Annotated in this window: 109 protein-coding genes and 1 pseudogene; 86 read left to right on the top strand and 24 right to left on the bottom strand. The window is 58.9% G+C overall.

The genetic code is table 11. From position 1 onward, the window contains the following. The 29 genes from Q8N04_11705 to Q8N04_11845 all read left to right on the top strand — a co-directional run. Nucleotides 1-294 (top strand): DUF1264 domain-containing protein (locus Q8N04_11705; protein ID MDP3091338.1); only part of this gene is annotated, 294 nt, incomplete at its 5' end. A 354-nt stretch (nt 295-648) separates the two neighbouring features. Next, nucleotides 649-1011: a CZB domain-containing protein gene (locus Q8N04_11710; protein ID MDP3091339.1), complete on the top strand. Its 363-nt coding sequence runs from the start codon at nt 649-651 to the stop codon at nt 1009-1011. Between the two features lie 105 nt (nt 1012-1116). Then, nucleotides 1117-2151 (top strand): hypothetical protein, encoded by a 1035-nt coding sequence (locus Q8N04_11715; GenBank protein MDP3091340.1) that lies wholly within the window; start codon nt 1117-1119, stop codon nt 2149-2151. 291 nt (nt 2152-2442) lie between these two features. Continuing rightward, nucleotides 2443-2664, top strand: coding sequence for a DUF2892 domain-containing protein (locus tag Q8N04_11720; protein ID MDP3091341.1), 222 nt, complete (start codon nt 2443-2445; stop codon nt 2662-2664). Between the two features lie 191 nt (nt 2665-2855). Then, complete coding sequence (locus tag Q8N04_11725; GenBank protein MDP3091342.1) at nt 2856-3206, top strand: cytochrome c; 351 nt, start codon at nt 2856-2858, stop codon at nt 3204-3206. Nucleotides 3207-3323: 117 nt separating this feature from the next. Continuing rightward, nucleotides 3324-3935: a hypothetical protein gene (locus Q8N04_11730; protein MDP3091343.1), complete on the top strand. Its 612-nt coding sequence runs from the start codon at nt 3324-3326 to the stop codon at nt 3933-3935. Nucleotides 3936-4021: 86 nt separating this feature from the next. Further along, a complete protein-coding gene (locus tag Q8N04_11735; GenBank protein ID MDP3091344.1) occupies nt 4022-5269 on the top strand; it encodes an FAD/NAD(P)-binding oxidoreductase in 1248 nt (415 codons plus the stop codon). A 76-nt stretch (nt 5270-5345) separates the two neighbouring features. Further along, nucleotides 5346-6377 carry an NAD-binding protein gene (locus Q8N04_11740; GenBank protein ID MDP3091345.1) on the top strand — a complete coding sequence of 344 codons (1032 nt, stop codon included), beginning with the start codon at nt 5346-5348 and terminating at the stop codon, nt 6375-6377. Between the two features lie 39 nt (nt 6378-6416). Beyond that, nucleotides 6417-7220, top strand: a complete 804-nt coding sequence (locus Q8N04_11745; protein ID MDP3091346.1) for a sulfite exporter TauE/SafE family protein — start codon at nt 6417-6419, stop codon at nt 7218-7220. After that, the gene (locus Q8N04_11750; protein MDP3091347.1) at nt 7217-7762 is read left to right on the top strand and encodes a ubiquinol-cytochrome c reductase iron-sulfur subunit; all 546 of its coding nucleotides are present in this window, start codon (nt 7217-7219) and stop codon (nt 7760-7762) included. The genes Q8N04_11745 and Q8N04_11750 overlap by 4 nt, the downstream gene beginning before the upstream one ends. A 109-nt stretch (nt 7763-7871) precedes the next feature. Beyond that, complete coding sequence (locus Q8N04_11755) at nt 7872-9197, top strand: cytochrome b N-terminal domain-containing protein (GenBank protein ID MDP3091348.1); 1326 nt, start codon at nt 7872-7874, stop codon at nt 9195-9197. Between the two features lie 70 nt (nt 9198-9267). Next, nucleotides 9268-9456 (top strand): DUF2892 domain-containing protein, encoded by a 189-nt coding sequence (locus tag Q8N04_11760; protein MDP3091349.1) that lies wholly within the window; start codon nt 9268-9270, stop codon nt 9454-9456. Nucleotides 9457-9575: 119 nt separating this feature from the next. After that, nucleotides 9576-10604, top strand: a complete 1029-nt coding sequence (locus Q8N04_11765; protein MDP3091350.1) for an efflux RND transporter periplasmic adaptor subunit — start codon at nt 9576-9578, stop codon at nt 10602-10604. A gap of 178 nt (nt 10605-10782) precedes the next feature. Further along, the gene (locus Q8N04_11770; protein ID MDP3091351.1) at nt 10783-13923 is read left to right on the top strand and encodes an efflux RND transporter permease subunit; all 3141 of its coding nucleotides are present in this window, start codon (nt 10783-10785) and stop codon (nt 13921-13923) included. 310 nt (nt 13924-14233) lie between these two features. Further along, nucleotides 14234-14920 (top strand): HAD family hydrolase, encoded by a 687-nt coding sequence (locus tag Q8N04_11775; protein ID MDP3091352.1) that lies wholly within the window; start codon nt 14234-14236, stop codon nt 14918-14920. Beyond that, nucleotides 14920-16125 (top strand): acetate/propionate family kinase, encoded by a 1206-nt coding sequence (locus Q8N04_11780; protein MDP3091353.1) that lies wholly within the window; start codon nt 14920-14922, stop codon nt 16123-16125. Before Q8N04_11775 ends, Q8N04_11780 begins: the two co-directional genes overlap by 1 nt. Nucleotides 16126-16141: 16 nt before the next feature. Further along, nucleotides 16142-18520, top strand: a complete 2379-nt coding sequence (locus Q8N04_11785) for a phosphoketolase family protein (GenBank protein ID MDP3091354.1) — start codon at nt 16142-16144, stop codon at nt 18518-18520. Then, complete coding sequence (gene ftsH, locus Q8N04_11790; protein ID MDP3091355.1) at nt 18517-20319, top strand: ATP-dependent zinc metalloprotease FtsH; 1803 nt, start codon at nt 18517-18519, stop codon at nt 20317-20319. Before Q8N04_11785 ends, ftsH begins: the two co-directional genes overlap by 4 nt. Before the next feature lie 73 nt (nt 20320-20392). Further along, nucleotides 20393-21508, top strand: a complete 1116-nt coding sequence (locus tag Q8N04_11795; protein MDP3091356.1) for an MlaE family lipid ABC transporter permease subunit — start codon at nt 20393-20395, stop codon at nt 21506-21508. A 258-nt stretch (nt 21509-21766) separates the two neighbouring features. Beyond that, the gene (locus Q8N04_11800; protein ID MDP3091357.1) at nt 21767-22576 is read left to right on the top strand and encodes an ATP-binding cassette domain-containing protein; all 810 of its coding nucleotides are present in this window, start codon (nt 21767-21769) and stop codon (nt 22574-22576) included. Between the two features lie 95 nt (nt 22577-22671). Further along, complete coding sequence (locus tag Q8N04_11805; GenBank protein ID MDP3091358.1) at nt 22672-23634, top strand: MlaD family protein; 963 nt, start codon at nt 22672-22674, stop codon at nt 23632-23634. A gap of 10 nt (nt 23635-23644) precedes the next feature. Then, nucleotides 23645-24277: an ABC-type transport auxiliary lipoprotein family protein gene (locus Q8N04_11810; GenBank protein ID MDP3091359.1), complete on the top strand. Its 633-nt coding sequence runs from the start codon at nt 23645-23647 to the stop codon at nt 24275-24277. Further along, a complete protein-coding gene (locus tag Q8N04_11815; GenBank protein MDP3091360.1) occupies nt 24278-24667 on the top strand; it encodes a c-type cytochrome in 390 nt (129 codons plus the stop codon). Nucleotides 24668-24700: 33 nt separating this feature from the next. Beyond that, a complete protein-coding gene (locus tag Q8N04_11820) occupies nt 24701-25189 on the top strand; it encodes a hypothetical protein (protein MDP3091361.1) in 489 nt (162 codons plus the stop codon). Further along, entirely contained in the window at nt 25186-25734 is a 549-nt protein-coding gene (locus Q8N04_11825) for a hypothetical protein (protein MDP3091362.1), read from the top strand. The genes Q8N04_11820 and Q8N04_11825 overlap by 4 nt, the downstream gene beginning before the upstream one ends. Before the next feature lie 22 nt (nt 25735-25756). Then, a complete protein-coding gene (locus Q8N04_11830; GenBank protein MDP3091363.1) occupies nt 25757-26206 on the top strand; it encodes a DsrE family protein in 450 nt (149 codons plus the stop codon). A 53-nt stretch (nt 26207-26259) separates the two neighbouring features. Beyond that, nucleotides 26260-26694 carry an OsmC family protein gene (locus Q8N04_11835; GenBank protein MDP3091364.1) on the top strand — a complete coding sequence of 145 codons (435 nt, stop codon included), beginning with the start codon at nt 26260-26262 and terminating at the stop codon, nt 26692-26694. A gap of 206 nt (nt 26695-26900) precedes the next feature. Beyond that, nucleotides 26901-27140, top strand: coding sequence for an addiction module protein (locus Q8N04_11840; GenBank protein MDP3091365.1), 240 nt, complete (start codon nt 26901-26903; stop codon nt 27138-27140). Next, on the top strand, nt 27137-27454 hold the full coding sequence (locus tag Q8N04_11845) for a type II toxin-antitoxin system RelE/ParE family toxin (protein MDP3091366.1): 318 nt from the start codon (nt 27137-27139) through the stop codon (nt 27452-27454). The genes Q8N04_11840 and Q8N04_11845 overlap by 4 nt, the downstream gene beginning before the upstream one ends. Before the next feature lie 187 nt (nt 27455-27641). Here the strand turns inward: Q8N04_11845 and Q8N04_11850 are convergent, their stop codons facing one another. The 5 genes from Q8N04_11850 to Q8N04_11870 all read right to left on the bottom strand — a co-directional run bounded on the left by Q8N04_11850 (nt 27642) and on the right by Q8N04_11870 (nt 33364). Further along, the gene (locus Q8N04_11850; GenBank protein MDP3091367.1) at nt 27642-28124 is read right to left on the bottom strand and encodes a restriction endonuclease subunit S; all 483 of its coding nucleotides are present in this window, start codon (nt 28122-28124) and stop codon (nt 27642-27644) included. Beyond that, a complete protein-coding gene (locus Q8N04_11855) occupies nt 28121-28825 on the bottom strand; it encodes a restriction endonuclease subunit S (GenBank protein MDP3091368.1) in 705 nt (234 codons plus the stop codon). The genes Q8N04_11850 and Q8N04_11855 overlap by 4 nt, the downstream gene beginning before the upstream one ends. A 25-nt stretch (nt 28826-28850) precedes the next feature. Continuing rightward, on the bottom strand, nt 28851-30386 hold the full coding sequence (locus Q8N04_11860; protein ID MDP3091369.1) for a class I SAM-dependent DNA methyltransferase: 1536 nt from the start codon (nt 30384-30386) through the stop codon (nt 28851-28853). Nucleotides 30387-30420: 34 nt separating this feature from the next. Next, nucleotides 30421-30885 carry a four helix bundle protein gene (locus tag Q8N04_11865; protein MDP3091370.1) on the bottom strand — a complete coding sequence of 155 codons (465 nt, stop codon included), beginning with the start codon at nt 30883-30885 and terminating at the stop codon, nt 30421-30423. A 115-nt stretch (nt 30886-31000) separates the two neighbouring features. After that, nucleotides 31001-33364: a DEAD/DEAH box helicase family protein gene (locus Q8N04_11870; GenBank protein MDP3091371.1), complete on the bottom strand. Its 2364-nt coding sequence runs from the start codon at nt 33362-33364 to the stop codon at nt 31001-31003. A 442-nt stretch (nt 33365-33806) separates the two neighbouring features. On the opposite strand from Q8N04_11870, the gene Q8N04_11875 reads away from it, so the two are divergent. The 39 genes and pseudogenes from Q8N04_11875 (at nt 33807) to trxC (ending at nt 59442) form a co-directional block, all read left to right on the top strand. Then, a complete protein-coding gene (locus tag Q8N04_11875) occupies nt 33807-34175 on the top strand; it encodes a cytochrome c (protein ID MDP3091372.1) in 369 nt (122 codons plus the stop codon). An 85-nt stretch (nt 34176-34260) separates the two neighbouring features. Next, on the top strand, nt 34261-34479 hold the full coding sequence (locus Q8N04_11880; protein ID MDP3091373.1) for a DUF2892 domain-containing protein: 219 nt from the start codon (nt 34261-34263) through the stop codon (nt 34477-34479). 10 nt (nt 34480-34489) lie between these two features. After that, nucleotides 34490-35344: a c-type cytochrome gene (locus tag Q8N04_11885; GenBank protein ID MDP3091374.1), complete on the top strand. Its 855-nt coding sequence runs from the start codon at nt 34490-34492 to the stop codon at nt 35342-35344. Nucleotides 35345-35472: 128 nt separating this feature from the next. Continuing rightward, nucleotides 35473-35886: an OsmC family protein gene (locus Q8N04_11890; protein MDP3091375.1), complete on the top strand. Its 414-nt coding sequence runs from the start codon at nt 35473-35475 to the stop codon at nt 35884-35886. Next, nucleotides 35883-37070 (top strand): sulfite oxidase, encoded by a 1188-nt coding sequence (locus tag Q8N04_11895; GenBank protein MDP3091376.1) that lies wholly within the window; start codon nt 35883-35885, stop codon nt 37068-37070. Before Q8N04_11890 ends, Q8N04_11895 begins: the two co-directional genes overlap by 4 nt. Beyond that, the gene (locus Q8N04_11900; protein MDP3091377.1) at nt 37067-37681 is read left to right on the top strand and encodes a c-type cytochrome; all 615 of its coding nucleotides are present in this window, start codon (nt 37067-37069) and stop codon (nt 37679-37681) included. Before Q8N04_11895 ends, Q8N04_11900 begins: the two co-directional genes overlap by 4 nt. 37 nt (nt 37682-37718) lie before the next feature. Beyond that, the gene (locus Q8N04_11905; GenBank protein ID MDP3091378.1) at nt 37719-38729 is read left to right on the top strand and encodes a c-type cytochrome; all 1011 of its coding nucleotides are present in this window, start codon (nt 37719-37721) and stop codon (nt 38727-38729) included. Nucleotides 38730-38927: 198 nt separating this feature from the next. Next, entirely contained in the window at nt 38928-39287 is a 360-nt protein-coding gene (locus Q8N04_11910) for a DsrE family protein (protein ID MDP3091379.1), read from the top strand. Between the two features lie 32 nt (nt 39288-39319). Next, a complete protein-coding gene (ppk2, locus tag Q8N04_11915; GenBank protein MDP3091380.1) occupies nt 39320-40381 on the top strand; it encodes a polyphosphate kinase 2 in 1062 nt (353 codons plus the stop codon). Nucleotides 40382-40389: 8 nt separating this feature from the next. Next, on the top strand, nt 40390-40968 hold the full coding sequence (locus Q8N04_11920; protein ID MDP3091381.1) for a c-type cytochrome: 579 nt from the start codon (nt 40390-40392) through the stop codon (nt 40966-40968). Between the two features lie 579 nt (nt 40969-41547). Next, a complete protein-coding gene (locus tag Q8N04_11925) occupies nt 41548-41991 on the top strand; it encodes a CBS domain-containing protein (GenBank protein ID MDP3091382.1) in 444 nt (147 codons plus the stop codon). An 83-nt stretch (nt 41992-42074) separates the two neighbouring features. Then, a complete protein-coding gene (locus tag Q8N04_11930) occupies nt 42075-42659 on the top strand; it encodes a superoxide dismutase family protein (protein MDP3091383.1) in 585 nt (194 codons plus the stop codon). 24 nt (nt 42660-42683) lie between these two features. Beyond that, entirely contained in the window at nt 42684-43373 is a 690-nt protein-coding gene (locus tag Q8N04_11935; protein MDP3091384.1) for a c-type cytochrome, read from the top strand. Nucleotides 43374-43447: 74 nt separating this feature from the next. Beyond that, complete coding sequence (locus Q8N04_11940; protein MDP3091385.1) at nt 43448-43801, top strand: cytochrome c; 354 nt, start codon at nt 43448-43450, stop codon at nt 43799-43801. 18 nt (nt 43802-43819) lie between these two features. After that, nucleotides 43820-44098, top strand: coding sequence for a hypothetical protein (locus tag Q8N04_11945; GenBank protein MDP3091386.1), 279 nt, complete (start codon nt 43820-43822; stop codon nt 44096-44098). 78 nt (nt 44099-44176) lie between these two features. Beyond that, complete coding sequence (locus Q8N04_11950; protein MDP3091387.1) at nt 44177-44761, top strand: DUF3365 domain-containing protein; 585 nt, start codon at nt 44177-44179, stop codon at nt 44759-44761. 191 nt (nt 44762-44952) lie between these two features. Continuing rightward, nucleotides 44953-45564 (top strand): hypothetical protein, encoded by a 612-nt coding sequence (locus Q8N04_11955; GenBank protein ID MDP3091388.1) that lies wholly within the window; start codon nt 44953-44955, stop codon nt 45562-45564. A gap of 88 nt (nt 45565-45652) precedes the next feature. Continuing rightward, nucleotides 45653-46138 carry a hypothetical protein gene (locus Q8N04_11960; GenBank protein ID MDP3091389.1) on the top strand — a complete coding sequence of 162 codons (486 nt, stop codon included), beginning with the start codon at nt 45653-45655 and terminating at the stop codon, nt 46136-46138. Nucleotides 46139-46147: 9 nt separating this feature from the next. After that, on the top strand, nt 46148-46648 hold the full coding sequence (locus Q8N04_11965) for a hypothetical protein (protein MDP3091390.1): 501 nt from the start codon (nt 46148-46150) through the stop codon (nt 46646-46648). Continuing rightward, on the top strand, nt 46645-47655 hold the full coding sequence (locus tag Q8N04_11970; GenBank protein ID MDP3091391.1) for a histidinol-phosphate transaminase: 1011 nt from the start codon (nt 46645-46647) through the stop codon (nt 47653-47655). Before Q8N04_11965 ends, Q8N04_11970 begins: the two co-directional genes overlap by 4 nt. A 62-nt stretch (nt 47656-47717) precedes the next feature. Further along, entirely contained in the window at nt 47718-48263 is a 546-nt protein-coding gene (locus Q8N04_11975) for a cytochrome P460 family protein (protein MDP3091392.1), read from the top strand. 25 nt (nt 48264-48288) lie between these two features. Further along, complete coding sequence (locus tag Q8N04_11980) at nt 48289-49368, top strand: cytochrome c peroxidase (protein MDP3091393.1); 1080 nt, start codon at nt 48289-48291, stop codon at nt 49366-49368. A 71-nt stretch (nt 49369-49439) separates the two neighbouring features. Continuing rightward, entirely contained in the window at nt 49440-49685 is a 246-nt protein-coding gene (locus Q8N04_11985; GenBank protein ID MDP3091394.1) for a DUF2934 domain-containing protein, read from the top strand. 69 nt (nt 49686-49754) lie between these two features. Further along, nucleotides 49755-51170: a c-type cytochrome gene (locus Q8N04_11990; GenBank protein MDP3091395.1), complete on the top strand. Its 1416-nt coding sequence runs from the start codon at nt 49755-49757 to the stop codon at nt 51168-51170. A 94-nt stretch (nt 51171-51264) separates the two neighbouring features. Further along, on the top strand, nt 51265-51591 hold the full coding sequence (locus Q8N04_11995) for a cupin domain-containing protein (protein ID MDP3091396.1): 327 nt from the start codon (nt 51265-51267) through the stop codon (nt 51589-51591). A 40-nt stretch (nt 51592-51631) separates the two neighbouring features. Then, nucleotides 51632-52213, top strand: coding sequence for a hypothetical protein (locus Q8N04_12000; GenBank protein ID MDP3091397.1), 582 nt, complete (start codon nt 51632-51634; stop codon nt 52211-52213). Nucleotides 52214-52247: 34 nt separating this feature from the next. Continuing rightward, nucleotides 52248-52859, top strand: coding sequence for a DUF3365 domain-containing protein (locus Q8N04_12005; protein ID MDP3091398.1), 612 nt, complete (start codon nt 52248-52250; stop codon nt 52857-52859). A gap of 5 nt (nt 52860-52864) precedes the next feature. After that, on the top strand, nt 52865-53611 hold the full coding sequence (locus Q8N04_12010; protein MDP3091399.1) for a ZIP family metal transporter: 747 nt from the start codon (nt 52865-52867) through the stop codon (nt 53609-53611). A gap of 22 nt (nt 53612-53633) precedes the next feature. Then, nucleotides 53634-53996, top strand: coding sequence for a cytochrome c (locus Q8N04_12015; protein MDP3091400.1), 363 nt, complete (start codon nt 53634-53636; stop codon nt 53994-53996). Between the two features lie 232 nt (nt 53997-54228). Next, nucleotides 54229-54540, top strand: coding sequence for a YtxH domain-containing protein (locus Q8N04_12020; GenBank protein MDP3091401.1), 312 nt, complete (start codon nt 54229-54231; stop codon nt 54538-54540). 29 nt (nt 54541-54569) lie between these two features. Further along, on the top strand, nt 54570-54926 hold the full coding sequence (locus tag Q8N04_12025; protein MDP3091402.1) for a TraR/DksA C4-type zinc finger protein: 357 nt from the start codon (nt 54570-54572) through the stop codon (nt 54924-54926). Nucleotides 54927-55125: 199 nt separating this feature from the next. Continuing rightward, nucleotides 55126-56058 (top strand): DnaJ C-terminal domain-containing protein, encoded by a 933-nt coding sequence (locus Q8N04_12030; protein MDP3091403.1) that lies wholly within the window; start codon nt 55126-55128, stop codon nt 56056-56058. Nucleotides 56059-56060: 2 nt separating this feature from the next. After that, on the top strand, nt 56061-56381 hold the full coding sequence (locus Q8N04_12035) for a chaperone modulator CbpM (GenBank protein ID MDP3091404.1): 321 nt from the start codon (nt 56061-56063) through the stop codon (nt 56379-56381). A gap of 296 nt (nt 56382-56677) precedes the next feature. After that, nucleotides 56678-57193 (top strand): hypothetical protein, encoded by a 516-nt coding sequence (locus tag Q8N04_12040; protein MDP3091405.1) that lies wholly within the window; start codon nt 56678-56680, stop codon nt 57191-57193. A gap of 13 nt (nt 57194-57206) precedes the next feature. Then, nucleotides 57207-57650: a hemerythrin domain-containing protein gene (locus Q8N04_12045; GenBank protein MDP3091406.1), complete on the top strand. Its 444-nt coding sequence runs from the start codon at nt 57207-57209 to the stop codon at nt 57648-57650. A gap of 38 nt (nt 57651-57688) precedes the next feature. Further along, entirely contained in the window at nt 57689-58018 is a 330-nt protein-coding gene (locus Q8N04_12050; protein MDP3091407.1) for a hypothetical protein, read from the top strand. 70 nt (nt 58019-58088) lie between these two features. After that, nucleotides 58089-58517: a c-type cytochrome gene (locus tag Q8N04_12055; GenBank protein MDP3091408.1), complete on the top strand. Its 429-nt coding sequence runs from the start codon at nt 58089-58091 to the stop codon at nt 58515-58517. A 192-nt stretch (nt 58518-58709) separates the two neighbouring features. Further along, nucleotides 58710-58919 (top strand): annotated as a pseudogene (locus Q8N04_12060) (cytochrome c). Nucleotides 58920-58995: 76 nt separating this feature from the next. After that, nucleotides 58996-59442 carry a thioredoxin TrxC gene (gene trxC, locus Q8N04_12065; protein ID MDP3091409.1) on the top strand — a complete coding sequence of 149 codons (447 nt, stop codon included), beginning with the start codon at nt 58996-58998 and terminating at the stop codon, nt 59440-59442. Nucleotides 59443-59488: 46 nt separating this feature from the next. On the opposite strand, the gene Q8N04_12070 is transcribed toward trxC, so the two are convergent. The 11 genes from Q8N04_12070 to Q8N04_12120 form a co-directional block, all read right to left on the bottom strand. Further along, nucleotides 59489-61642 carry an acetate--CoA ligase family protein gene (locus Q8N04_12070; GenBank protein ID MDP3091410.1) on the bottom strand — a complete coding sequence of 718 codons (2154 nt, stop codon included), beginning with the start codon at nt 61640-61642 and terminating at the stop codon, nt 59489-59491. Nucleotides 61643-61660: 18 nt separating this feature from the next. Then, the gene (locus tag Q8N04_12075; GenBank protein MDP3091411.1) at nt 61661-62797 is read right to left on the bottom strand and encodes a hypothetical protein; all 1137 of its coding nucleotides are present in this window, start codon (nt 62795-62797) and stop codon (nt 61661-61663) included. A 54-nt stretch (nt 62798-62851) separates the two neighbouring features. Next, nucleotides 62852-64009 carry a glutaredoxin domain-containing protein gene (locus Q8N04_12080; GenBank protein MDP3091412.1) on the bottom strand — a complete coding sequence of 386 codons (1158 nt, stop codon included), beginning with the start codon at nt 64007-64009 and terminating at the stop codon, nt 62852-62854. Between the two features lie 6 nt (nt 64010-64015). Then, on the bottom strand, nt 64016-64378 hold the full coding sequence (locus Q8N04_12085) for a cytochrome c (GenBank protein ID MDP3091413.1): 363 nt from the start codon (nt 64376-64378) through the stop codon (nt 64016-64018). A gap of 30 nt (nt 64379-64408) precedes the next feature. Beyond that, nucleotides 64409-65266, bottom strand: coding sequence for a universal stress protein (locus Q8N04_12090; GenBank protein ID MDP3091414.1), 858 nt, complete (start codon nt 65264-65266; stop codon nt 64409-64411). Between the two features lie 41 nt (nt 65267-65307). Next, nucleotides 65308-65808, bottom strand: a complete 501-nt coding sequence (locus Q8N04_12095) for a BCAM0308 family protein (GenBank protein MDP3091415.1) — start codon at nt 65806-65808, stop codon at nt 65308-65310. 3 nt (nt 65809-65811) lie between these two features. Beyond that, nucleotides 65812-66513, bottom strand: coding sequence for a phosphoribosyltransferase (locus Q8N04_12100; protein MDP3091416.1), 702 nt, complete (start codon nt 66511-66513; stop codon nt 65812-65814). Nucleotides 66514-66557: 44 nt separating this feature from the next. After that, a complete protein-coding gene (locus tag Q8N04_12105) occupies nt 66558-66713 on the bottom strand; it encodes a hypothetical protein (GenBank protein MDP3091417.1) in 156 nt (51 codons plus the stop codon). An 86-nt stretch (nt 66714-66799) separates the two neighbouring features. After that, on the bottom strand, nt 66800-67273 hold the full coding sequence (locus tag Q8N04_12110; protein ID MDP3091418.1) for an Hsp20/alpha crystallin family protein: 474 nt from the start codon (nt 67271-67273) through the stop codon (nt 66800-66802). A gap of 27 nt (nt 67274-67300) precedes the next feature. Beyond that, nucleotides 67301-67546, bottom strand: coding sequence for a hypothetical protein (locus tag Q8N04_12115; GenBank protein MDP3091419.1), 246 nt, complete (start codon nt 67544-67546; stop codon nt 67301-67303). Nucleotides 67547-68128: 582 nt separating this feature from the next. Then, nucleotides 68129-68674, bottom strand: a complete 546-nt coding sequence (locus tag Q8N04_12120) for a nuclear transport factor 2 family protein (GenBank protein MDP3091420.1) — start codon at nt 68672-68674, stop codon at nt 68129-68131. Between the two features lie 182 nt (nt 68675-68856). On the opposite strand from Q8N04_12120, the gene Q8N04_12125 reads away from it, so the two are divergent. From Q8N04_12125 to Q8N04_12170, 10 genes are all read left to right on the top strand, one after another. Further along, nucleotides 68857-70236 (top strand): cyclic 2,3-diphosphoglycerate synthase, encoded by a 1380-nt coding sequence (locus tag Q8N04_12125; GenBank protein MDP3091421.1) that lies wholly within the window; start codon nt 68857-68859, stop codon nt 70234-70236. After that, the gene (locus Q8N04_12130) at nt 70233-70391 is read left to right on the top strand and encodes a hypothetical protein (GenBank protein MDP3091422.1); all 159 of its coding nucleotides are present in this window, start codon (nt 70233-70235) and stop codon (nt 70389-70391) included. The genes Q8N04_12125 and Q8N04_12130 overlap by 4 nt, the downstream gene beginning before the upstream one ends. A gap of 41 nt (nt 70392-70432) precedes the next feature. After that, nucleotides 70433-72163, top strand: coding sequence for a DNA polymerase/3'-5' exonuclease PolX (polX, locus tag Q8N04_12135; protein MDP3091423.1), 1731 nt, complete (start codon nt 70433-70435; stop codon nt 72161-72163). A 150-nt stretch (nt 72164-72313) separates the two neighbouring features. Further along, nucleotides 72314-72547 (top strand): hypothetical protein, encoded by a 234-nt coding sequence (locus Q8N04_12140; GenBank protein ID MDP3091424.1) that lies wholly within the window; start codon nt 72314-72316, stop codon nt 72545-72547. Between the two features lie 183 nt (nt 72548-72730). Further along, a complete protein-coding gene (locus Q8N04_12145; GenBank protein ID MDP3091425.1) occupies nt 72731-74074 on the top strand; it encodes an NADP-dependent malic enzyme in 1344 nt (447 codons plus the stop codon). Nucleotides 74075-74949: 875 nt separating this feature from the next. Then, nucleotides 74950-75840, top strand: coding sequence for a universal stress protein (locus tag Q8N04_12150; GenBank protein MDP3091426.1), 891 nt, complete (start codon nt 74950-74952; stop codon nt 75838-75840). 18 nt (nt 75841-75858) lie between these two features. Then, nucleotides 75859-76347: an adenosine-specific kinase gene (locus Q8N04_12155; protein MDP3091427.1), complete on the top strand. Its 489-nt coding sequence runs from the start codon at nt 75859-75861 to the stop codon at nt 76345-76347. A gap of 13 nt (nt 76348-76360) precedes the next feature. Beyond that, nucleotides 76361-76900, top strand: coding sequence for a DNA polymerase ligase N-terminal domain-containing protein (locus tag Q8N04_12160; GenBank protein MDP3091428.1), 540 nt, complete (start codon nt 76361-76363; stop codon nt 76898-76900). A 31-nt stretch (nt 76901-76931) separates the two neighbouring features. Beyond that, nucleotides 76932-77495 carry a THUMP domain-containing protein gene (locus Q8N04_12165; protein MDP3091429.1) on the top strand — a complete coding sequence of 188 codons (564 nt, stop codon included), beginning with the start codon at nt 76932-76934 and terminating at the stop codon, nt 77493-77495. Nucleotides 77496-77685: 190 nt separating this feature from the next. Then, nucleotides 77686-78039, top strand: coding sequence for a DsrE family protein (locus Q8N04_12170; protein MDP3091430.1), 354 nt, complete (start codon nt 77686-77688; stop codon nt 78037-78039). Nucleotides 78040-78510: 471 nt separating this feature from the next. Here the strand turns inward: Q8N04_12170 and Q8N04_12175 are convergent, their stop codons facing one another. Next, complete coding sequence (locus tag Q8N04_12175) at nt 78511-78696, bottom strand: hypothetical protein (GenBank protein MDP3091431.1); 186 nt, start codon at nt 78694-78696, stop codon at nt 78511-78513. An 837-nt stretch (nt 78697-79533) separates the two neighbouring features. Here Q8N04_12175 and Q8N04_12180 point away from each other — a divergent pair. The 5 genes from Q8N04_12180 to Q8N04_12200 all read left to right on the top strand — a co-directional run bounded on the left by Q8N04_12180 (nt 79534) and on the right by Q8N04_12200 (nt 82459). Then, a complete protein-coding gene (locus Q8N04_12180) occupies nt 79534-80049 on the top strand; it encodes a PAS domain-containing protein (GenBank protein MDP3091432.1) in 516 nt (171 codons plus the stop codon). A 287-nt stretch (nt 80050-80336) separates the two neighbouring features. After that, a complete protein-coding gene (locus Q8N04_12185) occupies nt 80337-80774 on the top strand; it encodes a CBS domain-containing protein (GenBank protein MDP3091433.1) in 438 nt (145 codons plus the stop codon). A 214-nt stretch (nt 80775-80988) separates the two neighbouring features. Further along, on the top strand, nt 80989-81438 hold the full coding sequence (locus tag Q8N04_12190; GenBank protein MDP3091434.1) for a cupredoxin domain-containing protein: 450 nt from the start codon (nt 80989-80991) through the stop codon (nt 81436-81438). A 15-nt stretch (nt 81439-81453) separates the two neighbouring features. Beyond that, nucleotides 81454-81870, top strand: a complete 417-nt coding sequence (locus Q8N04_12195) for a CBS domain-containing protein (GenBank protein ID MDP3091435.1) — start codon at nt 81454-81456, stop codon at nt 81868-81870. A gap of 349 nt (nt 81871-82219) precedes the next feature. After that, entirely contained in the window at nt 82220-82459 is a 240-nt protein-coding gene (locus tag Q8N04_12200; GenBank protein MDP3091436.1) for a hypothetical protein, read from the top strand. Nucleotides 82460-82483: 24 nt separating this feature from the next. Here the strand turns inward: Q8N04_12200 and Q8N04_12205 are convergent, their stop codons facing one another. The 7 genes from Q8N04_12205 to Q8N04_12235 form a co-directional block, all read right to left on the bottom strand. Next, a complete protein-coding gene (locus Q8N04_12205) occupies nt 82484-83137 on the bottom strand; it encodes an ABC transporter substrate-binding protein (protein ID MDP3091437.1) in 654 nt (217 codons plus the stop codon). A 79-nt stretch (nt 83138-83216) separates the two neighbouring features. Further along, a complete protein-coding gene (locus tag Q8N04_12210) occupies nt 83217-83417 on the bottom strand; it encodes a dodecin family protein (GenBank protein MDP3091438.1) in 201 nt (66 codons plus the stop codon). 61 nt (nt 83418-83478) lie between these two features. Continuing rightward, on the bottom strand, nt 83479-84066 hold the full coding sequence (locus Q8N04_12215) for a hypothetical protein (protein MDP3091439.1): 588 nt from the start codon (nt 84064-84066) through the stop codon (nt 83479-83481). Between the two features lie 248 nt (nt 84067-84314). Beyond that, complete coding sequence (locus tag Q8N04_12220) at nt 84315-86042, bottom strand: HAD-IIB family hydrolase (GenBank protein ID MDP3091440.1); 1728 nt, start codon at nt 86040-86042, stop codon at nt 84315-84317. Between the two features lie 166 nt (nt 86043-86208). Next, nucleotides 86209-86832, bottom strand: a complete 624-nt coding sequence (locus Q8N04_12225; GenBank protein MDP3091441.1) for a hypothetical protein — start codon at nt 86830-86832, stop codon at nt 86209-86211. A 72-nt stretch (nt 86833-86904) separates the two neighbouring features. Further along, the gene (gene pal, locus Q8N04_12230) at nt 86905-87606 is read right to left on the bottom strand and encodes a peptidoglycan-associated lipoprotein Pal (protein ID MDP3091442.1); all 702 of its coding nucleotides are present in this window, start codon (nt 87604-87606) and stop codon (nt 86905-86907) included. A gap of 13 nt (nt 87607-87619) precedes the next feature. Then, nucleotides 87620-87958 (bottom strand): hypothetical protein, encoded by a 339-nt coding sequence (locus Q8N04_12235; protein MDP3091443.1) that lies wholly within the window; start codon nt 87956-87958, stop codon nt 87620-87622. A 477-nt stretch (nt 87959-88435) separates the two neighbouring features. Between Q8N04_12235 and Q8N04_12240 the strand changes: the two genes are divergently transcribed. Genes Q8N04_12240 through Q8N04_12250 form a run of 3 tightly spaced genes read left to right on the top strand, consistent with a single transcriptional unit; the run spans nt 88436 to nt 90929 of the window. After that, nucleotides 88436-88996, top strand: a complete 561-nt coding sequence (locus tag Q8N04_12240) for a nitroreductase (protein MDP3091444.1) — start codon at nt 88436-88438, stop codon at nt 88994-88996. 16 nt (nt 88997-89012) lie between these two features. Then, the gene (locus tag Q8N04_12245) at nt 89013-89921 is read left to right on the top strand and encodes a diaminopimelate dehydrogenase (GenBank protein ID MDP3091445.1); all 909 of its coding nucleotides are present in this window, start codon (nt 89013-89015) and stop codon (nt 89919-89921) included. Between the two features lie 15 nt (nt 89922-89936). Next, nucleotides 89937-90929, top strand: coding sequence for a CapA family protein (locus tag Q8N04_12250; protein ID MDP3091446.1), 993 nt, complete (start codon nt 89937-89939; stop codon nt 90927-90929). The last annotated feature ends 155 nt before the right edge of the window (nt 90930-91084 follow it).

Genomic DNA, 91084 nt, shown 5'->3' on the forward strand with positions numbered 1-91084 from the left:
GATCCCAAAGCCAAGCTCGTCGCGATTGAGTATTTCGTGTCAAAAGACCTGACCAGAAAGTTGCCTGCCATTCAGTGGCACCGTCATTTCCACGATCACAAGGTCGAGATTGCCACGGGCCGCGTGCAGATTCTCGACATGCCGGCCGATCAAGCCGCGAAGGTGGCCGAAGTGGCCGCCGGAACGGACGGCGTGATCTATCACTTGTGGCAGCATGGGCAGGAATTCCCGGACGGCACGGTGAGCTTCCCGCAGTCACTCGGGCACAAGTTCCCCGGCCATTCTGACAAGTAGACGATCGTGAAGGGGCCAGCTCCGTCTTTGTTGATGTGGGCTGGCCTTGGCTGGTGCCTGGATTCGTCAGTCTCCCGAGCAACTTCACCGACAAAATGTGGCCAGCCATCTGAACAGATGTGATCCTATCTGGATGCTCAAGAATGGGCGTCCAGGGATCGAGATCGCCTCGTTTCTTTCGGGCGTTCTTCTTCAAACAGCGGAGTGACGCCACCTGCTTTCTGTGCGCTCATTTGCGGAATCGCACAGAGGCTTGCTGTGCCGCCTCATTGTCTCGATTGATGGCTCAAGTGTTCTTTGCGGGGAGCCGATCAGGAGGGTACTCATTGATCGAGGTCCTTACACCGGAGGCACATGATGACACGCAACGAGGCGATCACGGCGGCGATTGGGGCGCACGGGAAGTGGAAAACGAAGTTTCGCGAATTTATGGACGGAAAGTTAGAGCTTGATGCTCCTACAGTCCTGAAAAATAATGCCTGCGATTTTGGCAAATGGCTCGAAGGTGAGGGAACGCAGGCCCTAGCTGCCGGGGACTATCAACAGATTCATCGCCTGCACACGGAGTTCCACCGTGTGGCCGCGTCCGTCATCACGATGAAAAAGTCCGGCGACGTCCTCGGCGCAGAGAAAGCCCTATCGCTTGCCGGGATATTCACCGAGGCGAGCGGATCATTGACCAGAGTAATGATGGATGTCTCGAAACGCGCGGCCTAGATTGTTCGTGTCACACCGCGTGGCGCACTTCTGGGCTCCCGCTCATTCCTCCTCCTGGTTGGGCACTCTGACATGAATGGTTGCCTATGCGGTGGTTCGGCCACTATGATCGCTCATGCGCGAGAAGCCCTGCGGGCCGGTGCATTCCATTTGTCCGTAGTTGTGTGGTGTGGAGCGGCGACTATCGCAGTGGGCTTCTCGCCACCGGTTCACGCCGAGTGGTCCGCGATTGCGGAGCAGAAAACCAGTTACACCACCGATGCCTTTCAGTTTTCCTCCGCCCGCCGGCTCCGGTTCAGCGAGGATCCTTCTCAACCCACGGTCGTGTCCACCGAGAAACCGGAGGATGTTATTTGGGAGCCGAGCCTGGAGGTTCGGCGCGGAGTTTCAAATGGGCTGGGAAAGAATGAGCTTTCCTTCAAAGCGCACGGCGCGATTTTTACCAATAATCCAGTCTTTAACCATGGAGATTACCGCATACAAGACCGGCAATGGCTGAACGACGACACCTCTGTGCTCCTGCGCTATCGCTATGTGCCAAACCTGTTTCTGGGTCCCAATTTTGAGCGGCGCACCGGCACACGATCGATTCAAGAGGAGCGGTTGAGTTCTCACCATTGGCGAGCCGAAGTCGAACGGAACTTGAGTGAAACCGTGACGGCAACCTTGATCGGCCGTTATGGACTCCGGCTCTTTAATGCGGCGTTTGCGGAACGGGATACGCAGTTCTACACGGCTGGATCGCGCCTTGTTTTTCGGGCCGTGAGCTGGATGACCGGCACGCTGTCCTATTCCTACGAACGTGGCCTGGCCGATGGCCATGAAGAGACGCAATTCAAAGACGACGTTTCCTACTACCTCCATATGGTGTCGCTGGAGATGCTGTTCCGCCTCACGCCACGGCTGGATCTGGATTTGTCCTATGTGCATCTGCGGAAGACGTTTACGAGCGGCCTCGCCGGAGATACGCATCTGGGCCGATTCGATCAGACCAATCAAGGGATGGCGGAACTGCGTTTCCAGGTGACTCCCGCGGCGACGGCGCTGCTTTCCTTTCAACATGGCCGCCGAATCTCGACAAACAGTCTGAGGGATTTTCAGGACTCGATTGTCTCGATCGGCGGGCAGTACCGGTTTTGAGCTGCGACATCGCGATCGCAGGGACGTGCGCCTCCTCGATTCTTTCCCCGAATCCGCTTGCAATGTTGGCGTGCTGAGCACGGCAGGGTTGGCCCCTCCGGAGAGGAAATGGAAATCGTCTCTCCAGGCTGAACCTCCAGCCTCTTATCGGGATGCGCGGCAAGCGCATCGTCGCCGGCATCGACCCGGTCATGGGGCAGGCGGGACCCCGCGAAAGTGAGGCGCGGTCATCCGGTTGAATCGTTTTCTTAATTGGGCGCTCTCACACCGCATAACCAAGGAGACTATACTATGGCCTGTAATGTTGATGGGATCGAGCGGCCTGTTCGTATCGTCGCGGGTATCGTGTTGCTCGGGATCGGCGCCTTTGCCGGGGTGCCACCGGCAGGGGCCGGTATTGTGTTGCTTGTTGGAACAGTCATGTTGGTCACGGGCGCGATCGGCTTCTGCCCGGTCTGGACCCTGTTGGGAATCAATACCTGTCCGACGGGGAGCGAGAACCGTAAAAAGTGAAGCAGGGAAAACTGAGAAATGTGAGACTTGCGAACAACGATTCATGCGTCACGTTTCACGAAGGTATGGGTCCGAATCAGCCGCCACGATCGACTTGTCCCCTCTCCCGTAAGCGTATGCTAGAATCTCGGCTGCCGATCGAGAGCGACGTTGGGAGTAGTGATTATGCCGATGGAGAGGAGGAACGCTTCATGATGCCGCGATACTGGTTGACGATGTTTGTTCTCTGTCTAATGGTTGGTCTGCCCTACGCGTCGGGGTACGCGGCCTCGGGCGATCCCACGAAAGGGAAAGATATCTATGGAAAGCACTGTCTGGCCTGTCATGGGCCGCAGGGGAAGGGCGATGGGCCGACGGGCAAAGCGATCGTGCCTCCGGCGGCCGATTTCACAAGCGCGAGGAGCAAGAGAAAATCCCCCACGGAGTTGCTGAAGGTGATTGAAGAGGGCAGGGCGAATACGGCCATGGGTGCCTGGACGCGGCAACTCTCAGATGAGGAGATCCAGCACGTCTTGGCCTACGTGCTCGAGTTTCGGAAATAGTACAGTTTCGGAAGAACACAGGTGGTGGGAGTCAAGGGGGGCGGGGGTGAATCCGGAGAACGCCTGCAGACAGGATTCACTTTCATTTATTGTCCGCAGGCAAAAGGAGACAGTGTGATGATCGAATTGAGTGGGCGAGGAAGACTTGTAATGGTGATGGGTACGCTGGCGATGCTTGCATTCGGTTGGATGGTGAGCCCAGTGGTTGTGTCGGCGGAAGACGCCAATGAACAGGCGAAGGCCAGTCTCCAGAAGGCGCACGATCAACTTGAACTCGCCATTGAGCAGACCGAGAAAGCCCTTGGACCGCATCGCAAAGGGAGCGGCTGGGTTCGGGCTCATATGCAGCGTGTGCTCAATGTGTTGGGCGGGGCACAGTCCCCGGACTACTTCGATCATTTCCAGCCACCCGCTACCGAAAAGATCGGCAATCCAGGCGATGGCCACGGGGCGTTGATGTATCTGGAGGAGGCACAAGAGGCACTCAAAGCAGGCAATGCTCCGGCAGCAGTTCAGGAAGCGGTGAACCATGCGATCACGCATGTGTCTGCGGCGGTGGAATATGCGCACGAATCGGTCCATGGCACCGGCATTAAGCAGACTCATGAGAGTGCCGCCAAGGTTGCGGCGTTGCTTGTCGCAGCGCACGGAAAGGGCGATGCCGATTCTCCCGTCACCGGCACCCTGGCCTATGCGATGAAACAGGTGGGGTTGAAGATGTCGAAGTAAGTCATCGAAGCATCGGGACCCGCTCTGGCTGTGCAAGCGACAGCCAGAGCACGTTGCCTATTTTGCGGTCTCCTGGGGAGGGATGTATGGCACGTATTGTCATTATCGGGGCATCGATCGGCGGATTGCCGGCGGCCTATGAGGCGCGGGCGCTCTTCGCGAAGAAGCACAAGGTCACAGTCATCTCCAATGTCGAGTCCTTTCATTTCGTGCCGTCGAATCCCTGGGTGGCTGTCGGGTGGCGGACGAGGAAGGATATCAGCTTTGCGTTGGGACCGGTGTTGGAGAAAAAGGGTATCGAGTATATCCATGCCATGGCGGACCGGATCGAACCGGAGCAGAATCGGGTGGTCACGTCAAAGGGCGAGGTGCCGTACGATTACCTGATCATCGCGACGGGGCCCAAGCTGAATTTCGGCGCGGTTCCAGGGCTCGGCCCCAGTGGCTATACCCAATCCATCTGCAATGTAGACCATGCCGAGCAGGCCTGGGGCTCGTACCAGGCCTTCCTTAAAAATCCCGGTCCCATCGTCGTCGGGGCGGCTCAGGGTGCGTCCTGCTTCGGACCGGCCTATGAGATGGCGTTCATCCTCGACACCGACCTCCGGAAAAAGAAGCTCCGGAAGAAAGTGCCGATCTATTTCGTCACGCCGGAGCCCTATGTCGGCCATATGGGATTGGCCGGGGTGGGAGCTTCGCGCCGCCTCATGGAGGACGAGTTCGCCGAACATTCCATCAAGCCGATTCCGAATAGTTCGATCAAAGAGGTTCAGCCCGGCAAGGTGCTGTTGGAAGACGGGCAGGAGATTCCGTTCCGCTATTCCATGTTCATCCCGCCCTTTGCGGGGGTGGACGCGGTGGCGAGTACACCAGGCCTGTGCAATCCCAAGGGGTTCGTGAACATCGATGCCTATCAGGCCAACCCCAAGTACAAGAATATTTATTCAGTCGGCGTCTGCGTGGCGATTCCACCGGTCGAAGTGACCCCCATTCCGACCGGCGCACCCAAGACCGGCTACATGATTGAATCGATGGTCTCCGCCGCGGTCCACAACATCAAGGCCGACATGGAGAACGATCCCAAGCGCGATACGGCCACCTGGAATGCGATCTGTCTGGCCGACATGGGGGACACGGGCGTCGCGTTCGTGGCCTTGCCGCAGATGGCGCCGAGAAATGTGACCTGGGCGAAGAAGGGCAAGTGGGTCCATCTGGCCAAGATCGGGTTGGAGAAGTATTTTCTCCATAAGATGAAGCGCGGGATCAGCGAGCCGTACTATGAGAAAGTGATTCTGAAGGCGCTGGGTATAGAAAAGCTGGATAGGCCGGTATGAATATGATTGCTGTGCTCCCTGGCTCAGGGGGTGCCGGCAGGGAGCGTGATCGGACGAAAGTGAAAGACCGTGACGCATGACAGACACGCCTCGCTTGTCGGACCCTACGCGGCATCTGGTGCTGGCGGTGCTGGCCGTGCTGGCGGTCATCGCATCGGGGACGCTCGGCTACATCCTGATCGAAGGCTGGTCCGCGTTCGACGCGTTCTACATGACGGTGACGACCGTCACGACGGTCGGGTATCAGGAGATCCATCCGCTGTCGCCGGCCGGGCGGTCCTTCACGATCGTCCTGATCATCAGCGGGGTCGGAACGCTTTTCTATGTGTTGGGCAACATCGCGCGGCTCTTGCTGGAAGGGGAGCTGAGAGCGATTTTCGGGCGGTATCGGACTGAGGGGAAAATGAAGACGGTGACGAATCATTACATTGTGTGCGGATACGGCCGCATGGGGAAGCGGATCTGTAAGGAGCTCCGCGCGAAACCGCTGCCGTTCATCGTCATCGACAAAAATCCAGACGTGATTGCCGCGTTGCAGCGAGAAGGCTTCATGGCTGTGGAAGGCGATGCCACACAGGATGAGGTCTTGATCCGGGCGGGGATTGAACGGGCCAAAGGTGTCGTGGCGGTCGTGACTACGGATACGGAGAACCTCTACATTGTCCTGACGGCCAGGGGGCTGAACAAAGATCTCTATATCGTCGCGCGCGCCGGCGACGAGGGATCAGAGCACAAACTGATGCGGGCCGGCGCAAACCGCGTGTCGTCGCCCTATCACATCGGCGGGCTGCAGATGGCGCAAGCGTTGATTCGTCCCGCGGTGATGGATTTTCTTGAGCTGGCGACACAGAGCGAGCATCTGGATCTTCAGATGGAAGAGCTGACCGTCGAACAGGGTTCACGTTTCAATGGCCGGAGCCCCTGCGATTGCGGATTGGCCGAGGATCGAGGGCTGGTCTTGATTGCGGTCAAACGCGCATCCGGTCATCTTGAGTTCAATCCCGGTCCCAAGGTTTTGCTGGCCGAGGGCGACAAATTGATTGTCTTGGGTCAGCCGGAAAGTTTGAAGCGCCTTGAAGCCGTCATCAAATCACATGCGGTGGTCTAGCGGTATCGTGAGCCGCATGAGCGTAAAAAGAAGCCACGCATGACGGGCGGAGAGCCAACGGTCCTTGCTGTCGCGGTGGGAAGCCTGGTGGGGCTCTCGCTGGGCGTGACGGGGAGCGGCGGATCGCTGATCGCGATTCCTCTCCTCGTCTATGTGCTCGGGACGAGCGTGCAGGAAGCCGTGAGCCTTTCGCTCGCGCTCGTTGCCGCCGCTGCTGGCATCGGGGCTATCGAATCCTTTCAGTCGGGCCTCGTCAAGGTGAAGGCGGCGCTCCTGTTGAGCGGGGCCGGGATGCTCGGCGGGTGGGTGGGAGCCGCAGGGCACCGGCTGGTGCGGGAGGAAATCACGCTCCTGCTCTTCGGCGTGTTGATGATCGTGGCAGCCGGGCAGATGTGGTGGCGTACGACATTGCGGGACGATCCTGAGGAGCGTAGCATGTGTGCGGATCTGTTTCCGCGGACCTGTTGGGTGAAAGTGAGCGGAATTGGACTGGTGGTCGGGCTGTTGACCGGATTCTTCGGGGTGGGGGGAGGGTTTGTGATAGTGCCGGCGCTGACCCTGCTGCTCGGATTTCCGATGCGGGTGGCGGTGGGGACCTCCCTGCTGATCATTACGCTCATTGCGTTGGCTGGCGTCGCCGCGCATGTCCGTCTGGCTCCCTTGGATCTGGGCGTCCTCTCGGTCTTGATCGTCGGAGCCATCATCGGAATGTTGGCAGGGAGACAGGTGAGTCGCGCCCTCTCCCCCAAGTTCTTAACCAGAGCGTTTGCTGTCGTCGCCTGGGCGGTCGCGGTGATCCTCATCGGCCATAATCTCTGGAAGATCAATGGAGGACTATTGTGAGCGAGCACCAGAGGGGCGGTGAAGCGGGAGGGGCCCATACACCTGTCGGGACGCGGCGGACATTTTTCGGCTGGGTCACAAAGGTGGCGGCCGGTCTGATCGGGCTTGGACTGGCGATTCCGCTGGCCGGCTATGTCATTTCTCCGGCCTTGAAGCGGAGGGCGCGCCCCTGGGTGGATGTCGGCAGCCTGGAGGACGTGCCGCTCGGCGATCCCAAACAACTCGATCATGTCACGACGATTCAGGACGGGTATTTGAAGAGCCAATCACAGAAGGCGGTCTGGGCGGTCAAGCAACCGGACGGACAGGTCAGAGTATTCTCTCCGATGTGCACCCATCTCGGCTGCGGCTATCGTTGGGATGGCGAGGAGAAGCAGTTCAAGTGTCCGTGCCACGGCAGCGTATTCGACATCGAAGGCAAGGTGGTGGCAGGGCCTGCGCCGCGTCCGCTCGATCTCTTGCCCTCCAAGGTCGAGAACGGCCGTCTCCTTGTGGTCTTCAAGGAATTCAAGCCCGGAACCCGGGATGTCGTGGAGCTCTAATTGCGCCGGAACGGCGGGCTCGAGCGAAGTGGGTGAAACGTAGCGGATGCTTTTCTCGCGAGTCTGGCTTGTCGCGCTCCGCTCGCGAACGAAGAAACAGGAAGGTGACATGGCCTCTCGAATCTATACCTGGCTCGATAGCCGGCTCAATCTGAAGCCGGTTGAACGGACTCTTCTAGACGAGCCCATCCCGGGCGGCGCCAGCTGGATTTATGTCTTCGGCTCGGCCACGCTGTTTCTCTTCCTGCTGCAAGCGGTCACCGGCATGTTCCTCGCGGTCTATTATGCGCCGACGCCCGATCATGCCTACGACAGTATCCAGTTCATTGAAGAGCAAGTCACGTTCGGCGCGTTCGTGCGCGGCCTCCACCACTGGGGGGCCTCCGCCATGGTCGTGGCGATCGGGCTCCATATGCTCCAGGCGTTTCTGTACGGGGCGTACAAACCGCCGCGCGAAGCGATGTGGATGGTGGGCGTGGTGCTCTTTCTCATTGTGATGGCCTTCGCGTTCACCGGCTATCTGCTCCCATGGGATCAGACGGCCTACTGGGCGACGCAGATCGGCCTCAATATGGTGGGCACCGTGCCGGTGGTCGGAGAGTTCTTGATGCGGGTCATGCGAGGCGGGGAAGTGCTGGGGGCGCTCACGCTGTCCCGGTTCTTTGCCGTCCATGTGCTCTTTCTGCCGGCGCTCCTGATCGGCTTGATCGCCGCCCATCTCTTCATTCTGCGGCGTGTGGGGCCGGCCGGTCCCTGGACCGATGAGCGGGCGTCACTGGGCAGCGAGACGTTCTATCCGCGGCAGGTCTATATGGATGCCGTCGTGATGCTGGGGGTGTTCACGGTCATTGCGAGTCTGGCCCTGCTGGTGCCGTTCCCGCTGACCGACAAAGCGAACCCGTCCGACACGAGTTTTGTGCCGGTGCCGGAGTGGTATTTCCTCTTCTATTACGAGTTGCTGAAGTACGTCCATGGGCCGCTGGAGCCGCTGGCGACCTGGGTGCTGCCGATGCTCGTCGTCCTCGGCATGCTGTTCTGGCCCTTCATCGACAGGAACCCGGTGCGGAATCCGATCAAGCGCCCGGCGGCGCTGGCAGCGGGGGCGGTGTTTCTCGTCGTGGTGTTTTCCCTGTTGGGCATTTCCCTCAACAATCTCTACGCCGTTCCGCGAGTCGATCCGGCCATTGCGAAAGGGCGCGCGCTGTATATTCAATTCGGTTGCGTCGGCTGCCATCGTATTCACGGTGAAGGGGGCGCGATCGGTCCGGACTTGTCCTTCGTCGGCGATAAGAGGCCGGACCGTGAATGGCATCTGAGGCATTTCAAGGATCCTCAATCGGTATCACCAGGGTCGTTCATGCCGAAGTTTCCGCTCACCGATCCCCAACTGAATGAGCTGACGAGCTATATGCTCAGCCTCAAAAAAACGTCCTGATCGGCTCAGGCGAATCCTTTGCCTGTGGGCTGACTCACACAGGCAAAGGGGTAGAGGAAAGGAGGGACCTATGAAACTCAACGAGCTGCTGCGATTGATTGCCGGGGTGTTTGTGTTGCTGGCCGTTATCCTGGGGGCGACGGTTCATCCGTACTGGAATTATTTTGCCGCCTTTGTCGCGGCGAACTTGATCCAGTCGGCATTTACGGGCTGGTGCCCGATGATGGCCCTTCTGAGGAAACTGGGCGTGCAAGAGTAGCCAGGCTGGTGGGAAAAACGGGGCTTCGGTTAAGGTTGGATCGTGTTCCGCCGTCACCTAAAGATGAACGACACGCGTGGTTGTATTTGCGCGGTACCGCGGCACAAGGACCAATGGTCATGACGGGCATACGATGGATTCTTGCGACTGTCTTCCTGGCGGCAGGATGTAGCTCCAAAGAAGAACCGGCCACCGCGGTGGTTGCTGCCGCATCGCCGGCAACCATTCAGGTCGCCGTCGTCGAGATCAAGCCCGCTCAGGTTCCTGTCCGTGTCGAAGTGACCGGTCAAATCATGCCGATCTTTCAGGCCACGCTGTCCAGCCGCATCCAAGGCACGATCGATACCTTGCTGGTGAGAGAAGGCACGCGGGTTTCAAAGGGGCAGACGCTCATTCAGCTCGACAGCCGCGACGTACAAGCCGATCTGGCGCGCGCCTCGGCGGAAGTTGAGAATGCGAAGGCCCAGCTGGATCGTATGAACATGCTCTATGGCCAGGACGCGGTGTCGAAGCAGGAAATGGAGAATGCCACCCGTTCGTACAAGGTTGCGGAGGCCAGTCGGAAGTCGGTGCTCGCGCAACTGAGTTATACCGTCGTGAAGGCACCCTTCGACGGGGTCATCACCGAAAAGAAAGTGGAGGCAGGGGAGCTGGCGTCGCCCGGTCAACCCTTGCTGAAGATGGAAGATCCGCTCCAGCTCCGCCTGGAGGCGACGGTGGCGGAGGGAGACCTGAAATCGATCGCCCGGGGAGACAAGATTGCTGTGCTGATCGATGCGCTGGAGACTCAGGTTCTGAACGGAGTGGTGAGTCAGATCCTGCCGGCCGGCGATCCCCAAACCCACACCTTCATGGTGAAAGTCGACCTTCCCAAGACCCCGGGGTTGAAAACCGGGATGTTCGGCCGCTTCCAGTTGGACAAAGGGACCAGTCGCACAATCCTGATTCCGGCGTCCTCGGTGGTCGAACGCGGGGAACTGACGAGTGTCTATGTCGTCGGGGCCGACCGGATCGCCAGGCTCCGGTGGATTAAGGCCGGACGACGGTTTGATCAGCAACTGGAAATTCTTTCCGGCGTGAACCTGGGCGAACGGGTGTTGACGGATGGCAGCCGGGGCATCGACGGTGCCACGGTAGAAGCGAAGTGATGACGCCAATCGTCAACCGTCAGTCGTCAATCGCCGAACCAGGAACCTTCATTCTTCTCACGAATGACGATTGACGCATGACGAAGCGACACGAGTTTCTCGAATGACCCCTCACCCCTTACCCATCGCCCCTTACGGCCTCTCCGGTCGGATCGCTGCCCTTTTCATTGGGAGCAAGTTGACGCCGCTGATTATGCTGGCGGCATTGTTGCTGGGCCTGTTTGCCATCGTCGTCACCCCTCGCGAAGAAGAACCGCAGATCGTCGTCCCAATGGCCGACGTGTGGTTGCCCTTTCCCGGAGCCTCCGCCAAGATCGTCGAAGAACAACTGACCAAGCCCTTCGAGCGCAAACTCTCCGAGATCAAAGGCGTGGAGTATGTCTATTCGATCTCGCGGCCCGGCGGCGCGTTGATCATCGTGCGTTTCTATGTCGGCCAGCCGATGGAGCAGAGTCTGGTCGATCTCTACGACAAGCTGATGTCGAACCAGGATCTTCTGCCGCCGGGAGCCGAGCCGTTTCTTGTCAAACCCAAAGACGTCAACGACGTGCCGATTGTGACCGTGACGCTGTCGAGTCAGCGGTACGGTGAGTTTGACCTGCATCAGTTGGCTGAGCAGGTGTTGGAGGAGACGAAGAAAGTTCCCGGGACCTCCGGCGGCTTCATCGTCGGGGGACGGTTGCGCGAATTGCGCGTGCAGATCGATCCGGCTCGATTGAAGGCCTATGGACTGACCCCGTTGCAGGTGGCCGGCGTGATTCGCGGCGAGAATCGGGCCTTGCCGACGGGCCGGTTCGACAGCCGCAACCAGAGCTTTCTGGTGGAAACGGGGCGGTTCATTCGATCCCGTGAGGACTTGGACGCGTTAGTGGTCGGCGTGAATGAGCAGCGCCCGGTGTATCTCCGGCAGGTGGCAGACGTCACCGATGGTCCGAACGAGGCGACGCAGTACGTCTGGTTCGGGGCGCGTGATCAGGACGAGGAGCCTGCCGTGACCGTGGCGATCGCCAAGCAGGGCGGGATGAATGCCGTAAGCGTGGCCGAGAGCGTCATTCGCAAGGTGGAGGACATGAAGGGGCGGACGATCCCGGCGGACGTGCGCGTGACGGTGACGCGCGACTACGGGGACACCGCTCGCGAAAAGGCCGACGAATTGCTCTGGCATCTCTTCATTGCGGTGGCCGCGGTGGTGGCGTTTCTCGGACTGACGCTGGGGCTTCGCCCGGCTCTCGTCGTGTCGCTGGCGATTCCCTTGACGCTGGCCTTGACGCTGTTTACGTCGATGCTCATCGGCTACACGATCAATCGAGTCACGCTCTTTGCGTTGATCTTCTCCATCGGGATTCTGGTGGACGATGCGATCGTGGTGGTCGAGAACACCTATCGTCATTTGACGCTGCGCCTGAAGCCTCACCAGGAAGCGTCGATCTATGCGGTCGACGAAGTCGGCAATCCCACGATCCTGGCCACGTTCACCGTGATTGCCGCGTTGCTTCCGATGGCGTTCGTGTCCGGATTGATGGGGCCCTACATGCGGCCGATTCCGGTGAATGCCTCCATTGCCATGTTCTTTTCGCTGCTCGTCGCGTTCATCGTCATTCCCTGGTTCTGCCAGACCTGCTATCGGCCGGGCGCCGTCGTGAAAGGAATCGATCATGAAGCGGACGAGCAGGGTGTGATCGCCCGCTGTTATCGTCGAGCGCTGGCACCGCTGCTGGCTCATCCGCTCCTCGCAGCCGCCTTTCTGGGTCTCGTCGCGCTCATGTTGGGCGGGGCCGTGATGCTGTTTCAGACCCGCCATGTCGTGGTGAAAATGCTGCCGTTCGACAACAAGAGTGAGATTCAATTGGTGATCGACATGCCGGAAGGCACCACATTGGAGGAAACGGCGCGCGTGACTAAAGCGTTGTCGCAGTATGTGCGTACGATTCAGGAGGTGCGCGATTATCAAGCGTATGTGGGCACGGCGTCGCCGTTCAACTTCAACGGATTGGTCCGCCACTATTATCTGCGGGAACAGCCGCATGAGGCCGATATGCAGATCAATCTTGTGGCCAAGGATGCGCGGAAGGCGCAGAGCCATGAGGTGGCCCAGCGGATTCGCCCTGCCTTGCAGGACATTGCCCGGCAGTTCAATGCGAACGTGAAAGTCGTTGAGGTGCCGCCGGGGCCTCCCGTGCAATCGGTCCTCGTCGGAGAAATCTATGGGCCGGAGTATGGGCGTCAGCTCGCTGTGGCCCGGGAGGTGCGGGCTCTGTTCGAGGAGACGCCCGGCGTGGTCGATGTAGATGATTACATCGAAGCGGATCAAGTGAAGTACCTGTTCACCGTCGATCGGGCGAAAGCGGCACTGGCCGGTATTCCGTCCGAGGAAATCGTGCACACGCTGCGGATGGCGCTGGAGGGTACGAAGATCGGATTGGTCCACATCCCCCAGGAAAAGAGTCCGGTGCAAATCGTGCTGCGTTTGCCGCTGGCTGAGCGGACCGGCCTTGAGCATATCGGGGAGATCGGCTTGCGCACGCATACCGGCGGGATGGTGCAACTCTCCGAGCTCCTGACCGTGGAGCAGATGATCCAAGAGAAGGCGATCTATCATAAGAATCAGAAGCCGGTGGTCTATGTCGTAGCCGACGTGGGCGGGCCCGGCGCAGAAAAAGCCGAAAGCCCGGTCTATGGCGTGCTCGGTGTCGGAAAGAAGCTGGAAGCCTATCGGCCGGCTGAGGGCTATCAGTTGGAGCAGTACTATGCGTCACAACCCTGGTCGGAAGACCAATTGAGCATGAAGTGGGACGGGGAATGGCAGATCACCTATGAAACGTTTCGCGACATGGGGATCGCCTTTGCGGTCGCGATGCTCCTGATCTATCTGTTGATCGTCGGGCAGTTCCAATCGTTTCTGACGCCGGTCATCATCATGGCGCCGATCCCGCTCACGCTCATCGGGATTCTTCCGGGGCATTGGCTGACCGGCTCATACTTCACGGCGACGTCCATGATCGGCTTTATTGCGTTGTCCGGTATCATCGTGCGGAACTCTATTTTACTGGTGGACTTTATCCAGTTACAGGAACGGACGGGTGTGCCGTTGCTGGAAGCCGTCATCACGGCCGGTGCGATCCGCACCAGACCTATTTTGCTGACGGCCGCCGCGCTGATGGTCGGCGCGTTCGTGATAATCCTCGACCCCATCTTCCAAGGATTAGCCGTGTCGTTACTGTTCGGCGTGGGGGCGTCGACATTGCTCACGCTCATCGTCATTCCGTTGCTGTACTACCATGTGCAGAGACGCTCTGCTGCTCCCGTCAGTGCTCCCTGAAAGCCGAACCCGGAAAAGGAAGCGGCCTCCGTTGCGCCGTTCGAGCGGAAGGTTCATTATTTGGATGCTGGCGCGTTTCGCTACAGCTCGTCAGAGAGTGCTGGGGAGAGGCTCCCCTGTTGAGCGCGTTCGATCTGCAGCGGGCTCCGGCAACTGCTGGAATTGACTGTCGAGACGCATACTGGCTCTTGTCAGCCATGCAGGTCTTCTGCTTGCACTCTTCCACCGAGCGGAGTTCAGCCATGGCTGAGAGTTTGGATGGACGATAGAGTCTCGATAGCGGGTGGTTTCGCCGGAAAGGGAGTTCCCTATGTCGTCATCAGACCTGGTGTTTTTGTTTGATGTCGATAACACGCTGCTGGACAACGATCGCGTCACAGAAGATCTCGCGGATTACCTCGAAGAGGAAATGGGGCACGAGCGGCAGCAACGTTATTGGATCATCTTCGAACAGCTGCGGGCCAAGCTGGGCTATGCAGACTATTTGGGCGCCCTGCAACAATACCGCATCGAGTATCCCCACGACCCCCATCTGTTAGCGGTCTCACGCTTTCTGATTCATTACCCCTTTGCCGACCGGTTGTACCCGAAGGCGCTCGCCGTCGTGGAACATGCCAAACGGTGGGGCAAGGTCGTCATCCTTTCCGATGGTGATGTGGTGTTTCAGCCGAGAAAGGTCGAGCGGTCGGGGTTGTTTGAGGCCGTCGGTGGGAATGTGTTGATCTATGTGCACAAGGAACAGGAGTTACAGGATGTGGCGCAGCGGTATCCGGCTCAGCAGTATGTGCTGATCGACGACAAGCTGCGCATTCTTGCCGCGGTGAAGAAGATCTGGGGTTCACGTGTCACGACGGTGCTTCCGCGTCAGGGGCACTATGCGTTGGATCAGCAGCTGCCTGGCCGGTATCCGTCGCCGGACGCGACGGTCGAGCGCATCGGAGACTTGCTGGATCATGATTGTTCGGCTTTGCCTGCCTCACTTCAGAGGAGAGCCTAATGTCGGCATTGCCTCATCCAGGTCCTGGCATCCTGGCGATCAATGCCGGTTCGTCCAGTATCAAATGTGCGCTGTTTGAGGCCAAGCCGCAGCAGCGTCGTCTCATGGAAGGCCAGGTCGAACGCATCGGGTTGCCCGGCACCCGGTTGTCGATGACGGATGTCATGAGCCGCCGGACAGAGCAGGTTGCGATTCAGGAGGCCGATCATGCGGCCTGTGTCGGGCCGCTGCTGGATTTGATTGAACAACGAGTCGGTCCCGCCGCTCTGGTGGCCGTGGGGCATCGCATTGTCCATGGCGGTATGAAATACAGCCGGCCTGAACCGGTGACTCCGGCAGTGATGGCTGAATTGCAGCGAATCAGCCCCTATGATCCGGAACACATGCCGGCAGAGATCGGCCTTGTGGAAGTGTTCAGCCGGCGTTATCCACGGGTGCCTCAAATCGCCTGTTTCGACACGGCCTTTCATCGCGACATGCCGCGCGTGGCTCGCCTGCTGGCGATCCCCAGAAAATATGACAAGATGGGCATCCAACGGTACGGATTTCACGGCTTGTCCTATGCATTTCTGATGAAAGAGTTGGCTAGAATCGGCTTGCAGGGGGAGGCCGAGGGGCGGGTCATTCTCGCGCATCTGGGCAACGGGGCCAGCCTGACGGCGGTGCTGGGCGGAAAAAGCATCGAGACGACCATGGGATTCACGCCGGCATCGGGTCTGCCCATGAGCCGGCGCTCGGGCGATCTCGATCCGGGATTGATCTCCTATCTTACGCAAACGGAAGGCCTGACCGTGGAGCAGTTCCACAAGATGGTCAATTCAGAGTCCGGCCTGCTCGGCCTGTCGGAGAGCAGTGCTGATATACGCGATTTGCTCGCCCTGGAGGAGCAAGACCCGCGGGCGGCCGAAGCGGTCGCGCTGTTTTGTTATCAGGCGAAGAAAGCCATCGGCGCGTTGGCCGCCGCGTTAGGCGGGGTGGATACCCTGGTGTTCAGTGCCGGAATCGGCGAGCACTCGCCGGTCATCCGCGCCAGGGTCTGCGAGGGCTTGGGGTTTCTCGGCATCACGATTGATGATCGGCTCAACGAGATGAATGACGCCGTGATTTCGACAGAGGGTGGCCGGGTGACCGTTCGCGTCATCCATACGGACGAAGAGCGTGAAATTGCGCAATCCGTGCTTTCTGTACTGGCTAAGACAAAATAGGAGCGTTGAGAAGACGATGCCGCTGACAAAGAAGAAACCGCTCACACCGGACCTGCTCAAGAAGATGGACGCCTATTGGCGGGCGGCGAACTACCTCTCCGTCGGCCAGATCTATCTCTACGATAACCCGCTGTTGAAGAAGCCGCTGACGCGTGCGCACATCAAGCCGCGGTTGCTGGGGCACTGGGGAACCACGCCGGGACTCAACTTCATCTATATGCATCTGAACCGGGTCATTGCACAGCACGACCTGGACATGATCAATATCACCGGTCCGGGGCACGGGGGGCCGGGGCTTGTAGCGAATGCGTATCTCGAAGGCACGTACAGCGAGGTCTATCCGAACATCTCGCAGGACGAAGCGGGGATGAAGCGGCTCTTTAAACAGTTTTCGTTTCCCGGCGGTATTCCGAGTCACGTCGCGCCGGAAACGCCGGGCTCCATTCACGAAGGGGGCGAGTTAGGGTATTCGTTGTCGCATGCGTACGGGGCCGTGTTCGACAATCCCGATCTTATTGCCGCTTGCGTGGTCGGCGATGGGGAAGCGGAAACCGGTCCGCTCGCGACGAGCTGGCACTCAAACAAGTTCCTGAATCCGGTCACCGACGGCGTGGTGCTGCCCATTCTCCATCTGAACGGCTATAAGATCGCGAATCCCACCGTCCTGGCTCGCATCAGTCATGACGAACTGGATCAACTGTTTCGGGGGTATGGCTACAAGCCGTATTTCGTTGAAGGGCGCGATCCGCGCACGATGCATCAACTCATGGCGGCCACGCTGGACGCCGTCATTGCGGAGATCAAGAAGATTCAACGCGCAGCCCGCACGAAAGGATTCATGGGCCGTCCGCGATGGCCGATGATCGTTCTGCGCTCGCCGAAAGGCTGGACTTGTCCCAAGTCGATCGACGGCAAGCGAGCGGAGGATTACTGGCGTTCTCACCAGGTGCCCATGGGCGATATGGATAAGCCCGGGCACATCACCATCCTCGAAAAGTGGATGAAGAGCTACAAGCCGAGGGAATTGTTCGACAAGGCTGGACGACTCAAGCCTGAACTCGCGGAGCTTGCACCCAAGAAGGCGCACCGGATGAGCGCCAATCCCCAGGCCAACGGCGGCCTCCTCCTCAAGGATTTGCGTCTGCCGGATTTCCGTACGTACGCAGTCAAGGTAAGCAAGCCCGGCGGGGTCGAGGCGGAGTCCACCCGGCTCATGGGGCAGTTCCTGCGCGATACGATGAAACTCAATATGGGCAGCCGCAACTTTCGCCTCTTCAGCCCGGATGAGAACAACTCGAATCGCTGGCAGGATGTCTTGGAGGTCACCGATCGCGCCTGGATGGCGGATCGCTATCCGTACGACGATCACCTGGCGCCGGACGGTCGGGTGATGGAAATGCTCAGTGAGCACCAGTGCCAAGGGTGGTTGGAGGGGTATCTTCTCACCGGCCGGCATGGATTCTTCTCCTGCTATGAAGCGTTCATCCATATTATCGACTCGATGTTCAATCAACATGCCAAGTGGTTGAAGGTGTGCGGCCACATTCCCTGGCGGCGGCCGATCGCGTCACTCAATTATCTGTTGTCGTCCCACGTCTGGCGGCAGGACCATAACGGGTTCAGCCATCAGGATCCCGGCTTCATCGATCACGTCGTCAATAAGAAGGCCGAGGTGATCCGGGTCTTTCTGCCCCCCGATGCCAATACCTTGCTGTCCGTCACGGATCATTGTCTGCGCAGCCGAAATCATGTGAACGTGATCGTCGCCGGGAAGCAATCAGCGCCGCAGTGGCTCGATATGGACGCGGCGATTACTCATTGCACGGCCGGCATCGGAATTTGGGACTGGGCCAGTAACGACCAGGATAGCGAGCCGGATGTGGTCATGGCCTGTTGCGGGGATGTGCCGACGATGGAAACGCTGGCGGCGGTGGCGTTGCTGCATGAGCACCTGCCGGAATTGAGGGTCCGGGTCGTCAACGTGGTGGATCTCATGAAGTTGCAACCGACCAGGGAGCACCCCAATGGACTGAGCGATAAGGAGTTCGATGCGCTCTTCACCGCGGACAAGCCGATCATCTTCGCGTTCCATGGCTATCCCTGGTTGATCCATCGGCTCACATACCGGCGAACCAATCATCGGAATTTACATGTGCGGGGCTACAAAGAAGAAGGCACGACAAGTACCCCGTTCGACATGGTGGTGATGAATGATCTGGACCGCTTTCATCTGGTCGGGGACGTCATCGACCGGGTGCCGTTGCACGGGTCGCGCGCCGATTATGTGCGGCAGGCGATGCGTAACAAATTGATCGAACATAAGCAATACATCACTGAGCATGGCGAAGACCTGCCGGAGATTCGCAGCTGGACATGGCCAGGAGCCCGGCGATGAATAAGAAAATCTCGTTTTCCATCTGGTACGTCTTTCTCGCCATCTGGGCGGTGATTCTCGTTCACGACTTGATTCATGTCCTCCAGAAGATTGAAGAGCTGCCCTATAGCGAATTCAGGCAGCTTGTGGTGGCCGGCAAAGTCGCCGAGGTGGCGGTCGGCAGCCACACCTTGACGGGGACGCTCAAGCCGGAGGGCGAGGCTAAAGAGCCGAAGCTGTTTTCGACCATTCGGGTGGAAGATCAGGATCTCGTCCGGGAGTTGAATCAGCACGGCGTGAAGTTCGTCGGGGTGATCGAGACGACCTTCTGGCGCGATGTGATGTCGTGGGTTCTGCCGGTCGCCATCTTCGGGGCCATCTGGTATTTCTTCATTCGCCGGCTGGGGCAGGCCCAGGGTGGCTTTATGCAGGTCGGCCAGTCCAAGGCGAAGATTTACGCCGAGACCGATATCAAGATCACCTTTGCCGATGTTGCGGGTGTCGATGAGGCCAAGGAAGAACTCCGCGAGGTGATCGAGTTCCTGAAGACGCCGGAGAAGTTCACTCGTCTGGGTGGAAAGATCCCCAAAGGCATCTTGCTGGTCGGCCCGCCGGGAACCGGCAAGACGCTGCTGGCCCGCGCCGTCGCCGGAGAGGCCGGGGTGACGTTCTTCAGTATCAGCGGGTCGGAGTTTGTCGAAATGTTTGTGGGGGTCGGCGCGGCGCGGGTGCGCGATCTCTTCGAACAGGCAAAGCTGAAGGCGCCCTGCATCATCTTCATCGATGAACTGGATGCGCTCGGGAAAGCGCGCGGCATGGGACCGATGGCCCATGAAGAACGCGAGCAGACGCTCAATCAATTGCTGGTTGAGATGGACGGGTTCGATCCGCGCATCGGTGTCATCTTGATGGCGGCGACCAACCGTCCGGAAATTCTCGATCCGGCGCTCCTGCGTGCAGGCCGGTTCGATCGCCACGTCGTCGTGGACCGTCCGGACAAGATCGGGCGCCTGGCAATCCTTCGAGTTCATGCCAAGCATGTGCCGCTGGGTCCTGACGCGGATCTCGAGAACATCGCGGCAATGACGCCAGGATTTTCCGGCGCCGATCTGGCCAATATCATCAACGAGGCGGCGTTGCTGGCGGTGCGGCGCGGCAAAGACCTGGTGGGGATCTCGGAATTGCAGGAAGCGGTGGAACGGGTGATTGCTGGGTTGGAAAAGAAGAATCGGGTTCTCAATAAGATGGAGAAAGAACGGGTGGCCTATCATGAGACCGGCCACGCGCTGGTGGCGATCTCGTTGCCGGGCTCGGACCAGGTGCAGAAAATCTCGATCATTCCTCGCGGCGTGGCGGCGCTGGGCTACACACTGCAATTGCCCACCGAGGACCGGTTTCTGATGACGAAGTCCGAACTGGAGAACAAGATTGCGGTACTCCTAGGGGGACGCATTGCCGAGGAAATGATCTTCGGCGAGGCCTCCACCGGCGCGCAGAACGATCTGGTTAAAACGACGGACATTGCCAAGAGCATGGTGAAGGCCTACGGAATGAGCGAGAAGCTGGGCACCATTACGCTGGAACGGGAACGGCAGCCACAGTTCGTCCAGATTCCGGTGGCGTCGGAAAAAGGGGATTATTCCGAAGAGACGGCCCGGGAAATCGATTGTGAAGTGCGGCGGATCATCGACGAACAGTATGAGCGGGTGAAGCGGCTCATTGAGCAACGCAAAGCCGCCTTGACCGAAGGCGCGCGGGTCCTGCTGGAACGGGAAGTCATCAGCGGGAGTGAGCTGAGAGCGATTATGGATACGCACTGATCTGTACGACGGATGTGCGGCGCGGGGGATGCGCCGGACGGCAGCGCTGGTTGATGCGAGGTGTGACGAGAACATGACGCTGGAACGGCAGGCTTCGATTGAGCGCGTGGACCATGTGATGTATTGCCGCGGCCGGTGGGTTCTGCCGAATGTCGCCGACCTCGAATGCCAAGCCGGCGCGCTCGGCTGGCCCGAGAGGGGCGGTGTGATCTATGACGCGAGCGAGATTACCGCGATGGACACAGGTGGGGCGGTGCTCTTGTGCCAGAGTCTCCGTGCGGCCGGTCGGGGTGGACGAACGGTGTCGCTCCAAGGCCTGCCAGCGCAATTCGCCGCGTTGCTCCACATGGTCGAGACTCAGTCGCTGAACGTCTCCGGAGTGGTCCCTGCGCAAGGGGGATGGATCGAGCGAGTGGGACGGGCCGCGTGGCATGAGCTGGAGTCCGGCAGGCGCGGTCTCGCCTTTCTTGGCGAGAGCACCGTCGCCTTTCTGCGCGTGCTGCGCCAACCGGGGTCGCTGCGCTGGCGTTCTCTCTTACGGATGCTGCAAATCGACGGGGTGAATGCCTTGCCCATCACGGGCTTGCTGACGTTTCTCATCGGCGTGGTAATCGCCTATCAGGGCGCCGAGCAGCTACGAAAGTTCGGAACGAACATTTTCATCGTCGATCTGGTGGGCATCTCGTTGCTTCGTGAGATCTCACCCTTGATCGTGGCTATTCTCATTGCCGGCCGGTCGGGATCGGCCTATGCGGCCGAGATCGGCACCATGAAGGTGACGGAAGAGCTGGATGCCGTGCGGACGCTGGGCATCTCTCCGATGGCGCTGCTCGTCCTTCCGCGGGCGCTGGCGCTGGTCGTCGCCTTGCCGTTGCTGACGGTGTACGCGGATGTGCTGGGAGTCTTCGGGGGAATGTTGATCGCTTCGAGCCAGTTGAATGTCGGCTTTACGGAGTTTGTTTCGCGCTTTGAAGACGCGGTCGCAGTCCGCCACTTTTTCATCGGAATCGCCAAGGCGCCCTTCTTCGCCATCATCATTGCGCTGGTCGGATGCTACCAGGGATTCCAGATTCGCGGCGGGGTGGACGATGTCGGGCGGCATACGACCATCAGTGTGGTGCAGAGCATTTTCCTGGTCATTGTGTTCGACGCGATTTGCAGTATTTTGCTGAACTGGTGGGATCTCTAGCGGGATGTTGAAAATGACCTCCAGCGTCGTTCTCGCATCGTTCAGACCCTCAACGTATGGAGTCTACTGGAGGCAAAGTACCTATCCGCTCGCAGGTGATCGAAGCGAGCGGAGCAAGCGAAGCTTGGTCTGTACCTCCTCGGCTTCTCACTCGCTGCGGCCTTGCCCGTGGAGCGGCGCGTCTTGGCGCGCCGGGGCTGGGCGGGTGAGATCGGCGTCCATTTTGAACATCCCTCGTGATCCGGAAGGGGAGTGGCTGTGACGTCCCTTGCTGCAACTGAAAGACCGCAATCGGTTATCGAGGTCAGCCATGTGGCGACTCGGTTCGGCCAGGCCGTGGTGCACGCGGATGTGAGCCTTTCGGTCCGGCGCGGCGAAGTCTTTGCAATTGCGGGCGGCAACGGGTGCGGGAAATCGACGCTGTTGCGTGAAATCGTCGGGCTGCTCACACCCTCGTCCGGGTCGATCCGCCTGTTCGGCTTAGACAGTCGGGCGCTGGAAGAATACGACGGTCGCCCGATCCATCGGCGGTTCGGGGTGATGTTCCAGCAAGGGGCGTTGTTCAGTTCGTTCACACTGGCGGAAAATGTCGCGGTGCCGTTGCGGGAATTTACGGGCCTGAGCCCGCAACTGATCCGTGAGATTGTGGCCGTGAAGATTGCGATGGTGGGATTGCCGCCGGACAGCGCCACCAAGTTTCCCAGCGAACTGAGCGGCGGGATGCGGCGGCGGGCGGCGCTGGCCCGGGCGATCGTGATGGATCCTGAATTGTTGTTCCTCGATGAGCCGACGGCGGGTCTGGATCCGATCATCGCCGCGGGATTCGATGATCTGGTGCTCTCCCTGAAGCGCCTGTTGGGACTGACGGTGGTCATGGTGACGCACGATCTGGATTCGCTGTGGCGCATCGCCGATCGGGTGGCGGTCTTGGGCAACGGAAAGGTTCTCGGTGTCGGGACGATGCAGGAGTTGTCGCAGTCCGACGACCCCGTCATTCGTGAATATTTCCAGGGCCAGCGGGGGCGGGCGGCGCAGGAGCAGGCGGCTTGGAATGTGCGAGACAAGTGAGGGATGCGGGGCAAGCGTCAACCGTCAAGCGACAAACGGTCTGCCGCATTGTACCCGATTGACGAATGACGATTGACGTATGACGGGAAATTAGCATGGAACCGAAGGTGAATTATTTTCTCGTGGGCTCCTTTGTCGTCGTCCTCGGCGCGGCGATGGTGATCGGCATGTTCTGGCTGGGCAAAACAGACTACCGCGGCGTGAATGACCGATACGAAGCGTTTATGCGGGAGTCCGTCGCAGGGTTGAGCGTGGATTCCACGGTCAAGTATCGCGGTGTGGACGTGGGTCGGGTGAAGGCCATCACCTTGAACCAGAGCAATCCAGAAGAGGTGCTGTTGACGTTGGATATCGCGCGCGGGACGCCGATCAAGACCGATACCATCGCCGTCCTTGAAACGCAGGGGCTCACAGGACTGGCCACGATCAACTTAACCGGTGGCAGCCGCGATGCCCCTCCGCTGCAGGCCGAGCCGGGGCAGGAATATCCGGTGATCAAGACGGGGCCATCCTTGTTCTTTCGGCTCGATGAGGCGGTGTCTAGGCTCTTATCCGAAAAGGGGCTGACTAAACTGCTCACCGATCTTGATGTGTTGGTGAAGGGGGCGTCGGAGGTGGTGGATGAGGAGAACCGCGTCCGGTTAAAGCAGACGCTCAAAGACCTGTCCGAGGTGGCGCAGACGATCTCCGCGCATAAGGATCGACTGGATCGCGGCCTGACCGGCGCGGAGCGGAGCGCGGACAACCTCGCCAAGATGACCCTGTCGCTCAACGAGCAGGTGCCGTTGCTGCTTGCGCGGATCAACAAGAGCGCCTCGTCGCTTCAGCGGCTGACCGACGAGTTGGCTGTGACGAGTAAGGCCGTCGGGGCGTTGGTCAACGAGACGAAGCCTGAGGTGGAGCAGTTCTCACGCCAGACCTTGCCGGAGTCGAGTCTGTTGGTGAGTGAACTGCGGCAATTGACCGGAACCCTCAATCGCGTGGTGCGTGATCTGGAGCGGGAGCCGAACGCGCTGGTGTTCGGGAAACCGGCGCCGCGCCGCGGACCCGGCGAATAGGGAGGCACGGATGAAATCGTGGTTTGGACGAATGGTGTCGATGATGCTGTTATTGACGGCATCGGGCTGTTTCTCGCCTCGGGGCGATGCCCTTCCGGTTCATACCTTTCAATTGAGCGCGGACGGAGGGTCTGATGAAGGGCGTCCCGCTTCAGTGGATGGGCCGGTCTTGTTGATAAGCCTGCCGCAGGCGGAGCCCGGGTTCGAGACGCAGCGGATGGTCTATGTCACGCGGCAGTTCGAGTTGGAATACTACGCCACGAATCAATGGGCCGAGAGTCCCGCGCGCCTGTTTGCGCCTTTGCTGGTGCAGTCGGCCGGTCGAACCGGTGACTGGCGCACGATCGTCGCCTTGCCGAGTTCCATTCGCGGAGACTATCGGTTGGATGTGGCGGGGTTCTCCGTCCAGCAGGAGTTTCTGCAACGGCCGAGCCGCGTGCGGATGACGCTCCGCAGCCAGCTCGTGGATCTCAAAGAGTCTCGCGTCGTGAGCACGAAGACCTTCGAAGCGGTGGCCCAGGCCCCGAGCGAGGATGCTTACGGGGGGGTGTTGGCGGCGAATCAGGCAACCACGACCATACTCACGCAGGTCACGTCGTGGCTCCACAGCTGTGTGCGGCATCAGCCGGAGTGCAATCGGTAGATGAGTGGCAGGCTATCAGAAGCGGGGGATAAGAAGATCATGATGGATTTCCGTATGCAGATGATCGTGGTCGCCGTGATCGGCTGGTGGCTGGCGATGGCTATCCCAGGATTTGCTGCAGGCGAGGTGAATCTCCATCGAGGGAAGCAGGTCTATGAGAAATACTGTCTGGCTTGCCATGGATCGCAGGGGAGAGGGGACGGCGCGACGCAGTTTGATCCGCCGGTGGCGGATCTGACGTCGAGCGAGGTCCTGGTGAAACCCGATTCACGGTTACTCCGAAGCATTCATGACGGCCGGACGAATACGGCGATGGACGCGTGGAAGTCCACTTTGTCGGATGACGCGATGCGCGATGTGCTGGCCTATATCCTGACGTTTCCCCGATGAAGATGACGTGATCGAAGGAATGGCTGTTGTGTCATGAGAGCCTCATGGATAACCGGGTTGAGTTTCGGGTTGACGTCCGGTGTGATCACCACATTGGGGTTGATGGTCGGATTGAATTCCGGGACGCATTCCCGTCCTATCGTCATCGGCGGGATTCTGACGATTGCGATCGCCGACGCCATGTCGGATGCGCTTGGCATCCATGTGTCGGAAGAGTCGAAAAATAATAGCCCGGCCACGCAGATCTGGGAAGCGACCGTGGCCACGTTTCTGGCCAAATTCGTGATCGCCCTGACCTTTGCCGTCCCGGTTCTGCTGGCGCCGCTCGATCAGGCCATTCTCATCAGCGTCATGTGGGGCCTGTTCTTGTTGGCAGGGCTCAGCTTCTTTATCGCAAGGACGCAAGGAATCGCCCCCTGGAAAGTCATCGGCGAACACCTTGTGATTGCGCTCTGCGTGGTGGCTCTCACGCATGCGGTCGGGGATTGGGTCCGGCTGTATGTGGCGGACGGGAGGCCATGATGACTGCGGCGACGGATCGCTCCGATCTTGATCCTACCTATGAGCGCCTGCTGATGCTCTGGACCTCCGGGGTGCGCGACTATCACACGATGCTCTCCGACTATCTGACGGCGCATTCCATTTTCGTGGCGGTGATCGGCCTGATCGTCTCGCGGGGATTGCTGCCGTTGTCGTTCACCGTGTTGATTGCGCTTCTTTGCGCGTTTGGCGTGTTGATGTGTCTCCAGATGGCGATCGTGCTTGGGCGATTGTCAGGCCAGAATGCCTTGTGGGAGTGGCGATTACGCGGGATCGAACAGTCTCCCGGCTGGGATCGGCAGAAACTGGTCATGAGCCTCTATCAGCTCCAGGAGACGAGGCTGCCTATACAAGATCCCCTGAACGAGCCGCCGGTATTCTTGCCGAACTGGGCGTTCCGTCAACACCGGCAGTGGTGGGCCCATCGCGCCGTCAGCTTCCCCTGGTTTTTCGGATCGGTGTATGGAGTGTTTTTTGTCTGGGCGGCGACACAGTTAATCCGACTGATTGCAGGCGGGTCACCCTAATATCGCAGATGACGGGGGAGATATGTGGAAATCGTCCATCGTCCTGACCGGGCTGTTCGGCGTGCTGTTATTGTTTCACGCCACGCCTCTGCATAGTTTGGGCGAGCAGATCCCGGTGGATCAGACGCATCGTGTCGTCATGCATCTGAACTCCGGCGATGAGAAAGTTCAGCGGGGCGCGCTGAACAATATCCGGCACCTCTATCAGGAGGTGGGGCGCGAACATCTTCAGTTGGAACTGGTCGTTCACGGGGTCGGGCTGACGTTGCTCGCAACGGGTGCGACGGCATTCAGGCAGGATCTGGCGGACTTGAAGGCGGAGTATGGCGTGCGGTATACCGCCTGTTCGAATACGATGAAAGCGATGAAGCTCGTACGTGAGGATTTGATCCCGGAAGTCGGGGATACCGTTCCGGCGATGGTCCGGCTGATGGAGCGGCAGGAACAGGGGTGGGCCTATATCAAGCCTTAGCGGAGAGCTCATGGCTTATAGCTGATGGCTGGAAGCAGGGACTAGGAGGAAGCATGGAATCGAAACCGAAAGTGTATCTGTATCACACGGCGGTGAAATGGACGGAGCAGCGCAAGGGACTGATCTCCTGCTCGGGCAAACCCGATGTGCAGATCGCGACGCCGCCGGAGTTCAAGGGGCACGACGGCATCTGGTCTCCTGAGGATCTATTCGTCGCGTCTGCCAATATTTGTTTGATGACAACGTTCTTGTCAGTGGCGGAGCGAGCCGGTCTGGCCTTTACTGCCTACGAGAGTGCGGCTGAAGGAAAGCTGGAATTGGTCGAGGGCAAGTTTCAGTTCACGGCCATCACGCTGAAACCGGTGATTACGCTTCCTGCCGGAGGGGATGCCGCCAAGGCGAAGGAGCTGATCGAAAAGGCTGAAGCCAACTGCCTGATTTCCAACTCCATGAAGGCTAAAGTCAGCTTGGAAGCGACCATCCGATAATAGGATGCTGAAAAATGGGAGGGGATGGAGCCTGATGATCTTCTGTGCTCGCGCAACGCGTAGCCTCAGAAGGCCCTCGTTGGATGTGCGCAGTGAAGGACCATCTGTCAACGACGTACAGTGCCGGGTCACGCGATGACCCCGGCGGCCCCCGTCAATACTTATCCAATCTTCCATTTCTTTCCGAGACAGGATACAGTACACCCATGGCTCCATCCACACAGCAACTACTGAAGGATGCGCTGCAACTGCCGGATCAACAGCGAGCGGAATTAGTGGTCGGGTTGCTCGATAGTCTGCCGCCAGCGGAACCGGGGCAAGAGCGCTCTGATGCGCAATGGCTTGCGGAGATTGAGCGCCGCGCACGAGCGGCACAGGCCGGAGCTGACGGCATATCCTGGGAAGAGGCGCGCAAGCAGGTGTTGGATCGCCTGCCCAAGCGGTGAAACCTGTTGGCCTCTCGCCTGAGGCCGTGACGGAGTTGGCAGAAGCCGTCTCCTGGTACGAAACCCGCCAACCTGGACTCGCAATCAGATTCCTTCAAGAAATCGATCAGGCACAACGCGCCATACAATCCCGTCCCCTGTCGTTCCCCCGCCTCGCAAATACCGCCGTTGATCTAGAGATTCGACGAGCCTTGCTCCCCCGATTCCCCTATGCACTCGTGTTTCTTGAACTCCAAACAGAAATCCGCGTGCTCGCACTTGCCCATGCCAAGCGCCACCCCGACTATTGGCTCAATCGCCTGCACGCTACCTGATCCTAACAGTGGGTCAGCAGGCTAGATGAAGATTGAGAAGAAGACCGGACTGTTCCTCACCAATCGTAACCCACGCCAAATCTTTCGGAGTCTTACTCACGACATAAACGATGGCGGACAAGGTCAAACAATGACCCCAGTGCTTCCTCTGTTGGATCGCATATTAACCTCGCTCATGGATGCCTCGTCACAGCTCTCCCTTGAACGCTTTGTCGAGGATGGAGGGCAGGAGCGCGGCGAGTTCGGCAGCGGTCTCAGTCTGCAGTTTCTTTAGCGCATTCACCTTGGCCTGCAAACCGTCGAGATGAGCGACGATGTGGTGCTGCACTGAAAGCGGTGGAACTGGAATCGAAAAGTCTAACAACTTGGGAGTCTCCAGCTTACGGGTATCATGCGTTGACTTCTCAACAAGGTTCAAGATGTTGGAATTGAATGCCCAGAAAAATGCACATAAAAAATCAGGTAATAGCTCGCTGGTGGGTATAAGTGCCTTCATGTCCTGATTGATGGCAGCGGGAACTCGAAGCACTGCGGACGGAAAAGTATGCACAAGGATCATCCCACGAACAACAACGAGCACGGCACCTGGAGCAAGCAGTTTGGCTGCCGTTTCTGTTGTTGCGCGTTCGGATATGTGGTCAATAGAGGCACGAATCTCTCGCACCTTCATGTCTTTCGGTGTGACCCACGGAATTGAACCGTCCCAATAAAATGGATCTGACTTCGACGGAGTACCTCCACGCGAATGGTCACCACCTCGCTTAGCGGTCGCCTTGAAAACTTCTCCATGGAAACATTGAGGAGAGCACTAGATCCACTGATACCAAGTGAACTGGTCTCCTTGATGGCCTGCTGCCGAATTGTGCTGACCTCTTCAATCATGGCGGCCAGGGATTCGATACGCGCCACGATTCGTCGCTGCTCTGCGAGAGGAGGGAGAGGAACTTCCTCATGAAGAAATCGATCCTCTTGAAGGCGTATCCGATTAGTTGTCCCCTCGCTGGCCTGCTTGCAGATATCCACAAATGCAGGAGTTCGGCCCATCCAGCCGAGATAGGGAGGAATCACACGCTCAGCGTTGAGTGCAAAGGTTGGGAAGTCGGTACTCACGACCGCTCCGTCGAGCGATTCAGGAACGAGACCAATCGCACCGTTTCTGGCATCAATCCGAGACAAGATGAATTGGTTCGCTCGTACGCGTAGTCGTCTGCTCGAAGCAATCTCTGCGCCGATCACTTGGCGACGTAGCACAACGCCCTTGCCCCAAAGTCGAACGGTTACCTCGTTGTACTGCTTTTCCGGGTCGAGAGCGACCCAGTCTTCAGATTTGGTGAGAATTTCTCCGAGCGGCACCAATGGCCACTTGCTCATGTTCCACCCTGTGCGAGCAAGGTCTTTATCTGAGATATGAGATCGCAGATCTTCGTTTCCTTGCGGAGGATATCCTCCGCAAGGACATCGGGGGGAAGATGCTCAAAGTCCACTTTGCCGCGAGGGTTCTTGATGTCGAGGTTACAGCCATTTTTGAGAATGGCGGAGGCGGGGACTTTCCAGGCACGATCGTTCTCTTTGCGCTTGTGCCACCAGGCGATGCAGTCTGCAAACGCCTCGAACTGAATCGGCTGGGTCTTGGTGTAGTTTTTTCGGTCTTCGGGGAGTAGCTGCTCGTAGTACCAGACAGTTTTTGTCGGGCCGGATCGATCGAAGAACAGAAGATTCGTCGGAATGCCTGTGTAGGGAGCGAAGACGCCATTGGGAAGACGGATAATGGTGTGGAGGTTAAGTCTTTCAATAGTTCTTCTTTGATACGGGCGCAGACGCCGTCGCCGAAGAGGATACCGTTCGGAACGACCACGCCCGCTCGACCGCCTTTTGAGATTTGAGATTTGGAATCGCGACTTTCTGAAGGGGCGCCAGGGCGGCGAAGCTTGCGCATAATGAGCTGGAGAAAGAGCAAGGCAGTTTCGGAAGCCTGTTTGTCTTCGGGAAAATTAGAGAGGATGCCGCGCTCTTCTTCGCCGCCGAAGGGGGGATTAGTCAGGATGATGTCCACACGATCTTTATCGCCGATTTCTTTCAACGGGAACCGGAGGCTGTTGAGGGGATCGATCTTGGGCGTTTCCAAACCATGCAAGAGGAGATTCATTTGCGCGAGCAAATACGGAAGCGGTTTAGCCTCCCCGCCCAGGAGGCTCTCGGATTGGAGGACAGCATAATGCTCGGCCCGCTTGCATTGCTTTCGCAAATGATCGAAGGCTTCGACTAAGAAGCCGCCAGTGCCGCAGGCGGGATCGAGAAGCGTTTCGCCCAATCGTGGGTCGGTGACCGTAACCATGAAGCGGACGACAGCGCGCGGAGTGTAGAACTCGCCAGAATCGCCAGCGGCGTCGCGCATTTCTTTCAGCATGGACTCGTACAGATGGCCGAGGGTATGGATTTCGCCGGAGGCGGTAAAGTGAATGCCGTGGACTTTATTGATGACGTCGCGGAGGAGATAACCGTTGATCATACGGTTGACGGTGCCTTTGAAGACGGTAGCGACCACGTCGCGCCGGTCTCCGCCGTTCGCACCCTGAAGGCTGCGGAGGTAGGCGAAGAGGCCGGGGCCTTTCTTGCCGTCGGGACCGCGGGCTTCTTCGTTGTTCACGAAGGCGATCAATTCGTCGCCGGTGATGCCGTCGGGCTTGGCAGCCCAGTCGCGCCAGCGATAGGGCGATTCGATGGTATGACGGAAGCGTTTACCGGCGAGCTTGGCGTCGGTCTCGCGGATCTGCTCCAAATCATCCAAGAATTTGAGAAACATGATCCAGGTGAGCATGGGCAGGCGGTCGAGGTCGCCGTTGAGCCCTTTGTCCTTGCGCATGATGTCGCGCGCAGACTTGATGAGGCTGCCGAGTTGCTGGGCGGTTGTGAGGGGGACCTTCGATTTCATATTTCCATTTCAGGAAAATTTCAAATTTCAAATCTCAGATTTCAGATTGTTTTGGGTCTGATTGGCGGATACGGTCGAGTTCTTCAAGGAAAGCGTCTTGATCCTTCTTTGCCGCAGTGCGGGCTCGGGTACTGTCGTTCAGATGTCGCTGGCCGGTGATGCCGGCGTTCTTCAATTGTTCGATCCAGCCATAGAGCTGCCGTGAAATGTTCTCGGCAGCTGATCTCATATCACAAATCTCAGATTTCAGGAGGGAGAACTCGGAGACGCGTTCTAGGAGGCAATGCATGGATCGCACTTCACCGGCAGAACCACGGGCGATGTACAGAAAGGCGAGCAGTTCGTTCGTGCTGCCGCGTTCGAAGCCCTCTGCGACGTTATTCGAGATGGAGAGCGTGGCGCGCTCCAACTGATCGCGCAAACCGGCGTGGCGACGGAAGGCTTCGTGACTGGTGAAGGCGTAGGTTCTCCTGGCTAGCTCAATGGCCGCTTGCCACACGGGGAGATCTTCGAAACGTCGATACTTCATCGCGTCCCGCGATTCGTAATCTCAAATCTCATATTGCACATCGCATATTTGAGATCTGAAATCTGTGATTTGCCTATGCGTTTCGCTATGCCGCGTAGAGCAGAGTCTGCAATTGCACGACCGCTTGGCGCAAGTGGTCTGGTCCGCCGAACAGACTGGCAATTTCCAAGATGTTCCCCCGTTCGGAGATCGGCGGGACATGCAGCACATCCGGCAAGATAAATTGCGCCGTTCCATGTTCGGCATACTTCTCCAGCAGGTCGTTGAGAATCACCTTGGCTTCGGAGCCGTATTGGTCGAAGAAGTCCTTCTTTTCTTTCTTCAGCCGGTCCGCCCTCTCACGCCTGGTCCGCAATGGCGCATTGAACGCCACGTGGCAAAGCAAATCGAACGGGTCTGCCTCCGGGTGATTGGCAGCCGCCGCCAGATTGTCGAAATCGATGCCACGTTCTTCTAGTCGCCGAATAATTTCCGATCGCTTCTCAGGGTCAGCCCATTGCTCGCGCAGTTCCGGCGCGGAGGGATAGAGGGTCCGTACTTTGTCTGCCGCGTACTCGGTAAACTTGACCACGCGCAACTGCTTTCCGTCCGGATCGAGCTCATGGACGATATGCGCGACAATCTCGACCTGCCCACCATCAAAATAATATTTTCGGCGCTCCCCTTCTCTGTCATCTGAGATTTGAAATGTGTCTTCCTTCTCCGCCATGACCGGCTGCTCTTCGACGATCTCGTAGGTCTTTGGCACCGTCTCTCCTGCTTCATCGACCTGCTCTTCGGTGATCAAGACCGGATCGCCGTCGAAGTCCGGATCGGCAAAGAGGCGCGTGGCGGAGCCTGTGTAGTCCAGGATATTGAAGTACAGTTTGCCGTAATCGTCGCGCACGCGCGTGCCGCGCCCGATCATCTGCTTGAATTCGGTCATCGAATTGACGACTCGCGCCAACACGATGTTCTTGCACGTCGGCGCATCGACACCGGTCGTAAGCAACTGCGATGTCGTGAGGATCACCGGCGTAGCAGTTTCTAATTCTTGGAATCGGCCCAAATGCCCGCGCCCGATGTCGCCTTCTTCCGACGTTACCCGACAGACGTAATCGGCATGTTGCCTGGTCAAATCCGTATTGAGGTTGTTCAGGGCTTGCCGCATCTCGTCGGCGTGCGGCTGATCCACACAGAACACAATCGTCTTGGCAAAACGGTCTGTCTTCTTCATGAAATCCGTCAGGTGGCGCGCGATGGCCTGCGTCCGCGCCCGTAGCGCAACGACTCGCTCAAAGTCCTTTGTAGGATATTCGTCGTCTGGAATCGCGCGCCCGTAGCGATCGAGGTCGCCCTGGCTTGGCCGCCATCCTGCCGCGTCCCATGTGCTGACTACCCGATGCACTCGGTAAGGAGCGAGGAATCCATCGTCGATGCCCTGACGGAGGCTGTATGTGTAGATCGGATTGCCGAAGTAGGCATAGGTATCGCGATTATCCTCTCGCAACGGCGTGGCCGTCATACCGAGCTGATAGGCCGGTTCAAAATAGTTCAGAATCTCCCGCCAATTGCTTTCATCGCGCGCGCTTCCCCGATGACACTCGTCCACGATGATCAGATCGAAGAAATCGCGGGCATATTCCTTATACAGGCCTGGGCGGTGCTCATCCTTGGCAATCGCCTGATAGATGGCGAAGTACATCTCGCGGCCCTTGTTGACCTCGCCGTTCTCAATCTTCCAGCGCGCATCGCCGAACGGAGTAAAAATCTTATCCTTGGGATCGTCGATCAAAATGTTGCGGTCGGCTAGGTAGAGGATTTTCGGACGGCGATATTCTCCGGTCCGATTCCAGCGTGCCTGCCACAGCTTCCAACAAATCTGAAACGCAACCACCGTCTTCCCCGTCCCGGTCGCCATCGTCAGCAGAATGCGTGGCCTCTTCTGGAGAATCGCTCGCACCGTTCGATTGATGGCAATGTCCTGATAGTAGCGGGGGCTCTTTCCGGAGAGATGGTTGTAGGGCGTAAGCAGCTGGTCTGCTGCGGTCGCGTCTTTCAGACGTTCGTCTACACAGAGGCGCTTCCAGAGTTCATCCGGCGCTGGGAACGTTTCAAGCTGCCGCTCTTGCCCAGTGAGAAAGTCGAACTCGACGATCCCATGCCCATTGGTTGCATAGGCGAACTTGAGATCGAGGATCGCCGCATACTCCTTCGCTTGTTGCAGTCCGTCACTCGGTGTTTTGTATGCCGCTTTGGCTTCAACAACGGCTATGACGAAATCGCGCGTGTAGCGCAAGAGATAGTCCGCTCGTTTCTGTGCCCGGCGGCGGACTTTTTCGCCAATTAAGACGATCCGACCATCTGTAAATGTTTTCTGTTCGGTGAAGGAGCGTGGGTCGTTATCCCAGCCCGAAGCAATGAGCTTCGGGAGGACATATTTTCGGCAGGTGTCAGCTTCGTTGATCATGCCTCAACTGCAGACGGAAGGCTTAGAATGTCGCCGCAGAATACCCGTTTCGCAGCTCGAAATCATCACGCCTTTTAGAATGAGAAGGGGGGCAGGCGCCGTTCGGAAGCGGCGCCAGTCCCCGTATGGTTCCTTGCCGCAGCGATAGGCCCAAAGCAAAGGAGCTGATCGAGAAGGCCGAAGCGAACTGCCTGATTTCGAACTCCATGAAGGCTCACGTCACCCTCGTCCCAACCATTCGTTAATTTTCTCGTATTGGGGCATCCTGGGACAGTGTGTGAAAGCCGGCCTGGGGTGTTTCTCGCCAGTTGAAGTTCCTGCGTCCATCCGTCCTTCAGGTATTGAAGCTAACCTGCTGAGATCATAGAATGGATTTGTTATCTGATTTTCACGCCGATGGCACATCGCTCGCATTGTCTCCTTCGCAGGCTCATGAGGTCGTATGCGTGTTGTCGGAATCATAGTCAGCCTTTTGATCGGGACTGTCTCGGCCGGATTCGGTGGCGGCGGATTGAAAGATCTTCCGGCTCCGGGGAAGGACTCTGATGCCGTGACCGGTCGAGAGATCTATTCCAATACCTGTATTCGCTGTCACGGGATCGACGGCAAGGGAGCGATGGGAATTCGCCTCGTTCCAAAGCCGGCCGACCTCACTTCCCCGGGCATTCAGAACCGTTTGGATGCCAGTCTCTTCAAGCGGATTCACGACGGCAAGCCCAATACGGCGATGGGGGCATGGAGTACGGCGTTATCAGACGACGAAATCTGGGATGTGTTGGCCTATGTGCGGACATTGAAGCAGGGGCCTTGAGAATGAGCGAATCTTTTTAGCAGATCCTGACTCCTATGAATGCAAAGGGTACGCTGGGTGGCGAGCTTAACCGGGAGGTGTCGTGATGGCATGCAATGTTGGAGGGGTTGAACGACCCATTCGAATCGTTGTCGGAGTCATTGCCCTGGGAATCGGAGCTTTTGCGGGATTGCCGCCGGTGGGTACCGGGGTGGCGCTCGTCGTTGGGACCATTGCCCTGGTCACCGGGGCTATTGGATTCTGCCCGCTCTGGACTGTTTTCGGGATCAATACCTGTCCGGTCACCCCTGGGAAGAAGGGCTAGCGGGGAGGCAATGCGAATATATCTCTGGACATGCGTCATTGTGGTTGGGTTCCTGGTCGGTGAAGGTGGATGCACGCCAACCCCGAAGGTCGTTTCGACTCTTGAGTCCGGCCATAGGGGTGACGGGTTAACTTCCGCCGACATGGTGTTTGCGCCGCCATCGCCGGAGCTGATCCCCGGCGATCAACGAGGCGAGCAGATTCGCTTAGGCTACAAAATCGTAGTCGATACGCAGGACTATGGGCGGCCCTATGTGGGCAATCGGTTGAATTGCACGAACTGCCACCTCGATGCCGGAATGAATCCGAACACCGCCTCCTTTGTCGGCATCAGCCGGTTGTATCCGGAATATCGTGCACGGGCCGATCGTCAGATGTCCTTGGCCGACCGCATCGGCGAATGTTTCGAGCGCAGCATGAACGGCACAGCCCCTCCCCCCGATAGCTCGAAGCTCCAGGCCGTCGTGGCCTACATCGAATGGCTTTCGCAAAACGTCCCGCCGGGTAGTACGGTGCCATGGCGCGGGATTCCACGTCTGACCTCCGGTCACGTTCCAGATCCCGTGAACGGGAAAAAGCAGTTCGCCACGAAGTGTGTGTTCTGCCATGGAGCGGATGGACAGGGGACCATGGCCGGGCCGCCGGTCTGGGGGCCGCATTCTTACAATATTGCGGCAGGGATGGCTCGTATCACGGTGGCGGCGCCGTTCATCAAGTCCAATATGCCGAGAGGCTGGGGGTGGACACTGACCGATGATGAGGCCTTCGATGTGGCGGCCTATGTGAACAGCCAGCCGCGTCCGGATTTCCCCGGCAAGCAACACGACTGGCCGAAGGGCGGCAAACCGGCGGATGTGCCGTATTAAGACGTGAAACGTCAAACGTCATGCGTGAGAGGAGGCCGAAGGATAAGTTTCGAGAACGCTTGACGCTTGACGATCAGGATAAGACCAATGACGAGTGACGAATGACGCACGGCACACAGGAGGGCCTCATGAAACTCCAAGTGGCGTATCACGGAGGTATGCGCTACGACGTCACCAGCGGTCGGCATCGTGTGGTGACCGATCAGCCGGAAGAAGATGGCGGCCACGATGCGGGGATGAGTCCGGTCGAACTCTTTGTCGGCTCGGTCGCCAGCTGCGTCGGGTACTTCGTTGGGCAGTTCTGCGCGCGGCATGACATTTCCCGTGACGGCCTCGGGGTGGATGCCGAGTGGGAGATGGCCGAGGGACCGCATCGCGTGGGGACGATCGCACTGGTGATCCGGTTGCCGCATCGTCTCACGCCGGACATGAAAGAGCGCTTGTTGAAGGTCGCCCACGGGTGCACGGTACACCAATCCCTCTCCGGCTCTCCGGTCGTCACGATCCAACTCAATCCTCATGCCCAGGGAGTACATCCATGAGGAAGTCCGTGTCATCCTCCCGTCGAACGCTGTTCAAGCGGATAGCCGCTATGATCGGCGGGCTCGCGGTCTGGCGTCAGATGCGACCGGCGCTGGCCCAGCAGGCGGTATCCCCGGAAACCGGTCCGCAGACCGTACGCGTGATGCGACCGTACGATGCGGAAACGCCCGTGCGCGAATTCACATCATATGTGACCCCCAATCATCGGTTTTTCGTGCGAAGTCATTTCGGGCCGCCCGCGCCCGAATTGATTGCCGAGGCCAATTGGCGGCTGCATGTCGGGGGATTGATCGAACATCCGCTGGAACTCACGCTCAAGGATCTCAACGCGTTCGAGCGGGTGACGATCACCGCCGTCGTCCAATGCAGCGGCAACGGGCGCGCGTTTCATCGTCCGAAGGTGCCGGGTGTGCAATGGGAGCGCGGCGCGGTCGGCAATGCGCAATGGACCGGTGTGCGGCTGCGGGACGTGCTGGCCAAAGCCGGCCTACGGCCGGCCGCGAAGCACGTGCAACTCCAAGGCGCTGATCGCCCGGTGGTGTCATCGGTCCCATTATTTACGCGTAGTATTCCGCTGGAGAAAGCCGTTCATCCGGACACGATCCTTGCGTATGAGATGAATGGACGCCCCTTGCCCCTGTTGCATGGCGCGCCGTTGCGGGTGATCACGCCGGGTTGGATGGCGGATTCCTGCACCAAGTGGCTGACCGATATCACGGTCCAGGCGGATGAAGCCAAGGGGTATTACATGCAGACGGCGTATCGTGTGCCGGTCACGGCAATTCAGGCGAACTCCGGTCTGCCTGGCACCTCGATGGTGCCAGTTGAAGCGATGGTGGTGAAGTCGCTCATCGCCTCGCCCGTCAACGGCGATCAGGTCGGGCGAGGACCGGTCACTGTGCAGGGCGTGGCCTGGAGCGGAGAAGCCGCTGTGGCGACCGTGGAGCTTTCGTTCGACGACGGCAAGACCTGGGAGCCGGCGCGGCTGGTCGGCGAAGACGAGCCCTATGCCTGGCGGCAATGGCAGTTCCTGTGGAAGCCCAAGGGGGCCGGGGCCGTGACGATCCTTTGTCGTGCGACGGATGCCGCGGGACAGGTTCAACCTCAAGAGAGCCCGTGGAATCCCAGCGGGTTCTTGTGGAACGGGTGGGACAGCGTGTCTGTGACGGTGCAGATACGATGACGCGTATCTCGGTGCTCATCGGCGCAGTGCTGTTGGGAGTTGCCGGTGTGGCCGCGATGACGGCGGCGCAGGAAGACGATCTGGCGACGGTGAGCGTCGCGCTGGCGCCGCGTGCCGAAGGGCTGATCGTGGCGCGTTGCTCGGTGTGCCACAGTCCGGATCTGGTGGCTCAACAGCGCTTGCCGAAAGACCGCTGGGCAGCGACCGTCGACAAGATGAAACATTGGGGGGCGGAGATTGCCGATGATGAAGCCGACCTGCTCGTGCGGTACCTGTCGGCCCGTTATCACCCGGCTGCGCCGGATCATCTCCCGCCGCTCGATCAGGAATTGAGAAAAGCGGAGCCGCTGACACAGGAGCCGGCGGACACCGGTCCGCTCGTCGGCGTGGCGACAAGAGGGGCGGGCGTTTTCGAACATAATTGCCAGGCCTGTCACGGCGCCGGTGCGACCGGCGGGATGGGGCCGAAGCTGGCGAAGAATCCGATTCTGAAACATGACGATCTGTTCTGGGAGACCGTACTGCATGGGCGAGGGCCGATGCCGGCCTGGGGATCGGTGTTGAGTCAGCAAGATATTGCCGACGTACACACATGGTTACTGACGAAGTAGCGGGTAGTCGAGCTCACCATAGAGGAAAGGAGCGGTCATGAACGTGCGACGGAGCGTGGTAGTCGGAGGGGCGCTGCTGACATTGGTGGGGTTGATGTCTACCCCACGGTTGTTGTTCGGAGCCGATCAGCCCAAGGCCAAGGAGCTGATTCAGCAGAACTGCGTCCAATGTCACCGGATGGAAGGGCAGGCTGAATCCCGTTTCAATCTCAAGGCGCCCGATCTCATCTGGGCCGGGAGCAAGTATAACCGGGCCTGGTTGATTCGCTGGCTGACCGGCAAAGAAGCGCCCCTGTACGTCAAAGGGTATCGCTGGGATCAATCGCAGGAAGCGCATAAGCATGTGACCGTCTCGGAGGCCGAGGCCAACGGGATTGCCGATTACCTGGCCGAACACAACAAGGATCCGCGTGTGAAAGTCGGGGCCTTCGACACAGCGAAGGTCTCCAAGTATGAAGTGGCGTTCGGCGGGATGGCCTACAAGGCGCATGCCTGTCTCGGCTGTCACACGGTCGAGGAAAACGGGAAACTCATCGGCGGGCAGCAAAGCATCGCATTGGAGAAAGCCGGTCAGCGGTACAACATGGACTGGCTGTTCCGCTTCGGGCAGAACCCGCAGGATTTCATCATTCACACCGGTGAATTTGTGGCCGATGCCACGGAACCGCAATTGCGCGCGGTGATCGGATATCTGGCGGCGCAAGGGGTTCCGGACTTCAAATATTACGAGCCCTGGACGAGTCAGGAATTTTCCAAGGCCAGCTCCGGACGCGGCAAAGTGATTTACAAAGAATACTGCATGCAATGCCACGGAGCGACCGGCAAGGGCGACGGGCCGGCTGCGGCCACGATCGAGCCGAAACCCGCGATCCATGCCAACATCAACTTCAGCGAGGTGCCGACTGAGTATCTGTACAACATGATCAATCACGGCGGGGCGGCGATGGGCAAGTCCGCCAATATGCCCTACTGGGGACATACCATCGGACAGCAGGGCGTGGCCGATGTCATGGCCTATTTGAAAACGACATTCAAAGGGCCGAAGTAGCAGGTTGTTGATAAAGGCTGCCAGCGGCGTTCTCGCAGCGCTCAGAGACTCAACGTACCGCAGAGAGTACGCTTCGTCTCTTCGCTTGCTGCGGCCTTGCTGGACCGCCTTTCTGAACAACCTGCGTGAGACCTAGGACTTCGTGAGGCGTGAATAACGTCTGCGGGATGCGCACGGCGAGTGAGAAAGGGGCAATTGATGGCGACGTTTATTATTTCTGGCAGCCGAGGCACGGATGATCCTACGATGGCGACACTCCCGTTTGTCGCGGCAAAAGCGGCCAAAGAGCAGGGACACGACGTGGTGCTCTGGCTCTGGAACGAAGCGGTGACGCTGGGACGGAAGGGTACGGCCGATCATGTTCATGGTGTGAATCTAACACCGCTAAAAGACTTGCTTGCCGGGGTACAAGCTGCAAATATTCCCATATGGGTCTGCGGCGCCTGTGCGGTGGCGAGGCAAATCGGTGGAGCTGATCTGGTCGCAGGTGCATCAATCAAGGGGATGCCCGACTATATCAAGGCTGTAGCCGAGCGTGATCGCAGTGTCGTGTTCTAATTCGTGGATTGAGTCTAACGCGGGGGGATGTCATGGCTGGTGAAGACGAGTCGGCCGGTAAATCGGAGAATAGAAAAGTGAGTCGAGCTGATCGGGATGCCGAGGCGATTGCCGGTAACGATGGCGAGTTGCTGGCCGATGAACTGGAAGCCATTCCGACAGCGATCCCCCAGCAGGGCGACGGCTACCGTCAGGCACAGAGCAAGGCCGTCGATCAGGTCGCGTATGCCATCGGTGTCGCCGGGCATGCGTTGACGGATGACGACTTGATTCGCATCAACACCCGCAGGGGGTTGTTGACGCTCCTGAAGCGGAAAGAAGTGGATCTGGAGGAAGTCCGCAAGACGTTGCTCTACGAGCAGGAATTGCGGCAGCTTCAGGTCGAGCTGGTTCGATTGCAGCGGTGGGTGCAGGAGAGCGGGCAGCGGATTGCGATTCTGGTCGAAGGCCGCGATGCGGCAGGGAAGGGCGGTACGATCCGCCGCTTTACTGAACATCTGAATCCTCGCGCCATGCGAGTCGTCGCGCTCCCCAAGCCGTCGGATGAAGAGCGTGGCCAGTGGTATTTCCAGCGCTATATCCGGCAATTGCCGAACAAAGGCGAGATCGTCTTCTTCGACCGCAGTTGGTACAACCGCGCCGTCGTCGAACCGGTGATGGGGTTTTGCAGCAAGAAGGATCATCAACGCTTTCTGCAGCAGGTCACCGAGTTCGAACATATGCTCTACGAAGACGGGGTGACCATCATCAAGTTCTGGTTCTCCATCTCCAAGGATGAGCAGGCCAAACGTTTTGAGGCGCGTCGACAGAATCCCCTCAAGCAGTGGAAGCTGAGTCCGGTCGATGAGAAAGCGCAAGAGCTCTGGGATTCCTACACGCGCTATAAAGAGGAAATGTTCAGCAAGACGCACGCGACCTTCAGCCCCTGGATCATTGTGAAGGCGAATGACAAGCAGTCTGCGCGGTTGGAGAGCCTGCGGTATGTGTTGAATCTTCTGCCCTACAAGGGCAAGGAAGAGACCCAGATTCGCCTGACACCGGATCCCAATATCATCACGCGCTTCCATCGCAAGATGGTGGAGCTCGATTTGTGAGGAGTAGGATGACGACGATGACAATCACACGTGTGCTGGCGGCTGTTCTAGTTTGCGGTGTCGTGAGTGCGTCGGCCTTGTCGGCAGCTGAGCGACCCATGATGCAGCCGCGCGTGCCGGCTGACAAGCTGGCGGAAGCGCGCGCATTGGCGAGTCCGTTGCCGAATTCCGCCGAGATCGTCGAGAAGGGCAAGGCGCTCTACAACGGCAAAGGCACGTGCTTCAATTGCCACGGCAAAGACGGATCGGGCAACGGTATGGCGGCAGTCGGTCTCGATCCCTCGCCGCGTAATTTTCAACACCATGGATTCTGGCGGCATCGGACGGAAGGCGAGATTTACTGGGTCATCAAGCACGGCTCGCCCGGCACGGCTATGATCGGATTCGGCGATCAACTCAGCGATGAGGAGATCTGGTCCCTCATCCAATACGAGCGAAGCTTTGCCGGAGAACATGGGCCAGGCATGATGGGGCACAGAGAAGGCATGGGCTCCGGAATGGGACCCGGCGGAGGGATGGGCGGCATGGGACACCGCGGACCGAAAGACGGGATGGGGTGCCGTGAAACGGAGAGCTGCGAGAAGTAAGAGGAGCTCTCTGGTCGGGCTGGACGATCGTCTGTACCCATGTGCGTCGCGCTGATGTAAGCCCTCGCCCCAATAGTCCGGACTCTCATAGGCCGTCGACTGCGGGCCGGGAGAAGCGGTTATCGCCGACCCCGAAGTCCTGGCCGTGCCTCCCCTCACCGATCTCGAATCTGTCAGCCCAATCCAGCAGGATAACCACTTCATCGGCATGCCTGCACCTCTTCTCGTGCGGCCTCCGGTTATTAAATTACCGCTCTTCGTAAATGGGGTATCTTGCGCCATCGATAGCCTCGCGTCTGGGGCAATAATCTGCACGCCATTGCATAACGCCTCTCTCTCTCTCTCTCTCTCTCTCATAACCAGCTCAATCAAGTAGTTGGGTCCTGGTGCTATTCTGTGAAGCCTACGCACAGAGAGAGGTATGACTCTTGCGCTCATTGAAAATTGTCAGCCTATCGAGTGATTGTGCAGGCGATGTGCGAATCCTATTCAGTCTCGAAGACTCACATGAATAGGCAGGGCATTTGAGAGGATTCAAGAGTGCCCGTTTCTTCATTCACCAATACCAAGGAGGGGTTCATGTCTACGTTATCCAGACCGGGCGTTCCTGTCGGAGGCTTCAAGACAGTGGGGCAGGTGCATGCGACGAACGATCTCGTATTTGGCCGGACACACAATGCGATGGGTGTGGCGGTGGAACTGCTGACAACGCATACACCGGGTGCGCCGGTTGTCGATGATGCGGGACAATTTATCGGCTTCGTGAGCGAGTTCGACATTTTGCGCGCGCTGAGCGCGGAGAAGGATCTGAATCAACTTACAGCCGGAGACGTCATGGGGAAGGATCGAATTGCTGTGACCGATGAGACGAGCATCGAAGACGCCCTCAAGCTGATGGATGAGAAGCGGCTGCTGAACCTTCCGGTTCAACGCAATGGAAAGGTGACCCATTCGATCACCCGCCACGACATTCTGCGGGCATGGATCGGATTGGGCGTCGATATCGAGAATCCGGCAATGTAATCGCGCGACCGGCGTGCGCGTGGCGGCACCGCAGTCGATGGGCTGCGGCGCCGCCGGGTGTGGAGTGGTCGGCCAAGGAGGGCATGATGAATTTGTTCACAGGAATCGGTTCCGCCGTGATAACCGGACTCGTCCTAGGAGGCTGTTCTTCCTATCACACGGGCAAGCTGAGCGCTCCGCTGCACGCGAACGCGGTCATTGCAGGGCCGGGGATCACGGGGGAGGCGCGGCTCTACCAGGAGTATGAAGGCCGTGTGCGGATCAAGCTCAATCTGCAGGGGACGGCAGACAGCAAGCTGACGTCGGGGTTGCATGCCATCCATATTCATGAAACCGGAAACTGCGAGCCATTCTCGGCTGCGAAGGGGCACTTCGACGGCAACAGCGATTCGCAAGTCAATCCCGAGGCGAATGTCAGCCCCGGCCTCGGCAATCATCCGTATCACCTCGGAGATCTCCAGAATCTCTCCGTCGATGAGAATCGAAACGGGTCGCTCTATACCATCACGAGCCGCGTGACGCTGTCGGACGGATTGAATTCGTTGTTCGACAAGGACGGGAGCGCTTTCATCATCCATGAGTTGCAGGATAAGTATCTGCCCGACCCGCCGACCAAAGATGCGCCGGGCGGTCCGCGGATTGCCTGCGGCATCATCGTAAAACGGTAATGCCTGGGGTATGGAGGACCTGAGATGGATCAGCATTGCTCGCGCGTGAACGGACGAGTCGCGGTGGTCATCGGTTTCGTACTCTCGATGACGGCGGGGCTGGTTCTGGCCCAGTCCCGAATAGGGCTTGCGGCTGATCCCGGAGAGCAGATCGTGAAGTCGCTGTGCGTGCAATGTCATCGGATTGAAGGGAAGCCCGCCCCGCGCAAAACGAAGAAAGCGCCCGATCTCATCTGGGCCGGGAACAAATATCAGCGAGACTGGCTGGAAGGGTGGCTCCGGAATCCCGACTTCAAACATTACCCCGTCGGCTACGACTTTCGCCCGGAGCGCAAGAAGCGGCACCTGGCCTTGCCTGCCGATCAAGCGAAGGCGGTGGCGGGGTTTCTTGCGAAGCGGAAGGACGCTCGCATCACCGAAGGTGTGATGAAACCGAGCACGCCGGAACAGTTGGAGCGAGGCCAGAAGTTGTATCGGGAGCATGGCTGCCAGAACTGCCACTTCACGCCGGCGAAGACGGCAAAAGGGTATGCGGGAGGGACGGCAAGCACATCCTTTATCAAGATCAATGAACGTTTGTATGCGGATTGGGTGTACCGCTTCAATCAGAATCCGAACGACTTCGAGCCGGAGAGCGGCGCCTATATCCCGAAGCCGCCGCTGCCGGACGAAGATATCTATGCAATCACGGCGTACATGATGACGCTCAAGTAAAGAGATGGAGCGTCGCGGCTGAAGCATGTATGGCGACATGAACAGGGCGCTTTACGCGACGCGGGAGGACGACAATGCGGCTGACAAGTGTGTTGAGTTTGTGTGTATGCACGGTTGTGCTGGGATTTACGCAGATGACTATGGCGGCTTCGCCCAAGGGCGATCCTGATGCCGGCAAGAAGATCTATCTGGAGAGTTGCCAGAGTTGCCATGGTCCGACGGGGAAGGGTGACAGCGACATGGCCGCTTATTTGACGCCTCCGCCCGCCAATCTTGCGGCCAAGGCGACCCAGGCGAAGACCGATGCGCAATTGCGAAAGGTCATTCTGGAAGGGCGGCCCGGCACGGCGATGTCGAGTTACGATGGAGCGTTTGAAGAGGCGCAACTAGCCGACCTGCTGGCCTATATCCGATCGCTTAAGCCGTAATGTGCAACGAGGGTAATCATGAATCCGCTCAATGTGCCACGCTGGTTTCTTTTCGGAACGGGGTGTCTGTTGCTGATCCTGGGGCTGGCTCTGCGCACGACGCCGGGCGTGTCGCAAGGTCTCTCGGCCCAATTGCGGTTTGAGTACCGGGTGCTCGAAGTGCTTCCCGACACGCGCAGCATTCAAGCGGTGCTTACCGAGTATGGCCAATCCGGGTGGGAGTTGGCAGCGTTCGAGATGGGCGATCTGCAAACTCCGAGACTCATCTTCAAGAAGGGGGTTCCCGCTGCTCCATAGAGAGGGCGAAGGGGATTCGGCGATCTTCATCATGTTCAGGTCTCTGGGCCGGAGAGACCGTCTCAGAGGGAGGATCTCATGTCGATCAGGACGTGGTTCGTCGGAGGCGTAGGCATTGCCTTGTGCGTGATCGGAGGCTGGGGGACTGGTATGGCCGGGAAGGATTCAGCCGGCAGCGTCCCGCTGGAAACGGTCGTGGACTATCTCCATTCAGTGCTGGAGTCCAACCGGACGTTTTATACCGTCCACGTCGTGGAGCGAATGCAGCGGCGGGGTGTGATCGAATCGTCGGAGAAATGGCGCGAGGCCAGTGCGCTCCCGCTGCCGGCCCAATTCTTCCAGGAGGCGGCGAGCCTGGCGTCGTTGACGGGAAGCGCAGTGCAGTATCGATTGATCAGCTTGAATCCGATCAACAAGCAAAGCGGGCCTCGAAGCGATTTTGAGCGGAGGGCGCTTGAGGCGGTCATGGCGCACCCTGAGCAGCCGTATAAGGGGCAGGTCAAGGAGGGAGGAGTCCGCTACTTCCAGGCCCTGTATGCGGACTTTGCCGTCTCGCCGGTGTGTGTGAGTTGCCACAACGCCGATCCGCGCAGCCCGAAGCGTGACTACAAACTGAACGATGTGCTGGGTGCGGTCCTGATCTCGATTCCGATGCCGGAGTAAACGGAAAGCGTGGCACGGGTACGACGCGGAAGGGATCCAGCCCAGGCCGTAACATATCTCGGAAGGAAGGAGGGAACTATGATGAAATGATGCATCTAAGCTGACGGGCAAAGTCTTAGAAAACGAAGGCAGTGATCATTAACCAGTCCGAACTTCCGGCCGGTGGAGTGCGCACTCAAGGAGGAGAGACCATGCATACATTCCTGTTGAAGCATTTTCCGACAAAAGCCAAGGCCATGGCGATCGCCGCTCTTATGGCTGCATCGAGTGTGGTTGGCGTGACGGGACTGGCCCCCGCCTGGAGCGCGGAATCGGAAAAGGCCGCGTCCGGGCATGAACTTCTCATGAAGGCCCATGAACAATTAGAAATTGCCATTCATTATGCTGAACTTGCCGTGGCTCCACACCAACCTGGTCAAGGATGGCATCGTGCACAGACGCAACGGGCGATCAATGTTGTGGTGGGGGCAGGTAATCCGGACTTCAGCAAGGACGTCGAAAATCCAGGCGATGGCCGTGGCGTGATCAAATATCTTCAAGAGGCGCACAATGCGATGAAGGGCTGCACACCCGCCAATACCTGTGACGCGATTGAAAGCAGCTTGGAATATCTCAGGGCCGCGATTCAACACGGACAGCAGTCATTGAAAGAGGGGAATCGGGCTGGATTGTCCCAGCAGCAGGCTCGAATGCTCGGTGCTTTGTTGCGGGCTGCCTTGGGAACGCGTGAGACGGAATCCCCAACAATGGGAGCGATGACTTATGCGATTCGCATGACCGAACACATGGCTGAGCACAAGTAAGCGGTAGGTAAGGACAGATGAGCAGCGGCCGCGGGCTGGCGCGGCCGCTGCTCACAGGTGCTTCTACGGTTCGGCAATAGGGGACGAGATGAACCGAATCACGATCGTATCGGTTGGATTGGGATTGGTTGGGCTGTTGAGCCTGACGGCTGTCGGGCAGGCTCAGCATGACCATGGGCACTCCATGATCAAGGAGGGAACTCCGGGCGATAGTCATCCTGACGAACGCGCGGCGCTGGGCCTCAGCCAGGCGGCTGAAGCAGGCATGAAGCTGACGATGCGCGAACATTTGGAGGCGATCCGGGACATTGTCGCTGCCCTGGGCCGGCAGGATTTCGAGCAGGCAGCCACAGTGGCGCACGAGGAACTCGGATTGCCCAAGCATCACCAGGCCATGCAACGGGAGGGCGGGGCGACGTTTCCGCCGAAGTATCATGAGCTCGCGATGGCACACCATCAGGAGGCCGAGGATTTGGCCAAGGTGCTCCCCTCGAAAGACCTCCAGACGATCCTGCCGAAGCTCGAAAAAACCATCGGGGCCTGTGTGTCCTGCCACAGGGCTTATAAGTTGTGACGGGTGACCATGATCGACGAAAAGACCAAAGGCATGATCCTCGAAGCTCTGAACGATGAGTACAAGGCGCGGGCGTTCTATCGCCTGGTGATCAAGACCTTCGGCCCTGCGCGGCCCTTCGTCAACATCGTGGAGGCGGAAGACACCCATGCGAGAGCGCTCGAAGCGCTCTGTCCTCGGTACGGGATTCCTCTCCCGTCCGATGACTGGGAGGCAACGCTGCAGCCTCCCGCATCTATTCTGGAAGCCTGCCTGGCCGGCGTCGAAGGGGAACATGAAAATATCGCCATGTATAACCGGTTCCTGCGTGAGACGGAGAATCCCGAGGTGAGAAGTCTCTTTCAACGGCTCCAAGCCAGGTCACGCGACGCCCATCTTCCCGCATTTGAGCGATGCGTCGCGCAAGGCGGGGAAGCAGGGCGAGGGCCTGGTCGAGGGAAGGAGCTGCCAGGGAGAACACAAGCTGGCTCCGGTCAAAAACGATTCCGTCGTCAAGGGAGGACCACATGACGTCATTGCTCGAAAAAGGTGGCGGGACCTTTGCCGGGATCAAAATGCTGCTCTGTGAGAATCCGTTGCCGCCGCTGGATGAAGCGATCGCCGCTGCCCAAGAGGAACTGGCCCGGAGCAACTACTACACGGAAGCCTACTCTGCGCCGCTCCGCCGGTTGCTGAGCGAACAGCTTGGTGTGCCTGAGCGGCTGATTCATATCAATGCCGGTTCGGAACTGATCCTTCGCCAACTGTTTTCGAGACTCGGAAAGCGCGTGCACTTGCTGACGCCGACCTATGTGCTGTTCCCCGAGATTGCCGAATCCTACACAGAGACCTATCTTTTGCCACAGGACAATTTCACCTTCGACCTGGCCCGGTTGACCATTCCGCCGGACACGACGCTCGTGGCGATCGTGAATCCCAACAATCCAAACGGCGGCACGTTCGACATGGCGCCGCTGCCCGATCTGCTCGCGCGCTACCCGCACACGCATTTCCTGGTCGACGAAGCCTTCGTCGGCATGGCCGGCCAATCGGTCGCCTCCTGGGTGCCGCGTTATCAAAACCTCCTGGTGACCCGCACGCTGTCGAAGGCCCACAGTCTGGCCGGGTTCCGCGTGGGCTACGCGATCCTTCCGGAACCGCTGGCCGACGATCTCAATCAGAACAACGACGCCTATCCCTTGGCCCGTTCCAGCGAGGCGGCGGCAATTGCCACGTTGCGCTACGAAGACAAGATTCGAGCGCGAGCTGTGGAGTTGAGGGGATGGGCAAGGGAGCTGGCGGTTGAGTTGGAGAAGCTTGGCGTGAAGACGTTCCCTTCAGAAACCTATTTCTTTCTGGCCGATGTGGCCCCGCACGATGCGACGGTCGTTGCGACGCGACTCCGCGAACAGAAGATTCTGATCAAACCGCTGAAAGATTCCCGGCTGGGTCCCGGCTATATGCGTGTGACGACGGCATTGCCGGAAGACAACCGGCGGTTTCTTGACGCGATGAGAGAGGTTCTGGCCCGGTTGTGATGACGCCTGTGCGGCCGGCGAAACGACGAACCTTCCATCACCTCAGCAGAGAGGAGTTCCCTATGATCAGGCGAATGGCATCTACCGTGGCGATGGGGGTGGCAGTGTTCGCGATCGCAGCTTGTGTGGCGATGCAGGCGGGTTCTGCGCCGAAAGACGGAGAGGTGGCCTTGCCGGCCGATTACAAGTCCTGGCCGGTGTGTTTGAAGGAGGTGCAGAAACCGGATGCCGTCAGAGATTTGTATGTCAACCCTGTCGGGTCCCGCACGGCCCAGGGCCAGATGGTCCCGAACGGGACCCAGTTCGTGATGGAAATCTACAGCGGCAAGAAAGCGGCCGATGGCATCTTTGAAAAAGACGCGGCGGGGAAGCTGGTGAAAGACAAGCTCGCCAAGGTCTTTGTCATGGGCAAGGGGGAAGGCTGGGGGCAGGACGTCCCGGACAACGTCAAGACCGGCGCCTGGGTCTATGCCGCCTACGGGCCGGATGCAGCCTCTGAAGGCGAATTTTGCCGAGTGCCGGGCCTGCCATGTGCCGCTGGCGCAGAAGGACTTCGTCCACCGGTACGACGAGTATTTCGAGAAACGGAGCGGCCATTAAGGCGCTGAGAGGCAAAGAATAGGGAGGTGGTCGATGAGGTGTAGAAGAAGGCAGGTGTTGTGGTTTGCGATGATCGCCGGTGCGGTGAGTCTGTTTGTGCTCGCCGCCGAGCTGTCGGCACAGAATGCGTTCGGCGGTGGCAATTCGTCACCGGGAACGGTGTCGCTCGACGGCGTGACGGTTCCTGATATCGGGCCACTGCCGACAGTCGTGCCGATCCCTGCTACAAACCTCAATTACAAGGCCAAGGTGGATCTGGGAAAACAGCTCTACTTCGACGGGCGGCTTTCCAAGAACAACGCCATTTCCTGCGCGTTTTGCCACAACCCCTTCACCGGCTTTGCCGACCCGCGCCAAACCTCAATCGGCGTGGGCGGAGGGGTCGGAGGGCGGCAGGCTCCGTCGGTGTATAACACCGGATTCATTCCGCTCCAATTCTGGGACGGCCGCGCCGGTTCGCTGGAGGAACAGGCCATCGGTCCGGTCGTCAATCCTGTCGAAATGGCCGAGACGCACGAGAATGTCGTCAAGAAGCTCGGCAAGATCAAAGGCTACCAGCAGCAGTTCCGGACGGTCTTTGGGACGGACGTGAATCTTCAGGGACTCGCCGAAGCCATTGCGGCTTATGAGCGGACGGTCGTTTCGACGAACTCCGCATTCGACAAGTATGTGCTGGGCGATGCCAAGGCGATGGACGAATCGGCGATCCGTGGGATGTCTCTGTTCAAAGGCAAGGCGCGCTGCGTCCTCTGTCACAACGGGCCAAACTTTACCGACAATCAGTTCCATAACCTGGGCGTCCCTCAGGAAGGCCCCATGAAAGAGGATCTGGGCCGTTTCTACGTGACACGGCAGGAGCAGGATAAGGGCGCCTTTAAGACGCAGACGCTCAGGAGCATCACCGAGACCGCGCCCTACATGCATGACGGCGTCTTCAAAACGCTGGAAGAGGTCGTAGATTTTCTTGATCAAGGCGGCGGACAGAATCCCAACCTGAGTCCGATGGTGAAACCGCTGGGGCTGACGCAGCAGGAGAAAGCCGATCTGATCGCGTTTCTGAAAGCGCTGGCAGGCGAACCGGTCAAGTTCGAAATGCCGAAGTTGCCGAAGTGAGGCGGTTGAGGAAGAAATGACGTAATGCCGACAGCAATCACATTCGCAGATTCGCGCAAGGAGGTAACGTCATGGACACACAGCCAGTACATGAGAGACCAGTGAAGACACGCCGGGTGGCGGCTGCAAAGACTCAGAGTCCGGACGCTGTTCCGGTAGCGAGCAAATCATCTGTGTCCGTCTGCGACGACCTCCAGGTACTCATCGCCAAGCGCGCGTATGAGCTTCATCTGGAACGAGGTTGTCGAGACGGCAATGCGTTCGATGATTGGTTGGAAGCGGAACGGGAAATCCTGAGTCAGGTTCCGCCGGTCTAGTCATCGGTTCTTCGCTGCGGGAAGCTTTTCGTAGGAACAGGCGAGTATCAACAACAGGAGGACTCATTCATGAGCACCATGAACCGGAAGTTTCGTCTGGGGATTCGCCTGACCGCGCGCGCTGTCATGGGAGGTGCGGCGCTGGCGTTGTCGGCGAACGACGAGCAGCAGACGCGCGCCCTCCTGCAGAAATCCTGCGCAGGCTGCCATCGCCTTGAGGGGGCGGCCGATTCACGGTTCAAGCTCAGCGCCCCTGATCTCATCGGAGGAGGCAGCAAGTTCAAGCGGGAGTGGCTCACCGGCTGGTTGGCGGGCAAAGAAGATCCGGTCTACGCCAAGAGCTATCGCTGGGATCAGTCGCAGCAGCCCGACCGGCATCCGGTGGTCTCTGAAAACGAGGCGGGGCAGATCGCCGACTACTTCGAGAAACAGCTCAAAGATCCCCGGGTGAAAGAGGGGGCGATCGATCTTTCGACGTTCAGCGCCATCGAAGCGAAGTTCGGAGAACAGCTCTTCAAGGACCATTCCTGCATCGGGTGCCATCAGATCATGGTGGACGGGAAACCGACGGGTGGCCCGCAGAGCGCCTCCTTCGTGACCAGCGGCCGCCGGCTGAAGGCGGACTGGATCTATCGGTTCAATTCCAACCCCCCTGATTTCGTGCCGCATAGCGGAGAGTTTGTCGCCGATGTCAGCGCATTGGGGCTACGCTACATCACCGGGTTCATCGCGACTCGAGGGTGGAACGAGTTCAAGTTCTACGAACCCTGGACGGCCGACCCGTTCCGGAAAGCGGATGCGACACGTGGGGGCCAGGTGTACAAGGAATATTGCGCCCAGTGCCACGGCGCGACCGGTCAGGGTGATGGAGCCGCCGCATCAGGATTGGATCCGAAGCCGGCCGTGCATGCCAAGATCGCGTTCGACAAGCTGCCCGATGAGTATCTCTACAACGTCATCAACTACGGAGGCAAAGGGGTGGGGAAGTCTTCCCTGATGCCGTACTGGTCTTTGACTCTGGAGCAGCCTGGCGTGGCGGATGTGATGGCCTATCTGCGGCAGACGTTCAAGGGAGCGGTTGTTGCCGAGGCGACGGCCGGGGCGGCCGGTGGTCCATTAGGGGTGTGTCCGCAACCGCGAGCCACGAAGAGAGCTCCGGCGGATTTTCTCAAACGGACGAATCCGCTTCCGGCGACGCCGGCACATGTCCAGGCAGGCAAGACATGGTTTGTTGAAACCGCTAAGCCCCTCGCCTGTATGAATTGCCACGGGCAGCAAGGGGACGGCGCCGGCCCGATCGGTGCGGCGCTGGTGCCGCCTCCGCGGAACTTCACCTGTGGCGCGACGATGAAAGACATTACCGATGGCCAGCTGTTCTGGGTGATTAAGAACGGCTCGTCGGGAACCGGGATGATGGCATTCCCGGGACTGTCCGACGACGAAGTTTGGCAGATCATCCACTATCTGCGCACCTTGGCGCGATGATGAGGGCGACTACAGCAGGACCGGCCGGTATGGGGGGAGAGCGGTTCTTCTCGCGGTTGGTCACGGTTCAAGCTGAAACAATGGGAGGGTCATCATGAGCGAAATCATCCACTATCCTGGGGCGATGGTTTGGCAGGAGTTGCGCGAGTTTCCCGGCAAGGGGGAAGTCACCGTGCTACGCGAAGAAGGCAAGGGCGGGGCCAAGACCATGATCGTTCGGCTCCCGGCCGGGGGCCAGATTGTTCCCCATAGCCATGTGGGAGCCGTTCAACATTATGTGCTGGAGGGGGAATGCGAGACGCAGGGGAAGACGCTGGGACGAGGAGCCTATCGGTTCCTGCCGAAGCACGCGGATGTTTCGACCATTTTTACGAAGGGCGGTGTCACCATTCTGATGGTTTACGATGCGGCAGTCGAATAGCAGGAGAAGCGAGTCGCACTGCCTACTGGAGGTGATGGTCATGATGAAGAGACAATGGGTCGCTGGATTAACCGGAGCTGCATTGGTAATTGCCGTTACTGCTCTCTCCGGCTTTGCCGATGAGGGCCAGGGCCGAAAGATGGGTGGCCAGATGCAGAGCGGCCACGATCAGGGGGAACAAGACGAGCACAGCGGGCATTATCTTAAGCATCTGCTGAAGCATGCAAAGGAAATCGGACTGACGCCGGAGCAGATTAAGCAGCTCAAAGTCCTGCAACTGGATTGCAATCGAACCCAGGCCAGAAGTGAAGCGGACATCAAGATTGCCAAGCTTGAGTTACATGCGCTGACGGAGGAGGAACAGGCCGATTTCTCCGCGATTCAGGCGAAGGTTGAGCAACTTAAGAAAGCGGAAGGGGCGTTTCTGCTCGCCGTCATCAAGAGTAAACGCGACGGTATGGCGCTGCTGACGTCGGAGCAGCGGGAGAAGGACTTTGCCCATCGTGAGAAGATGAAGAGCGGAGGCGAGGCGCAGCATCGGGGCAGCAAGGGCGGCGGCGGGCATGGAGGAGGCGAGCACGGGAGCGGTGAGCAGGGCGGGGGACAGCAGCATCAGCACTAACAGTCCATGCGGACGCGGCTTGTGAGGCATTGCCATGATGACACGGCGCAGATTCCGTCTTGTGCGAGTATTGGCAGGAACCATAGCTGTCTTCATGATCGCGACCGGCCTGGTCTCTGCGGAGGTCAATGAGCGGGATCGGGCGGCGAACGAGATTTCCGCGGCTTTTGTGAAAGAGCTGGGGGCGGTCATGACAAGGGAGATGGTCAAGGGTGGTCCGACCGAGGCCATCAAGGTCTGCATTGAGCTGGCCCCCGCGATCGCCGGTCGCTTGTCCAGAGAACACGGCTGGCGGGTTACGCGCGTGGGGACGCGGGTGCGCAATCCCTTGCTTGGCATGCCGGATGTCTGGGAGCAACGGGTCTTGGCTGAATTCGCCGAGCGGTCGGCGAAAGGGGAGGCGTTTGCCGGGATGGCCCATAGCGAAGTCGTGACGGAACCGGGCGGGCAGTACTACCGGTTCATGAAGCCGATTGCGGTTCAGCCGCAATGTCTGCTCTGTCACGGGCCGAGTGACCAGATCCCGGATGAGATCAGAACGATGCTGAAGAAACAGTATCCCTTCGATGCGGCCACCGGGTACAAGGCCGGAGAGTTACGCGGCGCGGTCAGTATTAAACAGCCGCTCAGCAACGGGAACCAGTAGGACCGATGGTATTGACCTGGATAGTCGGGTTCGCCCTCCTCGGCAGCATCGGTGCCATCGGCGCGGCTGCTTTGTTTCTGTTGTTTTCCAAGCCGGTTCGCGAACGCCTGGTTCCCTTTCTCGTTAGTTACGCCACCGGCACGTTGTTAGGCGCAGCCCTGTTGGGTCTGCTGCCGGAGGCCATCGAACAGGGTGGCCTCCGGCCAAGCCTCGGCACTGTGCTTGGCGGGCTGATGGCGTTCTTCGTACTCGAGCGGCTTTTGATCTGGCGGCATTGCCATGCTGAGAGCTCCTGCGAGGTGCATGGTGCTGCGGGCTATCTCCTTCTCGCGGGAGATGCACTGCATAACTTCGTGGACGGTGCTGTTATCGCCGTGGCATTCATGTCCTCGATTCCGCTCGGCATCGCGACAGGCATTGCGGTCATCGCGCATGAGCTGCCGCAAGAAGTCGGAGATTTTGCCATTCTTCTCGATAACGGGTTTACGAGGATACGTGCGCTGAAATGGAACCTCATTTCCGGCAGCACGACAATCCCCGGCGCGCTCCTTGCGTATGTAGGGGTGGAGCAAGCGCCGCAGTTCAACGCCACAATTCTGGCCTTGTCGGCGGCAAGTTTTCTGTACATCGGACTCGCAGATCTCGTGCCCGGTCTTCATCGGCGAATCGGGGCTGAGACAGGACTCGGGCAATTGGTTCTGATCCTGGCAGGAGTGGCAACGATTCTGATACTGCAAATGTACAAGGCTTAAACCATATTGGAGGAACAACGATATGTACGCACGCATGATGGGGGTGGGGGTAGTGGCGATCATTCTGACCGGATCGTGGGCGTTGGCTCAGACCCTGCCGGGCAATCTGAAGCAGGGAGAGAGCCTCTATCAACAGCATTGTGTCCGGTGCCATGGAGCGTCCGGAGACGGGTTAGGGCGCGACGTGAAGGATCTGATTGTTCCTCCCGCCGATTTGCACTCGCTGAAATCCCGTTCGAAAACCGATGCGGAGATGCTTTTGGCGATCAAGCAAGGGGTGCTGTTCAGTCCGATGCATGGGTGGTCGGATCGACTCTCTGAGCAGCAGATGCGAGATGTCTTGAGTTATATCCGTACCTTGGCGCCCTTTAACGCGGTGAGCTAGTTCGCTTCGGAGCCGGGCGATCCTCCATCCTGATCGACCGGTTCTGTTGCCTTTTGCACCAGCGTGCGTTATCGGTAAGGTCTGGAATGCCTCAGCAACGTAAGCCTCCTCTATTACTTTCCGCGGAAGCTCTCATCAAATCAGCGCAATCGGTAAATGGCCGGCTGGACGAGTTTGGCACGAACCTGGCTTTTCAATTAAAGAAGAACTTAATCATCACGGAGGAATAGCCATGGATAACCACGACGCACGATGTTCATCGCAAGCAGTTGCTCTTGCCTTTCTTGGCGGCGCCATCGCGGGAGCGGTCGCCGGTATTTTACTCGCGCCCAAATCGGGAGAAGAGACAAGGCGTGAGTTAAGAGGGTACGCGAGGAAGGCGGAGGAAGAGGTGATCGAGAAGGCCAAAGAGGCTCGCGCCGCCCTCGATGAAATGATTGAACGAGGGAAGCATTTCGTGGCCGAAAAGCGCGAGGATGTCGAAGCTGCGGTCACGGCAGGCAAAGAAGCCATGAAAGAGAAGATGGATAAATGCTGTAGCTGACGCCGCGATCGTCAGGAAGGAGTGGAGCGATGCTGCTGGTCGAGGATATTCGAAAGAAGCTGATCACCCAACGGCGTGAGTTGTTTCGGGAAGTGGCCAAGACGGAAGAAGATCTGCGCTGGCTCCAAAGCGATATCGAAAGCGAAGTGGAGGAGCGGGGGCAGGAGGAGACGATGGTCCGGCTGCTTGATCGTCTGGACGGACGAGCGAAGGCTGAGATCGAGGCGATCGACCGGGCGCTTTTCAAGCTGGGGTCCGAGCAGTACGGCCGATGTGAGCAATGCGGAACGGCCATCCCCCAGTCCAGGCTGGAGGCGGTCCCCGCGGCGGCTATGTGTATGGGTTGCGAGCAGGCAGCGGAGGCCCAGGCGGCGCTGAGGAAATAAGTGGGCGCGCCGTCCGCGTTCATGGTTGAGGATTGGCAAGATGTGCTGATCTCCGTATTTGTAGGTCCAACCAGCGGGGACGAGGCATCGGTAAGCAGAATTGTCTCGTGACCGCCCTGCCCGGATCATTCATCGGGCGCGAAACGAACGGCCGGAGAGTCCCCGACGCGGTCGACTGAACAGCCGGAGACGATGCCAGATGGAATTTAAGGATTACTACAAGCTCCTCGAGATTGACCGCACGGCGACCGCCGACGACATCAAAAGTTCCTACCGCAAACTGGCGCGAAAATATCATCCGGACGTGAGCAAAGAGCCTGGAGCGGAAGCGCGCTTCAAGGAAATCGGCGAAGCCTACGAAGTCCTCCAGGACCCGGAGAAGCGCGCCGCCTACGACCAACTCGGCGATCGCTGGCGAGGGGGGCAGGAATTTACCCCTCCGCCAGAATGGGGTGCGGGGTTCGAGTTCACCCCAGGCGGCGATTCCGCAGCGGAAGGTACCGACTATAGCGACTTCTTCTCCACTCTATTCGGCAACTTCTCTCGTCACGGCGCATCCACTCGTGCTCATGGCGAGGACCACCATGCCAAGATCTTCATTGATCTTGAGGCCGCGTTTCACGGCGGAACCCACACGATGACCCTGCGTTCGCCGCAGGTGGATGCACAAGGCCGGGTGGTGTTGCGGGAGCGGTCGCTGAATGTCCAGATCCCCAAGGGCATCCGTGAAAGCCAGCATATCCGACTTGCCGGTCAAGGTGCGCCGGGAATCCAGGGGGCTACCCCCGGTGATCTGTATCTCGAGATCCATTTTCATCCCCACCCCCTCTATCAGGTGCAGGGCCGGGACCTCTCGCTGTCATTGCCCATTGCACCCTGGGAAGCGGCCCTTGGGGCGACTGTCAAAGCGCCGACCCCGACCGGCGTGGTGGAAGTCAAAATCCCTCCGGGCTCACAGAGCGGACGGAAGCTACGACTCAAAGGACGTGGCATCCCCGGCGAACCGGCCGGCGATCTCTATCTCGCCCTGAACGTGGTTCTGCCGAAAGCGGACACGGAGTCGGCCCAAAAGATCTATCAGACCATGGCTCGGGAACTGGCGTTCGATCCGCGCCAAGCACTGGGGGTCTAATTATGGACAGGGAGCAGGAGATTCTGACAGGCAACGTGATCGGTGATGAGGGTGTGTTGTCGATCGAGGAGTTGGCGAGAGCCTGTCGCGCGGAGGCGCAGTGGGTTATCGAATTGGTGGCAGTGGGGGTGTTGGAGCCGCAAGGTACGGAAGCCTCGCGCTGGCGGTTTCGCGCGGCAGATCTCACCTGCGCCCGCCGGGTGGCCCGTCTGCAACGTGATTTTGATGCCAGCCTCGATGCGGCCGCAGTAATGCTCGATCTGCTCGATCAGATCGAACAGTTGCGCGCTCGCCTGAAGCGGGCCGGCCTGGATGTGGAATAAATCAGCAGGATAAGGGATATTGAGAAAGCGCCAGGGCCAGAGGCGCTAATTGTCGCATTGTGCGCCAGTACCGATCGGGCTGCTGGAGCAATTGACCCCATTCTCACCGGACGCGCTTCACAAGAGCCCGCCAAGTTGTTGTCTCTGTAACGCAATCACGCGCTTCCGATGTAGTGGTCGGAGGCATGCCCATTGCTCATCAGCAATCTGGTGTAGGCCGATTGATAGTTTGGAGGGTGGGGGAGCACTCTGGCTTGATGGCAATTACAGCGAGATTGTATTGAGAGGGGTTCGGAATGTCTCAGCGTTCGTCGCGATCAAGATACAAAGGGACGCAGGTGCTTCTTGGCGAGGCAAGTCTTGTGGTTCTCTGCGTGTTGCTCTTGGCTGGTTGCACGAAGGTCGAACATCGCCAGGGGGAACAACGGTCGCATCCTATTCTGACGTCCGATGTCCGACAGCCTATTCCGCTGTCGCCGGCAGCCGGAGCAGAACATCGCGCCGTGATGCTGCAGCATCTGGAAACCATTCAAGTGATCATGAACGCGCTGGTTGATGAGGACTATGAGTTGGCGAAAGGCTTAACGGAATCGCACCTGGGTTTCTTTATGCATCGGCAGGCGATGGCGAGTCAGCAGCCGGAGAACTTTCCACCGGCCTATCATGATCTGGCGATGGCCCATCATGCCGCAGCGGAGGAGCTCGCCCGCACCATTCCGACGAAAGATCTCAAGCAAATCCTGCCGCAATTCAACAATGTCTTGAAGGCCTGCGTCGCCTGCCATCTGGAATACAAACTGCGAAGCTCATAAGGAAGGAGCGCTTATGCCTGAACGCACGATCAGCACCATGTTTGACGAAGACCATGACCGCCTGGATGCGCTGTTCAAGTCCTTCCAGACGCTGAAGCGGACGGATTTCCCCAAGGCCAAGAGCGCGTTCCTTGAGTTCAAAACGGGGCTGCAGCGGCATGTGGCATGGGAGGAAGAAGTGATGTTTCCTCTGTGGGAGAAGAAATCGGGCATGACCGGCGGCGGGCCGACGATCGTCATGCGGCGCGAGCACCAGGAAATCCAAGACTGTTTAGAATCCATTTATCGCAAAGTGCAGGCGCAGAATCTGGAGACCGACCATGAGGAAGAGATCCTGCTGGATTTGGTGGATCGACACTACATGTCGGAAGAAGAGGTGCTCTATCCTGAAATGGATCACATGATCAGCCCTGAGGAGCGTGAGGCCGCGTTTCGCGCCATGGAGAAGATTGCCTGAGAGGATGGTACGCAGCCGGGAGAGAGCAGAGGCTTGGCATGATGAGACGATGGTGTGGATTCACCGTAGCGCTCCTTATCATGGCGGCGCGGGTCAGTGGCGGCGAAGCGGTTGTGCAAGCCGCAGTACCCGCTGAGGTTGATCAGACCATCAACCCCCACAGTGATCTGATCTTTCGAGCAACCGGCGCGAAGACCTGTTGGGACTGTCACCGGGCGGAGCGAGACCAGAGTCTCAGTCCCCGGACATTGGATAATGATCTGGTCCGAAACCTTCGGTCGAAAGCGAAGGGCATTCATGGGCCCGGGCGGTTTGCCGATTGCCTTCGTTGCCATGCGGGAGGGCGAAAGGGAGTGGAGAAATACTAGCGGATTGCTGAATACGTCCGCTGCACATACGAAGTCAGCGAGGTACAGCGAATATAGAAAGACTATTACGATGAGAATCTCCTACGTTGGCCTTATCCTCCTCGGACATGTGTTAGGTGATGAATCTTCCGTTCAGGCAGCGGGGCAGCAGGTCAAACCGTCGGCGACCGCTCAAGGCGATGACGAGCGGGGGCGAGCTGTGTTCAACGGGAAAGGCGTCTGTTACTACTGTCACGGTGTCGATGGGCACATCGACAAGCGACCGGAACTCGCTGCCGACACGGCAGCGTTGATTGCCCGGCTGAACCCTCCGCCTGCCGATCTTCGCAATCCAAAAGCGCTCCATCTGAAGCGCGACAAGCAGCGCGCACGAGCCGTTCGCGAAGGTCATCCCGGCACGGGGATGTTTCCCGATACGACTATGACGAATCAGGAGCTTGCGGATACCCTGGCCTATCTGGCCCGCCTCCGTAACGAAGGCCCTGCGGGGCCCAAGTGACGCTGGATCACGAAATGGAGTCATGCCGATGAGTCGATGGATGATCGGCGCTATTCTTTCATTGGTCGTTCTCGAAGCCGGGAGCAACGGGATTGCGGGTCGGGCGACCGACGGGGGGCCGCAAGGCGTTGACCAGGATAGTTCGAGCGGGAATGCGTTAAAGCGTCCTGGGGGGATAGCAGCAGAGGCGAGGGACTCTACAATGCCAGTTGTATTGTCTGCCATAACTCCGGTGCCACGGGTGGACTCGGTCCTCGGTTAGCGGGCAATCCCGTGTTATCCAATGAGCATGCATTTGGGAAAGTCGTATATGAAGGGCGGCACGTGATGCCGCCGTTGAAAGGCGCGATCACCGAACAGCAGATGGCCGACATTCAAGCCTGGCTGAAGACGCTACGGTAATGCCCGCTGAACCAGCGGAATGGGAAAAGAAAAGTGACTCACGCCTGAATTTCGTTATGGTCGTATCGGTTCATGTATGAGTGAGAACGTTCAAGTCGTCTGCCCTCATTGCCGGAGCCTCAACCGCGTCCCGGAAGGTCGCTTGACCGATCGTCCCACTTGCGGTCAGTGCCACGCACCGCTTTTTACGGGACATCCCCTCGTGTTGACGCAGGCGGACTTCGATCGGCATGTTTCGCGCTCCGGGATCCCGCTCGTGGTGGATTTCTGGGCACCCTGGTGCGGACCCTGCAAGATGATGGCCCCTGCCTACGAGAAGGCTGCGACGAGGTTGGAGCCGCACGTTCGCCTGGCCAAGGTGAACACGGAGGAAGAGCAAGCGCTGGCGGCAAGGTTCGGGATTGCCAGTATCCCGACTCTGATGATCTTCCGCGGGGGACGTGAGGTGGCGCGGCAGCCCGGTGCCATGGGAGCACAGGATATCGAGCGCTGGATCCGTGGGCATCTCGCGCACGTTCGATGAGCCGGATCTGCCCGGGTATCTATCCGGACAGGGAGGCGGAGACCCGTCAGCGTGCGACCCTGATTCTCGCATCCATAATCCGGCAACCGTGCTCTTCTGGCAGGGCGAAGATCGGGTTCAGGTCTAGCTCGCTGATCCCGGGAATTTCTTCGACGAGGCGGGAGAGACGCAACAGCACCTCTTCGATCGCCTTCACATCCGCTGCAGGCTGCCCCCGGTAGCCTTGCAGTAATCGATAGCCTTTAATCTCGCGCACCATCTGAGATGCATCGCGATCGGTCAGCGGAGCGATGCGAAACTGCACGTCCCCGAGAATCTCGACATGAATTCCTCCGAGGCCGAATGCGAGCAAGGGGCCAAAGAGGGGATCGCGGGTCATGCCGGCCATCACTTCTATGTCGCCCGACAGCATCGGCTGCACTAGTACACCTTCCATCGCATCCGGTTTCCCTTCCTGCGCGAGCTTGGTCCTGATCGCTTCGAACGCGTCACGCACGGCCTGTTCATCGGCGAGGTTCAAACGTACGCCGCCGATCTCGGTCTTGTGCAGGATCGTTTGCGAGGCGAGCTTCACTGCCACAGGAAAGCCGATCTCACGTGCAGTTCTGACGGCATCCTCCGCAGTCGTGGCAAGCCCTCCTTGTGCCAGCGGGAGTTTCATCGCTGAGAGGAGCGCACGGGTTTCTTGCGTGGTCAGCCATCCCGGCCCACGGCTGGATAAGGCTTTGGCGCAAATCTCTTTGGCGGTTTCCAATTCGACATTGGGGTAGTTCGGCATCTGCCCATGTGGCTCCCGCCGCCAAGCGTCATAGTCAATTGCGTGACGGATGATGCGGGCGGGAATCTCCGGATGCGGATACGTCGGAATGGTTTCTCCGTTCACGCTGAAGTTCCGGTCCAGATCTCCTTCCGCCACCCAGCAGATATAGACCGGCTTCTGTGTCCCGCTCGTCCGGCGGGCTGCGCGGATGCCCCGGATGATCCCGGCTGCCACGGGGGGATTGTCTTCGGCCCTGACCGAGACGTGGACGATGATGAGGGCGTCGATCTCCTCTGCCTTGAGCATCGTCTCGACGGCCTGTGCATGCTGCGCTTCTGTGGCAAATCCGATCACATCGACAGGATTTCTGAGGGCCGCTGTGGGAGGGAGAAAGGAGGCGAAGACGGATTGCGCCAGGTTGGATAATTCCGGAACCGTGAGCCCTTCCGTTGCGCAACTGTCCGCGCAGAGCACGCCGGGACCGCCGGAATTCGTCAGGATGCCGATACGCTGCCCTTGAGGCACCGGCTGGGCGGAGAGGCCGGTCGCCAAGGCCAGAAAGTCGTCCAGCGTGTTCGCGCGGATCACGCCGCATTGAGTGAAGAGCGCGTCGACGGCGGTGTCGTTTGTGGCGAGCGCCGCGGTGTGCGATCCGGCTGCGGATTGGCCTGCCGATGTCTTGCCTGCCTTTAACGCGATGATCGGTTTTTGCCGGCCTACTCGATCGGCAATTCGTCTGAACCGGTGAGGATCCACGATGGTTTCGAGATAGAGCAGGATCACGTCGGTGGATTCATCCTGTTCCCAGTATTCGAGCAGATCGATGACCGACACATCGATGTGGTTGCCGACACTGACGAAGCTGGAGAGGCCGAGATTCAATCGCCGGGCTGCCGTCACGACGGCCAGTCCGAGCCCGCCGCTTTCCGAGGCGAAGGCCACTCGGCCGACCGGCGGGAATGCGGGGGTATAGGTCGCGTTGAGACGAACGGCGGGATCGAGGTTCATCAGCCCGAAGCAATTCGGTCCGATCAAGCGTATCCCGTGCCGCCGGACCTTTTCCTGTAGTTGCTGTTCAAGCGAGAGCCCGGCCTCGCCGGTTTCCGCAAAGCCCGCTGTGATCAGGACGGCTGCCGGAATGTGTGCGGCGGCACATTCATCGATCACTGAGAGGACGAGTTGCGGTGGAACAGCAATGATGGCGAGATCGACGGGGCTTGGTACCACGGTCAGCGAAGGGAACGTTTTGAGCCCTGCCACCTCGGTGGCGTGCGGATTGATTGGAAAGATCGTGCCGGGGAATTGACTGCCCAGGAGCGCGAGCAGGATGCGATGGCCGATACCAGCCGGTTCCCGCGATGCGCCGACGACAGCGACCGTGCGGGGATGGAAAAACGGCTTCAGGGAGTGTGGCCTGGAGAATTCCGTCGAAGGTTTCATATCGACCGATGGGACTCCTCAGTGGCCGGCCAATCCCGGCAGAAACGAGACGACGATCGAAATGGTGATCAGAACGATGATGATCCACTCCAACACCTCCATCCGCCAGGACGCGGCGCTCTCGGTCATCTTTCCGTAGATGCTGTCGAGCGTATGGAGTTTGCGGGTGATGCTGGTGTCCCAGGATTCCAGGTGAAAACGCAGCGAGAGCAGCCGGTGTACGCGGGCCAGATACTGGTCGCCGAACAGTTTGAGGGTGTTGGTGACTTGCTCGAATAAAATCGCTCCGTCCACCTGGAGTTGAGCGATGCGGCGGACGTTTGCGCGCGGCGCTCCCGGAAACCATGGACGGTCCCAGCGCCGCAGGGATGAGGCTTGATAGGCTTGATCCAAGGCCAGATCGAGCTGCTGATCCAGAAACCGCATTTCGAGCAGCTCTACATTGGCGAACTCTATCACGGCCACGACGTCCTCCATGTCCCGGCCATAGATGAGTGTCGCGTTCCAATCGATGATGGCGACATCATCGGAGCCGAACGAGATGCGTTGGTTGAGGGAGTCGTGGACCTGCTGGTCTGCGAGTTCCAGCGTCTCCGACCGGAGGAGCCGCGCGAGAGGCTGGGCAAACCCCGTCAATAGCGTGTCCGGAGCGAGAGACGGGGTGGCCTGTTCAATGTGCAGGATCACATAGTCTTCCACGAAGTCGGCAATATGAGGCCGCTCTGCGGCATCTCCGAGTCCGGTCAGGAGTTCTTCGATCCGGCGGCGGGAATCGCTCAGCAGCGCCTCATTCTCATAGAGATCCTGGCTCAGCAGTTCCAGAGAACTGAAGGGGCCTTGGAGTGGAAGACTGTAGGACACACACACGCCCCCGAAGTCGTACAGCAGCATATCCACGACCGGGCCGGTGCGGTATTGGCCGATGGCGATCGGATCGACATCGGCCGTTATCCGGAGCGGCGCCGGCGTATAGTCGAAATAGGCCGGAGCCCGCCGTTTGTGTTTCAGGCGGCTCCGTTCCGTGATGGCCGTAATGCGGCGTTCGGCTCGGGTCAGGTCGACGGAGCGGGCAATATCGTAGGCAAACAGCACGAAACAGGTTCCATGGTCGATATGAAACCCTGTCTGGGAGGAAGCTTTTGCCGCATCCGCCATGGAGAATTCCTGTCTTCCTGGCGTAAGGTGCCGGGTTCGGGACGCATAGGCACCTCACATAAGCCACTTGGGTTGAAGAAGCAAGATTGCGCCCAGTCCGACCATCACCAGGCCGCTGGTCAGCTTCAGCCAACGGCCAGCCCGTTCTTGTAGTTTCGTGCGACTCAGCGTGGCGACCGCAATTGCAACCATGACCGCATCATCGAACATGTAGGCCAGATTATAGAGGCCAAGGTACCCGTAGTATTTCCATGACGGTATCTGCTGCATGGTCAGAATCTGAGTATAGAGAGCGGGAAGCCCGGCGGTGCATAGCAGCTCGACGAGATTCACGAATCCTGCCAGGACGACGACTCCCGCCAGCGCGCCGGCGAGATGCTCGGCTTGAAGGATCTGCCTGGTGCGCGCATAGAGGCCGGGCTTGGCGGACTCGGGAATGCTCAACGAAAGGCCGCGGTGCAATGCAAAGAAGTCCTTCACATTGACGGATCCGATCAGGAACGCGATGCAGCCGAGACCGATCTGAACGGCTCTCGACAGGCCGATCAGGAGGAAGATATTCAGCCAGGCGGCCATGAAGGCAAAATAGACCAGACCGCTGACGAGGACAAAGGTTCCGGCGATGAGGGCCATCTTCCGCCGGTCTTGAAGATTGACGAGGAGTGACAGCAGAAACAGCAGGACCCACATGGCGCAGGGATTGAATCCGTCCAGCAGGCCGATCGTGATCGTAAAGAGCGGTAAGCCCAGGTCCGTGACCCGTAATTCTCCGAGCCACCGGGACTGAATACTTTCGCCGGCGGTTGGCGCGACCGGGTGTGCGGGGGGGTGATCGAGTCGTGCAAGAATCTCGCTCCCGGTTGTGTCGGCCGATTGAAAGCCAATGATCAGTTCCGAGCCGATGAGGAAGGCGGGTACGCCGAGGCTGCCCAGGCCTTGTTCGGTTCCCAAGTGTGAAAGCCGGCGGCGGGCAAGGCTGTCTTCCGCGATATCGTAGACGACTATTCGCAGCCCCGGACGTGTTTGTCGGATGTCGGCGAGGAATGATTGTGCGACTTCGCAGTGAGGGCAGCCGGATCGGACAAAAACCTCAAGGTCGGGCGCGGGTTCTCCTGACTGGGCGCTGACTCCGCAGAAGCTGATCAGGAAGAGTGCGCAACCGATCGCCGCCCTGCGAATGAGTCCGGACCAGCGTGTGTCCCGATGGTTCACCGCCGGCTAACTGACCATGTCAAAAGGAGCCATACTCCGGATATAGGACAAGACGTCCAGCATCTGCTGATCCGTTAACCTGCCTCGAAATCCGTGCATCGGGCTGAAGAGCACGCCGTTGGAAATGGTGATGAGCAGCTCCCAATCGGTTTTCGCTCGCGAGATCTGTGACTGCAAGTTGGCAGGCCTCACGATGAGGTATTGGCCGTCGGGCCCGTTGCCGTCAAGTTTAGGGCCATGGCAGCGCAGGCACTGTTGTTCGTAAATCCCTTGGCCCACTTGGAGGTTGCCGCGCGGGGTTTGCCCGGCTACCCAGGAAGATCCGAGGATGACGATACTGAGAGCGCAGATCACGGAAAATGTTCTCATAGCGGTGTGAACTCCTTTGTAGAAACGGCGTTACCGTACCACGAGTACGGAGCATCCAGCTTTGTGAACGATGCCATGCGATACGCTGCCGAGAAGAAAACGATCCACGCCTGTGCGGCCGTGCGACCCGACAATGAGTAAGTCATGTCCCATGGCCGCGGCGCAGACGGCAGAAACCGGATCGCCCATTCGGACATCGGTAGCGACCGTATAGCGCGGACCAGCCAAGGCCTGAGCCGTCTCGGCCACGATCTGTTCGGCCTGGCGCTTGTGCTCCTCAGACCAGGCTTGGTACCCCGCCATGATCTCCGGCTGGACCATGGTGAGCGACGGCACGATTGAGAGAATGGTCAGGGCTACGGGATTTCTGAAGGGATGTGCCGTGAGCCAGGTTTGCACTCGGGCGGCATCCTCGCGGCCTTCGATGGCCACGAGCACGCGCGTGACGGGTTTGGCCTTGCCTTTGACGATGAGCGTCGGGATGCGTGAGTGGAGCAGGACATGATGCGACACGCTGCCGACGAGCAACTCCGCGAGGCGCGAGTGGTCGTGCGTGCCGACGACGATGAGGTCGGCCTTCGCCGCCCTGGCGTTGTCGAGTATGAAGGCCGCGGCGTGGTGCAGCTCGGACTTGGTCTGCACGGAGGGAATGTCGGCGGGCAACACCGTTCGCCCGCGTTCGACGGCCTGGCGCCCGGCATCGATCATTGCTCGACGAAAATCGTCATACCCCTGAAGATTGGCCGCTCCGGCCAACAGGGGAGATTGAAACATTCCCAGGTCCACTCCGTGGACCAACAGCACTTCCTCCGGTTTGTATAAGAGGCCGAGTTGCTCAACGGCGGAAAACGCTTCATCGGACCAATCGACACCTGCAACAACCTTCATGGCAGCTCCCTCTATTGCATTCCCGGACTTGTGGCGGGCGGTTAGGATGTCGTCCAGTTAACCCGGACGGAGTCCTCCCCTTCGCCATAGTGAATCTCCAGCTCGCCGTGATAGGCATGCTTCAGCGCCTCGCCGATCTGTCTGGGTAAATGCGCATCCGTAGTTGAGACCACCAGCCCGTCCGGCGTGTTCTCGATGCTCATGATGCGGGCGAGCGGGTGCTCTTTATTTTCTTTCGTTTCGACATTCTTGATCACACCCATCACCTGTTCCGATTGCTGGGAGGGAAAGCTGCCTTTCAGCATAAGCACGCCCTTCGGGCGCTTGTCCTGTAACCGGTGGCAGGCGGGACAGACTGTTTCTTGTGCGCCGACCGGCGTGGCAATCCAGCTCCATCGTCCTTTATGAAAGACTGCGCTGCATTTGGGGCACACCGTCGGCTCTGCCAGCTTGCTCGGCAATTTGTACGAGTCATGTCGGTTCTCTTCGACAAAACGGTCTCGGCGGGCTTCATGGCCTCCGGCAGTGGGACTGGTGGTCATCGATCATACTCCCTTGGTTGAAGGCATGGCGGAACGTGTCCGCCTGGCATTAGGTTCACCCTGGAAGGCCTCGTTGGCCTGGTGCAGGGTGCGGATTACTTCGTCGTCCGTCACTTGGTCAAACTCCTCGAAAAAACATCCGACGGCCGCAAACGGTTCCGGGGTCGACAGAATCACGCACTCGTCGACGAGTGCACGAATGCGTTCGGCTGTCGCGGGCGGCGCGACCGGCATCGCCACGACCACGCGCAGGGGATTCAGCGCGGAGAGCGCATCCAGCGTGGCGAACAGCGTCGCCCCCGTTGCGACTCCGTCGTCGACCAGAATCACCGTCCGATGATGGAGGTGCGGTAAACCGCGCCCCTCGCGATAAAGGACCCGGCGCCGCTCAATTTCACGGCGCTGTGCGGCGATCAGCCCGTCGAGATCGTCTTGAGACAGCTGCATGGCCCGCACGGCTTCCTGGTTGAGATAGACGGCACCGGTTTCGCTCACGGCCCCCACCGCATATTCCGGCGATTCGGGCGCCGCGATCTTGCGGGTGATGAAAACGTCCAGCGGCAGATGGAGCGCCATGCTCAACTCATGCCCCACCACGACCCCTCCACGCGGAAGCGCGAGGACGACCGCGTGATGATCACCCCGATAGGCCTGCAGATGATTGGCTAACAGAATCCCGGCATGGCGACGATCGCGAAACAACATGACGCCTCCCTTGCTGCTACGTCATTCAACCAACGAGACGTACTCTAGAACTCTCCGCCGACGGCCCGCACTCCGATCAGGAGCAGCGCGATCAGCACCAGCACGCCGATCAGCCACCAGAGGTGTCGATGGCGTGGATGTACATCCGTGTGCCAGTGGATATCCCAGGGAATGTCCAAGTACCGGGGATGGCGAAACATGATCGCCTCCTTTCGGCTCAGGAGCGACTGAGGAAGTGAGAATGCTCCACCTACCTCAGTCTCACCCTGAATATTGACCGCGTACCCTACGCCACTTTCACTTCGATCGTTTTCGGTTTGGCTTTTTCCGATTTCGGCAGCCGGACGTTCAGCAACCCGTCCTTGTATTCCGCCGTCACCTTCGTCCCGTCGGCATCTTCCGGCAGGGTAAAGCTGCGCACGAAGCTCCCATAGGCGCGCTCTACGCGGTGATACTTCTTGCCCTTTTCCTCTTTCTCATACTTCCGCTCGCCGGTGATTGTGAGGACATCGTCATGCACGTTCAGCTTGATGTCTTCTTTCTTCACATCCGGCAGCTCGGCCTTGATGGCGTACTCCTTGTCGTCTTCACTGATGTCGACCACCGGTGACCATTGGGCCACGGTGATGGCCTCATTCTTGTCGGTGCTCCCAGCGGACACCCCCCGTCCCATGAGCTGCGAGAGACGCTTCTCCAACTCTTCCACTTCCTTAAAGGGACTCCAGCGGCTCATCGGTTCCCATCTCGTCAGAGTACTCATAACCTGCTCCTCCTTGCCTACACGGCGTTAGGCCTGATGCTGTGATAAGACCCGACTGGCGGCCTGCCTCTGTGGGGCCAGACCTACCTTATATCGCCCCGGTCCTTGTTGCCGAAGCGTCACCTGCCCCGACCGACTGAGCTTGTCCAACGTCAAGAACACCTGATTCCATGTGGCCTGAGGGCAACGCGCCGTTAACTCTTCTACATCGCAATCCGGAATCTGTTTGACCAACTCCAGAAGAGTGGCGTTGAGATCTTGAGCTGTTGCCATGGTGCACCTCAACCAATCGGTCTACTGCTAAAGAAGTGAAGAGCATCGACGATGCCAAAGAAAAGAGGTCACAGAAGAAATAATGTGATCAGTGGAGATTCAACGGGTTCGATCATGCGTTGAGCGCAGTCACCGCGCGGAAGCCCCAGTGACTGTTGCGTTATAGGACAGTGCCGATCGTGCGGCTGGGGAGTTGTTCGCCATTGATCTCGCACGTCTCGGCGTTATCACAGAAGTAGGAGGGGAGGTGAGACCAGGATAATCGAGAGTTCCCGCTTCTGGGCTGGACGGTGGGTTCGGAGTTTTGGTCCGGGTCAGGAGTGGAGTGGGTTCGGAGGGGTGCGCTTCCATCGTGGTGCCCGTAGGAGGCACGGCTCCGAAGAGAGCTCGAAGATCGGGGGGCGCAGGGTGATCGGACAGGGTTGGAGGTGCCGGGTCGCTCGAATTCACTTCCGCAGTGAGTGAAGGGACTGGAGAATTCCTCACAGAAGCGGGTCGCTGTGTCTCTCCGGGCGAATCGCCCGTTCGTTTTCGCGCCGGGTGCTGCCTCCACAATCCCAATCCAAGGTGAGGAAGCGACGCTCAGAAGAGTGGATGCGGTGCCGTCCCAAAGGGAAGGATCGGTTGGGATTCTCCGCCGGCGTTGCCGGTAATCTTCCAGCGGCCGTTTTCCTTCTTCAGAAAGTGCACTTCCTCGTACCAGCTATCGACCGGACTTCTCAGTTTGGTGTTCTTGGCCGTGCCCCAGACCACCCCGGTGCAGGTCATTTCGGCGGTGAGCTTGCTGCCTGCTCCCACCGTCCGGATGACGGAAAACGTATGAAAACTTTCCAGCTCTTTGTAATGCTCGAAGAGTTGCATCCAGACTTTCCTGATGTCGGCCTTTTTGAGGCCATGATAGTAATAATCATCCGAATACAACGCCATCACCCCATCAAGGTCCTGGGAGTGTATCGCTTGCTCCGCTTGCTCAAACGTAGCCAGCAATTCTTTGACTGTTTGTGAATCCACCTCCTGAATCGTGCTCGCCGTGATCTGGGTCTTGGCGACGGCGACAGCGGGCTGTGATGCCCAGAGTCCTAGCCCGAGGCACAGTGCGCCTAAGATTGAGGCTGATTGAACATTCATGGGAATCTTTCTCCTGTGCGCTATCTGTGCGTGACTGTGAGTATGAGAACTGCAAGGTAGAGACCAAGGGATCAATGAGTCAAGACGTACGATCTTCTTATGAATCCAGGGATTCTATTCTGGGAAGGTCATATGGGGCTGGTTGAGTTTGTTGCAGAAATCGCCATCGCAGGAGAAGGGTAGTGGCAAATCGCGCCAGTAAGGCAATCAACGTTGTGATCATGGGGGCCGCCGGCCGCGACTTTCATGACTTCAATATGGTGTTTCGAGCCGATCCCGGTTACCGGGTTGTTGCTTTCACTGCCACGCAGATTCCCAATATCGCGGGACGGACCTATCCTCCCGAGCTGGCAGGAGAGTTTTATCCGCGCGGGATCCCCATTGTGCCGGAAGAGAATCTGGAAACCGTGATTGCGGACCAGGCGGTTGATCAAGTGATCTTTGCTTACAGCGATGTGTCGCATGAGGAGGTCATGCATAAGGCGTCGTGTGTGCTGGCGGCAGGCGCGGAGTTCCGGTTGCTGGGGCCGCATGCCACGATGCTCCGGTCGAATAAGCCGGTGATCTCCATCTGCGCGGTGCGGACAGGAGCCGGCAAGAGTCCGGTTGCCAGGCACATTGCGGCACTGGTGAAAGAACAGGGGGTGCGGGTCGCAGTTGTCCGCCACCCGATGCCCTACGGAGACCTGGAACAACAGGCGATCCAGCGGTTTGCCACCCCTGACGATCTCCGGGATGCCCGTTGTACTATCGAAGAGCGAGAAGAGTACGAGCCCCATCTCAGGCAGGGCGACCTCGTGTTTGCCGGCGTCGACTATGAGCGGATTCTTCGCCAGGCCGAGTCTGAAGCCGACGTGATTCTCTGGGACGGGGGAAACAACGACTTCTCATTCTTTGAGTCCGATCTGGAGATCGTGCTGGTCGATCCCCATCGGGCCGGTGACGAAAGAGGTTATTTCCCAGGCGAAGTGAACCTGCTTCGTGGCGACGTCATTATCATCACAAAAATGGATACAGCCAATCCTCAGAAGCTTGCGGCGCTCCGGGCAACGATCCAGTCGATGAATCCGACGGCGATCGTGATTGATTCGACAATGCTGGTGACCGTCGATGATCCATCGCTGATTCAAGGGAAGCGGGTGCTGGTGATCGAAGATGGTCCGACAGTGACGCACGGGGGAATGGCATACGGTGCCGGCACCCTCGCGGCGAAGAGGTACGGGGCTGCGGCAATAGTGGATCCTCGATCGGCGGCGGTGGGAAGCCTTCGCGAAACCTTCCGGTCGAATCCCCACCTCGTCGGTTTGTTGCCTGCCATGGGCTACGGGGCGGAGCAAATCCTGGAATTAGAGCAGACGATCAACGCGGTGGACTGCGACCTCGTGCTCATCGCCACGCCGGTGGATTTGCGGCGACTGATCAGCCTCACGCATTCGGCCTGTCTGGTGAGCTATACGTTTGAGGAGCGTGGTTGCCGGCTTCGCGGCCTCATTGGGGAGCTTCTGACGAAAGACCGGGGCCATGCGACCCGATATTCCGGGAATCGCGAGGACCGTTCATGAAGCAGCGCCTGTCGTTTAAGAATCTGCCGAAAATCCAGGCGAAGCGATTCAAGAAGTTGAGGTTGGAAAAAGAACGGGAAGCGGCCAAAGGGGTAGTGGTGAAACCGAGCAGGAAACGGTCTCAGAAAAAAAGAAACGACAAGGCGGGGCCGTGAAGCCCGCTTCCAGGCAGCCGTAGGAGAGAAGCAGGCCACCTATGCCGGTACACAATGCGGATATCGCCGCGGACTTCGATGAGTTGGCGGACCTGCTTGAGATTGAAGGGGCCAACCCGTTCCGCATCCGCGCCTATCGTAACGCGGCGCGTACGATGCGCGATCTGCCTCAGGATGTGGCGGCGATGCTCAAGAAGGGCGAAGATCTGACCGAATTGCCGGGGATCGGCAAAGATCTGGCCGCGAAGATTCGGGAGATTGTCGAGACCGGCACAGCGGCCATGTTGGAAGAACATCGAAAGACGGTGCCGGCGACGTTGACCGAATTACTCAAAATCCCCGGTGTCGGACCGAAGCGGGTGAAAGTGCTGTACCGCGATCTCGGCATCAGGTCGCTCGACCAGTTGCGCAAGGCGGCTCAGGACGGGCGCGTGAGGGGGCTCCGGGGTTTCGGAGAAAAAACCGAACAGTATCTTCTCCATCGCCTGCAAGCCAGGTCCGGTGAGGAGCAACGGTTCAAGCTCGCGATTGCGACCCAATACGCCGACGCGCTCATCTCCTATCTCAAGGAGTCTCCAGGGGTGAAACACGTTGTCGCAGCGGGAAGCTACCGGCGGGCGAAAGAAACGATCGGGGATCTCGACATCCTGGTCACGGCTGCTCCCGGCAGTGCTGTGATGGACCGTTTTGCGTCCTACCCGGAAGTCGAAGAGGTGCTGGCGCAGGGCGCAACGAAAGCCAGCCTCCGACTTGCCTGCAAACTGCAAGTGGACGTGAGGGTGGTTCCCAAGGAGAGTTACGGGGCGGCCCTCCAATATTTCACCGGCAGCAAGGCGCACAATGTGGCGCTCCGCCAGATGGCTCAACAGCAGGGGCTCAAGATCAATGAGTATGGCGTGTTCAAGGGCGATCAATCTGTCGCGGGGGCCACGGAAGAATCGGTCTACGCGGCAGTGGGGCTGCCCTGGATCCCGCCGGAACTGCGGGAGAATCGCGGAGAGTTCGACGCGGCGCTGGCCGGACGTCTGCCTCGGCTTGTGGAGGTCGCCGATCTGAAAGGGGACCTGCATGCCCATACCAAGGCGACCGACGGTCAGAACAGCCTCAACGAAATGGCGGCGGCGGCGCGCGACCGCGGGCTGGAATATCTGGCGATCACCGAGCATTCACGACGGCTCGCGATGGCGAAAGGCCTCGATTCCAAACGGTTGTGTGAACAGCTTGAGGAGATCGATCGGCTGAACGACACCGCTATCGGCATCACGCTCTTGAAGGGGATCGAGGTGGATATTCTGGAGGACGGCAGCCTGGATCTTCCGGATGACGATCTGAGCCGGCTCGACCTGGTTGTCGGAGCCGTCCATAGCCATTTCAGGCTCTCCCGGCAGAAGCAGACCGAGCGAATTCTGCGAGCCATGGACCATCCGTATTTTACGATCCTGGCACACCCCAGCGGCCGGCTCATCGATGAACGTGCGCCGTACGATGTGGATATGCCGCGGGTGATTCGACATGCGCGCGAACGGGGCTGTTTCCTGGAGGTGAATGCGCATCCGATCCGCCTGGACCTGACCGACACGGACTGTCAGATGGCGAAAGAAGCAGGCGTCATGGTGAGTATCAACTCCGATGCCCACAGCACCCTCGACTTCGGGAATCTCCGGTACGGGGTGGGGCAGGCTCGTCGGGGATGGATGGAAAAGCACGACGTCTTGAATGCCAGGCCTCTGCAGGCGCTACGCCCGCTGCTCAAGCGGACGATGGCAGGGTAAACCGCCAAATCGCGGAGTCCCAGGACCGGCGGTCGGCTCAAGGATACGCTCATCCCGGCATCAAAAAGGGGACGCAGGTATGAATCCTTTTCCAGGATTGCGGCTCATATTGTGCAACGCGATACTTCAGCCGAGAGGAGGGAGGCGATTATGGTCAAGGTCTCAAGAAAATCCGTCGCCAAATCAGTGGGCATCGATTGCTGTCATCGCTGCGGCGGTCTCATGGTTCCGGAGCCGGTGCACGAACTCGCCTCGTACGACTGGCGTTGCGTCAGTTGCGGCGAGCGGATCGATCCGGTGATTCTCGCCCATCGACGGCAGAGCGCCGTGGAGCCGGAACGTGGATACATCGGTACTCGCCAGAGGGAATTCTCTCTCAGTTAAGTTGCGCGCCTGCTGGAATCGGGGAGCGCTGCCGCTCCCTGTCCAGGCGGGTCCGGCAGTCCCATCAGCTTCACGATAGAAAACAAGACGCAAAGATAGTACGGATTAAGAGTCCCCCGCAGGGCAGAGGTGTGCCATGTTGATGATGCACAATCATTTGCAGGAGCAGGAAAGGGGTAGCTGATGCCCACGCCGGAAGAGTTGCTCGCCAAAGCCCGGAAGCCGGCCGAAGAGGCCGTGCGGCTGCATGCGTATTACAAGGGCAAGATACAAACAGCGCCCAAGTGTCCCATTCGAGGAGTGGAGGATTTCTCGATCTGGTATACGCCGGGCGTCGCCGCTCCCTGCCGTGCGATTCAGGCTCAGCCGGATTTGGTGTATGTACACACGAATAAAGCGAATTCGATCGCAGTCATTTCAGACGGTACGAGAGTCCTCGGCCTGGGGGACATCGGACCGGAAGCCGGCTTGCCGGTCATGGAAGGTAAGGCGCTGCTGTTTAAATATCTGGGCGGGGTGGATGCGGTGCCGATCTGTCTCGGCACCAAAGATCCGGATGAAATCGTTCGCACGGTGAAGCTGCTGGAGCCGTCGTTCGGAGGGATCAATCTCGAAGATATCGCCATGCCGAAGTGCTTTCGCGTCCTGCGCGAAGCCCGTCGGCTGTGCACGATTCCGGTGTGGCATGACGACCAGCAGGGCACCGGAACGGTGGTGCTCGCGGCCTTGCTCAACGCCTTGAAGGTCGTCGGCAAACAGATCGGTCATGTCCGTATCGCGATGATCGGCATGGGTGCGGCCAATATCCCGACCTATCGGTATCTGAAGGCCAGTGGCGCGGATACAGGGAAGATCGTGGCTTGCGATCTGGGAGGAATACTTGGCCTGCATCGTCATGCCTATGAAGCGAATCCGGACTATAGCGAGCAATGGGCGGTGTGTGTGGAATCGAACAGGGATCAGCGTCGAGGAGGAATTGCCGAGGCGTTGGCCGGTGCGGATGTGTGCCTGGCCTTTGCCGCCGGCGGTATCATCAGGCCGGAGTGGGTGCGGACGATGGCCCGGGACGCCATCGTGTTTGCTTGTGCGAATCCGGTCCCTGAGATCTGGCCGTGGGAGGCGAAAGCGGCGGGTGCCCGCATTGTCGCCACGGGGCGGTCGGACTTCCCGAATCAGGTCAACAACTCCCTCGTCTTTCCTGCCGTCTTCCGCGGCACGCTCGATGTGCGGGCCGGGACCATCACCGATGAGATGGCGATGGCGGCGGCGCATGAGCTCGCACAGTATGCGGCGGACAAGGGACTCCACGACGGGTACATTCTGCCGGCGATGGATGAATGGGAGGTCGTTCCGCGAGTGGCGGTGGCAACGGCGATGAAAGCGCAAGCGCAGGGCGTCGCCCGGCTGCTGAAAACCGCCGAAGAGTTGCACCGGTCCGCGGTGGACAGGATCAGCGATGCCCGGAAGGCTCTTGCCGTCCTCACCGGCCAAGGGGTTATTCCACAGCCTCCGAATCCTGAACAGTGAGGCATCGGGCTACAGTTGACTGGTTCGAGACTCCGTTGATCCCCGGCGGAGAGTGATTAGTATAGAAGTGAGGGAGGTGGGATGGGCTTAGCGAGGGTGGCAACCTCTTTGGAGTATGGCCTGCTTTTATGCAGCCAACGTGCGGAGGACGCGGTTGTCGTGAGAGTAGTGGGTTCGGGTTCGAGGGGCGCGTCGTCAATCGTCGGTGCCACTCGGCGGGGCCGTTGATTCGAGTGTGTACGAAGTTGAGACGCGGAGCAATCAGCCTCCAGCGACTGAAGGATTGCTGAATCTGATCCCGGCCGGTGAGCGGCATCCCGCGAAGCCACATAAGGGCAGGCCCCTTTTTTATCCGCCATACATCGAGATACATACAAAAATAACCCCGCCCAGGCGGGGAAGATGAAGAGGCCGCTCATCTTGTAAGGAGATTGTCCGGGAACAAAAAAGCGGAGCGGAGGCGGGTTTGGAGAGCTTGGATCCATTCTTGAGACCTTGGAGGGATTTCAGGCTTCCCACTCGTTCGGCGGGCTTGCTCACCACCCCTTCGCTCGGTCTCTCTATCCTTGGCTGTTCCTCTCACCGAGGCCTCCACTCAGTTACAGGATAACCCTCTTCCATCCCGGGTCAAGTCAGCCCCGAAGGCCTTTGAAGCCACACTTCCCTCTTCTTCTCTTGTAGCTTTTTAGGACAGCGCCTCATCGGGTATAGAATCTTTCCACGATCTTCTTGGCCTAATCACCTGTTTCTTGGAGAAAAGTGCACGAGGGAGGTGCACGGTTAAATCTTTATCAAGTCTAACGAGTCCGGCACAGCCAATGCTTGTCTCTTGTGAGGGAGCGTTCTCTTCGGCTAGAGATCTCAGGAGGTGGCTTGTGGGAGCCAGGCGTTGGATGGTCGCATTGGACGAATCCGGTGCGGCAGAGAAGATCGTCCAGTGGATGCGGGTCTTTCCGCACCCAAGGAATACGGTTGTCACGCTGGTGCATATCCTGGGGCCGCTGGAGATTCCTGACGCGATCGGATCCACAGGTCGACAGCTTCTGCTGCAGCAGCAGGAAGCGATGATCGACACGGCTCTTGGCTGGGCGCAACGGCTGCTGCAAGAGAAGTTTGCGGCAGTGGAGGTGATCACTCGGGAGGGAGTCCCAAGTCAGGAGCTTCTTCGATTAATTCGGGAATATGAGCCGGATCTCGTGATCTCCGGGCGGGGCGGGTTCTCTCAGGTTGCGGGATTTGGATTAGGCAGCGTCTCCCATCGGTTGGTGGCCTATGCTCCCTGCTCGGTGCTCTTAGTCCCCGGCAGGGCCCAGCATGGCGGAGGTCTGCGGGTCATGCTGGCGACGGATGGTTCGGCCGATGCGCAGCGAGCGGCTCGTGTCGTAGCCACGCTGCCTGAGTTGCGCGAAATCACGGTGGTCAGTGTGGCGCGTCCGTTGGGAGCCGAAAAGCTGGTGCTCGACCGTTTTCATGACGCAGAGAGTCGAAAGATGCAGGCGAAGTTCCTCCGTCATCGGAAGGAGGTTGCGCATCAGGCCATCGAGGGGGCGCTGGAAGCACTGAAAGATGTTCAGATCCCACTTCGCACACGAGTATTGTCCGGCCATCCGGCTCACACGATTGTCCGGGCGGCGCAGCGCGAGGGGGTGGATTTGCTGGTCGTCGGATCGCGAGGGCTGACGGGTGTCAAAGCAATTTCGCTTGGAAGCGTATCCCACGCAGTGGCGCAGGTGGCGACCTGTCCCGTTCTCATCGTGAAACCATAGAAGATCAAAGAGGCATTGATGTCGATCACGTTGCGTGCGGTCCCGGTTCAGAAACCTGAGTCGGTCAACGTCGTGCTCGGCCAGGCCCACTTCATAAAGACGGTGGAGGATCTGCATGAGGCGCTCGTGACCGCTGTGCCCGGCATCAAATTCGGTCTGGCGTTCTGCGAAGCCTCGGAGTCTCGCCTGGTGCGAAGGAGCGGGACAGATCAGGCGTTGATGGCGTTGGCGCAGACCAACGCGCTGGCAATCGGCGCAGGACACAGTTTCATCGTGCTGTTGCAGGACTGTTTCCCTATCAATGTGCTGCCGGTTCTCCGCCTGGTTCCGGAAGTGTGCCAGATCTTCTGTGCGACGGCCAATCCGGTGGAGGTAATCGCGGCGGAGACTGAGCAGGGGCGTGGCATTCTCGGTGTGGTCGACGGATATCCTCCAGAGGGGATCGAAGGGGAGACCGAGATCGCCGAACGGAAAGCGCTCTTACGCCGATTCGGCTACAAGCTCTGAGGCCTAGGAGCATATGTCGAAACTCAAGCGGCCGATCTTTACGGTACAGAAACACCGGGCTTCTCACCTCCATTATGATTTCCGGCTGGAGGTCGGCGGGGTGTTGAAGTCCTGGGCGGTCCCCAAAGGCCCTTCATTGGATCCATCGGTCAAGCGGCTGGCCATTGAAGTGGAGGATCACGATCTCGACTATGCGAACTTCGAAGGTGTCATCGAAGAAGGTCATTATGGAAGCGGGCCTGTGTTGGTGTGGGATACGGGTTGGTTCGAGCCCCTTCATGCGAACCATGACATGGAGTCCCTGGCCCTGATGGTTCGTGCAGGCAAGGTGGAGGTTTCTTTGCATGGGCAACGTCTGCGTGGCGGCTTCACGTTGCTGCGCATGAAAGACCGGCCTCGGCAGTGGCTGCTCATCAAACAGCGGGACGCGGAGGCGCGTCCAGGCAGTGAGGTGGTAGAGGAACATGTCAGCTCGGTGCTGTCCGGGAGGACGATCAAAGATCTGGAAACCGCGGTCGAAGCCGGGACATTGGAGACGTATCGCTGTGGGTGAAGGGAACTGTGCGGAGGGACCAGTGGCCTCAATGGCAGAGCCAGAGTTGCCGAAGCCTTCCCGCTTGTGGAATGTGGTGCTGACAGCCAAGGACCATGAACAGCGGCACCTGGCCAGGTTGGTGAAGCCCCTGGGCGATTTCTGGTGGACTTCGTTTCTCGGAGTGCTGGTCGGACGGGTCGAGGACCACAACGCGTTCTGCGATCATCTGCGAGGCCGCGAGGCGGACACACCGGGGTTTCTCCATCCGTTGTCGAGGCTGGTACTCATCGATCGCACGTTTCCCTTCCAGGCGGAAAACCTGTCCGCCCAGCTCGAACCGGCAGTGCTGGCCTATGCGGACCGGATCGACAGCGGGTCATTCTATGTGCGGGTTGAGCGGCGGGGGCATGCGGGGGCGATCCACAGTCAGCCACTGGAGCAGGAGTTGGATCGAGTGTTGATGGAGCATTTACGGAAGCAGCGTGCTGCGCCGCGCATCGACTTCGAGGATGCGGATGCGATTGTGGCGGTGGAACTGATCGGGGACGAATGTGGCATCGGATTGATCACCCGAACGATGCGGGAGCGTTTCCCTTTCGTGAAGGTGCGGTAATCACACAGGGAGGCATGTATGACAGTGCCGAAGCATCTGGATGAGGCAGCGGTGGGGATGAAGGCGGCGGCGTTCACCGTATTCCGCGTGAGAGCAACCAGAGGGTAAGGGTAAGGCTGAGGTTAAGCATGACCGGAAACGGATCGACTCTTCCCTCAACCCCAACCTTATTTTGACAGCGAGGTGATCCATGAAAATTCTTTTTATTCTCAACGAAGCTCCCTATGGCTCCGAGAAGCCGTACAACGCACTGCGGTTGGCGATGAAGTTGCAGCGGGATCATGCCGCCGCAGAGATCCGCGTTTTTCTGATGGCGGACGCCGTCGGTGCGGCGCTCCCTGGCCAGACAACTCCGCAGGGTTATTACAACATCGAGCGGATGTTGAAGGCAGTGGTGGGCAGCCAGGGGCAAGTTAAAGCCTGCGGCACGTGCATAGAAGCGCGCGGACTGGACAAGCCGGCTCTCATCGAAGGCATCGAAGTCAGCACGATGAATCAACTGGCCCAATGGGTCGTGGACTCGGACAAAGTGCTCACCTTCTGAGTGGGAGGGTGTCGGGATTGGCGACGGCGGCAGCGACTTGATGGCCATCTTGGTGGCGCAGGAGCATACGGAACGGAGTCAGACCTTCTCTCAGAACACTGGGACTTGCATCGACGCCCGATTACTTGGGGGTTGCGGACAATGATTGAATGACGGCCGCTTCCGCGTCAAGCCAATCTTCCAGGTCATACTCTTGGCGGCATCCGCGTTGCTCTCAGAGCTCGTATGCCTTTGCCGCGATTCGTTCGCGCCGGTCTTCGGACCACACCATGAACTTCTGAGCAGACTCGGTCTTTGCAGTAGACTGTGCGGCTCCCTCCGTCCGACTCGCACCGATTGATGGCGGTACACGGCGTGATGCTCCTGACTCCTTCGTTTTCGATGACCGTATCATAGGGCTCACCTCCTTTTTGGTCTCATCAAGGGCCCGGACATCCTCTCGCCAGGAAACAGCCTCTGGCTTCCCTTGCTTCATCGTTTCAGAATTCGTGCAACACGCCACGTGGCCCATCCCATATACAGGACCAGTATGATGCCGAGCAACTCGATGAGATGGATGAGATGCCACCCTTCGATCACTTCCACCTCTACGATGATGAACAAGATGATGAACAAGATGGTTGCAAAGAGAAAGACGAGCACGTGTTGGCGGGGCATGCCGAAAACCTCCCGAAGGAATGCCCTGATCCACCCGCGCCGCTCCTTCATGTTCAATGACCTCCCCTGCGCCCCTTCTCAGTGATCGTTTCCTCAGGGTCTCCTCGCTTCTGGTTCGATGTCAACTCGTGGCAGAACGTCACCAAGTTGTCCAGACTGCAGCCTGGGTGGCGAGCGATGCTCTCGACGATCAGAGAGCGGCTGGCGTGGCACTCCGTGCCATGGCATCCCTCCTTGCATTGCCTCCGAACGACTCGGGGCTCTTTCATATGAGCAGATTGGATGCCACGGAGTGAGGTACGCTCCCCCTTGCTGTCATATCGGCATATATAGTGAATGATCCCCTACGCGCATCAAGATAGTGTGTAGTGCGTCATGCCCCCGTGACGCCTCTCTGAGGAGAATGAGCACACCACCGGGTACCATCTTGTTGCGAAACGCTCCACAGGGAAACCAGACGCTGGTAGTCTGCTGGTCGTCTCGTTCAGAGTTATGCATGGGCTGCATCAGATAGATTGTGTCTCGATGTTTGCCGTCGTTCGGCCCCCTGGCTTCATCTGGGGGCAATGACCGGCGAGTGCTTTCATCTTCAAATGGATTGACTCGGCGGACAGATAGTGGGCCATGTAATCGTCTGTCCAATTTTCCGGACAGTTCTGTCGCAATTATCGCCACGTTCCTTCCCTGTTCATGGGAGTAAAAGCGTATGATGTGGTCTCCCAATTGAACAGGTAAATATGGCATGGTGAAATAGCATGTGACGTTTTGCGGGCGGTCGGCACAATACGTGAGTGTCTCAATAGCTGGGTTTCCATAAGGCTCTCATGAGGTTCTTCGATGGAACGCTTCATCAGTACCATGCTAACCAGAGCCGCCGACGGTGCGATGCTGGCCGACGAGCAGGGCATCGTCGTGCTGTGGAACAAGGCGGCGGGGCAGTTGCTGGGGTTCCGGGCCGGTGAAGTGATCGGGTGTCCCTGTCGCGAGGTGATGCGCGGCGAGACCCTCTCCGGTCACCCGTTCTGTTCCCTCTCGTGCGCCGTCGGACACCGGCTCGGCTGCGGCGTTCGCAACTTCGATATCCAGACGCATACCAAATCCGGGAACCCCATCTGGCTGAATGTCAGCTCCTCTGCTCGTGCCTTTTCCGGGAAGAAAGACCGGTTTCGGTTCGCGCGCTTCTTTCGGGGCATTACCATGCGGATGAGAATTTTGAGCCTGTCTAAAGAACCGCATACCCTGCTTGCTATCTCCAGCGGCCATCCCTCTCGCAGGCACCAAGCGGCCTCGGAGCATCGGAAGTTCCACTTGTCGGCATTCGTGAGACTGCGCAGCGCAGGAGGGGAGGGTTGAGGCAAGCTTCGTTCGTTTTTGAGCCGGAAATGCCGGCCGCGCTTCAGTAGGTCAGCGGTTCTCCGTAGCATTGTGAGGCAGCTTCATCCGGTCTCCTGGCCCTTTCTGCGACAGCAGAAAGGGAGCTCGTCTTCGCAGTTCCCTCTCTTTCCCCGGAAATCAGGCTGAATCCATCGCATTTCTTCCTTCTCATTCCTTTGATGGATCGGCACCGTCCTTGCCTCTTACAAAATAGCCGGAGTCAGGACGCGGACGCAACAGGAGCAGGCCGGGGAAAAGGGGGACTAATGAGAAAGGCATCGTATTTCACGAGGCCCCGTGATCCAAAGACCTTGACCGTTCGGGAGGTGATGGAAGATGCGGTTTTCACGGTCAGCCCGCAGGCGAAGGGATCCGCCATTGCCGATATCTTGGCTGAGCGGAACGTCGGGAGCGTCCCTGTCGTGGAAGAGGATCGGACTCTCGTCGGTCTGGTGAGTGAATTCGACCTATTGCGCGTGATGGATGAAGGCAACGATCTCGGTCGATTGGCCGCAACGGACATCATGACGCGTGATGTTGTTACCGTCACCGAAGAGATGCCGGTCAAGGATGTGGTCCGTCTGCTTCAGGAGCGGCACCTGCTCCGAGTGCCGGTCCTGAAGGGCAAAGCCCTCGTTGGCGTGGTGGCTCGACGGGATATCGTCTTCGGGTACCTGAGAGCCACGGCCAGCTATTTGCCATGATCACAAGACGGTGTCCATGGCGATCAGTGATGCGTGATGAGTGATCGGCAGGGAACCGGACAGTAAGCCGGGGGATGCCGATTGCGATTGGCCAGCGAGGAGAGGTTCAGGGGTTGTTCCCGGACTGCCCGATGGGGACCATGCCGCCGTGGGAGAATCTCTATGGCGGGGGCGTCTAGGTGAAGCAGTTTTCTGCAATCTAGCGAGGTGCACCATGAGGATCCATCTTTCCTTCTTTGGCGCAGCTGCCGGTATCATGGCGCTGCTCTGTATGGATGCCGTACCGAGCCTGAAAGAGGCTCGAGCCGAGAGCCAGGTCCAAGGTGGCCACGAGCAGCGGATTGAGATCGTCATTGAGGATCGGACTTTCTTTCTGGCCAAGGGTGGCCCCATCCAGGTAGGGAGACCCATCGAGATCGTCTTGGAGAATCGTGATAAGGTCCGACACGGATTTACGTCATCGATGCTGACCGGGTTACTCGTTTCCGGGGAAGACGATCAGATCACCGCGTATGGGAAAGGCGTGGAGGGATTCTACGTGAATCCCGGGAAGACTCTGGTGATCCGTTTCAGGACGGAAAGGCCCGGGAGTTTTCCTTTCTACTGCGATCTCCATGAGCGCATGAAAGGGGAGCTCTATGTGCTGGAGGTCCCGACGGTTTAGAAAGGAGGCCACGCGATGACGATCGCGTCAAAAATCGTGCGACGAGTCGCCACCATCGATGAGAATAAATTTGTTCTCGACGCGGCCAAACTCATGACCGCGGAATTCATTGGGTCCGTGGTCGTTACCAATTCGTCAGGGATTCGAGGGCTCTTCACGGAGCGTGAGCTGGCGATGAATGTGGTCGGGAAGGGGAAGGACCCGGAAAAGGTCCAGATCAAGGATGCGATGACGAGCGACCCCATCAAGGTCAGTCCCGACGCTAGCGCGAGTCAGTGCCTGGATCTGATGAAGGAACACCGATGCCGGCATCTGTTGGTCTTCGAGGAAAGCGAGTTCGTCGGTATTGTCTCCCTCCGGGACATGGTGGCGCTGATGATCGACGAGAAGGAAGAGCTGATCGGGCATCTTGAACGATACATCACCTCCTGACCCGTTCATGTACGGCAATGTCCGAGGAATCTCGACTTTTGAGAAGAAGAAAGAGAAAAGGGAGGACATCATGGCAATGGTAGGGGAACGCACAGGAATGAAACCCGAGAGCACAACAGAGGAGAAAACACCGTGCGAAAAGCCCTGCCATTGTCTGCTCTGTGGACAGCCGGGACCTGCCCTGTTGTACGGTCACTGGATCTGCGACCATTGCAAAAACGTGGTCCAGGCGGAGACGTTGGCGAGGAAGCGCAAGATTGAAAAGGAGAGTGGTGGACTGTTGTAGGCGGCGGCGCCACTCCGAATCTTTTCGGGGAAGCGCGGTGATGTGCGGGGAAGGGAGGAACGCATGACAGTACCGATGCATCTGGACAACGCGGCGACCAGGATGAATGAAGCCTCGTTCAGGATCGAGGAGGCCCGGCAAGGTCCTCTGACGTGTGAGAACCAGAAGGCATGGTTGGAGGCGCTGACCGATTACTGTATGGCCCTCTCCGAGGTGCAGGCCTATGGCAACGAATCGGTGCACGAAAAACTGCATGAGCTGGCCGGGCACACAGGTTTGCGGAAGTTTTCCACCGGCAGCTGACCGGGAGATGGGGCAATCGGAGCGCTACCGGTTTTCCTTCTTCTCCTCGGCGACGGTGCGGTCTCGTAGTCGTGTGACCAGTTCATCATAGGAGTCGGAGTGGATGATCTTGTCGAACTGGCTGCGGTAGTTCCTCACGAGGCTGACGCCATCCGCGATGATATCGTAGGCGTACCAGCGGCCCGCTTTGTTCATCAGGCGGTAATCCATCGGGATTTCTGTTTTGCTGGATACGAGCTTGGTGCGGACTTCCGCATATTGCCCTTCGAGTCGTTCGCTGAGATACTCCGTCCGCTCTCCGGAATAGCCTTCGATTTTTCCCGTATACCGGTCGGACAAGAAGGCTTTGAATAGTTCGACGAATTCGGCTCGTTGGTCGTTGGTCAACGGAGTCCAGTTGGCGGCTAGGGCGCGCTTGGACATTTCCGCGTAGTCGAAGCGTTCGCTGATGACCTGTTCCAGTAGACGCCGGCGCGGCAGGAGCTTGGCCGGATCCTTCAGCTTGGGATCATCGAGAATGCGGAACACTTCCGTGAGCGTCGCCCGCACGACCTCAGTGGGGGATTCTGCGGATTGGCTCGATGCCCCAGCGATGGGCACCGTCGATAGAATGAGGCACAGATTCAGAGAGCAGGCCAAAACCCACAGCTTCCCGCTGCGAAGGCTGGTAGGAGGCATACGAAAGATCCTCACTGCGGCAACGGCCGCGGCGTGAGGCCGCGACCGAAAAGCCATGCGGAGCAATCAGAAGTGTTCGCTAGTCCAGCACAAACGTGACCTTCAGATCCACGCGATACAAGGTGACCTTGCTGTTATCCACCACGACATGCTGCTCCTTCACCCAGGCCGACTTGATGCCGTGTATGGTTTTGGCGGCCCGGGAGATCCCGCTTTGAATGGCATCCTCGAAGCTCTTCGGCGATTCAGAACTGATCTCGATGATCTTGGCAACTGACATGGGAGTCCTCCTTTGTGATGTGTATGAGCCCGTTATAGAACGCACCGATCTCTTACTCTCGTCACAGTTTCGGTGAAGCGGCTCCTTCCTTCCCCTTCTCGGCGGGAGCGTTTTTCTGAAGGCTTTCGATGACCTGCTCCAGTTGCTTGATCCGTTCCCGGGCCAGGGTCACTTCCATTTGAAGCTGATGCAGCATGCCCTGTTCCAGCGATCCGACACTCATACGAAGCCGGTCGGTTTCTTTGGCAACGGCTTCGTGCGCCACTCGATATTCCTTGAAGTCAACCCGAAGATTGCCCAGGGTGGTGCGGTGCGAATCGCTTTCGGTTTGCAAGCCTTGTAGGGACGCCTGTGCGACATCAAGCCGGCTTTTCAGACTGTCTACTGCGACCCCGAGGGATTTCAGTAGGCTGACATCCGTCTTTAAGGCATCGACGGCTTGGCGTGACTGCGCCGCATCACTCCGGACCGCCGTCATCTGGTCGTTCAGTTGAGCGCGGAGCGTATCGAGGTCTTTGGTGGTGGCGCAGCCTGAGACGAGAAGCATGACCAGCCACAGCACGCCCATACGCGAGGCTCTCGAAAGCGCCGCCGAAGAGGAATGGGCGCAGAGAGGCGGCGGCGTCATGATTTCTTGATAAGGCACCATGGGATCCTCATTGTGGGAGCACTGGGCGATGTACCCGCTTAAACAGCAAGCGTTGTGCCGGGGAAGTGATATGAGGCTGAATCGAGAGAGTGTTGATCCGATAGGGGATTCGCGTCCCAGCAAGAAACCGAAAGTCGTTGTTTGTATCGCTCCCTGAGCAAGGTGCCTCAACAGGGCACCTATCACTGGTGCAATAGGCGACAGCATCGGGCTCGATGGTCTGTCGAGCTTAGTTCGCAGACCGTCCGCTATTTAAGCTGCCGAAGTTCGTCGTAATGCGTGGTCACAACCTGCGTGAGCGCTTCCCGGAGTTCTTCTCCCTGATAGTGGCGATTCGCCACTTTTCGCAGCCGGGAGGCGAGCCCTTGGTCACCGAGTGTCCCGTCGGCCCACTTCACAAAATCATCCCGGCGGGCGTGATACTCGAGGCACTCGAGCGGGAGCGTCGGTATCCAGCGGGATAATTCATACAAACTTGCTGCTTCGACGCCCAGATAGCCCTTGTCTGTTCTGAAGGAGAATCGTTTTCCCTGCGGAAGAGGGATGTCGAGATATTTGTAGAGGTGGCGGACGTGGGGGACACGCCGGATCGCCGGGCGCATACGGACGAGTTCGCCGCCACAGAGCAGGGCGCTTCCCATCGGGATCTGCTCGAGGCGTGCATCGCGTAGACTGCAGATAGCACAGTATGTCCGCAGCGAGTCGCCGATCTGGCTGTCGGTTAATTTGGTCAGGAGCAGGTGGTGGAGCGAGGTCAGGACCGACTCGCTTAAACGGTCCGGGCGGTAGGAAACGAAGGCCCAGCCGCCGGTCTCCAGCAACGGACGGAGCAGCGTTGTGACCTCACTCCCTTCAAACAAAAACTCCTGGGCTTCATCCAGGACGATCCAGTGGGGGCGAAATTTGCGTTCGCGCACCGGGCGCAGCGTCCGGATCAGCTCCACAATATAGGGGCTTCGCAAGTTGATCGGATATTGACTCAGGTCGAGGACCAGAGACACGCCGCCTTCGTCGAGCAGTGACACGACGGCGGACGGAGGGGGCAGGGTAGCCCGGTCACCGCTGACCGAGACGAATCGAGGCAGGACGCGGAGCCCGCGAAAGTCCCCTTCGGGATCGATGAGGAGCACTTGATAGTCCTCATGATGGAGTCCTTCCGCAATCAAGCCGACCATCCAGGACTTGCCGGTCGCCGAATTGCCGAACACGCCCAGATTGCGTCCGGCTAACCGGGACGCTGGGATATCGACGGTTGTGCCGTCTTCAGTCTGGCCCAGTAAGACCGGGCGCTCGCGTTTGAGAGGGATATCAAGAAATTTCCCGCCCAGCGGATACTCGTTGAGAATCTCAAGAACGCCCTGAGGGCCTGGAGCAGTTGCATGGACATCGGCGGTTTCGATGACGGCCGGGACCGCATCGCCCACCGCGACCGATACCTCGGCCAAGGTCATCATGGAGAGGTCGTTTTCGGCGTCGCCGAACGCCGCGAGGTTTCTCGGCGACAGACCGCACAAGGAGAGGAGCCGTTCGAGGCCGGATCCTTTCGTCGCGCCGGGCGGCAGGACCATGACCGCGCCTTTGTTGTATTCGACCGACGTGCTGCCGCCGTGGGAGCTGAGAATGCGCCAGAGAGCCTGGTCATGGGGAATCCAGGTCGCGGCGATGGCGAGCCCCCGCTCAAATGGAATACCTGCTTCTTCAATCGCCTTGAGCAGTCGTGCGTCGAGTTGACCGAACGGGAGATAGGTCTCCCCGCTGGCCGTATGGCTCAGGACTGCGCCGTTTTCCCACACAATGCCGGCGAACAGACTTCCCAGATAGCCGAGCTGGACGGTTTCGTAGCGGCGCCCCGTGACGAGAAACAGCACATGGCCGCTGTCGCGGCAGCGCGCCAATGCTGACTCCAGCTCGGGAGGCACATTCCCATTGACGGCCAGTGTGCCGTCGAAGTCGAAAGCCATGACACGGCGATACATAAATGTTTCCGCAAGTTCGGAGTGGAGTATTCCGAGTGCTGTGTCACATGAGTTCTGTGCCTCCTCAGGGCTCAGCGCTCACAATGAGGGACGGCTTGAGATGCTGATATCGCTCCGGTGCGTACAGATCGTCTTCGGCGCCGGTGAAATCTGGCGATTCGTCTGCTCATGGAGTTTTCAGCCGGAGCATCCTGTTCTCAACCGTGGTGTCCTGGATCAATTTGCCGAAACTGTCGGTGAGGACAGCGTTGAGCAAAATCTGCATATCCTCCGGGTCGAACCAGAAGACGTCCTCAGACCCGCTGCCGTTCAAAGTCATACGAACGACACTCCCATCAGCTGTATTTGTGGCCTGGATGGCGAGTTTGGTCGTGGTCGTCATTTCTGTGAAGCCGACCCGGCTTTTGGCGTGGACGGAGAACTGTTGAATCTTACCTGCCAAGATCACATCCGCTGCTTCCCGGCTTCCGGGTTTGAGGATCTGCCAGCCTCCGGCCGCCAAGTAGTCGGTCAGTGCCTGGGCCACGGCCTCGGTGGGCTTGCCTCCCGGAACGTCGAAGTAACTGATCCCTCCCCAGAGGTGGGTTCTCACGCCAAGACCTGTGGGATAGCTTCGACCATCCTCAAGAGCGCCTATCGCCACCCGCAACGGTGCGGCCTGTGGGGTCATCTTCCCGGCGACGGCCGGAACCGGATGGAGTGGAAGTGGAATCACCTCCCCGGTGCCTGCACATCCGACCAGCGTGACCAGCCCCAGCACTCCTATGCCGCACACGATTGCTTGCTTCACAGTACCCTCCCTGGAATCAAACGGTTGAACTCATGCCGCCCTGACGGCAGAGGCTTTCCTTGCTCAGTCTTATTACGGGTGCCTGAAGTGAGCGCGTCGATTGGACTGCCAGCAGGCTTCGCTATGTTCCGTGCAAAAGGGACGTTCTTTCCCATAGCTGGTGATTCGAATTTGTGATGGCGGAACCCCCAGGACCTGGAGATAGCGTTTTACCGATTGGGCCCGTCGTTCGCCCAAGACCAGGTTGTAAGCGCTCGTTCCCCGTTCATCGCAGTGGCCTTCAATGACGATCTGTTGATCGGGTTGCAACTTGAGAGCGCCGGCGTTGGCTTCAAGCATCGGTTGCGCATCACTGCGAACGGTGAACCGATCGAAATCGAAAAACACGTCGGACAGTGCGGCCATCGCCTGAGCCGGTTGCGCGGCCGGTTGAGGGGATGGTGTTGGTGCCGCAGCTGGAGCGGGTGGCTGTTCCATAGCCAGTGCTTCTTTCGCGACAGGCGGGACCGTCGGCTTTTCAATCCTGGCTGGTTCCGGTTGGACCGGCGCCGGCTCTATCGGCGCTGCCGGCTCGGCTTTCGGCGGCTCAGACGGAATCTGTGGAGAGATCGTGGCTGCCGCCACAGGCGCCGGGGTTTCTGGTGCCGCCCTCTGGACGGTACTCTGGTCTTCGACCGCCGTGACGATTTTGCGGCTCGCGCAGCCGGACAGTATTGCCACAACAAACAGACAGAGGAAAAAGCGAAGTGACGGCAGATGGCACCGGGTAGGCATGGTCGCTCCTTGGTTATCGGACATGAATCGATTGTGCAATCAACCCATCCGGCGATTTCAGGTAGGTCAACTCGGCTGTTTCTCCGATCTTGAGGTCGGCCAATTGGGCCGCCCGTGAGCCTCGGGTGATCCGGATGTCGGCCGGTACGCGGGTTCCCACAATCAACTCTTCCTTATTCGGCAGGATAACTTTCACGACGACCGTGGGAGGCTCGACGGCAGTATTCGTGGCGAGTACAACCCCTCGCACCGTCCGCTGGATGGTCTCTGCTGCGATGGCTGTGAACGGAATTCCGAGGGGCACGAGTCCTATGGCAGAGACTAGGCACAACGAACACAGCATCTTTCTCATGGCTGAATCTTTCTTTCCAGAGGTGGGATTCCGACTCAATGGTTGAGTATCCATCCGTATTATCAAGCCAATGGCAAGAACGGGACCAGACTACCTCCAAGTCGGCCCGTCGTCTAGCTGAAGGAAAAACCAAAGGTTGTGGATTAGAGAGGGATGGATCCGTCTGCGTGATGTGAGGAGATCCGCTACAGATGCGCTGACCGAGTGTGGCGAAAGGTCTCGACGATTGTGGGAAATAAGGATGGATCATTCCTCTCGACTGATAGGCGACCAGCCCTGAACAGACCAATCCCCTAGAGATGCGCGCCGTAACGGGAGCGCTGCGAGAAATGAAGGCAGATCGTCAGCCTCCGGCATTGCGATTGCTCATTGCATGAGTCGTGTGGAGGGGAGGGGTGATTTCTGTCTCATTGAGGGAAAGGCGCCGCGCGTGCGGAGCCGTACCGTGGGCATATCGCGCGAACAAGGAGTGATGCGATGGATGTGATGGAAGCCATTTACCGCCGCCGTTCCGTGCGCGCCTACACAGACCAACCAGTCGAGAAAGTCACGGTCGAGGCTTTAATCAAGGCTGCGACCCACGCTCCCAGCTCGATGAACGAACAGCCCTGGGCCTTTGTCGTGCTTCAGAACCCGCAACAGCTCGCCCTCTGGTCCGAGCGAATTAAGGCCGACGTGCTCAGACGACTCAAGCCTGATTCCCCGCTGACGAAGTATCGCGACATGCTCTCGAGTCCCGACTACGACGTCTTTCATCGAGCGGGGACACTCATCATTATCTGTGCGAGACCGGACACGCATAACGGCGCAGAAGACTGTTCCCTGGCGGCACAGAATCTGATGCTCGCCGCCTGCTCGATGGGGTTGGGCACGTGTCCCATCGGTTTTGCGCGGCCCTGGTTGGGCCAGCGCAAGATCAAGCGCAGTCTCGGCATCCCGGATGCCTATGCGCCGGTGTTTCCCGTAGTCGTAGGCTATCCGAGCGGCGAGACGCCGCCGGTGCCACGGCGGGCGCCTGAAATTCTGCTCTGGGAGTAGGGAGAGGATCTCATCCATGAAACCGTTGCGTCTCGCAGTCGTCGGATTCGGCAGGGTGGGGCAGATCTGCGCCGAACTCATTACCCAGAGCCACGACCTCAGCCTGGCCGCCATCGTGCGGCGGGCCGTCAGCGCGTCGGGAAAGCTGCCGGAGACGCTCCGATCCGTTCCCGTCATGACCCACATCGGCCAGGGGAGGGATGTCGATGCCGCGCTCCTCTGTGCGCCGACGAACGCGGTCGAGGAGATCGCCGGTCAGATTCTTCAGCACGGTATTCCGATTGTAGATTGCGCCACGCTGCATGGAGAGGCGCTGAATGCCCACAAGCATGCGATTCATAAGATGGCGCTTCATCATCGGGCGGCTGCCATCGTAGGGGCAGGCTGGGATCCCGGTGCATTGTCGGTGTTTCGTTCGTGGCTTGCGTTGCTGACACCGGGGGGAATGACGGAGACGCGGCAGCATACGGGAATCAGTCTTCGCCACACTACGATGGCTCGAGGTGTGACGGGGGTGAAGGATGCGCTCTGTGCCGAGGTGCGGGCTCCCGACGGGCGGTTGCAGCGGTATATCTACGTCGAATTGGAGAAGAAGGCGGATGCAGACAGGATCACACAGGCCATCCGTGCCGACCCGCTCTTTCTGGCGGAAGACACGCAGGTGTTTCCGGTGGCGAGTCTCGCGGAGCTGGAAGAAGAAGGGCGGGGAGTGGTGCTCGATCGGCGGGGTCCTCCGGGACGATTTGGCCATCAGCATCTGTTGCTGGAAGCGCGCTGTGACGACAGCGTGCTGACGGCTCAGGTCATGCTCGCCGCCGCTCGCGCGCTTCCGCAGCTTGAACCGGGATCCTATGTGCTGTCCGAGGTGCCGCTCAGCGCACTGTGGGGAGAACGGGCGGAAAAGGCGCAACGGGAGTGGTTGTAATCGGGGCAAGAGGTCATGGCGCAGATTGCATTGACCGGCGATGTGATGCTCGGACGGCTGGTGGATCAGTATGTGATCCAGAATCAGTCAATCGGGCCGGACAAGATCTGGAGCGATGTGTTGCCGCTGCTGCTCAAGGCGGATCGACGGCTGATCAATCTGGAATGTGTGATCAGCAGCCGTGGGCGTGAGTGGCAGCCCGATTCCAAAGCCTTTCACTTTCGCGCCCGTCCGCGGGCGATCGACTTTCTTCGCGCCGCCAAGATCGACTGTGTGACCTTGGCCAACAATCACGTGTTGGACTATGGAACGGATGCGTTACTCGAATGCCTCACGCTGCTCGATCGAGCCGGCATCAAGCGAACGGGGGCCGGCGCCTCGCTCGCCGAGGCCCTCACCCCTGCCATCGTGGAATTGCCTCAGGGCCGGCTCGCGGTGGTCGCCCTCACGGACAATGAACCGGAATGGGAGGCGGGGGAGAAGAAGCCTGGCACGCATTACGTTGCCTACGATGCAAAGGGCTTGGTCGAACCCTATCGGTCCCGGCTTGCACAGGTCTTTAAGCAAGTCCGCAGCCTGGCCGATCTCGTGGTGGTCAGCGCGCACGTGGGCCCCAACTGGGGTCTGCCCTCTGCTGCCATGCGGATGTTCGCTCATCAGATCGTCGATCTCGGAGCCGATCTCTATTGGGGCCATTCCAACCACACTCCGCAAGGCATCGAGCTCTACAAAGGCAAGGCCATCCTCTACTCGACCGGGGATTTCATCGACGACTATGCGGTCGACAGGAATGAGCGTAACGATCTCTCGTTCCTCTTTGCCTTGGAACTCGACCGAGGCCGTATTGCGCGTATCCTGCTACATCCCGTGTGCATTGAAGACCTGTATGTCAGGCTGGCGAAGGACCGGGAGGTGGAAGTTCTGGCCAGAACCATGCAAGCCAAGTGCAACGTCTTCGGAACAGCGATGACGTTGGAGGGACGGGTAGGGACGATCAATGTGAAATGAACAGCCGCCTGCTCATGCATGCCGCTTGTGGATCGTGATGTGATTGCCGTCCGGATCCTCGATCACCGCCATGCGGCAGACCGGCGTGTCAAACGCTTCCACGACGAACGACACGGCCCGCTCCTTCATCTTCAGCACGAAGGCGTCGAGATCCG

This window comes from Nitrospira sp. (genome assembly GCA_030692565.1).
Classification (GTDB): domain Bacteria; phylum Nitrospirota; class Nitrospiria; order Nitrospirales; family Nitrospiraceae; genus Nitrospira_D.

Bases quoted from the DNA above. Each gene is read 5' to 3' on its own strand.
- Q8N04_12120 (MDP3091420.1), bottom strand. From the start codon at position 68,674: ATGAATGTTCAATCAGCCTCAATCTTAGGCGCACTGTGCCTCGGGCTA.
- Q8N04_12165 (MDP3091429.1), top strand. From the start codon at position 76,932: ATGGCAGAGCCAGAGTTGCCGAAGCCTTCCCGCTTGTGGAATGTGGTG.
- Q8N04_11900 (MDP3091377.1), top strand. From the start codon at position 37,067: ATGACGCGTATCTCGGTGCTCATCGGCGCAGTGCTGTTGGGAGTTGCC.
- ftsH (MDP3091355.1), top strand. From the start codon at position 18,517: ATGAATAAGAAAATCTCGTTTTCCATCTGGTACGTCTTTCTCGCCATC.
- Q8N04_12205 (MDP3091437.1), bottom strand. From the start codon at position 83,137: ATGCCTCCTACCAGCCTTCGCAGCGGGAAGCTGTGGGTTTTGGCCTGC.
- Q8N04_11850 (MDP3091367.1), bottom strand. From the start codon at position 28,124: ATGAAGGTGCGAGAGATTCGTGCCTCTATTGACCACATATCCGAACGC.
- Q8N04_11730 (MDP3091343.1), top strand. From the start codon at position 3,324: ATGATCGAATTGAGTGGGCGAGGAAGACTTGTAATGGTGATGGGTACG.
- Q8N04_11725 (MDP3091342.1), top strand. From the start codon at position 2,856: ATGATGCCGCGATACTGGTTGACGATGTTTGTTCTCTGTCTAATGGTT.
- Q8N04_12185 (MDP3091433.1), top strand. From the start codon at position 80,337: ATGAGAAAGGCATCGTATTTCACGAGGCCCCGTGATCCAAAGACCTTG.
- Q8N04_11940 (MDP3091385.1), top strand. From the start codon at position 43,448: ATGCGGCTGACAAGTGTGTTGAGTTTGTGTGTATGCACGGTTGTGCTG.
- Q8N04_11710 (MDP3091339.1), top strand. From the start codon at position 649: ATGATGACACGCAACGAGGCGATCACGGCGGCGATTGGGGCGCACGGG.
- Q8N04_11885 (MDP3091374.1), top strand. From the start codon at position 34,490: ATGCGAATATATCTCTGGACATGCGTCATTGTGGTTGGGTTCCTGGTC.
- Q8N04_11930 (MDP3091383.1), top strand. From the start codon at position 42,075: ATGATGAATTTGTTCACAGGAATCGGTTCCGCCGTGATAACCGGACTC.
- Q8N04_12195 (MDP3091435.1), top strand. From the start codon at position 81,454: ATGACGATCGCGTCAAAAATCGTGCGACGAGTCGCCACCATCGATGAG.
- Q8N04_12115 (MDP3091419.1), bottom strand. From the start codon at position 67,546: ATGGCAACAGCTCAAGATCTCAACGCCACTCTTCTGGAGTTGGTCAAA.
- Q8N04_11840 (MDP3091365.1), top strand. From the start codon at position 26,901: ATGGCTCCATCCACACAGCAACTACTGAAGGATGCGCTGCAACTGCCG.
- Q8N04_12035 (MDP3091404.1), top strand. From the start codon at position 56,061: ATGGACAGGGAGCAGGAGATTCTGACAGGCAACGTGATCGGTGATGAG.
- Q8N04_11925 (MDP3091382.1), top strand. From the start codon at position 41,548: ATGTCTACGTTATCCAGACCGGGCGTTCCTGTCGGAGGCTTCAAGACA.
- Q8N04_11905 (MDP3091378.1), top strand. From the start codon at position 37,719: ATGAACGTGCGACGGAGCGTGGTAGTCGGAGGGGCGCTGCTGACATTG.
- Q8N04_11880 (MDP3091373.1), top strand. From the start codon at position 34,261: ATGGCATGCAATGTTGGAGGGGTTGAACGACCCATTCGAATCGTTGTC.
- Q8N04_12015 (MDP3091400.1), top strand. From the start codon at position 53,634: ATGTACGCACGCATGATGGGGGTGGGGGTAGTGGCGATCATTCTGACC.
- Q8N04_12250 (MDP3091446.1), top strand. From the start codon at position 89,937: ATGGCGCAGATTGCATTGACCGGCGATGTGATGCTCGGACGGCTGGTG.
- Q8N04_12090 (MDP3091414.1), bottom strand. From the start codon at position 65,266: ATGAAGGTTGTTGCAGGTGTCGATTGGTCCGATGAAGCGTTTTCCGCC.
- Q8N04_11795 (MDP3091356.1), top strand. From the start codon at position 20,393: ATGACGCTGGAACGGCAGGCTTCGATTGAGCGCGTGGACCATGTGATG.
- Q8N04_12110 (MDP3091418.1), bottom strand. From the start codon at position 67,273: ATGAGTACTCTGACGAGATGGGAACCGATGAGCCGCTGGAGTCCCTTT.
- Q8N04_12130 (MDP3091422.1), top strand. From the start codon at position 70,233: ATGAAGCAGCGCCTGTCGTTTAAGAATCTGCCGAAAATCCAGGCGAAG.
- Q8N04_12070 (MDP3091410.1), bottom strand. From the start codon at position 61,642: ATGAAACCTTCGACGGAATTCTCCAGGCCACACTCCCTGAAGCCGTTT.
- trxC (MDP3091409.1), top strand. From the start codon at position 58,996: ATGAGTGAGAACGTTCAAGTCGTCTGCCCTCATTGCCGGAGCCTCAAC.
- Q8N04_11985 (MDP3091394.1), top strand. From the start codon at position 49,440: ATGGACACACAGCCAGTACATGAGAGACCAGTGAAGACACGCCGGGTG.
- Q8N04_12155 (MDP3091427.1), top strand. From the start codon at position 75,859: ATGTCGATCACGTTGCGTGCGGTCCCGGTTCAGAAACCTGAGTCGGTC.
- Q8N04_12045 (MDP3091406.1), top strand. From the start codon at position 57,207: ATGCCTGAACGCACGATCAGCACCATGTTTGACGAAGACCATGACCGC.
- Q8N04_11975 (MDP3091392.1), top strand. From the start codon at position 47,718: ATGATCAGGCGAATGGCATCTACCGTGGCGATGGGGGTGGCAGTGTTC.
- Q8N04_12175 (MDP3091431.1), bottom strand. From the start codon at position 78,696: ATGCCCCGCCAACACGTGCTCGTCTTTCTCTTTGCAACCATCTTGTTC.
- Q8N04_11970 (MDP3091391.1), top strand. From the start codon at position 46,645: ATGACGTCATTGCTCGAAAAAGGTGGCGGGACCTTTGCCGGGATCAAA.
- Q8N04_11955 (MDP3091388.1), top strand. From the start codon at position 44,953: ATGCATACATTCCTGTTGAAGCATTTTCCGACAAAAGCCAAGGCCATG.
- Q8N04_12235 (MDP3091443.1), bottom strand. From the start codon at position 87,958: ATGAGAAAGATGCTGTGTTCGTTGTGCCTAGTCTCTGCCATAGGACTC.
- Q8N04_11720 (MDP3091341.1), top strand. From the start codon at position 2,443: ATGGCCTGTAATGTTGATGGGATCGAGCGGCCTGTTCGTATCGTCGCG.
- Q8N04_11960 (MDP3091389.1), top strand. From the start codon at position 45,653: ATGAACCGAATCACGATCGTATCGGTTGGATTGGGATTGGTTGGGCTG.
- Q8N04_11740 (MDP3091345.1), top strand. From the start codon at position 5,346: ATGACAGACACGCCTCGCTTGTCGGACCCTACGCGGCATCTGGTGCTG.
- Q8N04_12105 (MDP3091417.1), bottom strand. From the start codon at position 66,713: ATGTTTCGCCATCCCCGGTACTTGGACATTCCCTGGGATATCCACTGG.
- Q8N04_11965 (MDP3091390.1), top strand. From the start codon at position 46,148: ATGATCGACGAAAAGACCAAAGGCATGATCCTCGAAGCTCTGAACGAT.
- Q8N04_11825 (MDP3091362.1), top strand. From the start codon at position 25,186: ATGATGACTGCGGCGACGGATCGCTCCGATCTTGATCCTACCTATGAG.
- Q8N04_11935 (MDP3091384.1), top strand. From the start codon at position 42,684: ATGGATCAGCATTGCTCGCGCGTGAACGGACGAGTCGCGGTGGTCATC.
- Q8N04_11990 (MDP3091395.1), top strand. From the start codon at position 49,755: ATGAGCACCATGAACCGGAAGTTTCGTCTGGGGATTCGCCTGACCGCG.
- Q8N04_12245 (MDP3091445.1), top strand. From the start codon at position 89,013: ATGAAACCGTTGCGTCTCGCAGTCGTCGGATTCGGCAGGGTGGGGCAG.
- Q8N04_12025 (MDP3091402.1), top strand. From the start codon at position 54,570: ATGCTGCTGGTCGAGGATATTCGAAAGAAGCTGATCACCCAACGGCGT.
- Q8N04_12040 (MDP3091405.1), top strand. From the start codon at position 56,678: ATGTCTCAGCGTTCGTCGCGATCAAGATACAAAGGGACGCAGGTGCTT.
- Q8N04_11780 (MDP3091353.1), top strand. From the start codon at position 14,920: ATGTCGGCATTGCCTCATCCAGGTCCTGGCATCCTGGCGATCAATGCC.
- Q8N04_11855 (MDP3091368.1), bottom strand. From the start codon at position 28,825: ATGAGCAAGTGGCCATTGGTGCCGCTCGGAGAAATTCTCACCAAATCT.
- Q8N04_12140 (MDP3091424.1), top strand. From the start codon at position 72,314: ATGGTCAAGGTCTCAAGAAAATCCGTCGCCAAATCAGTGGGCATCGAT.
- Q8N04_12170 (MDP3091430.1), top strand. From the start codon at position 77,686: ATGAAAATTCTTTTTATTCTCAACGAAGCTCCCTATGGCTCCGAGAAG.
- Q8N04_11945 (MDP3091386.1), top strand. From the start codon at position 43,820: ATGAATCCGCTCAATGTGCCACGCTGGTTTCTTTTCGGAACGGGGTGT.
- Q8N04_11785 (MDP3091354.1), top strand. From the start codon at position 16,142: ATGCCGCTGACAAAGAAGAAACCGCTCACACCGGACCTGCTCAAGAAG.
- Q8N04_11765 (MDP3091350.1), top strand. From the start codon at position 9,576: ATGACGGGCATACGATGGATTCTTGCGACTGTCTTCCTGGCGGCAGGA.
- Q8N04_11735 (MDP3091344.1), top strand. From the start codon at position 4,022: ATGGCACGTATTGTCATTATCGGGGCATCGATCGGCGGATTGCCGGCG.
- Q8N04_11875 (MDP3091372.1), top strand. From the start codon at position 33,807: ATGCGTGTTGTCGGAATCATAGTCAGCCTTTTGATCGGGACTGTCTCG.
- Q8N04_12190 (MDP3091434.1), top strand. From the start codon at position 80,989: ATGAGGATCCATCTTTCCTTCTTTGGCGCAGCTGCCGGTATCATGGCG.
- Q8N04_12100 (MDP3091416.1), bottom strand. From the start codon at position 66,513: ATGTTGTTTCGCGATCGTCGCCATGCCGGGATTCTGTTAGCCAATCAT.
- pal (MDP3091442.1), bottom strand. From the start codon at position 87,606: ATGCCTACCCGGTGCCATCTGCCGTCACTTCGCTTTTTCCTCTGTCTG.
- Q8N04_11760 (MDP3091349.1), top strand. From the start codon at position 9,268: ATGAAACTCAACGAGCTGCTGCGATTGATTGCCGGGGTGTTTGTGTTG.
- Q8N04_11810 (MDP3091359.1), top strand. From the start codon at position 23,645: ATGAAATCGTGGTTTGGACGAATGGTGTCGATGATGCTGTTATTGACG.
- Q8N04_12145 (MDP3091425.1), top strand. From the start codon at position 72,731: ATGCCCACGCCGGAAGAGTTGCTCGCCAAAGCCCGGAAGCCGGCCGAA.
- Q8N04_11835 (MDP3091364.1), top strand. From the start codon at position 26,260: ATGGAATCGAAACCGAAAGTGTATCTGTATCACACGGCGGTGAAATGG.
- Q8N04_12030 (MDP3091403.1), top strand. From the start codon at position 55,126: ATGGAATTTAAGGATTACTACAAGCTCCTCGAGATTGACCGCACGGCG.
- Q8N04_11920 (MDP3091381.1), top strand. From the start codon at position 40,390: ATGACGACGATGACAATCACACGTGTGCTGGCGGCTGTTCTAGTTTGC.
- Q8N04_12160 (MDP3091428.1), top strand. From the start codon at position 76,361: ATGTCGAAACTCAAGCGGCCGATCTTTACGGTACAGAAACACCGGGCT.
- Q8N04_11950 (MDP3091387.1), top strand. From the start codon at position 44,177: ATGTCGATCAGGACGTGGTTCGTCGGAGGCGTAGGCATTGCCTTGTGC.
- Q8N04_12220 (MDP3091440.1), bottom strand. From the start codon at position 86,042: ATGTATCGCCGTGTCATGGCTTTCGACTTCGACGGCACACTGGCCGTC.
- Q8N04_11755 (MDP3091348.1), top strand. From the start codon at position 7,872: ATGGCCTCTCGAATCTATACCTGGCTCGATAGCCGGCTCAATCTGAAG.
- Q8N04_11815 (MDP3091360.1), top strand. From the start codon at position 24,278: ATGAGTGGCAGGCTATCAGAAGCGGGGGATAAGAAGATCATGATGGAT.
- Q8N04_12210 (MDP3091438.1), bottom strand. From the start codon at position 83,417: ATGTCAGTTGCCAAGATCATCGAGATCAGTTCTGAATCGCCGAAGAGC.
- Q8N04_11890 (MDP3091375.1), top strand. From the start codon at position 35,473: ATGAAACTCCAAGTGGCGTATCACGGAGGTATGCGCTACGACGTCACC.
- Q8N04_12215 (MDP3091439.1), bottom strand. From the start codon at position 84,066: ATGGTGCCTTATCAAGAAATCATGACGCCGCCGCCTCTCTGCGCCCAT.
- Q8N04_11715 (MDP3091340.1), top strand. From the start codon at position 1,117: ATGATCGCTCATGCGCGAGAAGCCCTGCGGGCCGGTGCATTCCATTTG.
- Q8N04_11870 (MDP3091371.1), bottom strand. From the start codon at position 33,364: ATGATCAACGAAGCTGACACCTGCCGAAAATATGTCCTCCCGAAGCTC.
- Q8N04_11820 (MDP3091361.1), top strand. From the start codon at position 24,701: ATGAGAGCCTCATGGATAACCGGGTTGAGTTTCGGGTTGACGTCCGGT.
- Q8N04_12240 (MDP3091444.1), top strand. From the start codon at position 88,436: ATGGATGTGATGGAAGCCATTTACCGCCGCCGTTCCGTGCGCGCCTAC.
- Q8N04_12085 (MDP3091413.1), bottom strand. From the start codon at position 64,378: ATGAGAACATTTTCCGTGATCTGCGCTCTCAGTATCGTCATCCTCGGA.
- Q8N04_12075 (MDP3091411.1), bottom strand. From the start codon at position 62,797: ATGGCGGATGCGGCAAAAGCTTCCTCCCAGACAGGGTTTCATATCGAC.
- Q8N04_11910 (MDP3091379.1), top strand. From the start codon at position 38,928: ATGGCGACGTTTATTATTTCTGGCAGCCGAGGCACGGATGATCCTACG.
- Q8N04_12055 (MDP3091408.1), top strand. From the start codon at position 58,089: ATGAGAATCTCCTACGTTGGCCTTATCCTCCTCGGACATGTGTTAGGT.
- Q8N04_11745 (MDP3091346.1), top strand. From the start codon at position 6,417: ATGACGGGCGGAGAGCCAACGGTCCTTGCTGTCGCGGTGGGAAGCCTG.
- Q8N04_11995 (MDP3091396.1), top strand. From the start codon at position 51,265: ATGAGCGAAATCATCCACTATCCTGGGGCGATGGTTTGGCAGGAGTTG.
- Q8N04_11860 (MDP3091369.1), bottom strand. From the start codon at position 30,386: ATGAAATCGAAGGTCCCCCTCACAACCGCCCAGCAACTCGGCAGCCTC.
- Q8N04_11805 (MDP3091358.1), top strand. From the start codon at position 22,672: ATGGAACCGAAGGTGAATTATTTTCTCGTGGGCTCCTTTGTCGTCGTC.
- ppk2 (MDP3091380.1), top strand. From the start codon at position 39,320: ATGGCTGGTGAAGACGAGTCGGCCGGTAAATCGGAGAATAGAAAAGTG.
- Q8N04_12050 (MDP3091407.1), top strand. From the start codon at position 57,689: ATGATGAGACGATGGTGTGGATTCACCGTAGCGCTCCTTATCATGGCG.
- Q8N04_12200 (MDP3091436.1), top strand. From the start codon at position 82,220: ATGACAGTACCGATGCATCTGGACAACGCGGCGACCAGGATGAATGAA.
- Q8N04_11895 (MDP3091376.1), top strand. From the start codon at position 35,883: ATGAGGAAGTCCGTGTCATCCTCCCGTCGAACGCTGTTCAAGCGGATA.
- Q8N04_11775 (MDP3091352.1), top strand. From the start codon at position 14,234: ATGTCGTCATCAGACCTGGTGTTTTTGTTTGATGTCGATAACACGCTG.
- Q8N04_12020 (MDP3091401.1), top strand. From the start codon at position 54,229: ATGGATAACCACGACGCACGATGTTCATCGCAAGCAGTTGCTCTTGCC.
- Q8N04_11830 (MDP3091363.1), top strand. From the start codon at position 25,757: ATGTGGAAATCGTCCATCGTCCTGACCGGGCTGTTCGGCGTGCTGTTA.
- Q8N04_12000 (MDP3091397.1), top strand. From the start codon at position 51,632: ATGATGAAGAGACAATGGGTCGCTGGATTAACCGGAGCTGCATTGGTA.
- Q8N04_12095 (MDP3091415.1), bottom strand. From the start codon at position 65,808: ATGACCACCAGTCCCACTGCCGGAGGCCATGAAGCCCGCCGAGACCGT.
- Q8N04_11980 (MDP3091393.1), top strand. From the start codon at position 48,289: ATGAGGTGTAGAAGAAGGCAGGTGTTGTGGTTTGCGATGATCGCCGGT.
- polX (MDP3091423.1), top strand. From the start codon at position 70,433: ATGCCGGTACACAATGCGGATATCGCCGCGGACTTCGATGAGTTGGCG.
- Q8N04_12180 (MDP3091432.1), top strand. From the start codon at position 79,534: ATGGAACGCTTCATCAGTACCATGCTAACCAGAGCCGCCGACGGTGCG.
- Q8N04_12010 (MDP3091399.1), top strand. From the start codon at position 52,865: ATGGTATTGACCTGGATAGTCGGGTTCGCCCTCCTCGGCAGCATCGGT.
- Q8N04_12005 (MDP3091398.1), top strand. From the start codon at position 52,248: ATGATGACACGGCGCAGATTCCGTCTTGTGCGAGTATTGGCAGGAACC.